The sequence below is a fragment of the Pseudomonas sp. Teo4 genome, assembly GCF_034387475.1.
Classification (GTDB): Bacteria; Pseudomonadota; Gammaproteobacteria; order Pseudomonadales; family Pseudomonadaceae; genus Aquipseudomonas.
Window position 1 is genome coordinate 2,799,753 of sequence record NZ_JAXCIL010000001.1, and the last position, 110,156, is coordinate 2,909,908.

Annotated in this window: 112 protein-coding genes, 4 tRNA genes and 1 pseudogene (2 of these 117 cut by a window edge); 53 read left to right on the top strand and 64 right to left on the bottom strand. The window is 61.9% G+C overall.

From position 1 onward, the window contains the following. Nucleotides 1–429 carry the start of an FAD-dependent monooxygenase gene (locus PspTeo4_RS12595; RefSeq protein ID WP_322364090.1) on the bottom strand. The gene continues 1,266 nt to the left of window position 1, outside the view, so only the first 429 of its 1,695 coding nucleotides appear in the window; the start codon lies at nt 427–429; its stop codon lies beyond the left edge, outside the window. A 122-nt stretch (nt 430–551) separates the two neighbouring features. Beyond that, nucleotides 552–1,463: a LysR substrate-binding domain-containing protein gene (locus PspTeo4_RS12600; protein WP_322364091.1), complete on the bottom strand. Its 912-nt coding sequence runs from the start codon at nt 1,461–1,463 to the stop codon at nt 552–554. 100 nt (nt 1,464–1,563) lie between these two features. Here PspTeo4_RS12600 and PspTeo4_RS12605 point away from each other — a divergent pair, with 100 nt between their 5' ends. Beyond that, nucleotides 1,564–2,652, top strand: coding sequence for a tartrate dehydrogenase (locus tag PspTeo4_RS12605; RefSeq protein ID WP_322364092.1), 1,089 nt, complete (start codon nt 1,564–1,566; stop codon nt 2,650–2,652). A 62-nt stretch (nt 2,653–2,714) separates the two neighbouring features. Here PspTeo4_RS12605 and PspTeo4_RS12610 read toward each other — a convergent pair whose 3' ends face one another. From PspTeo4_RS12610 to gabT, 6 genes are all read right to left on the bottom strand, one after another. Then, nucleotides 2,715–4,022, bottom strand: coding sequence for an OprD family porin (locus PspTeo4_RS12610; RefSeq protein WP_416196952.1), 1,308 nt, complete (start codon nt 4,020–4,022; stop codon nt 2,715–2,717). A gap of 96 nt (nt 4,023–4,118) precedes the next feature. Further along, a complete protein-coding gene (locus PspTeo4_RS12615) occupies nt 4,119–5,285 on the bottom strand; it encodes a DUF1624 domain-containing protein (protein ID WP_416196922.1) in 1,167 nt (388 codons plus the stop codon). Nucleotides 5,286–5,395: 110 nt separating this feature from the next. Further along, nucleotides 5,396–6,172, bottom strand: a complete 777-nt coding sequence (locus tag PspTeo4_RS12620) for a DUF4198 domain-containing protein (protein ID WP_322364095.1) — start codon at nt 6,170–6,172, stop codon at nt 5,396–5,398. Nucleotides 6,173–6,541: 369 nt separating this feature from the next. Then, nucleotides 6,542–7,030 (bottom strand): Lrp/AsnC family transcriptional regulator, encoded by a 489-nt coding sequence (locus tag PspTeo4_RS12625; protein ID WP_322364096.1) that lies wholly within the window; start codon nt 7,028–7,030, stop codon nt 6,542–6,544. A gap of 48 nt (nt 7,031–7,078) precedes the next feature. Then, entirely contained in the window at nt 7,079–7,735 is a 657-nt protein-coding gene (locus PspTeo4_RS12630) for a 2-haloalkanoic acid dehalogenase (RefSeq protein WP_322364097.1), read from the bottom strand. Between the two features lie 83 nt (nt 7,736–7,818). Next, entirely contained in the window at nt 7,819–9,117 is a 1,299-nt protein-coding gene (gabT, locus tag PspTeo4_RS12635; RefSeq protein WP_322364098.1) for a 4-aminobutyrate--2-oxoglutarate transaminase, read from the bottom strand. Nucleotides 9,118–9,403: 286 nt separating this feature from the next. On the opposite strand from gabT, the gene PspTeo4_RS12640 reads away from it, so the two are divergent. After that, the gene (locus PspTeo4_RS12640) at nt 9,404–10,330 is read left to right on the top strand and encodes a glyoxylate/hydroxypyruvate reductase A (protein ID WP_322364099.1); all 927 of its coding nucleotides are present in this window, start codon (nt 9,404–9,406) and stop codon (nt 10,328–10,330) included. A gap of 54 nt (nt 10,331–10,384) precedes the next feature. On the opposite strand, the gene PspTeo4_RS12645 is transcribed toward PspTeo4_RS12640, so the two are convergent. From PspTeo4_RS12645 to PspTeo4_RS12700, 12 genes are all read right to left on the bottom strand, one after another. After that, the gene (locus PspTeo4_RS12645; RefSeq protein WP_322364100.1) at nt 10,385–11,842 is read right to left on the bottom strand and encodes an NAD-dependent succinate-semialdehyde dehydrogenase; all 1,458 of its coding nucleotides are present in this window, start codon (nt 11,840–11,842) and stop codon (nt 10,385–10,387) included. A 114-nt stretch (nt 11,843–11,956) separates the two neighbouring features. Beyond that, nucleotides 11,957–13,114 carry an acetylornithine deacetylase gene (argE, locus tag PspTeo4_RS12650; protein WP_322364101.1) on the bottom strand — a complete coding sequence of 386 codons (1,158 nt, stop codon included), beginning with the start codon at nt 13,112–13,114 and terminating at the stop codon, nt 11,957–11,959. Then, nucleotides 13,114–14,295 carry an FAD-binding oxidoreductase gene (locus PspTeo4_RS12655; protein WP_322364102.1) on the bottom strand — a complete coding sequence of 394 codons (1,182 nt, stop codon included), beginning with the start codon at nt 14,293–14,295 and terminating at the stop codon, nt 13,114–13,116. The genes argE and PspTeo4_RS12655 overlap by 1 nt, the downstream gene beginning before the upstream one ends. Continuing rightward, nucleotides 14,292–15,668, bottom strand: a complete 1,377-nt coding sequence (locus PspTeo4_RS12660) for an NAD(P)/FAD-dependent oxidoreductase (protein ID WP_322364103.1) — start codon at nt 15,666–15,668, stop codon at nt 14,292–14,294. The genes PspTeo4_RS12655 and PspTeo4_RS12660 overlap by 4 nt, the downstream gene beginning before the upstream one ends. After that, nucleotides 15,650–15,958: a (2Fe-2S)-binding protein gene (locus PspTeo4_RS12665; protein WP_322364104.1), complete on the bottom strand. Its 309-nt coding sequence runs from the start codon at nt 15,956–15,958 to the stop codon at nt 15,650–15,652. The genes PspTeo4_RS12660 and PspTeo4_RS12665 overlap by 19 nt, the downstream gene beginning before the upstream one ends. Further along, a complete protein-coding gene (locus tag PspTeo4_RS12670) occupies nt 15,955–17,796 on the bottom strand; it encodes an ABC transporter ATP-binding protein (RefSeq protein ID WP_322364105.1) in 1,842 nt (613 codons plus the stop codon). The genes PspTeo4_RS12665 and PspTeo4_RS12670 overlap by 4 nt, the downstream gene beginning before the upstream one ends. 1 nt (nt 17,797) lies before the next feature. Beyond that, on the bottom strand, nt 17,798–18,673 hold the full coding sequence (locus tag PspTeo4_RS12675) for an ABC transporter permease (RefSeq protein WP_322364106.1): 876 nt from the start codon (nt 18,671–18,673) through the stop codon (nt 17,798–17,800). Further along, nucleotides 18,670–19,626 carry an ABC transporter permease gene (locus tag PspTeo4_RS12680; RefSeq protein ID WP_322364107.1) on the bottom strand — a complete coding sequence of 319 codons (957 nt, stop codon included), beginning with the start codon at nt 19,624–19,626 and terminating at the stop codon, nt 18,670–18,672. The genes PspTeo4_RS12675 and PspTeo4_RS12680 overlap by 4 nt, the downstream gene beginning before the upstream one ends. A 32-nt stretch (nt 19,627–19,658) precedes the next feature. Continuing rightward, a complete protein-coding gene (locus PspTeo4_RS12685; protein WP_322364108.1) occupies nt 19,659–21,296 on the bottom strand; it encodes an ABC transporter substrate-binding protein in 1,638 nt (545 codons plus the stop codon). A 96-nt stretch (nt 21,297–21,392) separates the two neighbouring features. Further along, a complete protein-coding gene (locus tag PspTeo4_RS12690) occupies nt 21,393–22,667 on the bottom strand; it encodes an FAD-binding oxidoreductase (protein WP_322364109.1) in 1,275 nt (424 codons plus the stop codon). A 72-nt stretch (nt 22,668–22,739) separates the two neighbouring features. Further along, on the bottom strand, nt 22,740–23,408 hold the full coding sequence (locus PspTeo4_RS12695) for a haloacid dehalogenase type II (RefSeq protein ID WP_322364110.1): 669 nt from the start codon (nt 23,406–23,408) through the stop codon (nt 22,740–22,742). Nucleotides 23,409–23,838: 430 nt separating this feature from the next. After that, a complete protein-coding gene (locus PspTeo4_RS12700; RefSeq protein WP_322364111.1) occupies nt 23,839–25,311 on the bottom strand; it encodes an aldehyde dehydrogenase family protein in 1,473 nt (490 codons plus the stop codon). A gap of 230 nt (nt 25,312–25,541) precedes the next feature. Here PspTeo4_RS12700 and PspTeo4_RS12705 point away from each other — a divergent pair, with 230 nt between their 5' ends. From PspTeo4_RS12705 to PspTeo4_RS12715, 3 genes are all read left to right on the top strand, one after another. Next, on the top strand, nt 25,542–26,399 hold the full coding sequence (locus tag PspTeo4_RS12705) for a GNAT family N-acetyltransferase (protein WP_322364113.1): 858 nt from the start codon (nt 25,542–25,544) through the stop codon (nt 26,397–26,399). A 22-nt stretch (nt 26,400–26,421) separates the two neighbouring features. Further along, nucleotides 26,422–27,135, top strand: a complete 714-nt coding sequence (locus PspTeo4_RS12710) for a cupin domain-containing protein (protein ID WP_322364114.1) — start codon at nt 26,422–26,424, stop codon at nt 27,133–27,135. Nucleotides 27,136–27,225: 90 nt separating this feature from the next. After that, complete coding sequence (locus PspTeo4_RS12715; protein WP_322364115.1) at nt 27,226–28,662, top strand: IS1182 family transposase; 1,437 nt, start codon at nt 27,226–27,228, stop codon at nt 28,660–28,662. A gap of 286 nt (nt 28,663–28,948) precedes the next feature. Here PspTeo4_RS12715 and PspTeo4_RS12720 read toward each other — a convergent pair whose 3' ends face one another. Then, nucleotides 28,949–29,482, bottom strand: a complete 534-nt coding sequence (locus tag PspTeo4_RS12720; protein WP_322364117.1) for a hypothetical protein — start codon at nt 29,480–29,482, stop codon at nt 28,949–28,951. 208 nt (nt 29,483–29,690) lie between these two features. Further along, nucleotides 29,691–30,038: a ribonuclease E inhibitor RraB gene (locus tag PspTeo4_RS12725; protein ID WP_322364118.1), complete on the bottom strand. Its 348-nt coding sequence runs from the start codon at nt 30,036–30,038 to the stop codon at nt 29,691–29,693. Nucleotides 30,039–30,319: 281 nt separating this feature from the next. Between PspTeo4_RS12725 and PspTeo4_RS12730 the strand changes: the two genes are divergently transcribed. Then, nucleotides 30,320–30,730: an NUDIX hydrolase gene (locus PspTeo4_RS12730; RefSeq protein WP_322364119.1), complete on the top strand. Its 411-nt coding sequence runs from the start codon at nt 30,320–30,322 to the stop codon at nt 30,728–30,730. A gap of 17 nt (nt 30,731–30,747) precedes the next feature. Here PspTeo4_RS12730 and PspTeo4_RS12735 read toward each other — a convergent pair whose 3' ends face one another. Then, a complete protein-coding gene (locus tag PspTeo4_RS12735) occupies nt 30,748–31,158 on the bottom strand; it encodes a GFA family protein (protein WP_322364121.1) in 411 nt (136 codons plus the stop codon). Nucleotides 31,159–31,795: 637 nt separating this feature from the next. Continuing rightward, on the bottom strand, nt 31,796–32,302 hold the full coding sequence (locus tag PspTeo4_RS12740; RefSeq protein WP_322364122.1) for an N-acetyltransferase: 507 nt from the start codon (nt 32,300–32,302) through the stop codon (nt 31,796–31,798). Between the two features lie 244 nt (nt 32,303–32,546). Here PspTeo4_RS12740 and PspTeo4_RS12745 point away from each other — a divergent pair, with 244 nt between their 5' ends. The 3 genes from PspTeo4_RS12745 (at nt 32,547) to PspTeo4_RS12755 (ending at nt 35,670) form a co-directional block, all read left to right on the top strand. Continuing rightward, on the top strand, nt 32,547–33,536 hold the full coding sequence (locus PspTeo4_RS12745; RefSeq protein ID WP_322364857.1) for an aldo/keto reductase: 990 nt from the start codon (nt 32,547–32,549) through the stop codon (nt 33,534–33,536). 115 nt (nt 33,537–33,651) lie between these two features. Continuing rightward, nucleotides 33,652–34,707, top strand: a complete 1,056-nt coding sequence (locus tag PspTeo4_RS12750; RefSeq protein WP_322364123.1) for an alpha/beta hydrolase — start codon at nt 33,652–33,654, stop codon at nt 34,705–34,707. 69 nt (nt 34,708–34,776) lie between these two features. Further along, on the top strand, nt 34,777–35,670 hold the full coding sequence (locus tag PspTeo4_RS12755) for a LysR family transcriptional regulator (protein ID WP_322364124.1): 894 nt from the start codon (nt 34,777–34,779) through the stop codon (nt 35,668–35,670). Nucleotides 35,671–35,682: 12 nt separating this feature from the next. Here PspTeo4_RS12755 and PspTeo4_RS12760 read toward each other — a convergent pair whose 3' ends face one another. Both PspTeo4_RS12760 and PspTeo4_RS12765 read right to left on the bottom strand, forming a co-directional pair. Beyond that, nucleotides 35,683–35,853, bottom strand: a complete 171-nt coding sequence (locus tag PspTeo4_RS12760; RefSeq protein ID WP_322364125.1) for a DUF2986 domain-containing protein — start codon at nt 35,851–35,853, stop codon at nt 35,683–35,685. A gap of 159 nt (nt 35,854–36,012) precedes the next feature. Beyond that, nucleotides 36,013–36,089: transfer RNA gene (locus PspTeo4_RS12765), tRNA-Val, on the bottom strand. Nucleotides 36,090–36,290: 201 nt separating this feature from the next. Between PspTeo4_RS12765 and PspTeo4_RS12770 the strand changes: the two genes are divergently transcribed. Further along, nucleotides 36,291–37,574 carry an FAD-binding oxidoreductase gene (locus PspTeo4_RS12770; protein ID WP_322364127.1) on the top strand — a complete coding sequence of 428 codons (1,284 nt, stop codon included), beginning with the start codon at nt 36,291–36,293 and terminating at the stop codon, nt 37,572–37,574. An 88-nt stretch (nt 37,575–37,662) separates the two neighbouring features. Here PspTeo4_RS12770 and PspTeo4_RS12775 read toward each other — a convergent pair whose 3' ends face one another. Then, on the bottom strand, nt 37,663–38,325 hold the full coding sequence (locus PspTeo4_RS12775) for a peptidase C39 family protein (RefSeq protein ID WP_416196923.1): 663 nt from the start codon (nt 38,323–38,325) through the stop codon (nt 37,663–37,665). Nucleotides 38,326–38,537: 212 nt separating this feature from the next. On the opposite strand from PspTeo4_RS12775, the gene PspTeo4_RS12780 reads away from it, so the two are divergent. Beyond that, on the top strand, nt 38,538–38,717 hold the full coding sequence (locus PspTeo4_RS12780; protein WP_322364128.1) for a hypothetical protein: 180 nt from the start codon (nt 38,538–38,540) through the stop codon (nt 38,715–38,717). 48 nt (nt 38,718–38,765) lie between these two features. On the opposite strand, the gene PspTeo4_RS12785 is transcribed toward PspTeo4_RS12780, so the two are convergent. Continuing rightward, nucleotides 38,766–39,518: a TerC family protein gene (locus PspTeo4_RS12785; protein WP_322364129.1), complete on the bottom strand. Its 753-nt coding sequence runs from the start codon at nt 39,516–39,518 to the stop codon at nt 38,766–38,768. A gap of 25 nt (nt 39,519–39,543) precedes the next feature. Continuing rightward, a complete protein-coding gene (locus PspTeo4_RS12790) occupies nt 39,544–39,783 on the bottom strand; it encodes a hypothetical protein (protein ID WP_322364130.1) in 240 nt (79 codons plus the stop codon). A 135-nt stretch (nt 39,784–39,918) separates the two neighbouring features. Here PspTeo4_RS12790 and nhaR point away from each other — a divergent pair, with 135 nt between their 5' ends. The 3 genes from nhaR (at nt 39,919) to PspTeo4_RS12805 (ending at nt 43,032) form a co-directional block, all read left to right on the top strand. Beyond that, complete coding sequence (nhaR, locus tag PspTeo4_RS12795; protein ID WP_322364131.1) at nt 39,919–40,812, top strand: transcriptional activator NhaR; 894 nt, start codon at nt 39,919–39,921, stop codon at nt 40,810–40,812. A gap of 134 nt (nt 40,813–40,946) precedes the next feature. After that, nucleotides 40,947–42,158, top strand: coding sequence for a serine/threonine transporter SstT (gene sstT / locus PspTeo4_RS12800; RefSeq protein WP_322364132.1), 1,212 nt, complete (start codon nt 40,947–40,949; stop codon nt 42,156–42,158). Between the two features lie 226 nt (nt 42,159–42,384). Beyond that, complete coding sequence (locus tag PspTeo4_RS12805) at nt 42,385–43,032, top strand: YceH family protein (protein WP_322364133.1); 648 nt, start codon at nt 42,385–42,387, stop codon at nt 43,030–43,032. A gap of 5 nt (nt 43,033–43,037) precedes the next feature. On the opposite strand, the gene PspTeo4_RS12810 is transcribed toward PspTeo4_RS12805, so the two are convergent. The 9 genes from PspTeo4_RS12810 to PspTeo4_RS12850 form a co-directional block, all read right to left on the bottom strand. Continuing rightward, complete coding sequence (locus tag PspTeo4_RS12810; RefSeq protein WP_322364135.1) at nt 43,038–43,226, bottom strand: hypothetical protein; 189 nt, start codon at nt 43,224–43,226, stop codon at nt 43,038–43,040. 274 nt (nt 43,227–43,500) lie between these two features. Further along, entirely contained in the window at nt 43,501–45,063 is a 1,563-nt protein-coding gene (ahpF, locus tag PspTeo4_RS12815; RefSeq protein ID WP_322364136.1) for an alkyl hydroperoxide reductase subunit F, read from the bottom strand. 124 nt (nt 45,064–45,187) lie between these two features. Further along, nucleotides 45,188–45,751 (bottom strand): alkyl hydroperoxide reductase subunit C, encoded by a 564-nt coding sequence (ahpC, locus tag PspTeo4_RS12820; RefSeq protein WP_322364137.1) that lies wholly within the window; start codon nt 45,749–45,751, stop codon nt 45,188–45,190. A 269-nt stretch (nt 45,752–46,020) separates the two neighbouring features. Continuing rightward, nucleotides 46,021–47,376: a glutathione-disulfide reductase gene (gene gorA / locus PspTeo4_RS12825; protein ID WP_322364138.1), complete on the bottom strand. Its 1,356-nt coding sequence runs from the start codon at nt 47,374–47,376 to the stop codon at nt 46,021–46,023. Nucleotides 47,377–47,473: 97 nt separating this feature from the next. Then, nucleotides 47,474–48,313, bottom strand: a complete 840-nt coding sequence (gene galU, locus PspTeo4_RS12830) for a UTP--glucose-1-phosphate uridylyltransferase GalU (protein WP_085676094.1) — start codon at nt 48,311–48,313, stop codon at nt 47,474–47,476. A gap of 49 nt (nt 48,314–48,362) precedes the next feature. Further along, complete coding sequence (locus tag PspTeo4_RS12835; RefSeq protein WP_322364139.1) at nt 48,363–49,724, bottom strand: UDP-glucose/GDP-mannose dehydrogenase family protein; 1,362 nt, start codon at nt 49,722–49,724, stop codon at nt 48,363–48,365. A 309-nt stretch (nt 49,725–50,033) separates the two neighbouring features. Continuing rightward, nucleotides 50,034–50,948: a c-type cytochrome gene (locus PspTeo4_RS12840; RefSeq protein ID WP_322364140.1), complete on the bottom strand. Its 915-nt coding sequence runs from the start codon at nt 50,946–50,948 to the stop codon at nt 50,034–50,036. Then, nucleotides 50,945–51,595 (bottom strand): c-type cytochrome, encoded by a 651-nt coding sequence (locus tag PspTeo4_RS12845; protein ID WP_322364142.1) that lies wholly within the window; start codon nt 51,593–51,595, stop codon nt 50,945–50,947. Before PspTeo4_RS12845 ends, PspTeo4_RS12840 begins: the two co-directional genes overlap by 4 nt. Before the next feature lie 145 nt (nt 51,596–51,740). Beyond that, nucleotides 51,741–52,100 (bottom strand): hypothetical protein, encoded by a 360-nt coding sequence (locus PspTeo4_RS12850; RefSeq protein WP_322364143.1) that lies wholly within the window; start codon nt 52,098–52,100, stop codon nt 51,741–51,743. 161 nt (nt 52,101–52,261) lie between these two features. On the opposite strand from PspTeo4_RS12850, the gene PspTeo4_RS12855 reads away from it, so the two are divergent. The 7 genes from PspTeo4_RS12855 (at nt 52,262) to csrA (ending at nt 56,971) form a co-directional block, all read left to right on the top strand. Then, complete coding sequence (locus tag PspTeo4_RS12855; RefSeq protein WP_322364144.1) at nt 52,262–52,564, top strand: DUF1883 domain-containing protein; 303 nt, start codon at nt 52,262–52,264, stop codon at nt 52,562–52,564. Between the two features lie 8 nt (nt 52,565–52,572). After that, the gene (locus PspTeo4_RS12860) at nt 52,573–52,743 is read left to right on the top strand and encodes a hypothetical protein (protein WP_003250919.1); all 171 of its coding nucleotides are present in this window, start codon (nt 52,573–52,575) and stop codon (nt 52,741–52,743) included. 45 nt (nt 52,744–52,788) lie between these two features. Continuing rightward, on the top strand, nt 52,789–53,862 hold the full coding sequence (locus tag PspTeo4_RS12865; protein WP_322364145.1) for a nitronate monooxygenase: 1,074 nt from the start codon (nt 52,789–52,791) through the stop codon (nt 53,860–53,862). A gap of 86 nt (nt 53,863–53,948) precedes the next feature. Then, nucleotides 53,949–54,707, top strand: a complete 759-nt coding sequence (gene modA, locus PspTeo4_RS12870; RefSeq protein ID WP_322364146.1) for a molybdate ABC transporter substrate-binding protein — start codon at nt 53,949–53,951, stop codon at nt 54,705–54,707. After that, on the top strand, nt 54,707–55,387 hold the full coding sequence (modB, locus tag PspTeo4_RS12875; RefSeq protein WP_322364147.1) for a molybdate ABC transporter permease subunit: 681 nt from the start codon (nt 54,707–54,709) through the stop codon (nt 55,385–55,387). The genes modA and modB overlap by 1 nt, the downstream gene beginning before the upstream one ends. A 1-nt stretch (nt 55,388) precedes the next feature. Continuing rightward, the gene (gene modC / locus PspTeo4_RS12880) at nt 55,389–56,480 is read left to right on the top strand and encodes a molybdenum ABC transporter ATP-binding protein (protein WP_322364148.1); all 1,092 of its coding nucleotides are present in this window, start codon (nt 55,389–55,391) and stop codon (nt 56,478–56,480) included. Nucleotides 56,481–56,773: 293 nt separating this feature from the next. Further along, entirely contained in the window at nt 56,774–56,971 is a 198-nt protein-coding gene (gene csrA, locus PspTeo4_RS12885; protein WP_023381281.1) for a carbon storage regulator CsrA, read from the top strand. 54 nt (nt 56,972–57,025) lie between these two features. On the opposite strand, the gene PspTeo4_RS12890 is transcribed toward csrA, so the two are convergent. From PspTeo4_RS12890 to PspTeo4_RS12905, 4 genes are all read right to left on the bottom strand, one after another. Then, nucleotides 57,026–57,379, bottom strand: a complete 354-nt coding sequence (locus tag PspTeo4_RS12890) for a response regulator (protein ID WP_322364149.1) — start codon at nt 57,377–57,379, stop codon at nt 57,026–57,028. Between the two features lie 11 nt (nt 57,380–57,390). Next, on the bottom strand, nt 57,391–58,836 hold the full coding sequence (locus PspTeo4_RS12895; RefSeq protein WP_322364150.1) for an ATPase domain-containing protein: 1,446 nt from the start codon (nt 58,834–58,836) through the stop codon (nt 57,391–57,393). Between the two features lie 5 nt (nt 58,837–58,841). After that, complete coding sequence (locus PspTeo4_RS12900) at nt 58,842–59,999, bottom strand: two-component system sensor histidine kinase NtrB (RefSeq protein ID WP_322364151.1); 1,158 nt, start codon at nt 59,997–59,999, stop codon at nt 58,842–58,844. An 83-nt stretch (nt 60,000–60,082) separates the two neighbouring features. Further along, a complete protein-coding gene (locus tag PspTeo4_RS12905) occupies nt 60,083–60,367 on the bottom strand; it encodes a hypothetical protein (RefSeq protein WP_322364152.1) in 285 nt (94 codons plus the stop codon). 202 nt (nt 60,368–60,569) lie between these two features. Between PspTeo4_RS12905 and PspTeo4_RS12910 the strand changes: the two genes are divergently transcribed. Beyond that, a tRNA-Leu gene (locus PspTeo4_RS12910) sits at nt 60,570–60,654 on the top strand. Between the two features lie 102 nt (nt 60,655–60,756). Next, entirely contained in the window at nt 60,757–61,170 is a 414-nt protein-coding gene (locus tag PspTeo4_RS12915) for a DoxX family protein (protein WP_322364153.1), read from the top strand. 1 nt (nt 61,171) lies between these two features. On the opposite strand, the gene PspTeo4_RS12920 is transcribed toward PspTeo4_RS12915, so the two are convergent. The 3 genes from PspTeo4_RS12920 to sohB all read right to left on the bottom strand — a co-directional run bounded on the left by PspTeo4_RS12920 (nt 61,172) and on the right by sohB (nt 62,893). Beyond that, nucleotides 61,172–61,366, bottom strand: a complete 195-nt coding sequence (locus PspTeo4_RS12920; protein ID WP_322364154.1) for a hypothetical protein — start codon at nt 61,364–61,366, stop codon at nt 61,172–61,174. Between the two features lie 279 nt (nt 61,367–61,645). Continuing rightward, nucleotides 61,646–61,719, bottom strand: a tRNA-Cys gene (locus PspTeo4_RS12925). A 154-nt stretch (nt 61,720–61,873) separates the two neighbouring features. Then, nucleotides 61,874–62,893 (bottom strand): protease SohB, encoded by a 1,020-nt coding sequence (gene sohB / locus PspTeo4_RS12930; RefSeq protein WP_322364155.1) that lies wholly within the window; start codon nt 62,891–62,893, stop codon nt 61,874–61,876. A gap of 198 nt (nt 62,894–63,091) precedes the next feature. Here sohB and PspTeo4_RS12935 point away from each other — a divergent pair, with 198 nt between their 5' ends. The 4 genes from PspTeo4_RS12935 to PspTeo4_RS12950 all read left to right on the top strand — a co-directional run bounded on the left by PspTeo4_RS12935 (nt 63,092) and on the right by PspTeo4_RS12950 (nt 66,218). Further along, nucleotides 63,092–63,802, top strand: coding sequence for a histidine phosphatase family protein (locus tag PspTeo4_RS12935; RefSeq protein ID WP_322364157.1), 711 nt, complete (start codon nt 63,092–63,094; stop codon nt 63,800–63,802). Between the two features lie 54 nt (nt 63,803–63,856). After that, nucleotides 63,857–64,174, top strand: coding sequence for an SCP2 sterol-binding domain-containing protein (locus PspTeo4_RS12940; protein ID WP_322364158.1), 318 nt, complete (start codon nt 63,857–63,859; stop codon nt 64,172–64,174). A 185-nt stretch (nt 64,175–64,359) separates the two neighbouring features. After that, the gene (locus tag PspTeo4_RS12945; RefSeq protein WP_322364159.1) at nt 64,360–65,427 is read left to right on the top strand and encodes a phosphotransferase family protein; all 1,068 of its coding nucleotides are present in this window, start codon (nt 64,360–64,362) and stop codon (nt 65,425–65,427) included. A 23-nt stretch (nt 65,428–65,450) separates the two neighbouring features. Continuing rightward, entirely contained in the window at nt 65,451–66,218 is a 768-nt protein-coding gene (locus tag PspTeo4_RS12950; RefSeq protein WP_322364160.1) for an SDR family oxidoreductase, read from the top strand. Here PspTeo4_RS12950 and PspTeo4_RS12955 read toward each other — a convergent pair whose 3' ends face one another. The 3 genes from PspTeo4_RS12955 to PspTeo4_RS12965 form a co-directional block, all read right to left on the bottom strand. Then, entirely contained in the window at nt 66,219–67,040 is an 822-nt protein-coding gene (locus PspTeo4_RS12955) for a class I SAM-dependent methyltransferase (protein WP_322364162.1), read from the bottom strand. It abuts the gene before it with no gap. A 35-nt stretch (nt 67,041–67,075) separates the two neighbouring features. Continuing rightward, on the bottom strand, nt 67,076–67,426 hold the full coding sequence (locus PspTeo4_RS12960) for a hypothetical protein (RefSeq protein ID WP_322364164.1): 351 nt from the start codon (nt 67,424–67,426) through the stop codon (nt 67,076–67,078). Nucleotides 67,427–67,494: 68 nt separating this feature from the next. Beyond that, nucleotides 67,495–68,655: a diguanylate cyclase gene (locus PspTeo4_RS12965; protein WP_322364166.1), complete on the bottom strand. Its 1,161-nt coding sequence runs from the start codon at nt 68,653–68,655 to the stop codon at nt 67,495–67,497. Nucleotides 68,656–68,879: 224 nt separating this feature from the next. Between PspTeo4_RS12965 and PspTeo4_RS12970 the strand changes: the two genes are divergently transcribed. From PspTeo4_RS12970 to PspTeo4_RS12985, 4 genes are all read left to right on the top strand, one after another. Further along, nucleotides 68,880–69,059, top strand: a complete 180-nt coding sequence (locus PspTeo4_RS12970; RefSeq protein WP_023381296.1) for a hypothetical protein — start codon at nt 68,880–68,882, stop codon at nt 69,057–69,059. A 73-nt stretch (nt 69,060–69,132) separates the two neighbouring features. After that, nucleotides 69,133–69,516, top strand: a complete 384-nt coding sequence (locus tag PspTeo4_RS12975) for a glycine zipper domain-containing protein (protein ID WP_322364170.1) — start codon at nt 69,133–69,135, stop codon at nt 69,514–69,516. A gap of 138 nt (nt 69,517–69,654) precedes the next feature. After that, complete coding sequence (locus PspTeo4_RS12980) at nt 69,655–71,484, top strand: SLC13 family permease (protein ID WP_322364172.1); 1,830 nt, start codon at nt 69,655–69,657, stop codon at nt 71,482–71,484. 138 nt (nt 71,485–71,622) lie between these two features. Next, the gene (locus PspTeo4_RS12985; RefSeq protein WP_322364174.1) at nt 71,623–73,047 is read left to right on the top strand and encodes a diguanylate cyclase; all 1,425 of its coding nucleotides are present in this window, start codon (nt 71,623–71,625) and stop codon (nt 73,045–73,047) included. 1 nt (nt 73,048) lies between these two features. Here PspTeo4_RS12985 and PspTeo4_RS12990 read toward each other — a convergent pair whose 3' ends face one another. Continuing rightward, the gene (locus PspTeo4_RS12990) at nt 73,049–73,810 is read right to left on the bottom strand and encodes a sulfite exporter TauE/SafE family protein (RefSeq protein WP_322364176.1); all 762 of its coding nucleotides are present in this window, start codon (nt 73,808–73,810) and stop codon (nt 73,049–73,051) included. Nucleotides 73,811–73,909: 99 nt separating this feature from the next. Between PspTeo4_RS12990 and PspTeo4_RS12995 the strand changes: the two genes are divergently transcribed. Together PspTeo4_RS12995 and PspTeo4_RS13000 are read left to right on the top strand one after the other, a co-directional pair. Further along, complete coding sequence (locus tag PspTeo4_RS12995) at nt 73,910–74,830, top strand: LysR family transcriptional regulator (RefSeq protein WP_322364178.1); 921 nt, start codon at nt 73,910–73,912, stop codon at nt 74,828–74,830. Between the two features lie 973 nt (nt 74,831–75,803). Then, nucleotides 75,804–75,989 (top strand): hypothetical protein, encoded by a 186-nt coding sequence (locus PspTeo4_RS13000; RefSeq protein ID WP_322364180.1) that lies wholly within the window; start codon nt 75,804–75,806, stop codon nt 75,987–75,989. Nucleotides 75,990–76,059: 70 nt separating this feature from the next. Here PspTeo4_RS13000 and ttdB read toward each other — a convergent pair whose 3' ends face one another. From ttdB to PspTeo4_RS13015, 3 genes are all read right to left on the bottom strand, one after another. Continuing rightward, nucleotides 76,060–76,668, bottom strand: a complete 609-nt coding sequence (gene ttdB, locus PspTeo4_RS13005) for a L(+)-tartrate dehydratase subunit beta (protein ID WP_322364181.1) — start codon at nt 76,666–76,668, stop codon at nt 76,060–76,062. Next, nucleotides 76,665–77,564, bottom strand: coding sequence for a L(+)-tartrate dehydratase subunit alpha (gene ttdA / locus PspTeo4_RS13010; RefSeq protein WP_322364182.1), 900 nt, complete (start codon nt 77,562–77,564; stop codon nt 76,665–76,667). The genes ttdB and ttdA overlap by 4 nt, the downstream gene beginning before the upstream one ends. Before the next feature lie 61 nt (nt 77,565–77,625). Next, nucleotides 77,626–78,966 (bottom strand): dicarboxylate/amino acid:cation symporter, encoded by a 1,341-nt coding sequence (locus PspTeo4_RS13015; protein WP_322364183.1) that lies wholly within the window; start codon nt 78,964–78,966, stop codon nt 77,626–77,628. 193 nt (nt 78,967–79,159) lie between these two features. Here PspTeo4_RS13015 and PspTeo4_RS13020 point away from each other — a divergent pair, with 193 nt between their 5' ends. Continuing rightward, the gene (locus tag PspTeo4_RS13020; RefSeq protein WP_322364184.1) at nt 79,160–80,086 is read left to right on the top strand and encodes a LysR family transcriptional regulator; all 927 of its coding nucleotides are present in this window, start codon (nt 79,160–79,162) and stop codon (nt 80,084–80,086) included. 27 nt (nt 80,087–80,113) lie between these two features. On the opposite strand, the gene PspTeo4_RS13025 is transcribed toward PspTeo4_RS13020, so the two are convergent. Next, nucleotides 80,114–82,276: a methyl-accepting chemotaxis protein gene (locus tag PspTeo4_RS13025; protein ID WP_322364185.1), complete on the bottom strand. Its 2,163-nt coding sequence runs from the start codon at nt 82,274–82,276 to the stop codon at nt 80,114–80,116. A gap of 158 nt (nt 82,277–82,434) precedes the next feature. Between PspTeo4_RS13025 and PspTeo4_RS13030 the strand changes: the two genes are divergently transcribed. The 5 genes from PspTeo4_RS13030 to PspTeo4_RS13050 are packed head-to-tail and all read left to right on the top strand — an operon-like array spanning nt 82,435 to nt 86,499. Beyond that, nucleotides 82,435–82,635 carry a hypothetical protein gene (locus tag PspTeo4_RS13030; protein ID WP_322364186.1) on the top strand — a complete coding sequence of 67 codons (201 nt, stop codon included), beginning with the start codon at nt 82,435–82,437 and terminating at the stop codon, nt 82,633–82,635. Nucleotides 82,636–82,647: 12 nt separating this feature from the next. Beyond that, nucleotides 82,648–83,871: an SfnB family sulfur acquisition oxidoreductase gene (locus PspTeo4_RS13035; RefSeq protein ID WP_322364188.1), complete on the top strand. Its 1,224-nt coding sequence runs from the start codon at nt 82,648–82,650 to the stop codon at nt 83,869–83,871. Between the two features lie 31 nt (nt 83,872–83,902). Beyond that, nucleotides 83,903–84,568, top strand: coding sequence for a methionine ABC transporter permease (locus PspTeo4_RS13040; protein WP_322364190.1), 666 nt, complete (start codon nt 83,903–83,905; stop codon nt 84,566–84,568). 33 nt (nt 84,569–84,601) lie between these two features. After that, nucleotides 84,602–85,381 (top strand): MetQ/NlpA family ABC transporter substrate-binding protein, encoded by a 780-nt coding sequence (locus tag PspTeo4_RS13045; protein WP_322364192.1) that lies wholly within the window; start codon nt 84,602–84,604, stop codon nt 85,379–85,381. Further along, entirely contained in the window at nt 85,378–86,499 is a 1,122-nt protein-coding gene (locus PspTeo4_RS13050; RefSeq protein ID WP_416196953.1) for a methionine ABC transporter ATP-binding protein, read from the top strand. Before PspTeo4_RS13045 ends, PspTeo4_RS13050 begins: the two co-directional genes overlap by 4 nt. Before the next feature lie 43 nt (nt 86,500–86,542). On the opposite strand, the gene PspTeo4_RS13055 is transcribed toward PspTeo4_RS13050, so the two are convergent. Beyond that, complete coding sequence (locus PspTeo4_RS13055; protein ID WP_322364194.1) at nt 86,543–86,713, bottom strand: hypothetical protein; 171 nt, start codon at nt 86,711–86,713, stop codon at nt 86,543–86,545. Between the two features lie 210 nt (nt 86,714–86,923). Between PspTeo4_RS13055 and PspTeo4_RS13060 the strand changes: the two genes are divergently transcribed. Together PspTeo4_RS13060 and PspTeo4_RS13065 are read left to right on the top strand one after the other, a co-directional pair. Beyond that, nucleotides 86,924–87,790 (top strand): patatin-like phospholipase family protein, encoded by an 867-nt coding sequence (locus tag PspTeo4_RS13060; RefSeq protein WP_322364196.1) that lies wholly within the window; start codon nt 86,924–86,926, stop codon nt 87,788–87,790. A gap of 152 nt (nt 87,791–87,942) precedes the next feature. Further along, nucleotides 87,943–88,122: a hypothetical protein gene (locus tag PspTeo4_RS13065; protein WP_322364198.1), complete on the top strand. Its 180-nt coding sequence runs from the start codon at nt 87,943–87,945 to the stop codon at nt 88,120–88,122. 13 nt (nt 88,123–88,135) lie between these two features. On the opposite strand, the gene PspTeo4_RS13070 is transcribed toward PspTeo4_RS13065, so the two are convergent. From PspTeo4_RS13070 to PspTeo4_RS13080, 3 genes are all read right to left on the bottom strand, one after another. Next, nucleotides 88,136–88,369 carry a hypothetical protein gene (locus PspTeo4_RS13070; RefSeq protein ID WP_322364858.1) on the bottom strand — a complete coding sequence of 78 codons (234 nt, stop codon included), beginning with the start codon at nt 88,367–88,369 and terminating at the stop codon, nt 88,136–88,138. Between the two features lie 135 nt (nt 88,370–88,504). Then, nucleotides 88,505–89,869, bottom strand: coding sequence for a chromate efflux transporter (gene chrA, locus PspTeo4_RS13075; protein WP_322364200.1), 1,365 nt, complete (start codon nt 89,867–89,869; stop codon nt 88,505–88,507). Further along, on the bottom strand, nt 89,862–90,803 hold the full coding sequence (locus tag PspTeo4_RS13080; protein ID WP_322364202.1) for a chromate resistance protein ChrB domain-containing protein: 942 nt from the start codon (nt 90,801–90,803) through the stop codon (nt 89,862–89,864). Before PspTeo4_RS13080 ends, chrA begins: the two co-directional genes overlap by 8 nt. Nucleotides 90,804–91,020: 217 nt before the next feature. On the opposite strand from PspTeo4_RS13080, the gene PspTeo4_RS13085 reads away from it, so the two are divergent. Further along, nucleotides 91,021–92,325 (top strand): MFS transporter, encoded by a 1,305-nt coding sequence (locus PspTeo4_RS13085; RefSeq protein ID WP_322364204.1) that lies wholly within the window; start codon nt 91,021–91,023, stop codon nt 92,323–92,325. Nucleotides 92,326–92,357: 32 nt separating this feature from the next. Here PspTeo4_RS13085 and PspTeo4_RS13090 read toward each other — a convergent pair whose 3' ends face one another. The 3 genes and pseudogenes from PspTeo4_RS13090 to PspTeo4_RS13100 all read right to left on the bottom strand — a co-directional run bounded on the left by PspTeo4_RS13090 (nt 92,358) and on the right by PspTeo4_RS13100 (nt 95,424). Beyond that, complete coding sequence (locus tag PspTeo4_RS13090) at nt 92,358–93,755, bottom strand: sensor histidine kinase (protein WP_322364205.1); 1,398 nt, start codon at nt 93,753–93,755, stop codon at nt 92,358–92,360. Nucleotides 93,756–94,011: 256 nt separating this feature from the next. Next, nucleotides 94,012–94,674 (bottom strand): annotated as a pseudogene (locus PspTeo4_RS13095) (hypothetical protein). A 12-nt stretch (nt 94,675–94,686) separates the two neighbouring features. Continuing rightward, the gene (locus tag PspTeo4_RS13100; RefSeq protein WP_322364206.1) at nt 94,687–95,424 is read right to left on the bottom strand and encodes a HupE/UreJ family protein; all 738 of its coding nucleotides are present in this window, start codon (nt 95,422–95,424) and stop codon (nt 94,687–94,689) included. A 515-nt stretch (nt 95,425–95,939) separates the two neighbouring features. On the opposite strand from PspTeo4_RS13100, the gene PspTeo4_RS13105 reads away from it, so the two are divergent. Continuing rightward, nucleotides 95,940–96,245 (top strand): metal-sensing transcriptional repressor, encoded by a 306-nt coding sequence (locus PspTeo4_RS13105; RefSeq protein ID WP_322364859.1) that lies wholly within the window; start codon nt 95,940–95,942, stop codon nt 96,243–96,245. Between the two features lie 34 nt (nt 96,246–96,279). After that, entirely contained in the window at nt 96,280–97,014 is a 735-nt protein-coding gene (locus tag PspTeo4_RS13110; protein ID WP_322364207.1) for a TraX family protein, read from the top strand. A 197-nt stretch (nt 97,015–97,211) separates the two neighbouring features. Here PspTeo4_RS13110 and PspTeo4_RS13115 read toward each other — a convergent pair. After that, nucleotides 97,212–97,299, bottom strand: a tRNA-Ser gene (locus PspTeo4_RS13115). Nucleotides 97,300–97,433: 134 nt separating this feature from the next. Between PspTeo4_RS13115 and PspTeo4_RS13120 the strand changes: the two genes are divergently transcribed. The 4 genes from PspTeo4_RS13120 (at nt 97,434) to PspTeo4_RS13135 (ending at nt 101,864) form a co-directional block, all read left to right on the top strand. Next, a complete protein-coding gene (locus PspTeo4_RS13120; protein ID WP_322364208.1) occupies nt 97,434–98,105 on the top strand; it encodes a Bax inhibitor-1/YccA family protein in 672 nt (223 codons plus the stop codon). Between the two features lie 127 nt (nt 98,106–98,232). Beyond that, nucleotides 98,233–99,612 carry a uracil-xanthine permease family protein gene (locus PspTeo4_RS13125; protein WP_322364210.1) on the top strand — a complete coding sequence of 460 codons (1,380 nt, stop codon included), beginning with the start codon at nt 98,233–98,235 and terminating at the stop codon, nt 99,610–99,612. A gap of 203 nt (nt 99,613–99,815) precedes the next feature. Further along, nucleotides 99,816–101,051 (top strand): MFS transporter, encoded by a 1,236-nt coding sequence (locus tag PspTeo4_RS13130; RefSeq protein ID WP_322364211.1) that lies wholly within the window; start codon nt 99,816–99,818, stop codon nt 101,049–101,051. A gap of 42 nt (nt 101,052–101,093) precedes the next feature. Next, entirely contained in the window at nt 101,094–101,864 is a 771-nt protein-coding gene (locus PspTeo4_RS13135; protein WP_322364213.1) for a helix-turn-helix transcriptional regulator, read from the top strand. Here the strand turns inward: PspTeo4_RS13135 and PspTeo4_RS13140 are convergent. The 3 genes from PspTeo4_RS13140 to PspTeo4_RS13150 all read right to left on the bottom strand — a co-directional run bounded on the left by PspTeo4_RS13140 (nt 101,849) and on the right by PspTeo4_RS13150 (nt 104,579). Beyond that, the gene (locus tag PspTeo4_RS13140) at nt 101,849–102,820 is read right to left on the bottom strand and encodes an aliphatic sulfonate ABC transporter substrate-binding protein (protein WP_322364215.1); all 972 of its coding nucleotides are present in this window, start codon (nt 102,818–102,820) and stop codon (nt 101,849–101,851) included. The two genes, PspTeo4_RS13135 and PspTeo4_RS13140, sit on opposite strands and share 16 nt — an antisense overlap. A 15-nt stretch (nt 102,821–102,835) precedes the next feature. Continuing rightward, complete coding sequence (locus PspTeo4_RS13145) at nt 102,836–103,801, bottom strand: ABC transporter substrate-binding protein (RefSeq protein WP_416196924.1); 966 nt, start codon at nt 103,799–103,801, stop codon at nt 102,836–102,838. Nucleotides 103,802–103,928: 127 nt separating this feature from the next. After that, nucleotides 103,929–104,579 carry a TetR/AcrR family transcriptional regulator gene (locus PspTeo4_RS13150; RefSeq protein ID WP_322364216.1) on the bottom strand — a complete coding sequence of 217 codons (651 nt, stop codon included), beginning with the start codon at nt 104,577–104,579 and terminating at the stop codon, nt 103,929–103,931. Nucleotides 104,580–104,673: 94 nt separating this feature from the next. On the opposite strand from PspTeo4_RS13150, the gene PspTeo4_RS13155 reads away from it, so the two are divergent. The 5 genes in view from PspTeo4_RS13155 to PspTeo4_RS13175 are tightly spaced (at most 12 nt apart) and all read left to right on the top strand, a layout consistent with a single transcriptional unit that may run on beyond the window. Beyond that, nucleotides 104,674–105,696, top strand: coding sequence for an efflux RND transporter periplasmic adaptor subunit (locus PspTeo4_RS13155; protein ID WP_322364217.1), 1,023 nt, complete (start codon nt 104,674–104,676; stop codon nt 105,694–105,696). After that, the gene (locus tag PspTeo4_RS13160) at nt 105,696–107,456 is read left to right on the top strand and encodes an ATP-binding cassette domain-containing protein (RefSeq protein ID WP_322364218.1); all 1,761 of its coding nucleotides are present in this window, start codon (nt 105,696–105,698) and stop codon (nt 107,454–107,456) included. Before PspTeo4_RS13155 ends, PspTeo4_RS13160 begins: the two co-directional genes overlap by 1 nt. Then, nucleotides 107,453–108,586 (top strand): ABC transporter permease, encoded by a 1,134-nt coding sequence (locus PspTeo4_RS13165; protein WP_322364219.1) that lies wholly within the window; start codon nt 107,453–107,455, stop codon nt 108,584–108,586. Before PspTeo4_RS13160 ends, PspTeo4_RS13165 begins: the two co-directional genes overlap by 4 nt. Before the next feature lies 1 nt (nt 108,587). Continuing rightward, a complete protein-coding gene (locus PspTeo4_RS13170; RefSeq protein ID WP_322364220.1) occupies nt 108,588–109,703 on the top strand; it encodes an ABC transporter permease in 1,116 nt (371 codons plus the stop codon). A 12-nt stretch (nt 109,704–109,715) separates the two neighbouring features. Continuing rightward, on the top strand, nt 109,716–110,156 hold the beginning of the coding sequence (locus tag PspTeo4_RS13175; RefSeq protein WP_322364221.1) for an efflux transporter outer membrane subunit. Its footprint extends 1,071 nt past the window's final position; the window shows 441 of its 1,512 coding nt (coding positions 1–441); the start codon lies at nt 109,716–109,718; its stop codon lies off the right edge, out of view.

The window sequence follows — 110,156 nt, forward strand, 5'->3', positions numbered from 1 at the left end:
CTGCACCAGTTCATGCTCAAGGCACGGCTGCTGCAGATTGGTCATTGGCGCGAAGCGGTCGTTGTCGTCATGGGGCGCCACCATGCGAAACACCCGCTGGTTGCGGTAGAACGAATTGCCAAAGCGCCAGGGCAGCCCGGCCTGGGTAACGCGATCCGCCACCCCCACCTGCTGCAGAATTTCCAGCGAACGACGGGTGAAGACAATGGCACGACTACCTTCGCTGACCTGTTGCTCGGCTTCGAGCACCACACTGGGGATGCCATAGCGCGCCAGCTCCAGCGCAGCGGTCAGGCCTATGGGGCCCGCGCCAACCACCACGACCACCTCGCGCCGGGGCAAGACGGCTCCAACCCCGGCGGTGAAAGCGGGATAAACCTGATAATCGAAATACAGCGAGCGCCGCGGCTCGACCGATGGGCAGTGCATGCTGAATGCTCTCCGACGTTTTTATGCTTATGGGCAGAGGCCACTGGGTTCGCAGGCAATGCTAATCGTGATGGCTGGACGGGCATGTCCCCAAAAAGGGACAAGCCTTCCGGCAGATGTCTTCAGCCCATTGGCAGGTAGTGATCCTGAAAATACTGCTGCAGGCATTCCACCGCGACGCGAACCCGCGGCGAGCTGCTCATGGGCGCGGTGTACACCGCCCAAATGTCCGCCGGCTGGCTGTAGCCGTCCAGCACGCGAACCAGCGCACCGCTGGAAATGGAAGGGGCGACATCCCACCATGACCTGAGCAGGATGCCGCGACCATCCAGGCACCACTGACGTGCCACCTCTCCGTGATTGGTCGAGAGGCTGCCATTGACCTTGACCGTCTCGGCCCCCGTCGGGCCATCGAGGGTCCAGATGCCGAGCGGGTGGTCACGCTCCTTGATCACCAGGCAGTCATGTTCGCCAAGATCGGCCAGGCACTCCGGAGTGCCCCGCTCTGCCAGGTAACCTGGGCTGGCACAAAGAATCCGTTGGTTGCGGCTGAGCAGCTTGGCAATCAAGTGCGCAGCAATGTCGTTGCCGACCCGCACATCGATGTCGAAACGCTCCTCCACCAGGTCGACGAGGTGATCGTAGACGTCCAGCCTGATGTCCAGTGCCGGATACGTGGCCGCCAGCCCGGAAATCGCCGGTGCCACGAACTGTCGGCCAACCCCCTGGCTGCTGACGATGCGCAACAGGCCGCTGGGCGCGCTGCGTGACTGGGACAGCTCGTCCCCCATGCGGCCGACGTCGTCGAGAATCTGCTGCGCCCAACGCAGCACGCGCTGCCCGTCATCGGTGACTACGACACGCCGGGTCGAACGGTGCAACAGGCGCACGCCCAGGCTTTGCTCCAGCACCCGCACCCGCTTGCTCACGAACGCGCCCGACATGCCCAGCTGCTCGGCCGCGCTGATGAAGCTGGCGCGCTTGGCCACTTCGATGAAGACGGCAAAGTCTTCAAGGCCAGGAAGATTGTTCACGAATCGTGCTCCCAGTAATCATGGTTTCGAGGGTTATGTTCAGGTGGCCGCTCCTTACCATTGAAAGCCTGTCGCCAACACCATCATCGAGAGGCAAAACATGAGCAAGACATTTCGTATCGCAGCCATTGCCGGCGACGGCATCGGAAATGAAGTGCTTCCTGAAGGCTTGCACGTTGTCCAGACCGCCGCGAGCAAACATGGCCTGAACCTTGAGTTCGAGCACTTCGAGTGGGCCAGCTGCGACTACTACCTGCAGCACGGCAAGATGATGCCAGATGACTGGTTCGAGCAGTTGAAGGGATTCGACGCCCTGTACTTCGGCGCGGTCGGTTGGCCGGACAAAGTTCCGGACCATATTTCCCTGTGGGGCTCGTTGCTCAAGTTCCGTCGCGAGTTCGACCAGTACGTGAACATTCGCCCTGTACGCCTGTTCCCAGGCGTGCCCTGCCCGTTGGCGAACAAGGCACCAGGCGATATCGACTTCGTGGTGATTCGCGAAAACACCGAAGGTGAGTACTCGTCCCTGGGCGGTCGCATGTTCGAAGGCACCGACAACGAATTCGTGCTGCAGGAGTCGGTGTTCACCCGCCGAGGCGTGGACCGCATCCTCAAGTACGCCTTCGAGGTGGCGCAAACGCGCGAGCGCAAGCACGTGACCTCGGCGACCAAGTCCAACGGCATGGCCGTCAGCATGCCCTACTGGGACGAACGCACCGCAGCCATGGCCGCCCACTACCCGGACATCAGCTGGGACAAACAGCACATCGACATTCTCTGCGCCCGCTTCGTGCTCCAGCCGGAGCGCTTCGACGTGGTGGTGGCGTCCAACCTGTTCGGCGACATCCTGTCCGACCTGGGCCCCGCCTGCGCCGGCACCATTGGCATAGCGCCATCGGCCAACCTCAACCCCGAGCGCAGGTTCCCTTCCCTGTTCGAGCCGGTGCATGGCTCGGCACCGGACATCCATGGCAAGAACATCGCCAACCCGATCGCCATGATCTGGTCGGGCGCCATGATGCTGGAGTTCCTTGGCCAGGGCGACCCGCGCTACACCGCAGCCCATGACGATATTCTCGCCGCCATCGAGCAGGTGATTGCCGACGGGCAGGTGACCCGCGACATGGGCGGCCAGTGCTCCACCCAGGACGTGGGCCAGGCCATTGCGCGGCGCGTGGCCGAACGCTGAGCCCACCTGCTGAAACCCAGCCTGGGCTGACGGACAGCCCAGGCCGGCTTGCCCACGACCCCCTACCCGCCCAGTGGATACTCGATGGCCAGACGCACCTGGTCGGCGTCCAGCTCGGCTTGCGCCTTGTTGCCACGGTGCACGGCATGGCGCAACGTGATCGCAAGATTGCGCGCCGGCCCCGACTGCACCACGTACTTGGCTTGCAGGTCGCGCTCCCAGTGTCGGCCATCCTTGCCGTATCCCAGCCAGCTGTAGCCGCCGGCGGGGTCCATCTTTGTGCCATCGATACCACTGCCACGCACATAAAGCGCCGAGAACGACAGCCCCGGCACACCCAAGCCGGCCATGTTCAGGTCGTAACGCGCCAGCCAGGACGCCTCCCCTGGGCCGTTGAAATCGGACAGCGCCACGGCATTGCTCAGGAAGATCGCCCCTCGGGTCACGTAGTCGAACGGGGTGCCGCCGTCGATTTTCTGGTAACCCAGGCCCACGCTGTGGGCGTTGAAGTGGTAGGTGGTGAGCAGGCTCCAGCTGGTGTTGTCGATTTCGCCGGACAGCGCCTTGCCGGTGTCCTGGGTGCGGTACAGGTTGAGGTCGAAGGTCAGTTGCTGCTGCTGATTCAAAGGCAGGGTGTAGAACACACCGAGGTAGTGCTGGCGCCACGAGTCTTCGTAATTGCCGCTGAACAGACTGGCTGTCAGCCCATCCAGCGCCGAATTGCGGATACCTACCAGTTCATAACGATCACCTTGCCTGCCATTCGAGTAATTGACCACGAACCCCCGGTCATGGCTGTTGGCGTTGCGGTCGGTGCTTTCGTTGAAACGCCCGGCGTAGAGTGTGGTCTTGGGCAATTCACGGCTGCTCAGGAACCAACCGGTGGCCGTTTCCGGCAACAGACGGCTGTCGGAGGAGGAAAAGATCGGCGTCTTGACCCGTTGCTCACCGTACCGAAGCTCGGTCGAGGAAACCCGCACTTTCGCCGCGACGCCCCCGCGGCTGAACTCACGCTTGGGATGGCCTTCGTTGTCGATGGCCAGCAGCCGCGCCTTGCCGGCCCGGCCTCCGCCGCTGTCCAGCTCACGGCCGACATAGACATGCGCATCCAGGCCCAGGCCGACGGTGCCGGTGGTGAACCCCGAACTGAAGTCGCCCATCAGGCCGTACGCCGCCTCCTCGGCCAGGTCGCTGCGCTCGGACCTGGGTTTGTAGGCGTTGCGTGCGCCATTGCTCAACGCACCATGCCGGTAGTCGCGGCGGTCGTACAACACGCGGTTGAACAGGCTCCACTGGCTGTCCGCCACAAAGCCCTTGCTGTTGTCTTGCTCCGAAGCCTGGGCAAGCAGGGACTGCCCACCCAACGCCATGATCAAGGCGGGTGTCGAAATGATCTTCACAGATGAACTCCCGGAAAGCGGTCGGTCCTCGACACGGGCGCCCGTCCTGCGGGCGCCGTGATCGGGTCAGAGGTATTTGAGCCAGGCGATGTCGCGGCGTCGTTGCTTGAGATTGGCGAACCAGCGCGTGGGGAAGAACAGCAGCACGCCCAGGATCACGCTCCACAGCCACACGGCCGGCAGGTCATCGAAACCGTAGTAGTTGCCCTGGTTGGTGCCCCAGATCGCCACGGATACCAGGTACATGGCCTTGAGCACGTACAGATGCAACAGGTAGAAAAACATCGGTGCGCCACCATAGACCGCCAGTTGCGCAGTGGACCAGCGGTCCTGCAACTTTTCGAACAGCGCCAGCAACAGCAGGCCAAGGCCCAGCGTCGGCATCAGGAACATCAGCGAAGGCGGATACTTGGTGGCACTCATGAAGCTCATGAACGTGCGCAGCGCATCGCCGGTATGCACCCACGGTTTTTCGCCGTACACATTGAGGTAGCGGATGAACACGAAGGCAACCAGCACGCAGAGCCCCAGCTTCACCAGGCGCGCAGTGCGCCGGGCCGGCTCCACATCCTTGCCGAACCACGGGCCGATGCCCCAGCCAAGCAGGATCACGCCAATCCAGGGCAGCACTGGGTAGGTGGTGCGGGCGCGGGTGAAGTCGGTGAGGTCGATGAACACACGCTGGTGCAGGATCGACCACGGCACATAGAAGGGAGAGTCCGGCCCGACAACCACGCCGTCGAACAGGTTGTGCCCGGCGACGATGACCAGCCCCGCCACCACCAGCCAGCTGCGCTTGAAGTGCAACAGGCCGGCCAGCACGATCATGCAGATGCCGATGCACCAGATCACCTGCAACCATAATGTCTTCGGTGGGAACTCGGCGTTCCAGGCAAAGCACACCACGGTCAGCTCCAGCACCACCAGGAACAGGCCACGCTTGAGCAGGAACACCGAGGTTTCCTTGAGGGTGTGCTTCTGGCTGTACAGGTACGCCGACAAACCGGTCAGGAAGATGAACACCGGCGCACAGATTTCGCTGAGCATGCGGGTGAAGTACAAGTCTGGCGTGACGCTCAGGGCGTCGATGGGGTCGGTGACCTGGCGGTGCAGCAGGAAGGTTTCCCGCACATGGTCCACCAGCATGCACAGCATGACGAAGCCGCGCAGGGCGTCGATCGCCAGCATTCGGGTGTTGGCCACGACAGATGCCGCCGGGCGTGCAGAAGCCATGGCTCCCACCCGCCCCGTTACTTCAGAGGTAAGGGACATTTGAGTTACTCACGTTGTCGAGCAGTGGTCGAAAGCCCGCCGCAAAGGCCGGGGTGTGGCAGCCGGTGCGTTCAGTCCGACGCCTTGGCCAGCCGTGCCTTCTCCGAGGCCGGCAGTTGCGAGGGTGCTCGCGGCAACGGCGCCTGGCCGGTGCTGCGATGGAACGACAAGGTCGAGCTGAAGCTTCTTACGTCATAGGCCTGTGGCTGCTGTTGCGGATCCAGGCGTTGGCCGGGCGCGTTCACCTTGTATTCGGCTGCCACCACATAGGTGCCTTGCCACGGCAGTTCGAAGCTGACCTTGCCGTTTGCATCGGAGGTCTGGGTGAACACCTGGCCTGGCCCGGTTTCCAGAAGCACGGCCTGATCGGCCAGCGGTTTTTGCTGGTAGAACACCTGGAACTGCGCGGTCGCGCCCTCTTCCTCCCCGGTGGGCACGATGTCCAGCTCCAGCACGGGCTGGCGCTGACGCAGGTCGCCGACCCAACGGGTAGCGGGGGTCCAGTAAGCCTTCAGTTTCTTGCCCTGCTCATGCAGTTCGAAGATTGGGTAATGCGGGTCAGCCGCCAGCAGCGAGTCTTGCACGGCCGGTTGGTAGGCGACGGTGAAAGCGTCGCGCTGGCGCTCCAGCTTCAGCGCAGTGGCGCCCTGTGCCGACCAGCCCTTCAGCGCCTGAAAGCGGTCCAGCCCGCCAGGGGTCACTTCGAGCATGTTCTTGTCGTACTCGCCGTAATGCAGCACCAACGCCTGCGGCGAGGTGTGTTCGAACCAGATCTGGTGCGCCTGCGCGCCACCGATGCCACTCAACAATCCGTACCCCAACAACAGTGCCGAGAACCTTCTTTTCATTCGCGGTTACCTGTGCATTCGATGGAACCATGCCCCTGGCCGATGCCCTGGAGCGCCCTGTCCTGCCAGATGAATTACAACCCAGGGAAAAATGAAATTTGTTTCATTTTCATAACCGGCAGGCCAATGAAATTTCGTTTTGCCACGGCAAACAGCGTTAAATGCGGCCTGCGCCAGGCTGGAGCGCGGCGCCTTGCGTTGCGGGAAAAATGTGCATTGACGGTGCAGATGCGTGTGCAGCAACCGTGGGAGATCACTCACCCGGAAAGGGCTGGGTGTTCTCCCACAGGGATGGCGCAAGTTTTGGGGCGTTGGGCTGCCCCCAGGAAACTGGATAGCGATCCAGGCCTGGGCGCTGCGGAGGGAATATCAGTGGCGCAGGAGCTTGCGCAGGGGCACGCCTTCTTTCATGACAGGCGACTTGATGACGATGTAGCTGAAGTACTTGGCGATGCCGATGTTACGGTCCAGCAACTCCTCGATCACCTCTTGGTAATGCTGGATGCTGCGGGTCATGAACCGCACCAGGTAGTCGTAGCCGCCGCTGATCAGGTGGCATTCGAGCACCTCGTCGACCAGGCGGATGTTCGACTCGAACTTGGCGAAGTCCTCACGCTTGTGGTCACTGAGCGAGACTTCGGTGAACACCGTCACCGACTCGGTGATCTTCGCCAGGTTGAGGTGGGCCTTGTAGCTGGAGATGAAACCCGCCGCCTCAAGGCGTTTGACCCGTTGCAGACAGGGGCTGGCCGACAGCCCCACGGCATCGGCCAGGCTGACGTTGGTCATGCGCCCGTCTTTCTGCAATTCGACCAGAATGTTGATGTCGATCCGATCCAGCTTCAGCAAACCTTCCATGCCACGCCTCTTTGTTACTGCCAGGAGTAGACCAATCTTCTAGCAAAATCAGCGCCGTAATGAGACCTGATGCTGGCGCACCAGGTCGGCCATGCTGCTGATGCAGACGTCCGCCGTGCACGGCTGGCGATGCTCCAGGCGCGCCCGGCGAATCAGGCACAAGCCGGCGGACGCAGGAGCCTGGGCGGGCTCACGGGTCACCAGCAACGCTTCACGGGGTTCGACACCCAGGTCTCTGAGCCAGTGCGACTGGTCCAGCGGGTGCGCCGCCGAGGACAGCAGGTCATCCGGTTCAAGGCCCAGGCGCTCGCACAACTGCCCGCGATCCTCGATATTGCGATCGACCAGCACCAACAGGCGATAGAACTTGCGCAGGTACAGCATGGCGCCGGGTGCATCCTCGAACAGTGGCCAGTGGGGCACCGAGCGGGCGAACGTCAGGTTCTCCTCCCAACTGGCCTTGCTGCCCAGGCGCTCGGCCATGTGCCGATGGGCAAAACACAGCATGCCGCTGAAGCCCAGTTCATCGAAACGCGGGAGCAAAGAGCGCATCACCGCCTTGTATTCAGCCAGCAACCCGGCCCTTTCCGGCATCGGCTTTCGCCCTTCGAGCAACGGCTGCAAGGCCGCCCACACGCCGGAGTCGCGGTCCACCAGCACCTCATCGCAGTCGATCAACAACACGCGGTAGTCAGTCAGCGCCATGACGATCGTAAACCTCCTGTGCAACGGTCATCGAATCAAGTGCCCCTCACCGGCAATAACAAGTCCGGCTTGGGGCACCAGGTTCATTTCTTGATCAAGACGCATGCCAATGCTGTGTCGAGAATGCTCAGGGCTTCGTCGACCTGTGCGTCGGTTGTCACCAAAGGTGCCAGGAAGCGCACCACGTTGCGGTGCACGCCGCACTTGATCACCAGCAGGCCGCCCGCCCTGGCCTGGTCGATGACCTGCTGGGTGAGGTCGGCATCGGGGCTTGCCAGCGCGTCATCCTTGACCAGTTCCATGGCGACCATGAAGCCTGTGGCACGCACATCGCCAATCTGCCGGTAGCGGGCCTGCAGCGCGCGCAGCCCGTCCGCCAGGCGCTGGCCAAGACGCTGCCCGCGCTCCACCAGCCCTTCGCGGGCATAGGTATCGATCACCGCCAGGGCCGCCGCGCAGGCCAAGGCGTTGCCACCGTAAGTGCCGCCCAGGCCACCCGGCAGTGGCGCGTCCATGATCGCCGCACGCCCCACCACGCCCGACAGTGGCAGGCCGCCGGCCAGGCTCTTGGCCACCGTGACCAGGTCGGGCTGGATGCCGGAATGCTGGAAGCCGAACATCTTGCCGGTACGGCCAAAGCCGGTCTGGATCTCGTCGCAGATCAGCACGATGCCGTGTTGTTCGGTGAGGCTGCGCAGGGCCTGCATGAATTCGACCGGGGCGGCGAGGAAGCCGCCATCGCCCTGCACCGGCTCGATGATGATGGCTGCCACGCGTTCGGCTGCCACCTGGGTGGCCAGCAACTCGTGCAGCGCGGCAAGCGCCATCTCGGTACTTACCCCACGGTAGGCATCAGGATAGGGCGTGTGGAACACCTCGGGGGCGAACGGCCCGAAGTTCTGCTTGTACGGCTGGCTCATGCCGGTCAGGGTCGTGCCCAGCAACGTGCGGCCATGAAAACCGCCGCGAAACGCGATCACGGCCGAGCGCTTGGTGTGGGCGCGGGCGATCTTGATGGCGTTCTCGACCGCTTCGGCACCGGAGGTGAAAAACACCGCTTTGTGCGCTTGGTCACCGCCCACCATGTGCGACAGGCGCTTGGCCAGTTCGATGTAGGGCTGGTAGGCGACCACCTGGAAGCAGGCGTGGGTGATGCGCGCCAACTGGGCCTGCACGGCCGCGACCACGCTGGGGTGATTGTGGCCGATGTTGAGCACGCCGATGCCGCCGACGAAGTCCAGGTAGCGCCTGCCATCCACGTCCCAGGCCTCGGCGCCCTGGGCGCGGTCGATCACCACCGGGTGGGCGGTGACGATACCGCGGGGCACGTACTGGTCGCGTTGATGCAACAGATGAGGGGCTTCGTCTACTTTGCTGTTCATGGCATTTCCCTTTGAGGTGCCGAGCACTCGGCAAGTGGCTGCGATGGCAATCAGGTTAAAGGTTCGCTGGAGCCGACTTAGCCGAACTTGCCCGTCGAGAAACCCGGATCGACTGTTTTCACCCCTGCAAACGGCAGAATCCATCAGCACCGGCAAGCACCGCCGAATCTGCTGGCCAGCGCTTGATTGCAGACGCCACGCGCCGCCAGGCCAAGCGCTTTCGACAGATCGTGCTCCGCCGCTCAGGCATTATGAAGACCCCTTTCAAGCCACCCAGGTACTGCATATGGCCCTGCTCTACAAAGCTGACCCCGTGCGCGGCGAACGATGGAAAGCCTTGTTCGCCGAACACGCCCCGGATATCGAATTTCGCATCTGGCCCGACATCGGCAACCCCGAAGACATCGAGTACCTCGCCGCCTGGCTGGCGCCGGACGACCTCGAGCAGACCTTGCCCAACCTCAAGGTGCTGTTCGCCCTGTCGGCGGGCGTCGACCAACTCGACCTGGGCCGTATTCCGCCAACGCTGCCGCTGGTGCGCTTGCTCGACCCCGGCATCAGCCAGGGCATGAGCGAGTACGCTTGCTTCGCGGTGCTGGGGCTGCACCGCGACATGCTGCGCTATCGTCAGCAACAGCTGCTTGGGCAATGGCAGGCCCATCACCTGGTACCGGCCGCGAAACGACGCATTGGGGTGATGGGGTTGGGGCTGCAGGCGCAGCATATTCTGTCGAGCCTCAAACCTTTCGGCTTCGCCCTGTCGGGCTGGGCGCGCAGCCAGCATCACATTCAGGGCGTGAGCTGCCATGCCGGCGTCGAACAGCTGCCAGCCTTCCTCGCCCAGTGCGACATCCTGCTGTGCGCATTGCCCTTGACCGGGCAGACCCAGGGGATCCTGAACCGTGAACTGTTCGAGCAGTTGCCCCCCGGTGCGGCGCTGATCAACATGGGCCGTGGCGGCCACCTGGTGGAGCAGGACCTGCTGGACGCACTGGACAGCGGCCAGCTCAGTGCGGCGGTGCTCGATGTACTGCAACAGGAGCCAGCGGCCGCACAACACCCGTTCTGGAAACACCCGAACATTCTGCTGACGCCGCACATTGCCGCCATGACCCAACCTGAAAGCGCCTTCCCCAACCTGCTGGAAAACATCCGGCGCTTCGCGCGTGGCGAGCCCATGCAAGGGCTGGTGGACCGTCAACAAGGGTACTGACCCGCGGGTGGACGCGCAGCGTCTGGCGTCCACCGTCGCCCCAGGCCGCCAGGTTCAAAGGCCGCCTACATGAAACGCCTTGACCTCCAGGTACTCGTCCAGCCCAAGGCTGGAACCCTCGCGGCCCAGGCCTGACTGCTTGATGCCACCAAACGGCGCCACTTCCATGGAAATGATGCCGGTGTTCAAGCCAACCATGCCGAACTCCAGCGCCTCGCCAAAGCGCCAGGCACGGCTGAGGTTCTGGGTGAAGTAGTAGGCACCCAGCCCATAAGGCGTGGCATTGGCCAGGGCCAACGCCTCGGCTTCATCGGTGAAACGCATCAGCGGCGCCACCGGGCCGAAGGTTTCCTCGTTGGCCAGCAGCATGCCGGCATGGGTGTCCCCCAGCACCGTCGGTTGCACGAACTGCTGGTCGGCCTGGACACTGCCACCGAACAACAGCTTTGCCCCCCGGCTCAGCGCATCGTCGATATGGCGGGCCACCTTGTCGACGGCGGCGGCATTGATCAACGGGCCAATGGTCACCCCGTCCTGCAGGCCATTGCCGACCTTGAGCCTGGCCACCTCCTCCACCAGACGCTGGGCGAAACGCTCGTAGATCCCGGCCTGCACCAGAATGCGGTTGGCGCACACACAGGTTTGTCCGGCGTTGCGAAACTTGCTCTGCATCACCCCCGCGACCGCCTGCTCAAGGTCGGCGTCATCGAACACGATGAACGGGGCGTTGCCGCCCAGCTCCAGGCTCAGGCGCTTGATGTGTTCGGCGCTCTGGCGCATCAACAGGCGCCCGACCGCCGTGGAGCCGGTGAAGGAGATCTTGCGCACCGCCGGGCTTTCGGTCAGCGCCTGGCCGATACCCACGGGCATGCCGGTGACGACACTGAACACCCCAGCCGGAATGCCAACCCGCTCGGCCAGCACCGCCAGCGCCAGTGCCGACAGCGGTGTGAGGTCGGACGGTTTGACGATGATCGGGCAGCCCGCTGCCAGCGCCGGCGCGCACTTGCGGGTGATCATCGCGTTGGGGAAGTTCCAAGGGGTGATGGCGGCGCACACACCCACCGGCTGCTTGATGGTCATCACGCGGCGGTCGTCGCTGGGTGCAGGCAGTGTCTGGCCATAGGCGCGGCGGGCCTCTTCGGCAAACCATTTGACGAAGCTGGCGCCATAACGCACTTCGCCCTTGGCTTCGCTGAGCGGCTTGCCCTGCTCGCGGGTCATGATCAGTGCCAGGTCGTCGAGGTTGTCGAGCATGGCCTGGTACCAGCGCTCCAGCAGCTGTGCTCGCGCAGCGGCAGGAAGCGCCCGCCAGGCCGGCCAGGCCCGTTCGGCGGCGTCGATGGCGCGTTGGGTTTCTGCCGCTTGCAGGGCCGGCACATGGGCCAGGCATTCACCGCTGGCGGGGTCGAGAATCGCCAGCGTCGCGCCATCGTCGGCGCTGATCCACTGGCCATCGACGTAGGCACGTTCCGCCAGCAGGCTGGGGTCTTTCAGTTGAGTATTCAGCATGATCGGATCCTGTTCCAAGACATTAGCCAGTCTATGCAGGTGCCTTGGAACAGGATGCTGAAAGCACGGCGCAGGCAGCGGCAGATGCTGAAATTCGTGCCTGCGCGGCAGGCTCTACTGCTTCAGCGACGCAAGCAGCGTCTGCAGGAACTGCTCGCCCGCCTGCAGCTGGCTGACCTCGATGAACTCGTCAGGCTTGTGCGCCTGCTCGATCGAGCCGGGGCCGCAGACCACCACTGGCACATCGAGGCGGTTGGCGAACAGCCCGCCCTCGGTGCCGAACGACACCTTGATGTGACGGGTATCCGGTACCGCGAAGCTGTGCATCAAGCGCACCGCCTCGACACTGGGGTGAGTATCCAACCCCGGGTACTCGTTCATCACCTCGATGTCTATCGCCGCAGCGGCAGACACTTGCTTCGCTTCGCGCACCAACGCCTCGGCACGCTCGCGCAACTCACCCAGCAAGCGCTCCGGGTCGTCGGCGGGCAGGTTGCGGAACTCGAACTCCAGGGTGCACAGGTTCGGCACGATGTTCAGTGCCTTGCCACCGTCGATACGGCCGATGTGCAGCGTGCTGTAGGGCACATCGTAACCCTCGTCCCGTGTGCCCTGCTGCTGGATTCGATGCTGGCTTTCGCGCAACACCGACATGAAGTCGCTGGCCAGGTGAATGGCATTGACCGCCTGCGGTGCCAGCGATGAGTGCGCTTCCTGGCCATGGCAGCAGACGCGGTACGAACTTTTACCCTTGTGACCCAGGGCGAACTGCATCTGGGTGGGTTCGCCGACCACACACAGGAACGGGCGCAAAGGCGCCAGGTCGAGCACGTCCAGCAGGCGCCGAACCCCAACACAGCCGATCTCTTCGTCGTGTGACAGCGCCAATTGCAGCGGTCGGGTCAACGGCTGCTGCGCGGCTTCGATCATCGCGTCGATGGCCAGCGCGATGAAGCCTTTCATGTCGCAGGTCCCACGGCCATACACGCGCCCGTCCCTGACCGTGGCCTCGAACGCCGGCAGCGTCCAGGCCTGGCCCGCGGCCGGTACCACATCGGTATGGCCGGACAACACGATGCCAGGCAGCTCACGCGGGCCGACGCTGGCGAACAGGTTGGCCTTGCGACCGCTTTCATCCTTGACGATCAACGACTCGATGCCGTGGCTGGCAAGCAGTGCGCGCACGTAGTCGATCAACGCCAGGTTCGACTCGCTGGAGACGGTATCGAAGGCCACCAGCCGCTTGAGAATATCCAGTACACGCGTTTTCATCAGGCTTTGCTCACGCTATGAAGGGCTAACCGCTCACCCGCCTGCACGGCAGGCTGCGGCGAAAACCGACGGACATCGAACGGCGCCACATGGGTGCTGGTCTGCCCGGTACTCATCCACTCGGCCATCACATCCCCTACGCCTGGGCCCAGCTGGAAGCCATGCCCGCAGAAGCCAAAGGCATAGAACAGGCCGTCCACCTTGCCGCTGGCGCTGATCACCGGCAGCGAGTCGGGCGTGTAGCTTTCGATGCCGCTCCACACCCGAATGATGTTCAGGTTCACTGCAGCCGGCAGCAGCCGTTGCATCTGTTCGATCTGGTTGAGGGTGCTGCGCGGTTCCACCTGGACGCGCCGGGTGAGCATGTCCGGACGGCTGCGATAGCCCCCGCCGATGACGATGTTGCCGCGGGCGATCTGCCGGAAGTAGATCACCTCCTCCGGAATCTTGGTGAACACCCCGATCACGGTCGGCAGCGAGTAAGGCACCGGCTCGGTGACCGCCATTTGCGGGCCGTGGGTTTCCAGCGGTACCGGCTCGCCGAACTGTTCGGACAGCTTCGAGCCCCACGCACCGGCGGTGATCAGCAATTGCTCGGCGATGAACAACTGGCCATCGACCGTGGTGACATGAAACTGCCCGGCAATTTTCTGCACATCGCGGACCTCGGTGTGCTCCTCGACCCGCGCCCCGGCCCGAACGGCCGCACGGGCAAACGCCGGGGCGGCCAGACGCGGGTTCGCATGGCCGTCGTGAGGCGCATAGGAGCCGGCTTTCACCTCTGGCCCGAGAAACCCGAAACGCTCATGCAAGGCCTTGCCGGTGATCACCTCAAGGTCCAGCGCCCGGGCTTCAGGCGCAGCGGCGTAGGCGCGCAATTCTTCGATGTGCGCTTCGTCGTAGCACACCCGCATGTGGCCACTGGGCAGGAATTCGAGGTCTTCGCCAATCAGTTCCGGCAAGCGCTTCCACAACGCCCAGGAGCGGTTGGCCAGGTCCAGCTGACACAGGGCGCGTCCCTGGCGACGAACGTTGCCGAAGTTCACGCCACTGGCGTACTGGCCAATCTGGTCACGTTCCAGCAGCGTGACGGAACGCCCACGCTGACGCAGGAAAAACGCCGACGCGGCGCCCATGAAGCCCCCGCCCACGATCAGGACATCGCTTTTGTGCGCCTTCATGAGGACACCTCGTGTTTGTGCATCGACAAGGGTTTGACCGGTGCCTGGCCACGTTGACGGCCTACGATTTCCACGGCAACGCCCGCCTCGGCCGCAATGATCTGCGCCCCCGCCTGCGAGCAGTAACGCCCCTGGCAACGGCCCATGCCGACCCGGCTGAAGGCCTTGGCCCGGTTGACTTCGCACGCGCCCTTCTCGCGCACCACCGCACGCAGCTCTCCGGCGCTGATCATTTCGCAGCGACAGACAATGGCCTCGTCCGGCAGGGCCTTGGCCTGGGCTGCAGGCCATGGAAACGCCTCGCACAGGCCGACGCGAAACTGCTCCATCACCGCCAGCGACTGCCTGCACGCCTGTTGGGCACTGGCGTCCGCGGGCCGCTGCAGGTCGTTCAGCACGGCCATCGCAGCCAACCGGCCAGCCTGCTCGGCGGCATCGGCGCCACGCACCCGGGTGCCATCCCCTGCGGCATACACACCTTCAACCGAGGTGCGGCCATCTTCATCGAGCGCCAGCATCCACTGCCCGGACACTTCATCGAACTGCATCCGGCAACCGGCCAGGTCCGCCAGCTGGGTTTCCGGGCGCAGGTGGTAACCCAATGCCAGTGCATCGCATTGAATCTGCAACTGCTGGCCATCGGCGCGGTTGATACGTACCCCGCTGACGCCCTGCTGGCCATCCCCAAGGATTTCCAGCGGCTGAACGCCCAGCAGCACCGGAACCTTGGCCCGGTACAGGCGCGCCAGCAACTTCATGCCTTCGAACAGCACACCGGGCCGGGCCAGCAACTTGGGCAAGGCCTTGATGCGCTTGCTCAGGGGCGAGGTGTCGAGTACCGCCGCCACCTTGGCACCCGCCTTGAGGTACTGGCTGGCGACCAGGTACAGCAGCGGTCCGCTGCCCATGAACACCACGTTGTGCCCGATCGACACCGACTGCGCCTTCAGCGCGATCTGCGCCCCGCCCAGGCTGTAGGTGCCCGGCTGTTGCCAACCCAGCAGTGGCATCAGCCGGTCGGTCGCGCCGGTACACAGAATCAGCGCGTCGTACTCGACCACCGAATGCCGGCCCTGGCTGACGCAGTGCAACTGCCCCGGCGTGAGGTTCCAGACCAAGGTGTCGGGGCGGTAGTCGATCTGCCCGCGCAACCGGTCGAAGCACTGGTGCAGCGCCTTGGCCTTGTCAGCCTCGCTACCGTACAGAGCCTTGTAGTCACGGCTGAACCCTTCCGGCTGGCGCCGATAGATCTGCCCGCCATCGCGGCGGTTCTCGTCGATCAGCACAGGCTTGATGCCTGCCTCGAGCAAGGTGTGTGCACAGCGTGTGCCGGCAGGCCCGGCGCCGACGATGACTACCCGCGCAGTGGCCATGTTGCCTCCGGTTGGTGGGTGACGATATCCAGTCCTTCACGGACTTCGCTGGAGCAGGCCCGCAGGCGCTCACCGCTGCGCGTCCAGACCCAGCAGTCCTGGCACGCGCCCATCAGGCAGAACCCGGCACGACGCCCCGGGTCGAACTCCGACTCGCGCAGCGACGCGCCTTGGGTCAACAGCGCGACCATCAGGGTGTCGCCCTGCAATGCCTCGACCGGTGCGCCATCGACAATCAACCTGACCGTCGAGCGTTCACGCTCTCCCAACCTTGCAAACCGCCCTTTCATGCCAACGCCCTCACGCTCATACCTTGCACTTGCGTACGCCCCACGCCCAGTTCGGCACCGTCGCGGTGGCACAGAATTTCGCTGCCGCCAGCCAGCGTACGTCGGCCGGGCGCGGTCTTGTTGCACACGCCTTCGATACGCAGCGGGCAGCGATTGAGGAAGCTGCACAGCTCGGTGACATTTTCCGGCGGGCTGATCGGTGGGAGTTCACCACAGGTGATGCCGCAGTGCTCCAGCCAGCCCTGGCGCAACTCGGGCACCGAATGCACCAGCAGGTTGGTGTAGGGGTGCAGCGGTTCAGTGCTGAAGGCTTCGCGGCTACCCTGCTGGACCTTGTGGCCGCTGTACATCACCACGATGTCGTCGCACAGCGCGCGTACCGTGGAGATGTCATGGCTGATGAACAGGTACGACACGCCCAGCTCACGGCGCAAGTCGCCGAGCAACTCCAGGATGGCGGCCCCCACCACGGTGTCCAGTGCCGAGGTCACCTCGTCGCACAGAATCAGATCCGGCTTGGCGGCCAGTGCGCGGGCCAGGTTGACCCGCTGCTTCTGCCCGCCGGACAACCCACCAGGGCGGCGCCCGGCAATGCTGCGCGGCAAGCGCACCAGGTCGAGCAGTTCATCGACGCGCTGGTTCAGTTGCGCACCCTTGAGGCCGAAATACATCTTCAGCGGCCGCGACAGGATGGTGTGGATGCTGTGCATCGGGTTGAGCGCCGTGTCGGCGTTCTGGAACACCATCTGTATCCGGCGGAACTGATCGGCGCTGCGCTCAGCCAGGCTGCCCGGCAATTCGGCGCCGTCGAACGTCAAGCTGCCACGGGCCGGTGTCAGCAGCCCGGCCACCACCCGCGCCAAGGTCGACTTGCCGGAGCCCGACTCACCGATCACGCCAATGGCCTGGCCACGGTGTACGGTCAAGTCAATGTCTTCCAGCACGCGAATCATCGGCATGCCCTGCAGGTTCTTCTTGCCGTAGCCGGCCGTCATGCCCTTGATTGAAAGCAGCACGTCGTCCTGAACCACTTCGCTGCTTGGCGCCAGGGTCGCATCCGGCCGCGCCGCTGCCAGCAAGCTGCGGGTGTAGTCCTCGGACGGCCCTTTGAGCAGCGCGCGGGTGCTGCTCTGCTCAACCACCTTGCCGCCATTGAGCACCACGATCTGATCTGCCATCTGCGCCACCACGGCCAGGTCGTGGGAGACATACACCGCCGTGGCACCGCGCTCGCGCACCACACGCTTGAACGCCCGCAGCACATCGATCTGCGTGGTCACATCCAGCGCCGTGGTGGGCTCGTCCAGCACCACCAGCAGCGGGTCGCTGATCAAGGCCATGGCCGCCATGATCCGCTGCAATTGCCCACCGGAAACCTGATGCGGGTAGCGCTCGCCGATGCTCTGCGGGTTGGGCAGTGCCAGGTCGCGGAACAGCTCGATGGCCTTGGCCTGAAGCTCGCTGCGTGAACCCAGCCCATGGATCAGCGCACCCTCGATCACCTGGTCGATCAGCTTCTTCGCCGGGTTGAAGGCTGCAGCGGCGCTCTGGGCTACGTAGGACACCCGGTGCCCACGCAGGCCCTGCAGGGTGCCCTCGCTCAGGCCAAGCATGTTGTGCTCGCCCACCTGCACCCGGCCACCGGCCAGGCGACAACCGTTGCGGGCGTAACCCAGCAGTGCCAGGGCGATGGTGGTCTTGCCCGAGCCCGACTCGCCGATCAGCGCCAGCACCTCGCCTTTGGCCAGGGAAAAACTCACACCCTTGACGATCTCGACCTCACCCCGCTCGTTATCGGCCACCACACGCAGGTCTTCGACTCGAATCAAATCACTCATCTCAATGACCTCCTGTGCATCGGTTGCGGCGTAGCGAAATACGGTCGATGAACAGGTTCACACCGATCGTCAGCGAACCGATGGCCAGCGCCGGAATCACCAACGCCGCCGCGCCCTGGCTGAGGCCTCCGATGTTTTCCCGCACCAACGACCCCAGGTCGGCATCGGGTGGCTGCACGCCCAGGCCGAGGAAGCTCATGCCACTGAGCAGCAACACAATGAAGCCGAAGCGCAGGCCCAGGTCAGTCAGCACCGGGTTGAGCATGTTCGGCAGGATTTCCACGCAGGCCACGTACAGGCGCCCTTCACCACGGGTCCGCGCCACTTGTACGTACTCCAGTGCTTCGATGTTCACCGCCAGGCTGCGCGAAATGCGAAAGGCCCCGGGGGTGAAACTGAGCACCGCCGTGCAGATCAGCAAGGTGACCGAGGAGCCGAACGCCGAGACCATGATCAGCGCCAGCATCTTGCTGGGGATGGAGATGAGCGCATCCATCAGGCGGCTGATGGTTTCATCCAGCCACTTGGGCGCCACCACCGACAGCAGCGCGCACAGGCACCCCAAGCCGCTGGCCAGCAATGCTGACACCAGGGCCAGGCCGACGGTGAAGCGCGCCCCCACCAGCACCCGGCTGAACATGTCACGCCCCAGGTAGTCGGTGCCAAAGGGGTGCGCCAGGCCAATGGCATCGAAGATGTTGTCGGAGACCACTTCACCCACCGGGTGTGGCGCCAACCAAGGCCCGAACAGCGCCACCAGCAGCCAGAGCAGGCACATCGCGCCCCCCAGCCATCCAAGCCAGGACGACGCCCTGGCCCGCTTGCGCGGCGTGCTTTCGGCGTTGGCCGGCATCGATTTCACACTGAGATCGTTCATTGGTTTCTCAGCCTCGGGTTGGAAAGAATGGCGCACAGGTCAGCCAGCAGCACCAGGCCCAGGTAGGCGGTGCAGAACAGCATGGTGCAGGCCTGGACCAGCGCCATGTCACGGTTGGTCACGGCATCGACCATCAGGCTGGCAATACCGGGGTAGTTGAAGATGGTCTCGACGATCACTACGCCCCCCAGCAGGTAGGAAAGGCTCAAGGCGATTGCGTTGGCGATCGGGCCGATGGCGTTGGGCAGCGCATGACGCAAGACGATACGCACCGGGCCGACACCCTTGAGCCGGGCCATTTCCACATAGGGGCTGTCGAGCTGGTCAATCACCGCCGCGCGGGTCATCCGCGCCATCTGGGCAACGATCACGAAGCACAGGGTCATCACCGGCAAGGCGTAGGTCCGCATGAAATGCCAGGGCGTGCTGATTTCGCTGGCATAGGACAATGCCGACAGCCAGCCGAGGTTGACCGCGAACACCAGCACCGCCAGCGTCGCCACCAGAAACTCCGGCACCGCCACCAGCGCCAGGGTGATGAAACTCAGGGCGCTGTCGATACGCCCGCCCCGCCCCATCGCCGAACCGATGCCCAGCACCAGTGCCAGCGGCACCGACACCAGCGCGGTAACGGCGGCCAGCATCAAGGTGTTGGGCACCCGCCCGGCCATCAGCTCGCTGACCGGCATGGCGCTGGAAACCGACATGCCCAGGTCGCCACCGAGCAAGTTGCTCAACCATTGCAGGTAGCGCACCACACCCGGCTGATCCAGGCCCATCTTGAGGCGCAAGGCCGCCACCTGCTCAGGCGTGGCGAACTGGCCCAACGCCTGCTGGGCGGCATCACCGGGAAGAACGGCCGTGATGGCGAAGACCACCATGGACACGATCAACAACGTCACGACGGCAGCGCCCAGGCGCCTGCCGATCAGCCAAAGTGTGTTGCTATTCATCGTCTAGCTCCCGCATCAGTACACCGCTGCAATCACACGTCCAGCCACACCTGCTCACTGAACATGTAACCCATGAAGCCACCCAGGGGGTTGCTGCTGTAACCCTTGATGCGCTGGTCGACGCCGTCGATGTTGCTGATGAATACCGGGATGCCGATGCCGCACTGCTCACTGACCAGGGTTTGCATGTCGGCGTACATCTTGCCGCGCTTGGCATCGTCGGTTTCGCCACGGGCCAGCATCAGCAACTGGTCGAACTGCTCGTTCTTCCAGGCCGACTCGTTCCACGGCGCAGTGGACTGGAAGAACTGCGAGAAGATCACGTCGGCATTCGGACGCGGGTTGATGTTGCCGAAGCTCAGCGGGTGCTTCATCCAGTGGTTGGACCAATAGCCATCACTGGGCAGGCGATTGACGTTCAGGTTCAGGCCCACCGACTTGGCCGACTGCTGCAACAGCACCGCGATGTCGGCCGAACCGGTAGCGGCCGGGGAGCACACCAATGGCATCTTGATGTTTTCCATGCCAGCCTTCTTGAGTAGGAACTTGGCCTTTTCCGGGTCGTAGGCGCGCTGCGGCAGGTCGGCATTGTGGTAGCGCGAGCCCGGAGCGATGGGGTGATCGTTGCCCACCACGGCATAACCACGGAACACCGCGGATTTGACCTGTTCGCGGTCCAGCAGGTATTTCATGGCCTCGGTGAAATCGCGGTTCTGCCCCGGCATCTGGTCCTGGCGGATGATCAGGTCGGTGTAGTTGCCCGACGGTGCGTCGACCACCCGGTGCCCGGCGCTGGCGGCAATGCGTTGGGTGGAACGCGGGTTGACCTCGTTGATCAGGTGCACGTCGCCCGAGAGCAAGGCGTTGACCCGCGAGGGTTCGTCCGGGATGGCGATGAACTCGATTTCGTCCAGGTAAGGCAGGCCCGGCTTCCAGTAGTTCGGGTTGCGCACGCTGATCGAACGCACACCTGGTTTGAATTCCTTGACCTTGAACGGCCCGGTGCCGATGCCTGCGTTGAAGTCGCTGGTGCCGGCCGGCACGATCAACAGGTGGGACACCGCCAAAATGGAGGGCAGCTCGGCATTCGGTGCGCTGAGGGTGATCTGCACTTCAAGCGGGCCAGTGGCCTTGATCTCGCTGAACTGCGCCATCAGCGGCATGACCTTGGAGCCGGTGGCGGCATCCTTGTGGCGCGTGAGCGAGAACACCACGTCCTCGGCGCTCAGGCCCTTGCCGTTGTGGAACGTGACGTCCTTGCGCAGGGTGATGGTCCACACCGTGGCATCGGTGTTGTCGATGCGCTCGGCCAGCTCCAGTTGCGGCACCAGGTGGCGGTCGAAGCGGGTCAGGCCGTTGTACAGCATGAAGTGGCGAACGTAGTCGGTCGACAGCGCGCCTTTGGCCGGATCCAGGGTATCGGCGGTGGAGCTGGACATACCGGCGACGCGAATCCGCCCGCCCGGCTTGCCTTTGGCCGGAGCCTGCGACTCGTCGGCAAACACCTTCCCCGCAGCGCCAAACAGGCTCGAAGCGCCTGCCGCCGCGATCCCGGCCACCCCCAGCATGCGCAAGGCATCACGGCGCGACATGCCACGGTTGAGCCCTTCGAACACACGCAGACTTTCTTCACCCGAGATCAGTTGCGGTTCGTTTTTCTTGTCTGCCATATCGGTTCTACCTGTCGAAATTGAAATTGTCCGAGTTGCCCTGGATCGACCGGGGCATCCTTGAAACACAGAACGACAACGGTGACGCTGAAACGGTTAGAGGCGCTGGTCCTGGAAGCGGTAATAGGCGCCTACCAGGGGCAGGAACCACGGCGTGCCGAAATGCCCCGGCACCGCTGGCCACTTCAATGCACGCCAAGGGTTGGCCTCCGGGCGCCCGTCCATGACATCGGCCATCACCTGGCCCATGTGCACCGACATCTGCACCCCGTGGCCGCTGTAGCCCATGGAATAGAAAACGCCATCGTGCTCCCCGGCACGCGGCAACCGGTCGGAGGTCATGTCCACCAACCCGCCCCAGCAGTAGTCGATGCGCACATCGGCCAACTGTGGGAACAACTGGCCCATGGCGGCCTGCAGCACCTTGCCGCTCTTGGCATCCGAGCGGTTGCCAGACATGGCAAAGCGCGCCCGCCCGCCGAACAGCAGTCGGTTGTCTGGTGTGACCCGGAAGTAGTTGCCGATCAGCCGGCTGGTGACATAGGAACGCTGCCGGGTGAACAACTGCTCGATCAGTGCCTGCGGCAACACCTCGGTGGTGACCACGAAACTGCCGACCGGAACGATGCGCCGGCGATACCAGCCCGGCCCGCCGTGCTGACACGCGCCGGTTGCCAGAAGAATCTGCCGTGCCTGGATCGAGCCCTTGCTGGTATTGACCTGATAACCGCCGCTGTTGGCTTTCCAGCCTTTTACCGCGGCGCCCTGATAAATCCGCGCCCCCTTGCGTGCAGCCGCCTCGGCCAGGCCCACACCAAAGCGCCCGACATGCATCTGCACACCGTTGCGCTGCAGCAGGCCACCATGGAATGCCGCCGAGTCGACTTCCGCACGTACCTGTTGCGCGGTCAGCAACTCGACATCGGCATCGACGTCGCGGCGGATCAGCTCGCAGGTGCGGGCCATGCTTTCATAGTGCTTCGCCTTGGCCGCCAGCTTGAGCTTGCCGTTGCGCACCAGGTCGCAGGCGATGCCTTCCTGCTCGACCACCGTGACCACACTCTGCACCGCGTTTTCATAAGCCTTGTAATACTCGCGCGCCTGCTCGACCCCCAGGCTTGCACAAAGCGCCGCATAGTCCTGGGCAACCCCGGTGTTGCACTGCCCACCATTGCGGCCAGAGGCTTCGCCGATCACGTTGCCCGCCTCCAACACCACCACGCCGGCACCTTTCAGAGCCAATGAGCGCGCAGCTGAAAGACCGGTAAAACCACCGCCGACGATCACCACATCGGCCTTGCCTTCCACAGCACCCTGTTGCGCCCCGGTGAAGGCAGGTGCCGTGTCGAGCCAGTAGGATTCACTGCGCATCTCGTTCCCCAATTGCATACTCAGCTTCGAGTGTCTTGAAAGGTGCCTGCCATGGCGGCCTGCGCGACGTGCTTAAAGACCGACCAGACCCGCCAGGCCGCCGATGTCCGAAATCTGCCGGTAGCCATAGAACTCGTTGGCCGGCACTTCATGGCCACGGGCGACGAAGGCTTTGTTCTTGATCTTCATGTCGTGGGCGGGGAACAGGTCGTAACGGAAGCTCGAAGACACATGCAGGATGTCGTCCGGGCCACAGCCCAGGTTGTCGAGCATGAACTCGAACGCTGCCAGGCGCGGCTTGTAGGCCTTGGCCTGCTCGGCGGTGAAGACCTTGTGAAACGGTGCACCCAGCTTGTCGACGTTGGACATGATCTGGCTGTCGCTGGCGTTGGAGAAAATCACCAGCGGGATCTTGTCGGCGATTTTCGAAAGGCCGGCCGGTACATCGGCATGCGGGCCCCAGGTCGGCACGGCGTCATAGTAGAGCTGGCCTTCATCACGGTATTCCACGCCCCAACGCTTGCAGGTACGGGCCAGCGCGGTCTTGAGAATCTCGTCATAAGGCATCCAGTCACCCTTCACCTGGTCCAGGCGATACGCCGAGAAATCCTTGACGAACTGGTCCATCTGTTCGGCGGGCACACGGTCGGCGAACAGTTCGCGGGTCATGGTGCCCATGTGGAAATTGGTCAGCGTGCCGTAGCAGTCGAAGGTAATGAATTTGGGTCGAAGAAAGCTCATGTTGTGCGGTCCTGAAGTTCGTTGAGTTCTAAACATGACGAGCATTCGCTCCGCTCGGGAGCCGTGATTGCATCGCTGCAACACACATTCATTACACCACCGTGAATTCAGCAGATGGCGTTGAAAGCGCTGGCTGCTTGATAGAAACCACCGTTTTGCGGGGCGCTGTCAGCATTCTTTGCGGGACGCTCCGGACTTGGGCAACGCCTGTGAAAATGCACGGTGATGGTTCTTTTTTTCCGGGCACCCAGGCGCTTGCAACGCTTTGTACCGCAGACACTGCTGGCCACCGCCAGAACGCATCGCGGGCAACCCACATTCACCACACGCAGCGGTGAACGCGGTGTTGCCCGCGAAATGTGTAGCGTTGAACTGCAAGAACCGCACCTCTCTTGCCGCACGTGGCGGGCAAGCACAGCAGATTCTGCTTCTACGGCTGGATGTCGATCAGCACGCTCTTGAAACGCAGGTTGGCCTGGAACGCCTCGCGCCCCAGGTCCTTGCCGATCCCTGAACGCTTGTAGCCACCGGTGGGCAGGATGTAGTCGTTGCTGCGCCCGTAGCGGTTGACCCACACCGTGCCGGCTTCCAGTTTGCGAACCAGGCGCAAGGCGCGGTTCAGGTCGGCCGTGTGCACCCCGGCCGCCAGCCCGTAGGTGTCATGCCGGGCCAGTTCCAGGGCCTGCTCTTCATCGTCGACGGCCTGGACCGTCAGCACCGGGCCGAAGATCTCTTCGCGCACCGCCGGGCTGTGGCTGTCGACGCCCGCCAGAATCGTCGGCTGGTAGTAGGCCCCACCCATGCCTTCGAACAAGCCGCCACCCGCCAGCACATCCGCCCCGGCCTCGCAGGCGCGCCGCACGATGCCATCGATACGGTTGGCCTGTTGAAGGGAAATGATCGGGGGCAAGGTGCTTTGGGACGACCAGGTCGGGCCCGGCTTCAGCGCATTGAAGAAGCCCTGCAAGTGTTCGATGAAGGGCGCCATGATCGAGCGCTGAATAATCAGCCGCGAGCCGGATACACACACCTGCCCGGCATTGCCGGTGATGGCCAGGGCCACGGTGTGGGCGGTTTTGGCCAGGTCAGGCACGTCGGCGAACACCAGTTGCGGACTCTTGCCACCCAGCTCCAGGGTGACCGGCTTGGGGCCGACCAGCGCACAGGTCGACATGATGCTTGCCCCCGTGGCCGTGGACCCCGTGAAGGTGACCTTGGACACTTGCGGATGCCGGCACAAGGCATCACCGGTCACCCGGCCATCGCCCTGCACTACGTTGAAGATGCCGGCGGGAATCCCCGCCTGGACGGCCAGCTCGGCAAACCGCAGGCTGGAGAACGGCGTCAGTTCGGAAGGCTTGAGCACCACCGCATTGCCTGCAGCCAAGGCAGGGGCCACTTTCCAGGAAGCCATGCTCAGCGGGAAATTCCACGGCGCAATCGCCGCCACCACACCATAGGGCTCGGCGATCTGCATGCCCAGGCGGTCGGTCTGGGTGGCCGCCACTTCCCCGCCATGCTTGTCCGCCAACTCGGCGAAAAAGCGGATGCCTTCGGCCACGTAAGGGATGTCCCAGGCCAGGACATCCTTGTGTGGCCGCGTCGACCCCACCGCCTCCAGGGGCCCCAGCACGGCGCCATCCGCCTCGACCAGGTCGGCCCAGCGACGCATCGCCCGCGCCCGCTCTCGCGGTGGGCGGCTGGCCCAGTCGCTGGTCTGGAAGGCCTGCCAGGCAGTGCTCACGGCTTCATCCACCCACGCGGCATCGGCCACCGGCAACTGGGCGTACACCTGACCATCGGAAGGGCGCGAAACCTCCAGGCCAGGCTGAGCATCCCGGTAGTGTCCGCCAATGAAATGGGCGCTGCGCACAGCGATGAGACGAGGGTCGAAACTATCCATCAAGGACTCCAGCCGTTTGGAAACGAGGTCTCCAATGCTAGAAAAAAACACCAAGCATTTGCTGCCGACGTTGCCCTGCGTTTAAGCAGTAACTGTGGCCTTGCCCCCTGTCACAGGTGGTTTCTACCGAATCGTCGTGGCCCCCTTGCCAGCCCGCCCGACTGGTGGGATACAGCGTGCAGAGCAAGCGTCGTTCACCCCTTTTCAGCGACCCACGCGGGAGACCTGCCATGTCGGTTCCACCACCTTCTTCTTATGACTATCGACCGATGACCGTCGACGATGTCGCCAGCGCGCACGCATTGTCGCAAGCGTTGAAATGGCCCCACCGCCTGGAAGACTGGGCCATGTTGCAACGGGTTGCGCAAAGCTTCGTGGCACTGGACCAGGGCCGGCTGATCGGCAGCGCCTTCGCCTGCCATCAAGGTGACTTCAGCACCATCGGTCTGGTGATCGTCAGTGACGACTACCAGGGCAAAGGCGTGGGCCGCCGGCTGATGGAACTGGCCGTGGGCTGTGTTCCGCCACGCACCGCCATTCTCAATGCCACGCTTGCCGGTGAACCGCTGTACGCCAAGATGGGCTTCAAGGCGTTTGGCACGATCGAGCAGCGCCAGGGCGCCGCCTTGCCCTGCGAAGCGATTGCCGCAAACCCCGGCGAACGCTGCCGCGAACTGACCCCTGAGGATGCCGCGCAGCTGATCGAGCTGGCCAACGCCGGCAGCGGCCTTGAGCGCGGTGCCCTGCTGGACGACCTGCTGCCGGAGGTCGAACGCGGCATCGGTGTGGAACGTGACGGCCAACTGCAAGGCTTTGCCCTGCTTCGCCGCTTCGGCCGCGGCCTGTGCATCGGACCGGTGATCGCCGAGGACGGTGAACAGGCGAAGTACCTGATTGCCACGCTGCTCAAGGGTGTGCCGGGTGCGTTCGTGCGCATCGACATTCCCACCACCTCGGGGCTGTCGTCCTGGCTGGACGCCGCCGGCCTGGCCAAGGTCGACAGCGTGACCCAGATGTCCCTCGGCGCCCTGCCCCAGACCCGCCGGGGCGTCGCTCAATTTGCCCTGATCACCCAGGCAGTCGGCTGACTTGCCCCCAAGGAGACGCCCCATGTCACATCCCACCGCCCTGCTGCTCGCGCGCGCCGGCCATGGCCCCGTGGAGACTGCCTTTCAAACCGGCCGCCTGAACAGCAGCGACCCGTTTGGCGAAGCCCGCCACACGGCTGCCATGCACGACGACGGCATCGCGGCGGGCACGCTGCGGCTCGGCGGCACATTGGCAGTCCAGCATTACCCGTTCACGGAGATGCTGGTGGTGCATCGCGGCGTGGTCACACTGCGCAGTGATGGTCAGCAGATCGACGTTCACCCTGGTCAAAGTGTCGTGGTCGGCCGCGGCACAGCACTGCAGATCGACGCCAGCAGCGATAGCCTCTGCGCCTTCTGTGTGGCCACGCTCGCCACTGGCCCGGACAAGCCAGGCATTTTCCTGCTCGACGCCCGCACCGTGCTTGCCCCGTCAGCACCACCGGAAGCTGCTGTGCTGCTGGGCCCGACACCGCAATGCCGCGCCAACAATCTGTTCGAGGACACCGCCAGTGCGCTGCGCATCGGCGTCTGGGACTCAACACCGTATGCGCGCAGCGCACGTGCGCACAAGGTGCATGAACTGATGCATCTGCTCGAAGGCACGGTCGAGTTGGTGGATGGCAACGGGGGACGTGTGACGGTGAACGCTGGTGATACGGTGTTTGTGGCACAAGGCACGGTTTGCGCGTGGACCAGTGCGGTTTATGTGCGCAAGTTCTACGGCGTGGCGTGAACGGGCGGGTGTACGGTTTCGCCCCAGGCTGTGTGAAAACACCAGCGGTTGTCTAACCTTCTGATCGTCGAGATCGTGGCGGGGACGATCATGAAACGGTTCATTGAAGGTGAGACTCGGACGCAAGTCGCGCTGTTGCCGGAGTGCCTGGATGATTACATCACCGAAGAAAACCCAGTTCGGGTGGTCGACGTTTTCGTCGATGAACTCGACCTGGGAACACTCGGGTTCGAGGGTGTCGATTCGGCTGCAACAGGTCGTCCGGCCTACCACCCAGCAGTCCTGCTGAAAATCTACATCTATGGCTACCTCAACCGTATTCAATCCAGCCGTCGGCTTGAGCGCGAGGCAGAGCGCAATGTCGAGCTGATGTGGCTAACAGGCCGGTTGGCTCCCGACTTCAAAACGATTGCCGACTTTCGCCGAGACAACGGTAAAGCCATTCGCAGCGTCTGCCGGCAATTCGTAGTGCTTTGCCGCAACCTCAATCTTTTCTCCCAGTCGATCATCGCCATCGACGGCAGCAAAGTCAAAGCCGTGAATAATAGCGACCGCAACTTCACCCAGGGCAAGATCAAGGCGCGCATGCAACAGATCGAGCAGAGCATTGACCGCTATCTTGCGGCGATGGATTCGGCGGATCGGGCAGCGCCGGAGGTTGCCGAGGGCAAGGCTGAACGGCTGAGCGAAAAAATAGAAAAGCTGAAACAGCAAATGACGAAGCTCAAGGACATTGAAGCGCAGCTTCACGCCAGCCCAGATCAGCAAATCTCTCTTACCGATCCTGATGCACGCTCAATGGCCACGAGTGGCCGAGGTACTGGCACGGTTGGCTACAACGTACAATCAGCAGTTGATGACAAACACCATCTGATCATCGCTCATGAAGTCACCAATGTTGGCAATGACCGAACGCAGCTGAGCAATATGGCGAACCAGGCACGCGAAGAGATTGGCGCAGAGTCGCTAACAGTGGTCGCTGACCGAGGCTATTACAAAGGTCCGGAAATCCTTGCTTGCGAGCAGGCCGGGATCACCACTTTTGTACCGAAGCCGCTGACATCAAGCAGCAAAGCGGAAGGCCGATTCGGCAAGCAGGACTTCATCTACATTGCTACATCCGATGAATACCGATGCCCTGCGGATCGGCTACTGACTCGCCGGCATTCTTCGGTGGAAGACGGCATGTTGCTGCACTCCTACTGGTTCTCTGCCTGCCAAAGTTGCTCCATGCAGAAGCAGTGTACGACGGGTAAGGAACGCCGGTTAAAGCGCTGGGAGCATGAAACGGTAGTCGAAGCGGTGCAGAACCGATTGGAGCATGACCCCGGAAAAATGAAGGTTCGCCGGCAGACGGTGGAGCACCCCTTCGGAACGCTCAAATACTGGATGGGAAGCACCCACTTCCTGACCAAAACTCTACCGAGGGTAAGCACCGAGATGAGCCTTCACGTGCTTGCTTACAACCTCAAACGAATGATGAGCATCTTTGGCATCGCTGGGCTTATTGAAGCAATCAGGACATGAGTCCAAGCGTTTTTTTTACGTCCGTATGCAGTTATCTGGGCCGCTGCCGCGGCCCAGATAGTACAGGCCGCGCCTGGTACCCGACTGAGCTAGATCTGCACTTACATCTGCTGAATTTACAGGGTGCCCCAGCTTCTTTCGCTACTCGACGTACTTACTTGCGTTTTCACACAACCTGGACCCATAGCTGCCAGTCACAACCGACAGCCTTCCATGCATACTTGATTTTGATTTTGCACATCAGACACGTTCCCAGAACAGGTTGCGGCATCACCTCATGCACAGATCAGGTAAGGCGCTCACCTGTGTCGTAGTCAAACCGGTAAACCGAATGTTCAAAGTCCACGGTTCTAATATGGTCGGGTAACAAGTCAAAGCCTTCAGAAAAGATGTCTGCGCCAAAGGCTTGCCAGATCAGTCGACCATCGGTGGAGAAACGAGAGATCGCTATCTCTCCGTGAGCGATCAGTGCTCGCCGCTGACTTTGCCAATAGATACCGAAACACGTGGCGAAGTCGACCTGAAGGGACCAGAGTAGACTATAGGGATGCACCATTGAAATGCATGCGATGTGATCGCCGACAGCCAACAGCAGCTTATCTTCGACAACCAGGGCCGAGTGTGCGTGGACATCGGTGGCACCACCCCCGGCACCCACTACGACGATCAAGTCCCCGTTTAGGCTCACCCCATGGTTAGACCATATCGAGTCCGTAAGCTGGATTTCAGATGCGTAGGAGCGCCGGTTGTCGGCAGAATTGAACGAATAAGTAGGCTCATTAGTAACTGTGATCAATCCGTAATCGGTATGCAGATTCATGTGGTTTCATCATCCAGAAGATTAATGATTATACCTGTTCAGAATGCTGGAGAGCGATGCACTGTGAGTGACGCCACTCTTGATTGTTGTCGAATGACGGCTATGGGTCGAAAGCGGTAAGTCTTAAATGACCGCTATCGACCCAAGAGGACAGTCTGCAATACACCGAAGCCGTGCCCTTCAGATAGCGCGGGCAGTTGCGAAGAACTCAGGTCGGGCGCTGTGCAATGCATCCCCACCCATCGTAATCAAGATCGAATAGGCGTGCCAGGCAAGCCATGTAACCCGAAAGGCACAGAATCACCTCTTGTGTAATCTGGCTGTGGATCGTCACCAGTATTCTATGCTGCTCTTCAGAGACGGTCTCAAGCTTGGCAGTGCCAAACCTGAAGTCGTTGATGAACCCTACCGCAGCCTCGCCTTGGTGCAGCTCCTTTGCATAGAAAACGAAATCGACGTCCCGCTGCGTACTGAAATTATCGCCTTGGGCATCGAGGCTGATGAGCACATCGATATCGGTTGGTACTTGGTTCATCAAATCTTCGAGAATGGCCAATGCTGTTCCTTTGCTCAGGGGTAGTAAATGGTAGAGGGACGCAGCGCGAGCCTTCTATTTGCATGGCTGCGAATAGTGTCACATCTGCCTTCAACTCTATGGCATTTCCGGATTGCATTCAGGTCTGCCATGGGTCGTAAGCGGCCCTTCAAGCCTGCAATCGCTTTTCCATCGACGAATACCCCACCCCTTTTATAACTTCGATAAACGCCCTATTTTGCATGTCGAAGCCAATTCAAACGCACAATAAGGCCGAGATTCATCGCTGACAGGGAAAAACAATGCACCCTAACAAGGCCTGCCCCGTAGTGCTCTCACTCACACAACCACCCATGATCCTGCTGTTCCGCCATCCGCTCGCAGGCACGCAGCTGGTAAAGGGCACTATCGAGAACGGAGAAACTCCCAGCGAAGCGGCATTGCGTGAATTGGCAGAAGAGTCTGGCATCAATGACGCCATCGTCGAGCGCGATCTGGGGTGCTGGAAAGCCGAGCATCAAGATCAGATCTGGTCGTTTCACCTCTGTCGAGTTGAGCGAAACCTACCTGAACGATGGGTTCATCAAACACTGGATGACCATGGCCACCTGTTCGAGTTTTTCTGGGCTCCACTCGATCACCTGCCGCTTGCAGATTGCCACCCTCTATTCCAGCGAGCACTGGCGTTCCTGTGCGAAAGCCTGAGGCGATAACTGAACACTGTTTAGGATCAACGCTGCCATTCAACCTGAAGACAAGCGCTGGATGATGTGAACCAGGGGGCTGCGGAGTCGACGTTAACGTGTTTATGTTTTTGGGGAAGGAACGGTGTATCGAGCGTGCCCAGCGCTATCGAAATCCAATCGGCAAACTCACCTTGAGATCGTGACCAGAACAAGGTCGAACCGCATTCCAGGCAAAACTCGCGCAACACCGTTTGTGAAGAGGCATAGCTTTTGATACTGGCGGAGCCACGAACTATTCGAAGCGCACTGCGTGGAACGCTGCCGTACGAAGCGAATGCTGCCCCGTGGCCCTTGCGGCATTGGCTGCAATGACAATGGCTCACTGCTTTTGGTGGGGCCAGCAGCTCGTAAATGACCGCTGCGCACAAGCAGCTTCCTTGATATGCCTCTGTCATACGTGCCTCCGTGCAGGTGGAAAACGCCAGCCTAATCAGTTCCCCACCCGATTGAAACTGAATCACCGAGTTCCTGACCAGGCCTGGGCGATCTATGTAGCGCCGTTGGTCACTTGCAATCACGCTCTTTGCCCAGAGGTTCAAACTGCGATGTGCGACTCTAAACGGAGGCGTACAACAATGAGCACAACCCTACTGAGCGCGGTGACCGTAGCGCTGCTAAGCGCAGCCTGCCTGACAGCGCTTGCAGACTCCAAGGACGCTGCCGACAGCACATCTGGATTTATCCAGGCAGTCGAGAGAAATGGTTCACACTCGATGCATCCCTATGCGCCTGTACCTACCAGGCAATTTGCTGACGATGATGCATCTGGATATATCCAGGCAGTCGGGAGAAATGGTTCACACTCGATGCACCCCAACGCGCCTGTAATCGCCGAGCAATTCGCTGACGATGACACAGAGGGGCTACAGCAAACTGGAACTCAATAGCCCTGCACTACCAAGGAGCAGCTGATTCCAATGCATAAGTGTTCAAAGCCCGCAGCCGCCAACGGTCGTTGCTGGAAGTGACAGCCATCCAGCACGCCTCCCACAACCCGGTCTTCGCGGGCTTTGAAACACTCGCAATCCAGCTTCACTCCGTGGCGCTGAAAGACGGGTGATAGTGCACAGTCCCTGCTGGAAATTCGCCGCAAAAGGACAACGCCTGGAAATACGCTTGGGGAACCCCAGGCAACACCAACCCTGCGTGAGCATTGAAGCCGAAACGATTGTAGTAATCAGGATCACCAAGCACCACGCAGCCGGCTGCGCCCTGCTTTTGCAACTCGGTCAAAGCAGCCTTCATCAAGGATGAACCAATACCCTGGCCTTGCCAGTCCGGCAGCACGGATATCGGGCCCAGCCCGTACCAACCCGCAGCACCAGAAGAGACAGTGACCGGAGAAACAGCGACCTGCCCAACGACGTGATCTTCGTCCACTGCAACCAGCGAAACAGTCAACTGTCCCGCTTTGCGCAATGCATCGACAATGAATTGCTCGGTGTGGCTGGAGTGAACTTCCTGCTCGAACGCAGCGACAGTCACTGCGGCTATTTGCTGTATGTCTTCGGCGCGTTCGTTACGGATAATCAAATTCATGATGAGCGTTCTCTGGTGCCAGGGTCGATGATGCCATGCTGAATCTACCCCAGCAGGGTATGTACTTTGAATGCTTGCATTCATGAGGCTTGCTCATAAGTGCTTTCGGATTTCCCCACCTAGTGCGCATCGCCTTCCTCCCTTAGTGTTTTCACAACAACATTGCACCCGGCCAAAAGCGGCTGAGTGCGACTCTTTTCCGCATGAGCGAACGCTATTCGCTTCAAAGCAGGGAGACCTGAAAATGCACAAGCGAACACTCGGGAACGGCGCCTTGGAAGTGTCGGCACTGGGGCTGGGCTGCATGGGCCTGAGTCATGGCTATGGCCCTGCAACGGATACCAAAGAAGCCATTTCGCTGATCCGGGCGGCGTTCGATCAAGGTGTCACCTTTTTCGACACTGCAGAGGTCTACGGGCCGTACCTGAACGAGCAGGTCGTGGGGCATGCCTTGTCCCCTATTCGCGACCAGGTAGTGATCGCTACCAAATTTGGCTTCACCTTCGGTGCCGACAACAAGCAGCAGATCCTCAACAGCCGCCCGGAGCACATCCGGACTGCGGTCGAAGGTTCACTGCGCAGGCTGCAGACAGATGTCATCGACTTGCTCTACCAACACAGGGTCGACCCGGATGTCCCCATCGAAGATGTCGCGGGCGCGGTGAAGGAGCTTATCTGGGAAGGGAAGGTAAAGCACTTCGGCCTCTCCGAAGCCGGCGTGCAAACCATTCGGCGTGCCCATGCGGTGCAACCTGTCACGGCCGTGCAGAGCGAGTATTCCCTCTGGTGGCGAGAGCCTGAAAACGAACTTTTGCCCACACTTGAACAGTTAGGCATCGGCTTCGTACCGTTCAGCCCACTGGGCAAGGGTTTCCTCACAGGCGCCATGTCGGCAGATGCAACATTTGGCAGCGACGACTTCCGCAGCATCGTGCCGCGCTTCAGCCAGCAAGCACTGCAGGCCAATCAGGGCCTGGTGACTCTGATTCGTAGCATCGCCGCACAGAAGGCTGCGACACCCGCCCAGATCGCCCTCGCCTGGCTGCTCGCTCAAGCCCCCTGGATCGTGCCTATTCCAGGAACCACCAAGCTGCATCGCCTGGAGGAAAACCTTGGCGGTGCAAACATCACCCTCACCGAGGCAGACCTGCAGGCCATCGATGCGGCGCTGTCGCAAATCAGCATTCTGGGCGACCGCTACCCCGAGGCTCTCAAGGCGCGCGTCGGGCGCTAGTGGAGCACGATCATCAACAACGATGACGGACCGTTGCGTCGCACGGGTGGAACAAACCGCCAAGCGTGCCGGGGCAAAGCCGGGCGCAACAATGCCCTACCTCAGGAGACTTCACATGCGAAACACCCTGCTGAAAGCCACACTCATGACCGCCATGGCTGGCACCGGCATGGGCGAAGCCAGCGCCGCGGACTTCAGGAAAAACCCGTTTACCTTGGCCTACGACGGTGCGATCACAAAGAATGAACAGGGCAAGGTCAATATTCACCCCGTCAACTACACACTCAATGGCATGGATATTTCAGCCAACGTCTACACCCCGGCCAACTACGACCCGAAAAAGGCCTATCCGACCGTGGTGGTGGCGCATCCGAACGGCGGCGTGAAAGAACAGGTAGCAGGCCTGTATGCCCAGCGCCTGGCTGAGCAAGGCTACATCACCATTGCAGCGGACGCGGCCTACCAGGGCGCCAGTGCAGGTCAGCCGCGCAGCACTGACAAACCTGCGTATCGCATCGAGGACATCCACGGCATGGCGGATTTCATCAGCCAATATGCCGGGGCAGACAGCAAGCGCCTGGGCCTGCTCGGTATTTGCGGCGGTGGGGGCTACTCGCTGGCAGCGGCCGAAACCGACAAGCGCTTCAAATCGGTCGCGACGGTGAGCATGTTCAACTCCGGTCGGGTTCGCCGTAATGGCTACAACGATTCGCAACTGGACACCCTCCAGCAACGCCTGCAACAGGCCTCTGCGGCTCGCGCCCAGCAGGCGGCCGGTGGTGAAGTGCTCTATTCAGGCGACGCCAACCTGACCGACGAGCAAATCGCCAAACTGCCGTTCGACCTGTACCGCCAAGGTTACGCGTACTACTGGAAGACCCATGCGCACCCCAACTCGACCTTCAAGTACACCACCAGCAGCTTGCTTGAACTGATGCGCTTCGACGCCACCGACCAGATCGAACTGATCGACCAGCCGTTGCTGATGATCGCCGGCAGCAAGGCCGACAGCCTGTACATGACCCAGGACGCCTTCGCCAAAGCCACGGGCACGCAGGACAAGGAGCTGTTCATCATCGAGGGCGCGACCCATATCGAAACCTACTGGGTTCCAAAGTATGTGGAGGCGGCCATCGCCAAGCTGACGGCGTTCTACGGCAAGACCCTCTGATTCGGATTTGGCCATGCGGGACAGGCTTGAATCGGATAGTCTCAAGCCTCTCATGAGAGGCTCTCACCAATGTCCCGCCCCAACCTCAACGACCTGCAAGCCTTCGTGGTCATTACCCGCGAGGGCAGCTTTACCCGCGCCGCCGCGCAGCTCGGCGTCTCGCAGTCCGCCTTGAGCCACACGATGCGAGCGCTGGAGGCGCGGCTCGGGATACGACTGCTGACACGAACCACCCGCAGCGTTTCAACCACCGAAGCAGGCCAGCGGCTGTACCTTTCGATGGCACCGCGCTTTGAAGAGATCGAACAAGAGTTGGCGGCCGTCAGCGAGTTTCGTGATACCCCGGCAGGCACGGTGCGTATTTCAGCCTCGGAGCATGCGGCGAACAATATCCTTTGGCCCAAGCTGTTGAAGGTGCTCCCGAACTACCCGGACATCCACATCGAAATAACGGTGGACTACGCCCTTTCCGACATCGTCGCTCAACGTTACGACGCCGGGGTGCGCCTGGGAGAGCAAGTGGGCAAGGACATGATTGCCGTGCCGATCGGCCCGTCACTGCGCATGGCAGTCGTGGGCTCCCCTCGCTACTTCAGCCAACATCCAGCACCCAAGGTGCCTGGCGACCTCGCCGCTCATAATTGCATCAACCTGCGCTTGCCCACGCACGGCAGCCTGCTGCAATGGGACTTTGAAAAAGGTGGGCATGAGCTGAAAGCTCGAGTTGAAGGACAATGGACATTCAATAGCAGCCTGCCAATCCTGCGGGCGGCGGTTGCAGGATGCGGCCTGGGTTTTCTGCCGGAAGACATGGTCGCCAAGGAGCTTGCCGAGGGGACCTTGGTCCGGGTGCTGGAGGACTGGTGCCAGCCCTTTGCGGGATACCACCTCTATTACCCCAACCGCCGCGAACACTCATCCGCGTTCAGGGTTGTCATCGAGGCGCTGCGCCATCAGCACTGAGAGGGACGGACTTTACTCTGGCGACTGAAGTTCAGAGGTGCTTGCAGACTCGGCACCGGCTTCGGCAGCCAGCTTCAAGCGGTCGGCTTTGCAAATGTATTTAGGCTTGCGTGGCGCGAGCTTGGCACTGGCTTTCTTGGCATGGGCCTGAAGCAACTGTTTTATCTTCTTGCGGCGATTCATCGTTCCACTCCTCCTTCAGCAACTGCGTGTCAGCCTTCTGCATGCAGCTGTGGGCCATCTGGCGTGAGGCCTTTGGTACACGACTATACTTTCTGCGCACAGCAAAAAGGGCGACCCTTTCGGATCGCCCTTCATGTGCCCGGAGACCGGGACTTTGTTTGGTAGGCACAATTGGACTCGAACCAACGACCCCCACCATGTCAAGGTGGTGCTCTAACCAACTGAGCTATGTGCCTGTCGATGAGGGCGCATTCTACGCGTTCCGAAATCAGTGTCAACTGTTTTTTTCACGCTAACTTACTGAATCTTAAAAATATTTAGAGATGGGCCACTGCCGGGGCGAGTAAAGGATTTTCAACGGACGACTAGCGGGTGTTTATTATTATTGATAGCATCGGTACATTCGTTAAAAATATAAAACACGAGGTTCCTCGAGCATGGCCAATACCCCCTACCCCCAGTCCTACTACGCCGCCTCGGCCAACCCGGTGCCGCCACGTCCGGCGCTGCAGGGTGAGGTGGAAACCGATGTGTGCATCATCGGTGCCGGCTACACCGGCCTGTCCAGCGCCCTGTTCCTGCTGGAAAACGGCTTCAAGGTAAGCATCGTCGAAGCCGCCAAGGTTGGCTTCGGCGCTTCGGGCCGTAACGGCGGCCAGATCGTCAACAGCTACAGCCGCGACATCGACGTCATCGAGCGCACCGTTGGCCCCAAGCAGGCACAACTGCTGGGCCAGATGGCCTTCGAAGGCGGCCGCATCATCCGTGAGCGCGTGGCCAAGTACAACATCCAGTGCGACCTGAAGGACGGTGGCGTTTTCGCCGCCATCACGTCCAAGCAGATGGGCCACCTGGAATCGCAAAAGCGCCTGTGGGAACGCTTCGGCCACACCCAACTGGAGCTGATGGACCAGAAACGCATTCGTGAAGTGGTGGCGTGCGACAACTATGTCGGCGGCATGCTGGACATGAGCGGCGGCCACATCCACCCACTGAACCTGGCCCTGGGCGAAGCCGCCGCGGTCGAGTCGCTGGGCGGCATCATTTATGAACAAACCCCGGCCGTACGCATCGAGCGTGGCGCCAACCCGGTCGTGCACACCCCGCAAGGCAAGGTACGCGCCAAGTTCATCATCGTCGCTGGCAACGCCTACCTGGGCAACCTGGTGCCGGAACTGGCCGCCAAGTCCATGCCATGCGGCACCCAGGTGATCACCACCGAACCGCTGGGCGAAGAGCTGGCGCGCACGCTGCTGCCGCAGGACTACTGCGTCGAGGACTGCAACTACCTGCTCGACTACTACCGCCTGACCAGCGACAAGCGCCTGATCTTCGGCGGTGGCGTGGTGTACGGCGCACGTGACCCGGCGAACATCGAAGCGATCATCCGTCCGAAGATGCTCAAGGCGTTCCCACAACTGAAGAACGTCAAGATCGACTACGCCTGGACCGGCAACTTCCTGCTGACCCTGTCGCGCCTGCCGCAGGTTGGCCGTATCGGCGACAACATCTACTACTCCCAGGGCTGCTCGGGTCACGGCGTGACCTACACCCACCTGGCGGGCAAGGTGCTGGCCGAGGCACTGCGTGGCCAGGCAGAACGCTTCGACGCGTTCGCCGGCCTGCCGCACTACCCGTTCCCAGGTGGCCAGATGCTGCGCGTGCCGTTCAGCGCCATCGGCGCTTGGTACTACAGCCTGCGCGATCGTCTGGGCTTCTAAGGGTTGATCGCCGGCAAGCCGGCTCCTGCAGGTTTCGCATACCCCTGTAGGAGCCGGCTTGCCGGCGATGAGGCCGCCAGCATCGAAGCTACCTTCCCAGGCTATTGACCGCCTGCTTCGCCGCCACTTCCTGACCTGCCCGGGCCAACTCATCGGCAGCCTGCAACCAACGCTGACGGTCTACCTGTGCCGGCAACTGACGCGGTGGCTGCACCAGTACCGCCCAGCTCCCCTCCTTGGCCCACGCCGACTCGAAATCATCGAACGCCATCAATTGCCGACGATGCATGCCTGAGCGCAACAGCACCCGTTGCTTATAACGGTCATAGCCGATCAACACCGCATAACGCGGCTCGCCCCACCAGGCCGAACCTTCCTCGTAGCGCAGCAACACCGGATTACCGGCGGCCACCTGCACCAGCAGGGCGTCCAGACGCTTGTCCAGCGGGTAGACGACCATGCCGTAATCCCTGGCCACGCGGGGAATGCCAGTGTCCAGAGTCTCGGCGCCTTGGGGCAGGTTCAAGGGCTTGTCCAGAAGACCAGGAGTAATCGGGGCACCCTGCTGCGAAAGCACCGCCGCCAGGGCCATGGCGCCACTGTGATTGGCATTGCCGCGGTAGAACGGCACGCTGCTGATCTCGACCCGCTGCGGCAAGCCCTTGATGGCGGCAGGTGGCGCACTGGCACATCCCGTCAGGCTGACGGCCAGCAGGCACGCGGCCAGCCACTTGAAGGTTTTCTGCTCCATGGACACTCACTTGTTCCAACGCCGGACGGGCGTGCCCGGCTGTGGCCGTCGATCATAGGTCGGACAGCTTCGCGGGTATAGTCCGACACGCGCTTGGAACGAATCGGACCAAGCAATAGACCTTCGGTCAATGGAACGTCACAAGGGGAGAGCTAGACTAAAGCAGTGTCTGGAAGGCAAGCCTTGGGCAGGCCTGAGAGAAGGAGGCACACATGAGTTTGACCGTGGCAATCCTTATGCTGGTAGGTATGTGGATAAGCGTTGCAGCTGCCATGCTGTGGGGTGTTCTGCGTATCGTGCGACGTCACGCCCATCACCACCACCTGCCACCGCAAACCTTGCCAAAGCCGCAGCCGGCCCGGCGTGCGCGCCGCCACGCCAGCGCGCACTGATCTGTAGAAACGTCGAGGCCCGCTTACCCGCGGGCCTCAATCCTTGCGTCAGCCTTCAGCTGCCTCACGCTTGACCCGCGCACGGCGTGCCATGATGTTGAGGATCTCGATCAGCGTCGAGAACGCCATCGCCGCATACACATAACCTTTCGGAACATGGGCGCCCATGCCTTCGGCGATCAGGGTCATGCCGATCATGATCAGGAAGCCCAGGGCCAGCATCACCACGGTCGGGTTGTCGTTGATGAACTTGGCCAGCGGGTCGGCCGCCACCAGCATCACGACCACGGCACTGATCACGGCGATGATCATGATCGGCAAGTGCTCGGTCATGCCCACAGCGGTGATGATGCTGTCAATCGAGAACACGATGTCCAGCAGCAGGATCTGGCCGATTGCCGCAGCGAAGCCCAGGGTGACGGTGGAACCGGCCTTGGCTTCTTCCTTGGCGCCACGCGGGTCGACGTTCTCGTGAATTTCCTTGGTCGCCTTCCACAGCAGGAACAGGCCACCGGCGATCAGAATCATGTCTTTCCACGAGAAGCTATGACCGAACACATCGATCACCGGCTCGGTGAGCTGGACGATCCAGGCCACGGTGCTGAGCAGCCCCAGACGCATGACCAAGGCCATGCTGATACCGATACGTCGGGCCTTGGAGCGGTATTCAACCGGCAGCTTGTTGGTGAGAATCGAGATGAAGATCAGGTTGTCGATACCCAGCACGATCTCCATCGCCACCAGCGTGGCCAGGGCAACCCAGGCGGTCGGGCTTGCGGCGAGTTCCAGCAAATATTCCATTTTTCAATCCTGCTACGTGTCTGGGTCAGATGTCCTGAGTCTTCTCGGTGCGCTCGGCATCCTTGGGCTTCTGCCCTTCGGAACCGATGGCCTCATGCAGCGCCTGCTGGGCCGCTTCGTTGGTCTTGTCGATGGCCTGCTTGGCCGACTCGGCCGCCTGGTCGAGCATTTGCTGGGCGGATTTCTCGGCCTGGTCGCAGCCGGTCATGGCAAACAGCGCCAACACCAGCACCAGGGGCGTACCGATGGATTTGAGTTGCAACATGGGTTCCTCACTTGTCTAAAACCTGGCGGCGCGCACCGCGCCTGATGGAGTCGCATTCTAGAGAGTGCGATACTTCAGGAAAATTCGTATTTTCAGCGGTTATACTTCGGTTTTTACGAATGTTTGGACTCACCCGTGCTCAATTACCGCCAGTTGCATTACTTCTGGGCCGTGGCCAAGACCGGCAGCATCGCCCGGGCCAGCGAACAGCTGAACCTGACGCCTCAGACCATCAGCGGCCAAATCAGTTTATTCGAGCAGACCTACGGCCTGGAGCTGTTCCAACGCGTCGGGCGCCAGCTGGAGCTTACCGAGACGGGTCGCCAGACACTGGCGTACGCCGAACAGATGTTCCAGATCGGCAGCGAACTCGAAGCGCTGCTGCGTGCAGGCCCGCAGGAGCAGATTTTGTTCCGCGTCGGCGTCGCTGACGTGGTGCCCAAGTCCATCGTCTACCGCCTGCTGGCGCCGACCATGGAGCTGGACAACGTACTGCGCATCAATTGCCGGGAAGACAAGCTCGAACGGCTGTTGGCCGACCTTGCGATCCAGCGCCTTGACCTGGTGATTTCCGACAGCCCGATGCCCAGCCACCTGGACATCAAGGGCTACAGCCAGAAGCTAGGGGAATGCGGGCTCAGCTTCTTCGCCACCCCGGCACTGGCCCAGCGCCACAAGGGGCCCTTCCCCGCCTGCCTGCACGATGCACCGTTGCTGATCCCGGGCCAGGAAACGGTGGTGCGCAGCCGCCTGCTGCGTTGGTTGAGCGAACAACAGGTGCAGCCAAGGATTATCGGCGAGTTCGACGACAGCGCGCTGATGCAGGCATTTGGACAATCGGGTAGCGGCATTTTCGTTGCGCCCAGCGTGATTGCCGATGAGGTATGCCGCCAATATGGGGTCGAGCTGGTCGGCCAGACCGAGGCGGTGCATGAGTCGTTTTATGCCATTTCGGTCGAGCGCAAGGTCAAGCACCCAGGGATCGTGGCGATTACCGAGGGGGCGCGGCGGGAGCTGTTTCATTGGTGAAGGTTATGACCCTATCGCCGGCAAGCCAGCTCCCACAGGGTGAGCGCGGCACCTGAGCGGCAGGTCTTCTCAATAAGGCCTGCATGGTCTGTGGTAAAGTCGCGCCCTTTCACAATAACGAGATACCGCTTCACATGACCCCTGTTCTCCGCCTACTCAACCGCACCAGCCTGGTGACGCAGATCGTCATCGGCCTGGTTGCCGGTATCGCCCTGGCGCTGCTTGCACCGGCCGTGGCCCGCGACCTGGCCTTCCTCGGCAAGGTGTTCGTCAGTGCCCTCAAGGCAGTGGCGCCGGTGCTGGTGTTCATCCTGGTCATGGCGTCGATCGCCAACCACCGTCACGGCCAGGAAACCCATATCCGCCCGATCCTCTGGTTGTATTTGCTGGGCACCTTCGCTGCCGCCGTGGTGGCCGTGGTCGCCAGCATGCTGTTCCCTTCGCAGCTGGCCTTGAGCACCGGCGAAGCAGCGCTGAGCGCCCCGGGCGGCATCAGCGAAGTGTTGCAGAACCTGCTGCTCAGTGCCGTCGACAACCCGATCAACGCCCTGCTCAACGCCAACTTCATCGGCATTCTGACCTGGGCCATCGGCCTGGGCGTGGCCCTGCGCCATGCTGGCGACACCACGCGCACCGTGGTCGAAGACCTGTCCAATGGCGTGACCCTGATCGTGCGTGTGGTGATCCGCTTCGCCCCGCTGGGCATCTTCGGCCTGGTCAGCTCCACCCTCGCCCAATCGGGGCTTGGCGCCCTGCTCGGCTATCTGCATCTGCTGGCCGTGCTGATCGGTTGCATGCTGTTCGTGGCGCTGGTGATGAACCCGCTGATCGTGTTCTGGAAGATCCGCCGCAACCCTTACCCGCTGACCCTGCTGTGCCTGCGCGAAAGCGGCATCACGGCATTCTTCACCCGCAGTTCGGCTGCCAACATCCCGGTCAACCTGGCGCTTTCCGAGCGTCTTGGCCTGCATGAAGACACCTACTCGGTATCGATTCCGCTGGGTGCGACCATCAACATGGCCGGCGCGGCGATCACCATCACCGTACTGACCCTGGCCGCAGTCAACACCCTGGGGATTCCCGTCGACCTGCCAACCGCCGTGCTGCTGAGCGTGGTCGCGGCCATCTGTGCCTGTGGCGCATCGGGTGTGGCAGGCGGCTCGCTGTTGCTGATCCCGCTGGCATGCAGCCTGTTCGGCATTCCCAGCGAGATCGCCATGCAGGTAGTGGCGGTTGGTTTCATCATTGGCGTGCTGCAGGATTCGGCCGAGACCGCGCTGAACTCGTCGACCGATGTGCTGTTCACCGCAGCCGCGTGCCAGGCCGAAGAGCAGCGCAACGCGTAACCGGCTCTGTTGGAACCTGTGGGAGCCGGCTTGCCGGCGATCACCGGCGAAGCCGGTGCCATGCATCGAGCTGCCTTTATCGCCGGCAAGCCGGCTCCCACATGAACCGCGCAGATCTTGAGATCACTGCCTACCTGTGGGAGCTGGCTTGTCGTGGCGACAACGATTGCCTAAGCCTGGCGCTTTACCTACGCTAGGGGCCTTATCCTCGCAATGAGACAGGGCCATGTCAGAACACGAAACCGCAGGCGAAGGCCGCTTCAACAGCATAGAGATCCGCATCCTCGGCTCGCTGATCGAAAAGCAGGCCACTAGCCCGGAAAGCTACCCACTGACCCTCAACGCCCTGGTCCTGGCCTGCAACCAGAAGACCAGCCGCGAGCCCGTCATGAACCTCACCCAAGGCCAGGTCGGCCAAGCCCTGCGCGCTCTCGAAGGCCAGGACATGACGCGCCTGCAGATGGGCAGCCGTGCCGACCGCTGGGAACAGCGGGTAGATAAGGCATTGGAACTGGTACCGGCACAGCTGATACTGATGGGCCTGATGTTCCTGCGCGGCCCGCAAACCCTCAACGAGTTGCTCACGCGCAGCAACCGCCTGCATGACTTCGACGACACCGAGCAGATCCAGCACCAACTGGAGCGTCTGATTTCACGTGGCCTTGCCCTGCACCTGCCGCGCCAGGCCGGCCAACGCGAAGACCGTTACACCCATGCGCTGGGCGACCCAGCGGAAATCGAGGCGATTCTTGCTGCACGCCAGCAGGACGGCGGTGGACGCAGCAGCGCCAGCAACGTGTCGGAAGAACGAATTGAAGCGCTCGAAGCCCGGATTGCCGCACTGGAAGCACGCCTGGCCGAACTCGAAGGCTGAGACGGTCACTTTTCGGGGTCGGGGAAGTTACGACAGCTCTTGCGCTCGGCAAGCTCACGGTCGCTTGGGCGCTGGTCGACGAACACCGTGCGGCCATCGGCGTAGATTTCCAGGTAGCCCCAGTGCAGGTCCTGCTCTTTTTGCCCGGGCTGGGGTGGCACGAGCCACCAGGGTTCGCGGCTGATCAGGGTCATGGGCGTGTTCCCGAGGGTGTCTGCAGTAATCATAGACACCTTCAGGTCATGCTTTGCTTGTCCCGGCCCTTTCGCGGGTAAACCCGCTCCCACAGGCGCTCACTGGACCAGAGGGCAGTGGGATTGGTCTGCAGCAATCATAGACACCTTCAGGTCATGCCTTGCTTGTTCCGGCCCTTTCGCGGGTAAACCCGCTCCCACAGGCGCTCACTGGACCAGAGGGCAGTGGGATTCCTGTGGGAGCGGGTTCACCCGCGAAGAGGCCAGTAAGGGCTTATGCCGGTGCCGAAGTCCGGATCAGGTGGTCGAACGCCGCCAGCGAAGCCTTGGCGCCCTCACCCACCGCAATGACGATCTGCTTGTACGGCACCGTGGTCACGTCACCGGCCGCGAACACGCCGGGGATGTTGGTCGCGCCCTTGGCATCGACGATGATCTCGCCACGCGGCGACAGTTCGACGGTGCCCTTGAGCCAGTCGGTGTTCGGCAGCAGGCCGATCTGCACGAAGATGCCTTCCAGCGCCAGGTCGTGGACCTGATCGGTGGTGCGATCCTTGTAACGCAGGCCGGTCACTTTCTCGCCATTGCCCACCACTTCAGTGGTCAAGGCGCTGGTGATGACCTTGACGTTCGGCAGGCTGTGCAGCTTGCGCTGCAGCACGGCGTCAGCACGCAGCTGGCTGTCGAATTCGATCAGCGTCACCTGGGCGACGATACCCGCCAGGTCGATGGCCGCTTCCACACCCGAGTTGCCGCCACCAATCACCGCCACGCGCTTGCCCTTGAACAGCGGGCCGTCGCAGTGCGGGCAGTAGGCCACGCCACGGGCGCGGTATTCCTGCTCGCCCGGCACGTTCATTTCGCGCCAGCGGGCACCGGTGGCCAGGATCACGGTCTTGGCCTTGAGCGAGGCGCCGCCAGCCAGGCGCACTTCGTGCAGGCCGCCGTCGGTGGCCGGAATCAGTGCTTCGCCACGCTGCAGGTTCATGATGTCTACGTCGTACTGCTTGACGTGTTCTTCCAGCGCCGTGGCCAGTTTCGGGCCTTCGGTTTCCTGCACCGAGATGAAGTTCTCGATGGCCAGGGTGTCGAGCACCTGACCGCCGAAACGCTCGGCGGCGACACCGGTACGGATACCTTTACGTGCGGCGTAAATGGCTGCCGAGGCGCCGGCAGGGCCACCGCCGACCACCAACACGTCGAAGGCTTCCTTGGCGTTGATCTTCTCGGCCTGGCGTGCGCCGGCATTGGTGTCGATCTTGCCGAGGATTTCTTCCAGGCCCATGCGGCCCTGGCCGAACAATTCACCGTTCAGGTAGATGCTGGGCACCGCCATGATCTTGCGGGCTTCGACTTCGTCCTGGAACAGCGCTCCGTCGATGGCGACGTGGCGCACGTTAGGGTTGAGCACCGCCATCAGGTTCAGCGCCTGGACCACGTCCGGGCAGTTCTGGCACGACAGCGAGAAGTAGGTCTCGAAGGTGAACTCGCCTTCCAGCGCCTGGATCTGCTCGATCACTTCGGCACTGGCCTTGGACGGGTGGCCACCGACTTGCAGCAGCGCCAGCACCAGGGAAGTGAATTCGTGGCCCATGGGGATGCCGGCGAAGCGCAGGCTGATATCGGTACCCGGGCGATTGAGCGAGAACGATGGACGACGGGCGTCATCACCATCCGCGCGCAGGGTAATGAGGTTCGACAGGCCGGCGATTTCCACCAGCAGGTCGTGCAATTCGCGGGACTTCGCGCCGTCGTCGAGGGAGGCAACCATCTCGATCGGCTGTGTGACCCGCTCCAGGTAGGTTTTCAGTTGCGATTTAAGCGTGGCGTCCAACATACGGGCGATTCCTTTTTCAAACTTCGGATACAAAAACGCCCAGGCGATGGCGCCCGGGCGTTTGACGGGGCAGTGAGTACTTCAGCTGTGGCGGCTGCTCACCGCCCGCGACTGGTGCATGACCTTAGATCTTGCCGACCAGGTCCAGCGATGGCGCCAGAGTGGCTTCGCCTTCTTTCCACTTGGCCGGGCAAACTTCGCCTGGGTGGGCAGCCACGTACTGGGCAGCCTTGACCTTGCGCAGCAGCTCGCTGGCGTCACGGCCTACACCACCGTCGTTGATTTCGACGATCTTGATCTGGCCTTCCGGGTTGATCACGAAGGTACCGCGATCGGCCAGGCCGGCTTCTTCGATCAGCACGTCGAAGTTGCGCGAGATGACGTGGGTCGGGTCACCGATCAGCGGGTATTCGATCTTGCCGATGGTGTCCGAAGTGTCGTGCCAGGCTTTGTGGGTGAAGTGGGTGTCAGTGGACACGCCGTAGATTTCCACGCCCAGTTTCTGGAACTCGGCGTAGTTGTCAGCAAGGTCACCCAGCTCGGTCGGGCATACGAAGGTGAAGTCGGCCGGGTAGAAGAACACGACAGACCACTTGCCTTTCAGGTCGGCTTCGCTGACCTGAACGAACTCGCCTTTGTGGTAGGCAGTGGCGTTGAACGGTTTGACCTGGCTGTTGATGATTGGCATGAGAGACGCTCCTTCATGGGGTTGGAATCAGTTGATGGATAGAATCCTAACTAATCATCCCGCTGATGGCTCATTGGCAAAGCTCATGCTTGCGATTGGTTTTGGCTATAACCGGGGTTTATTAATAGAAGGGAATGGGCTGAGCAAAGGATTGCGCGCGGCTCGAACATGCAATCGCCGGCAAGCCGGCTCCCACAGACACTGCGCTGATCTCAAGACAGTCGCGGTCCATGTGGGAGCCGGCTTGCCGGCGATTGGGGTCTATACGGTCAGCGCGTAACCGTACGCATGGTGACGAATTCTTCAGCCGCCGTCGGATGCACGCCGATGGTTTCGTCGAATTGCTGCTTGGTGGCACCGGCCTTGAGCGCCACGCCCAGGCCCTGGATGATCTCGCCGGCATCCGGCCCGACCATGTGGCAACCCAGCACCTTGTCGGTCTCGGCATCCACCACCAGCTTCATCAGGGTCTTTTCCTGAATGTCGGTGAGGGTCAGCTTCATGGCCCGGAAACGGCTCTCGAAGATCTGCACCTTGTGCCCGGCCGCCAGTGCCTGCTCTTCGGTCAGCCCAACCGTGCCGATCGGCGGCTGGCTGAACACCGCGGTGGGAATGTTCTGATAATCCACCGGGCGGTACTGCTCGGGCTTGAACAACCGCCGGGCCACGGCCATGCCCTCGGCCAGCGCCACCGGGGTGAGCTGCACGCGGCCGATCACATCGCCAATCGCCAGCACCGAAGGTTCGGTGGTCTGGAACTGCTCGTCCACCCGGATGTAGCCACGCGGGTCCAGCTCTACCCCGGTGTTTTCCAGGCCCAAGTTGTCCAGCATTGGCCGGCGCCCGGTGGCATAGAACACACAGTCGGTCAGCAGTTCGCGGCCATCCTTGAGGGTCGCCTTGAGGCTGCCATCCTCCAGCTTGTCGATGCGCTGGATGTCGGCATTGAACTGCAGGTTCAGCCCGCGCTTTTCCAGCTCTTCCTTCAGGTGGGTACGCACCGAGCCATCGAAGCCGCGCAGGAACAGATCGCCCCGGTACAGCAGCGTGGTATCGGCACCAAGCCCCTGGAAGATGCCGGCAAATTCGACGGCGATGTAGCCGCCACCGACCACCAGTACGCGGCGTGGCAAGTCCTTGAGGTAGAACGCCTCGTTGGAGGTGATGGCCAGTTCTTTGCCCGGAATGTCCGGCACCTGCGGCCAGCCGCCCGTGGCGATGAGGATGTGTTCGGCGCTGTAACGCTGGCCTTCCACTTCCACTTCGTGGGCACCGGTCATGCGCGCATGCCCTTGCAGCAGGGTTACGCCACTGTTGACCAGCAGGTTGCGGTAGATGCCGTTGAGGCGCTCGATTTCGCGGTTCTTGTTGGCGATCAGCGTGCCCCAGTCGAAATGGCCTTCTTCGAGGGTCCAGCCGAAACCTGCTGCTTGTTCCAGCTCGTCGGCCACATGGGCACCATACACCAGCAGTTTCTTCGGCACGCAACCCACGTTGACGCAGGTGCCACCCAGGTAGCGACTCTCGGCCACCGCCACTTTCGCGCCGAAGCCCGCGGCGAAGCGCGCCGCACGCACACCGCCGGAACCGGCACCAATCACGAAAAGATCAAAATCGTAGGCCATGTATTCAGTCTCCTTGGCTGGCGCCCAGCATACCCCCGTTGGCCGCCGCAAACAAAAAAGCCACCCCGAAGGGTGGCTTTCGAACCTGCCTGGCTTATCAGTAAGCCTTGCCGGCCTTGTAGAAGTTCTCGAAGCAGAAGTTGGTCGCCTCGATGTAGCCTTCGGCGCCACCGCAGTCGAAACGCTTGCCCTTGAACTTGTAGGCGATCACGTTGCCTTCGGCAGCCTGTTTCATCAGCGCGTCGGTGATCTGGATCTCGCCACCTTTGCCCGGCTCGGTCTGTTCGATCTTCTCGAAGATGTCCGGGGTCAGGATGTAGCGGCCGATAATCGCCAGGTTGGAAGGTGCGTCTTCCGGCTTCGGTTTCTCGACCATGGCGTCGACGCGGAAGATGCCGTCCTTGATCTCTTCACCGGCGATGACGCCGTACTTGTTGGTTTCCTGCGGGTCGACTTCCTGGATGGCGACGATCGAGCAGCGGTACTTCTTGTACAGCGCGACCATCTGCGCCAGCACGCCTTCACCGTCAAGGTTGACGCACAGGTCATCCGCCAGCACCACGGCGAACGGCTCGTCGCCGATCAGCGGACGGCCGGTGAGAATCGCATGGCCCAGGCCCTTCATCTCGGTCTGACGGGTGTAGGAGAACGAGCACTCGTCGAGCAGGCGACGGATACCGACCAGGTATTTTTCCTTGTCGGTGCCCTTGATCTGGTTTTCCAGCTCGTAGCTGATGTCGAAGTGGTCTTCCAGGGCGCGCTTGCCGCGACCGGTGACGATGGAGATCTCGTTCAGGCCGGCGTCCAGGGCCTCTTCAACGCCATACTGGATCAGTGGCTTGTTGACCACCGGCAGCATTTCCTTGGGCATGGCTTTGGTAGCAGGAAGGAAGCGGGTGCCGTAACCGGCGGCCGGGAACAAGCATTTTTTGATCATATACGTCCTTAAACAAAGGCTAGGCCTGTTGGAATTCGGCGCAGTCTAATCAGGCGGCAGTCACCTTACAATGCCCCGCCTGAGGCCGACCGATGCCATGATAGAGATAACCTAGTGTAGATAGTTCCTGAGGATCGTAAATATTACGACCATCGAACACCACCGGCATGCGCATCAAGCCCCGTACACGGGGGAAGTCCGGCTGGCGAAACTGCTTCCACTCGGTCACCAGAACCAGTGCATCCGCCCCTTCGACGCAGGCGTACGGGTCATCGACCAGACGCAACTGACCGCAGGCTACCGCTTGGCGGTAACGTTCGGCAACTCCCGCCAGCGCCACCGGGTCGCAGGCCTGGACCCTTGCGCCCGACGCCAGCAAAGCGTCCAGCAACACCAGGCTGGGGGCCTCGCGCAGGTCGTCGGTGCCTGGCTTGAACGCCATGCCCCAGAGTGCCACCACTCGCCCGCGCATGAACCCGCCGAAATGCTGCTCCAGCGCCTTGTACAACAGGGTTTTCTGCTCGTCGTTGCGCGCCTGCACTGCCTGCAGGATCGCTGAGGGGTAACCTTGCTGCTCGGCCGTATGAATCAGGGCGCGCACATCCTTGGGGAAGCATGAGCCGCCGTAGCCGCAGCCAGCATAGATGAAATGGCTGCCGATGCGCCGGTCGCTGCCGATTCCCCGCCGAACCTGTTCGATGTCCACCCCCAGGCACCCACAAAGCCCCGCCAGTTCGTTCATGAACGAGATCTTGGTTGCCAGGAACGCATTGGCCGCGTACTTGGTGAACTCGGCAGCGCGGGGCGTCATCGGCAGTATGCGCTCATGGTTGCGCACGAACGGCGCGTAAAGGCGCTGCAGGCACTGCCTGGCTGACTCGCTGTCAGTGCCGATGATGATACGGTCCGGGCGCATGAAATCGTCCAGGGCGCTGCCTTCCTTGAGAAACTCAGGGTTACTGGCCACCTCGACGGAAAAGCCAGTGCCACGCTCACGCTGGCCCTGCGCAATGTGCCGGGCAACCCGTTCGGCGGTGCCCACCGGTACCGTCGACTTGTTCACTACCAGGCATGGGCGGCGCAGATTCCGGCCCAGGCTATCCGCCACCGCCAGCACATGCTGAAGGTCGGCCGAACCGTCCTCCTGGCTTGGCGTACCGACCGCAATGAACACTACGTCGGCCCGGGCCAAAGCCAACTGCCAGTTGTCAGTGAAACTGAGCTGGCTTCGGCTCAAGCCGTTCTTGAGCAGCGCCTCCAGGCCGGGTTCATGAATGGGGCAGTGCCCTTGACGCAACTGCGCCAAGCGCTGCTGGTCATGCTCCAGGCACACCACCCGGTTGCCCATCTCGGCAAAACAGGCCGCTGTCACTAGCCCCACATACCCCGCACCGATCACACAAAGCTCCATGGCTGCGCTCCTTCAACATGAACGCAGCCATTGCTACTCGTCGGTGGTTACAGCGCCGTGATACGGGTGTGACAGGACTTGTACGGGGTCTTTCAGGGCCCTATCGCTGGCAAGCCAGCTCCCACAGGTACGGCAGTGATCTCACGCTCAAGATCAACGCGGTCCATGTGGGAGCAACTGTCTTGTGTTACCTGTACCGGCCTCATCGCTGGCAAGCCAGCTCCCACGGGTACGGTGGTGATCTCAAGGTCGGCGCGGTCCATGTGTGGGACCCGGCTTGCCGGCGATTGGACCTCCCCCGCTGGAACATCAGCTTCCAGTGCCCTGCCCGATCAATACACCTTCCACTTTCTGCCCATACAGGTTGACCCCGTCGTTGGCGTGGAACTTGACCCGCGTCTTTTCCACTGACCCCTCGACCAACCTTGGGTCCTGGGGCCGTTCGTGGCGGTTGACCCAAGCAGCCACATCCCAGGCCTGCTGGTCGCTCAGGCTGCCAGGTTTGCCCAAGGGCATGTTGTACTTGATGAAGGAGGCCGCGGTGTTGATCCGGTGCATGCCGGCGCCCCAGTTGTAGGAATCCTTGCCCCAGAGCGGTGGCATCACGTATTCCCCGGCCACTTTCTGCCCTTCGCCGTTGTCGCCGTGGCAGATCGCGCATTGGTCGCGGTACACCTGCTGACCGCGCTTGAAGTCATACCCACCCTTGGGTTGGGGCACCTCGGGGTAACCACGCCCGGCGATCTCGACACCCGTTGGCGCCTTGCTCGACAACCAGTAGGCATACACCGAAAGCGCCGTCATCTGCGGGCTGTCCGCCGCCGGTGGCTTGCCGTTCATGCTGAACTGGAAGCACCCCTGGATACGCTCGGCATAGGTGTTGACCTTGTCGTTCTTCTTGCGATAGGCCGGATACATCGGGTAAGCGCCCCACATCGGTGCAGAATGGGCCAGACGCCCCTGATCGAGATGGCAGTTGCTGCAGTTCATGCCATTGCCCACTGCTTCGGGCATGAGCCTGCGGGTATCGACGAACAGCGCATGGCCCTCGCGCACCATCTTGCCGAAGGCGTTGTCCGGCAGCGTGTTTTCCAGGGGCGGTACGAACTCGGGCGAGGCCTTGGCGTCGGGCACCTTCAGCTGGGACTGGTCTTCCATGGCGATGGGGGCCGCGTGGGCTTTGCACATGACCATGAGCAACGCGATTGGCATCAATGTCTTCATGGCTTGGCCTCCTGGCGAACGGGACGGGCGAAGAACTCGGCGATTGCCTTTACCTCGTCATCGGTCATGGCCTTGGCCACACCAACCATCAGCTGATTGGGGTCATTGCTGCGGCTGCCATCGCGCCAGGCATTGAGTTGCGCGGCCAGATAAGCGGCCGGCTGCCCGGCCAGTGGCGGGAAATGTTCGCCAACGCCGCTACCTCCCGGGCCATGGCACTGCACGCAACCTGGAATCTGCCGATTCCAGTCACCGTACAATGCCAGCCGGGTAACGCTGTCGTTGGCGATCTGCTGACGGCGCAGGTCGGGGGGCGGGTCGCTGGGCAAGCCGGCCAGGTAGGTGCTGACTGCTTCGATTTCCGCCTCGGTCAACGCTTTGGCCAAGGGTTCCATGACCGGCTGTTTGCGGCTGCCGGTGCGCCAGTCATGCAATTGTTTGCTCAGATAACCGGCGGGCAGGCCGGCCAGACGCGGGAACCCTGCGGCGGCAATGCCTTTGCCATCCGTACCATGGCAGCCCAGACAGGCCATGGCGGCGGGGTTCGACCCACCCTGTGTGAAAACTTTCTGGCCATCGGCGGCATGCGCCGCGGGCCAGGCCAGGATCAGCAAGCTGCCGATCACGACTCGACTCAACGGGGTCATCACGAATCTCCATTTCTTTTGTTATAAGCTTAGGCTTAAAAAACATAAGCAAATGGATACTAGCCCCGTAGGGAAAGTCGCAACAACGCCAAGGCCGACCAGAGGGTGGCAATTAGCCTTCTAACCGCGTTTTACTTGAGCCAGGTCAACTGCCAGAGATGCATTGCGTCGCTGCGGTGCGCACATCGCCCAGGCGCAACGGGAAGTTGTTCAGCCGTTCGTGCAGCTTGATGCTGCTGCCGCTGCCACGCTTGTCGATATCGACCAACGCTGCCGGGCCGACGCCTGCAGAAAGCTTCTGCGGCACGATCAGGCGCAGGCCACCGTCACGCGGCTCTTCCACCAGCGAATCGCGGCTGCCTTCCAGTTTGTGCTTCACGCAATCGGCATACTCACGCGGCGTCTTGCCAGAGATGACATCCAACGTCTCGTGGGATTGCTCCAGTTCCGTAACACTGACACAACCACCGAGTGTCAAAGACAACGCCGCTACCAACCACTTCATGTACTGCACCTCTGCCGTCAAGAACCGCTTTGGACAACGACCAGGCGGTTTTGCTCCCTGCTTTGGCAGATTTATCTGCAGCCCGACTATCGAGCTCGGCAGCGCCGCCCGACATCGTGGTATCGTTCGCCTTTGCAGAATTACACCTTGCGGGGCCCCCCATGAAATTCATTCACCAGCGCGAGCACCTGAACGAAGACGACATCGTCGTCATCGAGTGTTCCCAGCGCTGCAATATCCGCCTGATGAACGACGCCAATTTCCGCAGTTTCAAGAACGGCGGTCGCCACACCTACCACGGTGGCCATTTCGAGCGCTTCCCGGCCAAGATCACCGTACCCAGCACCGGCTTCTGGAATATCACCCTCGATACCGTGACCGCACGCCCGATCTCGGTGACGCGCAAGCCGACCTTCACTCACAAGATCAAGATCATTCGCCGTTCGTCGTCGAAACTCGGATAAGGCCCGCCATGACCCAAACCATCAAATACGTCATCAAGTACAAGCTCGACGGCCAACGCCGCTGGGACTTCGCCCTGATGCCCGACGCCTCCCAGGAACAAGCCCTGGAAGCACTGCGCAAGATCCACGGTGACGACGCCGAGAAGATCAGCGACATCCAGGTCAGCAAGGCACTCTGAGGCCACGACCGCCCCCACCGCACACACGCCCGCAAGGAGAGCCGCATGAGCCGCTGGCCCGACCGTCGTATCCTCGATCTGCTGGGCATCGAGTTGCCCATTCTCCAGGCCCCGATGGCCGGCGCCTCCGGCTCGGCCATGGCGATCGCGGTGGGTAATGCCGGCGGCCTGGGCGCCCTGCCCTGCGCCATGCTCACCGGCGACCAGGTACGTGGCGAAATCGAGACGTTCCGCGCCGCCTGCCGGGGCCCGCTGAACCTGAACTTCTTCTGCCACCAGCCACCTGAGCCCGATGCAGAACAGGCCGCGCGCTGGAAGCAGGCGCTCAGGCCCTATTACGACGAACTGGGCGCCGACTTCGCCGCACCCACCCCGGTATCCAATCGCGCCCCGTTCGACGAGCAGAGCTGCCAGTTGATCGAGCAACTGCGCCCAGAGGTGGTCAGCTTCCACTTCGGCTTGCCACCGGCCGAGCTGCTGCAGCGAGTCAAGGCCAGCGGTGCCAAGGTGCTGTCCAGCGCCACCACGGTCGAAGAGGCGGTATGGCTCCAGACCCATGGCTGCGATGCGATCATTGCCATGGGTTATGAAGCGGGCGGCCACCGCGGCATGTTCCTGACCGAGGACATCACCAGCCAGATCGGCACGTTCGCCCTGGTGCCGCAGATCGCCGATGCGGTGCGGTTGCCGGTGATTGCCGCAGGCGGCATCGGCGACCACCGTGGCCTGGCCGCCGCGCTGGCCCTGGGTGCCTCGGCCGTGCAGATCGGCACCGCCTACCTGTTCTGCCCGGAAGCCAAGGTATCCCCGGCCCACCGCCGTGCCCTGGACCAGGCACCCGCCAGCGACACCGCGCTGACCAACCTGTTCACCGGGCGCCCTGCCCGTGGCATCAACAACCGCATCATGCGCGAGCTGGGGCCGATGAGCGAAATGGCGCCGCGCTTCCCCCTGGCAGGTGGCGCGTTGATGCCGTTGCGAGCGATTACCGACCCACAAGGCATCAGCGACTTCAGCAACTTGTGGTCGGGGCAAGCCTTGCGGCTGGGCAAACCGATGCCGGCCGAGCAGTTGACCCGCGAGATTGCCGAGAAAGCACTGGCGCTGATCCCGCGTTGATGCCCCGCACAGTTCGGCCTCTTCCAGACGAACGGTTTATCGCTATATAGTTCACGCTATAACGATAACCCTTAGGAGCTGTCTTCATGCGTATCCGCCTGTCCCACCTGGCCGCCACTGCCCTGGCCAGCCTGATCTCCCTCAACAGCGCCTGGGCCGATGAAGTCCAGGTCGCGGTCGCAGCCAACTTCACCGCTCCGATCCAGGCCATCGCCAAAGACTTCGAGAAGGACACCGGCCACAAGCTGATCGCCGCCTACGGCGCTACCGGCCAGTTCTACGCCCAGATCAAGAACGGCGCACCGTTCGAGGTGTTCCTGTCGGCAGACGACAGCACCCCGGCCAAACTTGAGCAAGAGAAGGAAATCGTCCCTGGCTCGCGCTTCACCTACGCCGTCGGCACCCTGGCGCTGTGGTCGGCCAAGGAAGGCTACGTAGATGCCAAGGGTGAAGTGCTGAAGAAGAATGACTACAAGCACCTGTCCATCGCCAACCCCAAAGCCGCTCCTTACGGCCTGGCCGCTACCCAGGTGCTGGACAAGCTGGGACTGACCGATGCCACCAAGGGCAAACTCGTCGAAGGCCAGAACATCACCCAGGCCTTCCAGTTCGTCTCCACTGGCAACGCCGAGCTGGGCTTCGTCGCACTGTCGCAGATCTACAAGGACGGCAAGGTCACCAACGGTTCGGCCTGGATCGTGCCGTCCAACCTGCACGACCCGATCCGCCAGGACGCAGTAATCCTCAACAAGGGCAAGGACAATGCAGCCGCCAAGGCACTGGTGGAATACCTGAAAGGCCCGAAAGCGGCAGCAGTGATCAAGTCCTACGGCTATGAACTCTGATGCCACTGGACGCCAGTGACCTGGGTGCCATCTGGCTGACCATCAAACTGGCCAGCCTGACCACCCTGATCCTGCTGGTCATCGGCACGCCCATCGCCTGGTGGCTGGCGCGCACGCGCTCCTGGCTGCGCGGGCCGGTGGGCGCGGTGGTGGCCCTGCCGCTGGTGCTGCCACCGACGGTGATCGGCTTTTACCTGCTGATCGCCCTCGGCCCGCACGGCTGGCTCGGCCAGGCTACCCAGGCGTTGGGCCTGGGCAGCGTGGTGTTCAGCTTCACCGGCCTGGTCATTGGCTCGACGGTGTACTCCATGCCGTTCGTGGTGCAACCGCTGCAGAACGCCTTTGGCGCCATCGGCCAGCGCCCACTGGAAGTCGCCGCGACCCTGCGCGCCAGCCCGTGGGACACCTTCGTGCACGTGGTGCTGCCGCTGGCGCGCCCCGGTTTCATTACCGCCAGCATCCTCGGCTTCGCCCATACCGTGGGCGAGTTTGGCGTGGTACTGATGATCGGTGGCAATATCCCCGACAAGACACGCGTGGTCTCGGTGCAGATCTTCGATCACGTCGAGGCCATGGAATATTCGCAAGCTCACTGGCTGGCCGGTGCCATGCTGGTGTTCTCATTCCTGGTGCTGCTCCTGCTGTACGCCGGACGCCGCGGCAAGGCTGGCTGGAGCTGAAATGAGCGGATCGATTGTGGCGCGCCTGAAACTGGCACGCGACGACTTCACCCTGGATGTCGACCTGCACCTGCCAGGGCGCGGGATCAGCGCCTTGTTTGGTCACTCCGGTTCTGGCAAAACATCATGCCTGCGCTGCCTGGCCGGCCTGGAAAGGGCTGCCAGCGCCTATATCGAGGTCAATGGCGAGGTCTGGGAAGACAGCGCTCGCGGTTTTTTCCAGCCCCCGCACTTGCGCCCAGTGGGCTATGTGTTTCAGGAAGCGAGCCTGTTCCCGCACCTGTCGGTGCGAGGCAACCTGGAGTTCGGCTGGCGCCGAATTCCTGCCGGCGAACGCAAGGTCAGCCTCGATCAGGCCTGCCAGTTGCTGGGCATTGGCCATTTGCTCGATCGCCGGCCAGCCACTTTGTCAGGCGGCGAGGCGCAACGGGTTGGCATCGCCCGGGCCTTGCTCAGCAGCCCGCGCCTGCTGCTGATGGACGAGCCGCTGGCCGCCCTCGATGGGCCTCGCAAACGCGAGATCCTGCCGTACCTCGAGCGCCTGCACGATGAGCTGGACATCCCTGTGGTGTATGTCAGCCATGCTCAGGATGAAGTGGCACGACTGGCAGACCATCTGGTACTGCTGGAGCAAGGCAAGGCGGTCGCCAGTGGACCGATAGGCGAAACCCTCGCCCGCCTGGACTTGCCGCTGGCGCAGGGTGAAGAGGCCGGCGTGGTGTTCGAAGGCCTGGTGGTCGGCCACGACCCGCGCTACGACCTGCTCGATCTGCGCCTGCCTGGCAGCGATGGCCAGCTGCTGCGCATCGCGCACCCGGCCCATGCGATGGGCAGCACGCTGCGGGTCAAAGTGCAGGCCCGTGATGTAAGCCTGGCGCTGACCGCAGACAGCACCTCAAGCATCCTCAACCGCCTGCCAGTGCGCGTTCGCGAATGTCGCCCGGCGGACAACCCCGCACATGTACTGGTCAGCCTCGACGCTGGCGGCAGCGCCTTGCTGGCGCGCGTTACCCGCTTCTCGGCCGACCAGCTTGGCCTGCACCCAGGCCAGGCCCTGTTTGCACAAATCAAGTCGGTGGCGCTGCTGGGTTGAGCTTCGAGCGCGATGCCGAAGGATTAGTGAGGCTCATTGAAGTTCTCAATACGACTAATCATGCTAGGAAATTTCCCATCTGCGCCGAAGCCCCCTATGCTTGCCAACGAGCACCTTCGCCGACGCTGCAAAAGCAGTTTTCGTCGGCACCTGCGACTAAAGACACGCTACAGAATTTGTCTTCCGGGGAATTACTATCCGCCGAAAGCGTCTTTAATGAGAAGGAAGAGGGACTAGCTCCCACCGCCGCGCCAAATGGCCAAGCGGATATCGACATCACCAAGGAGAACTACATGCTGATACTCACCCGTAAGGTTGGCGAAAGCATCGTCATCAACGATGACATCAAAGTCACCATTCTGGGCGTTAAAGGGATGCAGGTGAGGATTGGCATCGATGCACCGAAGGATGTACAGGTCCATCGTGAAGAAATCTTCAAACGTATCCAGGCCGGCAACCCGGCGCCGGAAAAACACGACGACTCACACTGAGTTGCGTAGCCTCAAGTCGCACGGACGCGCTTGATCAGTCGGCCCGCACTCGCCTCAGGTGCCCAGGAGTTCGCGCACCTTGGCGATCATCTTGTCCATGTCGAACGGTTTGTCGAACACCGCGGCAAACAGCTCCGGACGTCCCTGGCTGGCCTGCGCGCCGCTCATGAGAATCACTGGCAGATCGGGCAGTTGCAGTTCATCGCGAATCGCCCGCACCAATTCCTCACCATTGAGCACCGGCATCATGTAGTCGGTGATCACCAGCTCCACGCGCTTGTCCTTGAGCGCTTCCAGGGCCTTGCGGCCGTTACTCGCCTTTTCCACCAGAAAACCCTCATCCTCCAGGGCAAAGCCGAGGATGTCGGCGATCAGGTACTCGTCATCGACGATCAGGATGGTGCTCATGGGGCTGCCCATCACCCACTACCTGGTGGCACCGGTGTGCCCGACAGCACGCCGCAGGCCCCTTCGAAGGCTTTGCGCAGGGAGATACCCTGCGGCCCCATGCGCATCTCGTGCAGCGCGGGGTCATGATGGCTGTCGCGCACTTTGAGAATTGACAGCATGCGCCGTAGCTCCGACTCCAGCTCGACAAAGCGCATCAGCATGAGGTTATCGACGATGCTCGACAGGTCCGGGGCCGGGGCAGTGATTTCCGAGCCGAAAATGTCGCGCATTTCCCACGTCAGCAGAACACTGATGTCGCGGGCCCGCAGTTCGCCGGTCAAGGCCCGGAAAAATGCATTGAGCCGGACCGGGTCGACGGCCAGTCGGCTGAACGCACCCAGGCTGTCGATCAGCACCCGCTTGGCTCCCAGAGCCTCGACTTGCTCAAGTACACGTGCGCCCACCTGGTCCAGCAACCCTTCGGTGGTAGGTTGCCAGCACAACCGCAAGGCGCCGTCCCGCTCCAGCGCGGCAAAGTCGTAGCCCAGCGATGCCGCCTTCAGGCGTAGCCGCTCGGGCGTCTCGTAGAAGCCGAAATGCAACCCAGGTGCCTGCGCGCTGCTGGCCGCCAGGAACGCCAGGCCCAAAGACGTCTTGCCGATACCCGAGGGGCCCATCACCAGGCTGACCGAACCTGCGGCCAGCCCGCCCTCGAGCATGTCATCCAACGTCGCGACGCCACTGGTCACGCGACCGAGGCTGGCGGCGCCCGTCTGGCTGGGGTGACTGAACAACGACTCCAGGCGTGGATAGACATGCATGCCGGACCCGTCGATCAAACACTCGTGGCGCCCCGACAAGGCACCGCTGCCGCGGGTCTTGCGCAGCTGGATATGCCGTACCGCACGGCTACCCACCAACTGTTCGCCCAGTTCGATGACGCCATCGACCATGGTGTGCTCGGGGCTGCCTTCATCGAGCCGGGCGCTGGTCAGCAACAATACCGTGCAGCCGGCGAACGCCGCATGCCCCTGTAGCTCAGACACGAACTTCTTGGTTTCCAGTGCTGTGTCCGCCCGCGCCCGGGCATTGAGCACGCCGTCGACTATAAGCAGGCTAGCCTGCTGCCGACCGATTTCCTGGCGCAGCAACCTGACCACGGCCTCGAGCCCTTCCTGCTCCAGGGTGTCGAAGGCACTGACGAACTGAATCTGGTCACCCACCAGTGCCGGGTCGAAGAATTCGAGGGTTCCCATGTACTGGAACAATCGCTCATGGGATTCGCTGAGCAACGTTGCCACCAGCACACGACCGCCGTTGCGCACATGCCCGCAGGCCAACTGGTTGGCCAGGATGGTCTTGCCCGCACCCGGCGGCCCCTGAATGATGTAGGAAGCCCCAGCGACCAAACCGCCTCTTAGCAGAGCATCGAGCCCCTCGATACCCGTCACCAACCTGTTGAGTGCCTGGACCATAGCGCCTACCTGTCAGTTGGGCGTTCCGCGTCTTGATACGCCGGCAGGTAAAGGCGCATGCACGTGCCCTTGCCGGTTGCGCTTTCCACGCTGATCGCACCGTTGCTTTGCTTGGCAAAACCATACACCTGGCTAAGGCCCAGCCCCGTGCCCTTGCCGAACGGCTTGGTGGTGAAAAAGGGCTCGAAGATGCGCGGCAGCGTCTGCGGGTCGATGCCGGCACCGGTGTCCCTTATTTCAAAGCGCACGTAGCGCCCACGCAGCCCCTCCACTTCGCCGGCGAGCTCGACGGCATCCACCTCGATGCTGATCTGGCCGGGGCCCTCGATGGCATCGCGAGCATTGAACAGCAAGTTGAGCAGCACCATCTGCAGTTGTCCCGCATCCACCTCGATCACGGGCAAATCAGGTTGCAGGCACTCCTGCAGCTCGATGTCACTGGGCAGCGCATGCTCCAGCAGACCTCGGGTGGACGCGATCAGGTCGGCGGGGGCAATGAGGGTGACATCGAGTTGGCGGTGGCGAGCGAAACTGAGCAGCTGCTGAGTCAGCTCCGTGCCGCGTTTACCCGCATCAAGAATATGTTCCAGCATCCGCTGGACGCGAGCCGGGTCCTGACTTTCCTTCGCCATTCGGGCAGAGTTGAGAATGATGGTCAGCAGATTGTTGAAGTCATGGGCCAGGCCACCGGTCAGCTGGCCCAGCGCCTCAAGCTTCTGCGCCTGGAACAGTTGGGCGCGCATGGCGTCTAGCTGCAAGGCCGAGTCGCGCCGGTCGGTGATGTCCCGAGTGACTTTGGCCAGGCCGATGACCTGCCCCTGAGCATCACGAATCACATCCAGGGCGGCTAACGCCCAGAACTGCGTACCGTCCTTGCGCACGCGCCACCCTTCGTCCTGCGCGACGCCCTGCTCAAGGGCTTGGCGCAGCAACGCCTCGGGACGCCCTTGCGCGCAATCCTGCTCGGTGAAGAACAACGAGAAATGCCGACCAATCACCTCTTCGGCGCGGTAACCCTTGATCCGCTCGGCACCCGCATTCCAGGACACGACATGCCCAGAGGGGTCAAGCATGTAGATGGCATAGTCCACCACCGACTGCACCAACTGCTCGTAACGGTTGGCCGGCATGACGGGGTGGTTGAGGGGCACAGCTGAAACCATGCGAACTCCACGGCAGGCACAGCGGGAAGGTTGTAGTGAACTTAGCCAAGCATGCCTGCTTCCCCCGCCGCTGTAACTACCTATTAGTGCTCACGCTCGACCAGCACCGGAACCAGCCGCCGAGGCATTGCCACCTTCAGTAACCACAAGCCCACCAGCAGAATCAGGCCACCACCTGCCAGCGCCATCAGACGCTGCGCCAGGGACTGCTGGTCGTCCAACCCCACCATCAGCAGGAAACCACCGAGGCACAGCAGGCTCACATAAAGGAAGCCCCCTATCAGCAGCACCTGGATGAACAACAGACGCCAGAACAGCCGAGGGCGAACGATGCGACCTTCGTCGGCGGTGGGCGTGGCCTGAGCCATGGCATTAAACTCATTGGATCCAATAATCAGGCAACAGTGGCTTAATGACATCCAGGTGTCAATTGCCCGCTCGATCGACCCTGCATTTCTTTGAGAGTAGGCGCTGCAGTTGACTCAACTATAACAATGGGTTATAAAGCGCGCTTGATTGTCAGGCCCTTCTGCCTAGAAGCGCGCCGGTCGCCAAGACCCTTTCAAGCGTGCGAGTGTGGTGGAATTGGTATACACAGCAGACTTAAAATCTGTCGGCGTGAGCCTTGCGGGTTCGAGTCCCGCCACTCGCACCATCTTCCTGAAAAGGCGCCCTTGCGGCGCCTTTTTGCTGCCCACCGGAAAACCCCGGCGCAACTGCTAGAGTGGAGTGTGTCACCGTCCACTGGAACGCCACCATGCGCCACACCCTGTTCGATGGTCAACGCGACATCATCATCCTGGTTGCCCGGGTGCTACTGATGATCCTGTTCGTGCTCTCTGGCTGGAGCAAGCTGACCGGCTTCGAAGGCACCGTCGGTTACATGACATCACTGGGCGCCCCCGCCCCGATGCTGGCAGCGGCCATTGCCGTGATCATGGAGTTCTTTGTCGGGATCGTGCTGATCCTGGGCTTCTACACCCGCCCACTGGCCTTCCTGTTTGCCCTGTTCGTGCTGGGCACCGCACTGCTGGGCCATCCATTCTGGAACATGGTCGACCCCGAGCGCAGCGCCAACATGACCCAGTTCCTGAAGAACCTCAGCATTATCGGCGGGCTGTTGCTGCTGGCCGTGAGCGGCCCCGGCCGCTTCTCACTGGACGGCCGCTGATTCAATCGTCTTCGCAGTCGTCAAACCAGGCTGGGTGATCACGCTCTTCGTCGTCGAGATCATCCAGCACGTCTTCCTCGACTTCATCCTCGGCGCCTTGGGCATCGGCCTCATGGTCGTCGACTTCGTCGTACAGGAATTCGTGGTCGAGCAGGTGGTCATGCTCGGGTTCGTGCAAATCGTCTTCGTCGCGCATGCGAATTCCTCGGCGCAATGGGTGTAGGACTTAACGCTGGGTTAACCGGCAGGCATCAGCCTACAGTCTCTCCCTTCAATACGTTTATTGCCCGCCCTCTGGCGGGCTTTTTTTCGATCAATGGCTTCACAACCTGCACTTCACGAAATTCTGACAACGTTAAGTACAGACTGCAGGCTCTCCGTACGTTCTTTCAGCCCGCCTCTTCGGCGGGCTTTCTTTTTCAACGCACACAAGAAAAAACCCCGCAGATTTTCATCTGCGGGGTTTTTCGAATAGTGGAGGCCGAGGTCGGAATCGAACCGGCGTAGACGGATTTGCAATCCGGAGCATAACCACTTTGCTACTCGGCCTCAAAGTTCGGATCTAGCAGCTTTCGCTTTGCTATCTCCTTGAATCGCTGAACCTTTTTCAAAGTTCGTTGCGTTTCGATGGGCGCCATTATGTCTGCATTCTTTTAACCTTGCAACCCCCTGAACAGAAAAAATATTCAAGGGGTTCAACGTGTTAGCGCAGACGGCCGAGTTTGCTCCACAAGCCGACCACGGCATTCTCCACCGTGCCGCTGGCCGCCATGCCGATGCGCTCCTGCAGGCTCTTGCGTTCGGCGTAGTGCACATGGAACAGGTTGGCTTCGCGAGCACACTCGCTGAGGTACTCATCGCTGGTCTGCAAAGCATCCACCAGCTTGCGGTTCAACGCTGCCACACCCAGCCACACTTCGCCGGTGGCCACTTCGTCGATGTGCAACTGCGGGCGATAACGGGCAACGAAGTCCTTGAACAGCTGGTGGGTGATGTCGAGGTCTTCCTGGAACTTCTCCCGGCCCTTCTCGGTGTTCTCGCCGAACACGGTCAGGGTGCGCTTGTACTCGCCCGCGGTCAGCACCTCGAAGTCGATATCGTGCTTCTTCAACAGGCGATTGACGTTGGGCAGTTGTGCCACCACGCCGATCGAGCCGAGCACGGCGAACGGGGCGCTGACGATCTTCTCGCCGATGCAAGCCATCATGTAACCACCGCTGGCGGCCACCTTGTCGATGCACACGGTCAACGGAATACCGGCCTGACGGATACGGGCCAGTTGCGATGCGGCCAGGCCGTAGCTGTGGACCAGGCCGCCGCCGCTTTCCAGACGCAACACCACTTCATCGCGCGGTGTGGCGAGGGTCAGCAGCGCGGTGATCTCGTTGCGCAGGCTCTCGGTGGCCGAGGCTTTGATATCGCCGTCGAAGTCGAGCACGAACACCCGGCGCTTTTCTTCGGCCTTGGCCTTTTTCTGCTGTTTTTCCGCCTTGGCCTGCTGCTTGCGCAGGGCCTTGAGCTGGGCCTTGTCGAGCAGGCCTGCCTCCAGGCGCTCGCGCAGTTCTTTGTAGAACTCGTTGAGACGGGTGACCTGCAACTGCCCGCCAGGCTTGCGCCGCCCTTTGCCACGCATGCCGGCAATGGCGGACAACACCACCAGGATGGCAATCACCAGGGTGGCGGTTTTAGCGAGAAAGCTTGCGTATTCGGCAAGAAACTCCACGTTGACTCCTTGATAAACCAGCGCCTGACCGGCGCGACACTGATGCAAGCATACCGGCGAGCCCAAGGCGCTGCCAGCCGGGGTAAAGGCTGGCAACATCTTTCAAACAACCTTTTCAAACGCTTGTATGTTTTTTCGTTGACAGCCCGTGTGCCGCATCCTAACCTCCCAGCAACCTCCAAGCGGCCGGACACCTCCGTGGGCAACCTCTACCTGATCCGACATGGCCAAGCCTCCTTTGGTGCCGATGACTACGACGTCCTCTCGCCCGTCGGCGTGCGACAGAGTCAGGCGCTGGGCGAGCACCTGGCTCAGCTCGGCGTGCGCCTGGACCGCTGTGTAGCCGGCAGCCTGCGGCGCCAACAGGATACCGCGCGCCTGGCGCTCGACGCCTTGCAGGGTCACGGCAGCCAGGTACCGGCGGTGGAAACCGACGAGGCGTTCAATGAATTCGACGCCGATGGCGTGATCCGCGCCCTGCTCCCGGCCCTGATGGCAGTGGAGCCCGAAGCGCTGCACGTGCTACGCAACCCTGCGCAGAATCGCAGCGAGTTCCAACGCTTGTTCGCACTCATGGTGCAGCGCTGGCACGACGGCGAACATGAATCCGATGGCCTGGAAACCTGGCAAGCCTTCACCGCTCGCGTCAACGGCGGCCTACAGCGTGTGCTGGATGGCGCCGGCAGCGGCGACAACATCGCCATCTTCACCTCTGGCGGCACCATCGCCGCCCTGCTCCACCTGGTCACACATGTAACCCCCAGCCAAGCCTTCGAGCTGAACTGGCAGATCATCAACACGTCGCTCAGCCTGCTGAAGTTTCGCGGCAACGATGTGTCACTGGCTTCCTTCAACAGCCAAGCCCATGTGCAGCTGCTGAGGGCGCCGGAGCTTGTCACTTATAGATGAGCCCGGCTTGTTGTGTCCCTGCGGACGCGAATATTACTTAACAAGGAATACACCATGAGCGATGTAGCTAAAGCCGTCGAAGCGATGAAAGCAAAGTTCAACCCGGCCGCCGCCGCCGGCCTTGACCTGGTGTTCGGCTTCAACATCACCGACGATGACAAGCACTATGCACTGCTCGTCAAAGACGGCACCTGCGAAATCCAGGAAGGCGAGAACGCAGACGCCAACTGCACCCTGGTACTGGACAGCGAAACCCTCAAGGGCATCGTCAGCGGTGAGACCGACGGCATGCAGGCCTTCATGAGCGGCAAGCTGCGCGTCGAAGGCGACATGATGCTGTCGATGAAACTGAGCGAGCTGTTCCCGGCCTGAGTGGCGGACACATCAGCCGACATGAAAACCGAAGCCTGCCGGGCTTCGGTTTTTTTTTGCCCGCTATCAGGAGCAGTGATCGACCGGCAACACCCGTAGCTATATGACACCTGGCACGCTTGTTCCACGGCTGTCTGCCCATTAGATTAGACAATAGTCCTCGCGACCTAAAATAAGGAAAACGCATGACGCTCACCGACCAGTCCACCCAGGTACGCCCCGGCGAAGAACTCGACGCGGCCGTCATCGACCCTTACCTCAAGGCCAACATTGGCGGGCTGGATGGCGTGCCGACGATCAGCCAGTTCCCAGGCGGCGCCTCCAACCTCACCTACCTGGTCAGCTACCCTGGCCGCGAATTCGTACTGCGCCGCCCGCCGTTCGGCCAAAAGGCCAAGTCTGCCCACGACATGGGCCGCGAGTTCCGCATTCTCAATCAACTCAACAGCGGTTTCCCCTACTGCCCGAAAGCGTACGCCCACTGCACCGACGCCTCGCTGATCGGTGGCGAGTTCTACGTGATGGAGCGGGTCAACGGCATCATCCTGCGCTCGGACATTCCCGCCGAACTGAACCTCGATGCCGCACGCACCGAGGCGCTGTGCAAGAGCTTCATCGACCGCCTGGTGGAACTGCACCAGGTCGATTACCACGCCTGCGGCCTGGCCGACCTGGGCAAGCCGGAAGGTTACGTGCAACGCCAGATCGAGGGCTGGACCAGCCGCTACGAAAAAGCCCTGACCCCCGACGCCCCGCGCTGGGAACAGGTGATCGCCTGGCTGCGCGACAAGATGCCGGCCGACCACCCGCGCCCGGGCATCGTGCACAACGACTACCGCTTCGACAACGTCATTCTCGATGCCGAAAACCCCATGCGCATCATCGGCGTGCTGGATTGGGAAATGGCCACCATCGGCGACCCGCTGATGGATTTGGGCAACAGCCTGGCCTACTGGATCGAGGCGAGCGACCCGGCGCCGGTGCAACTGATGCGGCGCCAGCCCAGCAATGCCCCCGGCATGCTGACCCGCCGCCAGTTCGTCGATTACTACGCCGAGCGCGCCGGCATCAGCCTGGACAACTTCGATTACTACTACTGCTATGGCCTGTTCCGCCTGGCCGGCATCGTTCAGCAGATCTACTACCGCTTCTTCCATGGCCAGACTCAGGACAAGCGCTTCGCCCAGTTCATCCACATGAACCGGCTGCTGGAGCAGATGAGCCTGCAGGTCATCGCCAAGTCCACGCTCTGACGACAGACAACAAGGAAAACAGCATGTCCAAGACCCACCTGTTCGACCTCGACGGCAAGATCGCCTTCGTTTCCGGCGCCAGCCGCGGCATCGGCGAGGCCATTGCGCATCTGCTGGCCCAGCAAGGCGCCCACGTGATCGTCTCCAGCCGCAAGCTCGATGGCTGCCAGCAGGTGGCCGATGCCATCGTCGCGGCGGGCGGCAAGGCCACAGCGGTAGCCTGCCACATTGGCGAGATGGAACAGATTCAGCAGGTGTTCGCAGGCATCCGCGAGCAATTCGGCCGCCTGGACATTCTGGTCAACAACGCCGCCACCAACCCACAGTTCTGCAACGTGCTGGACACCGACCTCAGCGCATTCCAGAAGACAGTGGACGTGAACATCCGCGGCTACTTCTTCATGTCGGTAGAAGCCGGCAAGCTGATGCGCGAGCACGGCGGCGGCAGCATCATCAACGTGGCCTCGATCAATGGCGTTTCGCCCGGCCTCTTCCAGGGCATCTACTCGGTGACCAAGGCCGCCGTGATCAACATGACCAAGGTCTTCGCCAAGGAGTGCGCGCAGTTCGGCATCCGCTGCAACGCCTTGCTGCCCGGCCTGACCGACACCAAGTTCGCCTCGGCACTGGTCAAGAACGACGCCATCCTCAATGCCGCCCTGCAGCAGATTCCACTCAAGCGCGTGGCCGACCCCAAGGAGATGGCCGGCGCGGTGCTGTACCTGGCGAGCGACGCCTCCAGTTACACCACCGGCACCGCGCTCAATGTGGACGGCGGCTACCTGTCCTGATCAGGCCTTGACGGCCTGTAAGGTGTAGCTAAGAGGGAGCCGCTGAGGGGCATGGCGCAGGCGCCACTCGCCATCGGCGCCCTTGTCCATCTGCCCCGGCAGCGCCTCCCAGGGAATGCTCTGGTGCTCGACCAGCGCCGTTAGCTGCAACCCCTGCGCCAGCAACGCGCCGATCACCTCGCCCAGGCCGTGGTTCCACTCGTGGGTCTCGGTCTGGAGCAGCCGCTGGTCACTCTCGACATAGGTCTGGTCGTTGTGCCACACCGTCGGCGTCTCATGCTCGAAGTAGGGGTATTCCAGCTGCAGGCGGTCCTGGTGATCTTCGTTCACCGCCATCAGCATCGGGTGCCCGTCACGCAGAAACAGCCGCCCGCCGGGCTTGAGCAAGGCCGCCACGGCGCGCGCCCAAGGCTCGATACGCGGCAGCCAGCACAGCGCACCGATACCGGTGTAGACCAGGTCGAAGGTGGCGGCTGGCAATACCTGGTGCGCCTGATAGACATCGGCCTCGACATAGTCGATGGCCACGCCGCAACGCTCAGCCAGGCGCCGCGCCTCGACCAGCGAAGCCGCCGAGTAATCCAGGCCGCAGACCTGCGCACCCAGCCGCGCCAGCGACAAGGTGTCGGTGCCGATATGGCACTGCAGGTGAACCGTGCGCAGGCCGCGTATGTCACCCAGACGAGGCAGGTCGAAACGCACTGTTTCGCTCAGGTGCTCAGGCTGGCCGACCAGCACCTCGACTTCATAGTCTTTTGACGCGGCGTGCAGTGGTGCGCGCTCATCCCAACTGGCGCGGTTGAGCTGTAACGATCGCTCCATGACGTGCTTCCTTGCGTTGAGGAGAACGCTAGAGCTTAGAGGCAGGTTGCTGCAGCTGCACGCCGCTGCAAGGCAACACCATCATTTTTCTGCGCGTAGTAATCGACGCGCGTGCCACCAGCCTGTGGGTAGACGTCCACGAACGACTCGGCCTCACGGGTGTACACGGTGAAGCCGCCCTGCTTGCGCGACTCCAGGTAACCGCTGGCATCGACCCCGAACACCGACTCTTCCTGCCAGCTGAACTGGATGCACTGGGCCACCAGCTCGGGCGCCTTGTGCGAGTCGAGTTGCGCGGTCGGCTTGCCGCCACGGGCCGCATCCATGGTCGCTGTAGCACAGCCGGCCAGCATCAGCACAACGGCCATCGGCACAATTGCACGCATGTTCCATCCTCAGGGCAAAAAAGAACGCGACTCTAGCATTGGCGAGCATCAGCCGTGAATGGCCCGCTTCAACCCGCCCCGAGCAGCGCCGCCATGTGCACGGCGTTGCGCCCACCAGCCTTGGCCTGGTAAAGCGCCGCGTCAGCCTGGGCGAGCAAGCTGGCAGTGCTGTCGTGCAGCCCCGGCACACCGCACCACAAGCCAACGCTGAAACGCAGCGCAATTTCGGCACCGGCGAAATTCGCCGGGCTGCGAGCGATGGCTTCACGCAACCCCTGCAAGGCGGCCATGGCACCTTCGCGATCGGTTTGCGGCAACAGCAGCAGAAACTCCTCGCCGCCATAGCGCCCAAGGCTGTCATTCAGCCGCAAGCGCTGCTGCAGTTCGCGCACGCAATGACACAGCACTTCATCGCCAGCCAGATGCCCGTGCAGGTCATTGATGCGTTTGAAGTGGTCGATGTCGATCATGGCCACTGCCAGGCTGCTGCCTTCGTCCCTGGCACGGTCCAGTTCCAGGGCAAAGCGCTCGAGAATCGCCCTGCGGTTGTAGGTCCCGGTCAGCACATCGCGCAGGGCCAGGTGTTGCAGGCGCGCCTCACTGCGCTCTTTGGCCATCAGCACCAGCCCGATGGAGTACATCATCACCGTGACCGTGCCGATGGCGACGGAAATGCTCTGCTTGAGGTTGCTGACGTCGTACCGCATCTCGACCGCAGTGCCATTGAGCACTGCCAGCGCCCGCATGCCCAGGCCGACCAGGCTGATAAGAGCGCCGATCTCCAGCAGCAAGTGCGCCCTGCCGGGCCGTTCGACATAGCGCCTGGACCAATAAAGGATCATCGAGCACTGCACCATCAGCACCAGCGTCGCCAGCAACATGCGCGGTTCAAGGGTGTCGAGCAACAGCATCAGCCCGGTCAACATGAAGACCGGAACGATGAACAGCAGCCGCCAGGGTACGACCTGCTCGCGGATACGGAACAGGCTTGCCGTATAGAACGCCAACGCCAGGGACAGCAAACTGTTACCCAACCCGTAGGTGAGCCAGAGCGGCGCGTGGCCATAGACGGTGTAGCAAACGTAAGCCAAGGCATGGGCAAGCAGCCCGCAGCCGGTCAGTAACAGGTTGTTGAGCCGGTTGGACTGGCCAACCAGCAACAAGCAAAACGCCAGGATGGTCGCAACCAGGGCAACGGCGGCGAACAGCGTGGGGGTGTGGGCGATCATCATGATTTACCGTGTGGCAGCTGGCCGTCTTCACTGCGGCCTGCCGTGAAGTCTAGGGGGCAGCCGCCCGTCCGGCCATGACCGAGCGGGACAGAACAGCAGCCGAAAAGCACGCCACTCATCGCCCGCGCGACAAAATCTTGCGTGGCAAGGAAACCAAATGAACCGATCCCAGTCTCAGGGACTGTACCGTAAACCTTTGCGGATCAAGGACCTATACCGTGATGACTCGCCTTGCAAGCCTTTCGCTGATCGCCGCCGTACTGCTCGTCGCGGGCTGCCACAGTCACCATTACCGTGACGACGATGGCTGGCGCGATGACGACCGCGGCCACCGTCACCACCATCGCCATGATCGGGACGACGACGATGATCGTCGATACCGTGACCGCTACTACCGCTGAAACGTCTTTCAAACCCTGACCCGCCACCCGCTGCGTGGCACCTACCCCCGATGATTCCTTTGAGGTTCAAATCATGCGTCTAACTCTGCCTTCCCTTGCCCTTGGCCTGCTGCTGTGCCAGGGCGCTTTCGCCGGTGACGGTACTGCCGCCATTGGCGGCGGTCTGGGTGGTGCCCTGGGCAACGTTGTCGGTCAGTCGATGGGCGGCCGCACTGGCGCGGCCATTGGCGCAGGCCTGGGTGGTGCAGCGGGCAGCGCCGTCGCCGCACGCAAGGGCAACCGTACCGAAGCCGCGATTGGTGGCGGCCTGGGCTCGGCTGGCGGCTCGCTGCTGGGCGGCGCGGTCGGTGGCAAGACCGGCTCCACCATCGGCGCAGGCCTGGGTGGCGCAGCCGGTGGCGCCCTCGGTAACCACATGGGTGACAACAACTCGAAGCACCGTCGTCACCGTCACTGATCCAGGTGATCCAGGGGCCGCTCGCGGCCCCTTGTCTGCGCAAAACCCTGCAGCACATCAACACCCCCTTCATCCCCGGCTGGCACACTGACTGCTACTGTCTTACGTGCCCCTTGTGTGAAGGAACGCCCCCTCCCCATGAACCAAGAGCTACTCTGGGTCCTCGGCCTGCTGGCCCTCGTCGTCATTCTCTTCATCATCAACCGTCCACGCATGGACGTGGTGGCCTTGCTGGTGATTCTCGCCCTGCCGCTGTCGGGCATCCTCACGGTGGAACAGGCCCTGGCCGGTTTCAGCGACCCCAACGTCGTGCTGATTGCCGCCTTGTTCGTGATTGGCGAAGGGCTGGTACGTACCGGTATCGCCCTGCGCATCGGCGAATGGATGAGTGAACGGGCCGGTAACAGCGAGACACGCCTGCTCGTGCTGCTGATGGTGGCCGTGGCCGGCCTGGGTTCGGTAATGAGTTCGACCGGTGTGGTCGCCATTTTCATTCCGGTGGTGCTGAGCATCGCCGCGCGCCAGAAGCTCTCGCCCAGCCGCCTGATGATGCCGCTGAGCTTTGCCGGCCTGATCAGCGGCATGCTCAGCCTGGTTGCCACCCCGCCCAACGTGGTGGTGCACAGTGAACTGGTGCGCAACGGCGAGCAGGGTTTCAGCTTTTTCAGCTTTACGCCGTTCGGCCTGGTCGTGCTGGTACTCGGCATTGGCTACATGCTGCTCACTCGCCACTGGCTCAACGGTGAGGTGCGCAAGGATGGCCGTGTGGAGAGCCGCCGCACCCTGCTCGACCTGGTACTGGACTATAAGCTCAATGGTCGCGAACGGCGCCTGCGCATTCGTCCGCACTCTCCGCTGATCGGCCATACCCTGGGCGAGCTGGAACTGCGCACCCGTCACGGCGCCAACGTGATCGGCATCGAACGCCAGCACAAGTTCACCACCCGGGTGTTCTCCGCCGACTCTGGCACCGTCCTGCATCAAGGCGACGTCCTGCTGCTCGACCTGTTCGCCAATCGCGACGACTTGCGCAGCCTGTGCCAGACCATGCAACTGGAGCCGCTGCATTTCAAGGCGGCTTATTTCATCGACCAGTCCCAGGAAATCGGCATGGCCGAAGTTTCCTTGCCTCCGGGTTCGCAACTGATTGGCAAGAGCATTCTGGAGCTGGCCTTCCGCACGCGCTTCGACCTCAACGTGGTTGGCCTGCGCCGTGAACAGACAGCCATCGAAGAGCAGCTGGTGGAAGAAAAACTGCGGCTTGGCGATACCTTGCTGGTGGTTGGCCCGTGGAAAGCCGTGCGCCAATTGCAAAGCCAGCCACGGGATTTTCTGGTGCTCAGCCTGCCAGCAGAAGTCGACCAGGTAGCCCCGGCCCGCTCCCGCGCGCCCTTCGCGCTGATCAGCCTGGCGGTGATGGTCGGGTTGATGGTCAGCGGCGCCGTGCCCAACGTCATCGCCGCGCTGATCGGCTGCCTGCTGATGGGCGCGGGCCGCTGCATCGACATGAACAGCGCCTACCGGGCCATTCATTGGCAAAGCCTGGTGCTGATCGTCGGCATGCTGCCGTTCGCCCAAGCCCTGCAGAAAACCGGGGGCATCGACTTGGCGGTGGGTGGGCTGGTCAGCGTACTTGGTGGCGCTGGCCCCATGGCCATCCTCGCCTGCCTGTTTGCCGTCACTGCGGTGATCGGCCTGTTCATTTCCAACACCGCCACCGCGGTGCTGATGGCACCAGTGGCGATCAGCACCGCCAGCCAACTGGGCATGTCCCCCTACCCGTTCGCCATGACCGTGGCCCTGGCGGCGTCGGCGGCGTTCATGACGCCCGTGTCGTCGCCCGTCAATACCTTGGTGCTGGGCCCTGGCCAGTACCGGTTCAGCGACTTCGTGAAGGTGGGTGTGCCGTTTACCGTGCTGGTGATGGTGGTGACCGTGCTGATGGTGCCGTGGTTCTTCGGGCTGTGACGCAACCGACAAACAATGCAGGCAATTTGGCATTATCCTGCAGGATCGCGGCAGATTGACATCAAGTAGCCTCCCGAAACACACTGACACGTTATTGCCCCAGGTGCTTGCAGCCGTTGTCCTGGATTCCGTTCCTGCTTGCCGGTCGAGCTCATGGTTTATCCAGCCCATTCGCGCTTGTTGCCCCACGCCGCTTTGTTCTGCCTGACCTTTGCCCTGACCTTGGGCGGAATTCTGGCCCGCCCCATTGAGTCGCTGTCACTGTTCTGGCCGGTCAATGCGGTTCTGGCGGGCGTTCTGTTGCGCTACCCGCGCCAAGCCAACCTCATCGGCTTCACCCTGATCTGGCTGGGCATGGTCACGGCGGATCTCGCCTGCGGCAGTGCCTGGGTCCCTGCGTTGTGGTTCAACCTGTGCAACCTGGGGGTGGTGGTGACGGTCTGGCGGCTGCTTTCACGCCTGCCACGCCTGCACTGGCGTATGCGCACCCCTCACGGTGTGCTGTGCATGTTCGGCGCCTGCGCGGCAGGTGCGGTGGTGGCGGCCAGCATGGCCTGCGCCATGGCTACGCCCTGGTTCGAACAATCGTTGAGCGCGACCTGGCTGGCCTGGTTCAGCGAGCAGTTCTCCACCAGCATCCTCGTGCTGCCGGTACTGCTCACCGCACCCTCTGCGCGGGCGCTGCTGCGCAGCCGAGCCCAGGCCATTCGCCTGGCACCGCTGCTGGTTCTGCTGGTCTCGCTGGCCTTGAGCATCGGCTTTGGCGGCCCTGGGGCCATCGCCTTTCCAATTGCGGCGCTGCTATGGTGTGCCTGGACCTACTCACCCTTTCTGGTGTCATTGCTGACACTCACCGCAGGCAGCACCCTGATCGTCGCGGTGGCACAGAACCTGATGCACTTCAGCCTGCCGCAGAGCGAACCTGGGGTGACTACCCTGATGTCGGCCCGCCTGGGTATCGCCATGCTGGTGCTCGGGCCGCTGGTGGTGGCCTGCGTCAGCCAGGCCAATCGCAGCTTGCTTGCGCGCCTGGCGCATCAGGCCACCATCGACCACCTGACTGGCGTGCTGACCCGCAGCGCCTTCACCCGCCGCGCCAACGCTTTGCTCGATGGGCGCCAGCAGCATGCCCAGATGTTGCCACTGACCCTGATGATGCTCGACATCGACCACTTCAAGTCGATCAATGACAAGCATGGCCATGCGGTGGGCGACGAAGTGCTACGCCAGTTCGCCCGCACCCTGCAAGACCAGTTGCACGACGGCGAATTGCTCGCGCGCCTGGGTGGTGAAGAGTTCGTGGTCGTCCTTCCGGGGCTTGCCCCCGATCGTGCACGCTTTACCGCAGAGCGCCTGCGCCGCGCCGTGCAGGACCTGCATGTGGCAAGGGCTGACGCTCGCCTGCAGATCACGGTCAGCATCGGCCTGGACGGCTGTGCCGCAGACACGCCAGCGCCCAGCCTGGACGAACTGCTGGCTCGCGCCGACCAAGCGCTGTACCGGGCCAAGGCCCATGGTCGCAACCGCGTCGAACAGGCCGAGCCGCTGCGCGAACGGGTGTGAATCAGCCCATCAGCAAATCCCAGGACAGCTTGGCGATCAGCACGCACAGCAAGATCAGGAACAACCCGCGCACGAAGGACGCCCCCTTGCGCACTGCCAGCCAGGTGCCGGTCAATGCCCCGAGGATGTTGCACGCAGCCATAGGCAGGGCAATCGCGTACAGCACATTGCCCGAAGGCACGAAGAACACCAGTGCTGCAAGGTTGGTGGCGATGTTGACCACTTTGGCCGACGCCGAGGCATGCAGGAAGTCCAGGGCGAAGAAGCGGATGAACAGGAAGATCAGGAAGCTGCCTGTGCCAGGCCCGAACAACCCGTCATAGAAGCCGATCGCACCGCCGATCAGCACCGCCAGGCATTGCTCCTTGCGGCCGATGCGCGCGGGTTTGTGCAAGGTGCCGAAGTCCTTCTTGCAGAAGGTGTAGATCGCCATCAGGACGATCAGCACCAACACCGCCGGGCGCATCACGCTGGGCGGCACCAGCGAAACCGTGGCGGCCCCGGCGAACGACATGACGAAGGCACTCAGCGCCGCTGGCACGATCAGCCCCCAATCCAGGGTCACCTTGCGAATGAACGAGCGCGCGGCGAAGGCCGTGCCGCACACCGACGCCAGTTTGTTGCTGCCCAGCAGCGCAGCCGGTTGTGCCGTGGGCAGCACGTTGAACAACGCAGGAATCTGGATAAGCCCGCCCCCTCCCACTGCGGCATCGATCAGGCCGGCGGCAAAAGCGAACATACAGAGCACAGCAATATCCATCATCACGCGGTTCCAGGCAGAAGGAGCAAGCTGCAAGGCTAATCAAAGCGCCGCACTTGTGTTGAAATGCCATATTGCGAAAACTGCAATGAGGACACCGCCATGGCACTGGACATGCTCAGGGAAATTCAGGCATTCGTCAGCGTTGCGCACAAACACAGCTTCGTTGCCGCCGCACGCGCCCTGGGGCGCTCGCCCAGCGCCGTAACCCGCGCGGTTCAGACGCTGGAGGACAACGCGGGCAGCAAGTTGCTCAACCGCAACGCCAACGCCGTAACCCTCACCGAAGCCGGTGAGCGGCTGCTACCCCATGCCGAGCGCTTGCTGGATGTGCAACGTGATGCCGCCGACGAGTTGGCGGCGCTCAGCGGTACCGACCAGGGTCGGGTGCGCCTGGCCGTACCGAAACTGTTGGCCGAGCATGTGCTGCCAGGGGTGCTGGCTGCGTTCTCCGAACAGCACCCGCACGTCACCCTGGACGTGCAGTACAGCGATGAAGCGCTCGACCCGGTGCTGGGCAAGTTCGACTTCGTGGTGCGCGGGGCCTTTCCCCAGTCCAGCGAACTGATCGGCTACCCCTTGTGGGCCTATCGCCGCCACTTGTATGCCAGCCCGGCTTACCTGGCGCGCGCAGGCACGCCACAAAACCTTGAAGAACTGGCCAGCCACACGCTGATCCTGCATACCGCCCCACGCATTCTCAAAGCCTGGCATTTCTGCCGTGACGGCCAGATCACCAGCCTGCGGGCGAACCCACGCCTACGACTGGACTCGGGCGATGCGGTGTTTCACAGCACCCTGGCGGGCGCCGGTATCGCTCGGCTGGCGGACTGGCTGGGTGAACCACAGGTCAAGGCAGGGCGGCTGGTTCGGGTGTGCCCACACTACCGACTGACTTCAAGTACCGGCCAGGACCCACAGATGCATGCCCTGTACCCTGCGGGCGAATTGCCAGCACGGGTCCGTGACTTGCTGAAGGCATTGCGCCAGGCAGGTACATCGGCTGTCCAAGCGGCCAGCTAACGGCTGTTCAAATTCTGCTCAATTTAACAGAGCCCGCCGCCAGACTGGCTTACAGCACTTTATCCACAGACCTACCCACGTTTTTTGTGGACAGATTTCCTAGCCCAAAGAACGACTTATCCGGCGTTTGGCTGTGGCGTTCAATCGCGTTTTGAGGTGATGCGCAAATCGAGCGCCGCCCGCGCGGCGCATCGCGAGCAAGGCTCGCTCCTACCTTTGTTTACGGCCAATAACGCCTGTGACAGGCGCGCGCGACCGCCTTGGTGGTACGACTCGATATCGAGCCATACGCCAAAGCGGTCGCACGCGTTTTCCACAGGAATAATTGGCCTGAAACAAAGGTAGGAGCGAGCCTTGCTCGCGATGCGCCGCGCGGGCGGCGCTCGATCTCATGACTACTGCACCTCTCCCGCCAAGCACCCGGCGGGTAAGCGACAGGTCAGCTTGGCGGAATGGTCCCCAAGATGCCCACCAGAATGGTCAGAAGCAGAAAACCGCCCAGAAACAGCGCAAGCTTGCCCATCGGAACCTCTACAGTGTGATGTCGGGATGAAGAGCATTGTCGGCCTTTGACTGATACGGTTACAGATTCAGGTTCACCGAAAAAAACCGGATCAGATGAATATCTGCAGCCAACAAAAGGCCTGCTCCTGGCATTCCTCTCCCCATAGCTTCAGCGCGAATTGCTACATAACATTTCATCTCCCACCGCCACAGGTGCTCACGGCTGCCGATTGCCGCAGCCGTGCTTGAACGCCGGAAAGCCCCGCAGAAATGGGCACTGGCCCGCCTTCATACCTACATGAATGGAAACATGCTCAGGCCAACTTTGTAGGACGCTTCACCGAATGGCTGTAGGAGAATTCCAGCTATCGCCATCTGCCTGTATGAAACCTCAGTTTCATCCGAAAGATTGAGCTGTTACGGTCCATTTTTCCTACAACGGCACGGATGCCTTCAGCACGAGACAAACATGGAACCGTTCAACTCATCGGCCCTGGCCCTGCAAAAGAACCTACTGACCCTGCGCCAGGAGCGTGATCGCTTGCGGGCGCAGGGGGATGATCAGAAAGCCGATCAACTAGCGGAGCAGATCGCGCGGATCGAAGCTGTGATTCGCAACTTGCCCGAAGCAATGAAGCCACCGACCTTGCAGTGATGGCTGGCCTACCCCGAACGGAGAAGCTAACGGCGGGGGCTTCACTGCAAGCCCCCGCCCGCACTACGCCTTATTTGATGAAGCGCACCTGGCTATTGATCTTCTCGATCACCGCGCCTTTGCGTTCGTTGAAGCGCGCCTTGTTCTGCTCGAACAGGTTGTTGCCCTTGGTGTCGATCGAAATGATCAGCGGCCCGAACGCCCGCACGCGGTTCACCCACAAGGTTTCCGGCATGCCCAGGTCCTGCCATTCGGCGCGCTCGATCTCTTCCACCTGAGTGGCCGCCAGCACCGCGCAGCCACCGGGGAACACCGCATGCACCGCCTTGTTTTCCAGGCAACCGGTGGTGGTTTCCGGCCCCATGCCACCCTTGCCGATGATCAACTTGACGCCCGTCTGTTCGATGAACTGCTTCTCGAACTTCTCCATGCGCATGCTGGTGGTCGGGCCGATGGAGACCATCTCGAAACTGCCATCGTCCTTCTTTCTCACGATGGGCCCGGCGTGGAAGATCGCCCCGCCACGCAGGTCTACCGGCAGTTCGCGCTTGAGCTCGATGAGCCTGCGGTGTGCCACGTCACGGCAGGTCACCAACTGGCCGGTGAGGTAGACCACGTCGCCGACATTGAGGCTGGCCAGGTCTTCGTCCTTGATCGGAGTGGTAATAATCTTCTTCACAGTACTACTCCTTCGTGGGAGAGGATGTCGTAGGACAGGTCGGCATTGATGCGGATCTTGCCGCGACGGTGCGCCCAGCACCCGGTCGAAACCGCCACGCCAATAGTCGAGGGGTGACGGGCGGAGGACTCGATGTTCACCCCCATCACACTGCTGTTGCCGGTCAGCCCCTGCGGGCCGATGCCGATCTCGTTCAGGCCTTCTTCCAGCAGTTTTTCCATCATGGCGGCGCTTTCGTTCGGGTGGCACGAGTCCACCGGACGCAGAATCGCCTTCTTCGACAACCGCGCCGCGGTCTCAACCGAGGTGGACACGCCCACGCCAACCAACAGCGGCGGGCAGGCATTGACGCCCCGCGAGGTGATCACATCGAAGACGAACTCCGTCACGCCCTCATAGCCCTGGCCTGGCATCAACACCTTCGCCGAGCCGGGCAAGGTGCAACCACCACCGGCCATGTACACGTCGACAATCGCGTAGTCGGCATCGGGGATGATTTCCCAGTCCAGCCAGGGAATCTTCGAGCCGGTGTTGGTGCCGGTGTTCTTCTCGATGAAGGTTTCCACCGCGTTGTGACGCAGCGGCCCTTTGATGGTCGCTTCCTTGGTGGCGTTTTCCAGGATGCCTTCAAGCTCGCTCAACAGCGGAAACCGTGCACCGGCCGAAATGAAGTACTGAATCACCCCGGTGTCCTGGCAGCTGGGGCGGTCCAGCTTGTCGGCGTACTCCTGGTTGTCGGCCATCGAGTCATAGACGGCGATGGCCAGCGGGTTGGTTTCCGCTGCACGCAGTTTCGCGGTCTTTTCCTTCACATCCTTGGGCAGGCGCTTGCCGATGTAGGCGGTGAATTTGGCCATCACGTCGGTGAGTGATGACACGGCTGCTTCTTTATCCATTTTCTTTTCCTCACTGCTTCACAAGGCGGGTCTTACAAGTGGTTTTTCGGGGTAGAAAGATTCAGGCACCACTAGGGCGGGTCTCTGGCCGCACCCTTTGCGTGGGTACCGAGGGTTCAAGGGGTTTATCCGGCTCCACCGCCACATGGCCGTCCAGCACCTGGTTCATGCGTTCCTGGTCCAGCGCGCCGACCCACTTGGCGATGGCCAGGGTGCCGATGGCGTTGCCGATGGTGTTGGTGATGGCCCGCGCCTCGGACATGAAGCGATCGACGCCGAGCAGCAGCACCATGCCGGCCACCGGGATGTTGTCCATGGTCGCCAGGGTCGCGGCCAGGGTGATGAAGCCGGAGCCGGTCACCCCCGCCGAGCCCTTCGAAGTCAGCAACAGCACGCCCAGCACGATCAGCTGGTCCATCAAGGTCAGCGGCGTGTTGGTGGCCTGGGCGATGAAAATGGCGGCCATGGTGTAATAGATGCACTGGCCGTCCGGGTTGAAGGTCAGGCCCGATGGAATCACCAGCCCCACCACCGGCTTCGATACGCCCACCCTTTCAAGCTTGTTCATCAGTTGCGGCACCACCGACTCGGACGAACTGGTGCCCAGCACGGTGAACAGTTCCTCTCGGATGTACTTGAGAAACTTCCACAGGCTGAAGCCCGAGAGCCTGGCAATGGAGCCCAGCACGATGACCACGAACAACAGGCAGGTCAGGTACATGGTCGCCATGAGCTTGCCCAGCGAGACGATCGAGCCCAGGCCGTACTTGCCCACGGTAAAAGCCATGGCGCCGCAGGCCGCCAGGGGCGCGACACGCATCACCATGCCGACGATGAAGAACATCCCGTGGGAAAACGCCTCGAGCACATCGACCATGGGCTTGCCCCGCGCACCAAGGTGCGACAGTGCGATGCCGAACAAGGTCGAGAACAGCAGGATCGGCAGAATTTCGTTCTTGGCGAAGGCGTCGGTCACGCTGCCGGGAATGACATGCAGCAGAAAATCCGTGAAACCGCCCGAGCCACTGGCGGCTGCGGCCGTGTAGCTGGCGATGCTGTGGGTATCCAGGGTTGCGGGGTCGACATTCATGCCCTGCCCCGGCTGCACGATGTTGACCACCACCAGGCCCAGCACCAGGGCGAAGGTCGACAGTACCTCGAAATAGATCAGCGCCCGGACGCCCACCCGGCCGAGCTCCTTCATGTTCTCCATCTTGGCGATGCCAAGCACCACCGTGGCGAAGATGATCGGGGCGAACACCATCTTGATCAGCTTGATGAAGGCATCACCCAGTGGTTTCAGATCGGTGCCCACCTGGGGCCAGAACACCCCGAGCAGAATGCCCAGGGTTACCCCTATCAGCACCTGCACATACAACTTGCCTATCAATCGCTTGGCCATTGCCGTCTCCGAATTATTGTTGTGAGTCGGATGTTTGTGGCGGCTGGGCGAACTGAAGCGCACCGACGAAGCCTGGCAGCGGCCGTTCAATTGCCCAGATTTGTTGTGGTTAATCACGCAGGCCAAAGGTAATGGTTTTTTCAAAGTGCTGTAATACAATGAAATTCAACTCATTATTTCCCTGTGGTTAATTATGAATCCGGTATCGGAACTGGCCTTTTTCATCCAGCTGATCAGGGCCGGCAGCCTGGCTGCCACGGCGCGGGAGTTGAACCTCACACCACCGGCGGTGACCAAGCGTCTGGCGCAACTGGAGCGGCGTCTGGGCGTACGCCTGCTAAACCGCACCACCCGCAGCATCAGCCTCACGGCCGAAGGCGAGACCTACCTGGTCAATGCCAAGCGGATCCTCGGTGAGATCGAAGAGATGGAGCGCCAGGTGTCGAGTAGCCGGGCGGAGCCGAAAGGGTTGCTGCGGGTGAACGCGCCGCTGGGCTTTGGCCGAACCCACGTGGGCCCGGCGATTTCTTCATTCGTGAAGCGCTACCCGGAGGTGGAAGTTCAGCTGCACCTGACCGACCGCCCTGTCCACCTGCCTGACGATGCGATCGATGTGGCCATTCGCTTTGGCGAACTGCCCGATTCCCGCCTGATCGCCCGAAAAATCGCCGCCAACCGGCGTCGGTTGTGCGCGACCCCGGCCTACCTGGATACCTTCGGCAGGCCTGAGTCACCTCGGGATTTGGCGGCCCACAATTGCATCGTGCTGCGCCAGAACGAATCGGCCTTCGGTATTTGGCGGTTGAGCCGCGGCAAGCAGTCCGAGTCGGTCAAGGTGCAGGGCAGCTTGAGCACCAACGATGGCGAAGTCGCGCTGAACTGGGCACTGGAGGGCCACGGCATTCTCATGCGGGCGGAGTGGAACCTGGCGGCCCACCTGCGCTCTGGGCGGCTGGAAGAGGTGCTCCCGGAGTACGAGACGCCCCCTGCGGATATCTATGCGGTGTATCTTGAGCGTTTGAACCTGTCAGCCAAAGTCTCGTGCTTCATCGAGCACCTGCGGGCGTTTTTCCGACAGAACGCCGAGCAGCCGGTGAACAGCCTGGAAGCATGGCGGTGACTTCCAGGCACTTGACGTTGGAAAACCTCAGGCAGCCGCCCGCCCGTTGCTGCCGCTCACTTCGAACTGCCCCACCAACTTCTGCAGCTTGTTGGCATTGACCTTCACGGTTTCCGCACTGCTCTGCAGCACCACCACCGTCTGACGCATTTCTGCCGAGCACTGGTCGACTTTCTCGATGGTCTTGCCACAGGCCAGGCTGCGCGCATTGAGCTGCTGGATGATGGCGAACATGCCCTCCACCGCCTGGTGCAACTGCACGTTTTCCGATGAGGCATCTTCGGCCAGACGCAAGCTGTTATCGACGTCCTTGACGCCCTCCTCCATGAAGCTGACGGCCTTCTGGGTCTCGTTCTGCAGGCCTTCGATCTGCTGGCGGATGTCGTCCGCTGCGCGGGAGGTCCGCGCCGCCAGGCTGCGAACTTCATCGGCCACCACCGCGAAACCGCGTCCGTGCTCACCGGCACGCGCCGCCTCGATGGCCGCGTTGAGGGCCAGCAGGTTGGTCTGGCTGGTGATCTCGCTGATCAGCCCGGTGATGTTGCCGATTTGGGTCATGCGGCTGTCGAGCAGTTGCACGCTCGACGATGAGCGCTGCACCACGTCGCGAATCGACTGAGTGCCTTGCTGCACCGCAGCGAACTGTTCACGGGCGCGGCTGACCACTTCGTCCATGGCCTGTTTCATCTGCTCGGCACTGGCCGAGGCCTGCTGGATTTCGCCCAACTGGTCTTCGACGATGAGCATCATGTGGTGCACCGCTTCGGCCACCTCACCGGAAGTCAGCCCGGCCTGCTGACTGCGCCCAAGCATCATCTGGTTGGTGGAGCCGACATTGCGACTGGCCTTGACCACCTGACCGACCACCGAGTCGAGGCGGTCGATAAAACTGTTGATCCAGCGCCCCATGTCGCCGGTTTCATCATTGGCCATGGCGGTGATGTCCAGACGCTGACGCAAGTTGCCCTCCCCCTCGGCAATGGTCCGCAGCACCTCGGTCATGCCACTCAACCGCGCAGCCAGGCGCTTGGGCCCCAGGGTGCGGAACACGGCTGCGGCACACAACAGGCTGAGCAGCAGGACCACGTCATGCATGCCTTGCGACAGGCCCGCATAGTGCTGAACCAGCACATTGCCGCCGAACAGCCCGGCCATGGTGGCGATGTAGGGTTTCATCAACCCATGGGTGAGTGAACGGCGGCGGTAGACCTCTTCCAGATCCGCTTCGCACATCATCCCCCAACGGTCGGGCGAGCCCGGCAACTGGAAGGTGATGCCTTTGCCCACCACCGGAATGTGGCGGTAGTCCGAGTAACCGGGGTAGGTGACGAACAGGTTGGAGCCACAGCGGATGGTTTCGCGCACACCCGGGTGCAGTTGCTGGGTCGCGGGGTCGGTGAAGCGCAATTCAAGCTCGGTGTGGCGCTGGATACGCACCGTGGACCAGGGCGTGTGCACGCCGCTTTTCAGGTTCTCGCCATGGGTGAAGGTGCCGTCCTCGAAGCGCGAACGGGACAGCGCAGTGCCTGGCTCGATGCTCGGGTCGAAGCGCGATTGCGCCATGAACAGGTAGTTGTCGCCCGACTCGGCAAAGATGTGCCCGGCTTCGCGCTGGATGAGGTCACCCAGCACATCGTTGGGCACTCGGCCGCAGAGGCAGCCCAGCGTTTTTCCGCCTTTGGTCAGCGGCTGGTAGAACATCAAGGTCACGGCGTCGTGAAAACGCGACGACGAGGGGCCGATCTGCAAGGTCAACGGGTCGCTGTAGGGGCCATGCAGGAATGCGGCCTTCAGCCCTTGCGCCAAGGCGCCCGTCAGCTCCAGCTGTGGGTTGCCGCGTTGCGCCCAGGTCGATGCTAGGACCGTACCGCGACTGTCGACGACGAACAGTTCGGAAAAGTCTTCGGCCTGGTTGAGCTTGTCGACCAATGCCGCGTGGTCGAGCTGGGCCAGGTCACCGCCGATATGCTCGGCCAGTTCCGCCAGATGTTCCCACTGCTCGCGTGCCCAGTTTTGCAGTAAACGCACGCGGGTTTGGGCGATGGCTTCAAAGGTCTGCTCGATCACCGGGTAGCTCGCCTGGTTGAGGCGGCAGGCCCAACCCATGGTGAACTTTCCGGTTTTGCCGAACCACGGTAACCAGCCCTTTTCGCTAGAGGACAACTGCATGGAATTGCTTGCAAGCGACATTTATATCCCCATCTGCGACATTGAGATGGCGAACTGACAGCAATTAACGCGCCAACTCGTGAGCCTGCTAACTAGTTGCTCCCACGCCGCGATTACCGGGGTGGCCAGCGAAAGGAGGGACCGCTGCCAGGCGTGCCAGGACGCATCGAATCGGTGCAGTGCAGTTCGTGTGCACTGTGGTGGCGCGCAAAGCAGCTGTTTTGTGCGCTGCCTGCGTGACAACTGTTCATCCATCAACAGCGCTTCAGCACTTAGCCTTCAAAGCAACAGGCGCGAACGCCAAACTTAAATATAAGTCATTGTTTTTATTAGTATTTTTAAATGGCACGGCGCCTGCAATCGAAGAACTGTCCGTTTGATTCGAGCGCCCTATGCCTACCGAAACCGTCTCTGCCATTTACGATATTCGCCAACCTGATGCGCACGTCATCCGTGACGACGAAGAAGCGATCTCAGTTGCCCACCGGGTTGCCCTGTTTTTGCGCGAAGGCGCCGCCGAACGTGATCGACAACGGGAAGTGCCCGCCGATGTGGTGGATGCCTTCTCCAACAGCGGCTTGTGGGGCATCACAGTGCCACGGGAACATGGCGGGGCCGAAGTGTCCTTCGCCACCCTGGCGAAGGTGATCGCCATTATCTCGGCTGCCGACCCGTCACTTGGGCAAATTCCGCAGAACCACTACTGCCTGCTCGAAGACATTCGCCTGCAAGGCAGCGAAGAACAGAAACGCTACTTCTTCGACCTCGTGCTGCGGGGGCATCGCTTTGCCAATGCGCTGTCGGAAACCGGTGGCAAGACCGTCCAGGACATTCGTACCCGCCTGGTCGCCGAAGGTGATGGCTACCGCATCGATGGGCGCAAGGGCTACTGCACCGGCTCGTTGTATGCGCACTGGCTCGGTGTGCTGGCCCTCGATGACCAGGACCGCGCCCAGCTCGCCTTCATGCCCCGGCATACCCCTGGCCTGGTGATCGTGGACGACTGGAGCAGCATGGGCCAACGCACCACCTCCAGCGGGACGGTGGTACTCGATGGCTTGCGCGTGCCGGCCTTCAACCTGTTCCCCAGCTATCGCTCGTATGAAACCCCGAGCCTGGCCGGCCCTTTCGCCCAGTTGACCACCGCCGCCATCGACGCCGGCATCGGCCGGGCGGCCCTGGACGACACCATCGCCTTCGTCCGCGAGCACGCCCGCCCGTGGATCGACGCCAAGGTGGAGAACGCCAGCGAAGACCCATTGACCATCATCCAGATCGGCGCCTTGGAAATCCGCCAGGAAGCTGCCGAAGCGCTGCTCGAACGCGCCGGTTGGGTGCTGGACGCCGCCAAGCCGTCCCCGGACGCGGACAACGTCGCGGCGGCATCGGTGGCGGTGGCCAAGGCCAAGGTGCTGACCACCGAGGCGGCCATCGAGGCCAGCAACCGCCTGTTCGAGCTGGGCGGCACGCGCTCGTCATTGACCCGGCACAACTTCGACCGGCACTGGCGCAACGCCCGCGTGCATACCCTGCACGACCCGGTGCGCTGGAAGTACCACCTGGTGGGCAACTGGGCCTTGAACGGTATCAAGCCTGCGCGCCACGACTGGAACTGAGGCCCCGCCATGACGCTGGAGATCCGCTTCGATGAATGAGTTGCTCGCCAACCTGGACTGGGGGGAAATCGCCCAGGCCTGCCTCGACACCCTGAGCATGCTGGGTGCCGCGCTCGGCTTCACGGTGCTGTTCGGCCTGCCGCTGGGGGTGCTGCTGTACCTCACCGGCCAACGCCAGTTGCTGGCCAACGGCCCGCTCTACCGCGCACTGTCGGTGGTGGTGAACGTGCTGCGCTCGCTGCCGTTCATCATCCTGCTGATTGTGCTGATTCCGCTGACTACCTTGCTGACCGGCACCTCCCTGGGCGTGAAGGGCACCATCCCGCCCTTGGTGGTCGGCTGCACGCCATTTTTCGCCCGCCTGGTGGAAACCGCCCTGCGCGAGGTCGACCGGGGCCTGGTGGAAGCCAGCCAGGCCATGGGCGGAAGCATTCGCCAGATCATCTGGCACACGTTGCTGCCCGAGGCCCGCACCGGGCTCATCGCAGCGGTCACCGTCACCGCCATCGTCCTGGTCGACTACACCGCCATGGCTGGCGTCATCGGTGGTGGCGGCCTGGGCGACCTGGCCATCCGCTTCGGCTACCAGCGTTTTCAGACCGATGTGATGGTGGTCACCGTGCTGCTGCTGATCCTGCTGGTGCAGGCCCTGCAGATGAGCGGCGACCGCCTGGTAAGGCATTTCACCCGACGCTGACCCCACAACCCTCCTGCCCTTCAGGTAAACCCCATGAAAAAGACCCTGTCTGCCCTCGCCGCCCTGATCGCCCTGCACACCCTTGGCGCCCACGCCGCGGAGCACCTGGTGGTCGGCGCCACCCCGGTGCCGCACGCCGAGATCCTCGAATTCGTCAAACCGACCCTGGCCAAGGAAGGTGTCGACCTGGACATCAAGGTGTTCAACGACTTCATCCAGCCCAACCTGCAACTGGCCCAGAAGAACCTGGACGCCAACTACTACCAGTACCGCCCGTTCCTCGACGACTTCAACAAGACCCGGCATACCGACCTGGTCCCCGTGGTTGGCGTACACATCGAACCTTTCGGCGCCTACTCGGCCAAGTACAAGCAGCTTGCCGACCTGCCCGACGGCGCCAGCGTCGCCATCCCCAACGACCCGGTGAACACCGGCCGGGCCTTGGTACTGCTGGCGGAGGCCGGGCTAATCAAGCTGAAGAACCCCGAGAACCCACAGTCCACCCAACGCGACATCACCGACAACCCGCGCCACCTGAAAATCCGCGAGCTTGAAGGCGCGATGCTGGCGCGCTCGGTGAAGCAGGTGGACCTGGCGTTCGTGTTCGCCAACTACGCACTGGAGGCCGGTATCGATACCAACAGCGCGCTGATCGTCGAGAAAGGCAAGGACCTGTATGTCGAGTACCTGGTGGCCCGGCCAGACAACCTGCAGGACCCAGGCCTGCAGAAACTGGCCAAGGCACTCAATTCGCCCGAGGTCCGCAACTTTATCCTGACCCGTTACAAAGGCCAGATCGCTCCCGGGTTCTGAATGTTTGCACCGCACTTCAGAGGCCCTTCCCGGGCCTCGTTTCCAGGCACCACGAGATACCGACAATGAGCCGCTTCGAGCAGGAAATTGAACATGACACTGCGCAACTGCATTTGCGCGGCATCCATAAACGCTACGGTGCGGTCAGTGCGCTGGAAGGGGTGGACCTGCGCGTTCGCCGGGGCGAGATTTTCGGCATCATTGGCCGTAGCGGCGCTGGCAAGTCATCCCTGCTGCGCCTGATGAACCGCCTGGAAACCCCCAGCGATGGGCAGGTCGTGGTCGACGGCCACGACGTCGCGGCCCTCAAGGGGCAGGCGCTGCATGCTTTTCGGCGCAAGGTCGCGATGATCTTCCAGCACTTCAACCTGCTCTCCAGCCGCACGGTGGCCGAAAACATCGAGCTGCCGATGCGCCTGGCCGGGGTGCCACGCGCGGCACGGGCCCTGCGGGTGGATGAACTGCTGCGCCTGGTAGGCCTGAGCGAACGGGCCCATGCCTACCCTGCGCAGTTGTCGGGCGGGCAGAAACAGCGCGTCGGCATTGCCAGGGCGCTGGTGCTCGAGCCCGAGATCCTGTTATGTGATGAAGCCACCTCCGCCCTTGACCCGGAAAGCACCCAATCAATCCTTGCCCTGCTTCGCGATATCAACCAGCGACTGGGCCTGACCATCGTGCTGATTACCCACGAGATGGAAGTGATTCGCGACCTGTGCGACCGCGTGGCCGTGCTTGAGCGAGGGCGCATCGTCGAAACAGGCGACGTGTGGGAAGTGTTTGGCCACCCCAGGCATGAGGTCAGCCGGCTGTTGCTGGCAGGCTCCGGTCAGCCACGGGAAACGGCCGAGCGTGCCGGGCGAAGCCTGGTTTTACATTACACCGGCGCCAAAGGGCTGGAGCCTGACCTTGCGGCGATCTCGGCCGCGCTGGGTGCGCAGGTGCACCTTTTGCAGGGTGCCATTGAACGCATACAGGGGCGCCCGCTGGGACGCTTGCGCCTGGCCATTTCCAGCGAAGCGCCATCTGCCGAGATCATCGAGCGGGCAAGATCGCTGGCAGACTGGGCCGAGTGGGCTGAGCACAGTCAGGCACGGGCTGTTTCAAGCCATTTGCCCTGATGCATCCCGTCTGGGCAAATGGCATTTTCGGTCCGGGTCAGCCTTAACGCGGGCCGCCACCTGGGCCGCCACCCATGCCGAAGCCACCATGGCCTCCACCGTGCCCACCGCCATGCCCGCCACCACCACCTGGCGGCATGAACATCCAGCAGCCCGAAAGTGTGGAAACCAGGGCAGCTACGAGCGCTGCGCGGACAACATGATTCAACTTCATCAAAACACTCCAAAAGGCAAAGACTCTGCCACCTGGGATCAGGTTGGGCAGCGCCGCGATTCTAGAGTGCTGGTTGATGAGCAGATAGCTGGCCACTACGACCTTTTCAATACCTTTACAGTACGCACCTGCCGACCTATGCCCCCTCGATAGCATTGCCACCCCGCCAGCTACACTGTTTCGATACATTTCTGCGCAGAGGCCGCGACCATGGCTACCCAAACCGCAATCGTGTTCGCTGGCGGAGGCAGTCTGGGGGCGGTGCAAGTGGGCATGTTGCGGGCCCTGGTCGAAGCCAATGTCCGATTCGACATGGTCATAGGTGCTTCGGTAGGTGCCATCAACGGTGCCTACTTTGCCGCAAGGCCCGACGCACAGGGTGTCGAAGCACTTGCCGGATTCTGGCGTGGGCTGAGCAAGGCAGACATCTTCCCGCTTTCCTGGTTCGATACCTGCCGAGGACTGCTCAAGCGCCGTGGTTTCCTGTTGCAGCCGGCGGCCTTGAACAGATTGCTGGGCAAGGCACTCCCGGTTCATCGCATAGAAGATACCGCGCTGCCCCTGCACATCGTCACCACCAACCTGCTCAGTGGTGCCGAGACGGTGCTGTCCTCTGGCGAGCTTGATCAGGCGCTACTGGCCAGCGCGGCCATCCCGCTGGTGTTTCCCTGCGTACAAATCGCCGACCAGTTTCTGGTGGATGGCGGCGTGGCGAGCAATACACCCATTTCGACTGCCGTGGCCTTGGGCGCCTCCAACGTCGTTGTCATTCCCACCGGGGTCAGTTGCGCCCTGTCACAACCGCCTCGCGGCCTGGTCGCCTTGGCTCTGCACACCGTGAACCTGATGAGCATGCGGCAGCTGGTGAGCGACATCGAACACTTCCGCACGCTCACCAGCCTGCACATCGTGCCGCCGCTGTGCCCGGTTGATGTCTCGGTGTTCAACTTCGACCAGACCGAGTCCTTGCTGCAGCGCGCTTACACGCAGACCCTGCAGTGGCTGGAACGAGGTGGCCTCGAACGCACCAAGGTCCCTGGCGCCCTGACCATCCACTCGCATGCCCATGAGCATTGAATGCACGGATGGCTGTCCAAGCCGGGGGTTCTCTGTGGCCCGCATGACTTGACCTGTTCACGCCCGCTGCTTTGAAATGAAGGGATTCCCTCTAAATGTGCTGGATTGTGAGATCCACTCATGCCCTTGGCCGTTCTCCGCTGGAAGACCCGATGAACAAATTGATCCTGCCTGTAGCCATCTTCGTCAGCGTCATCGTCGCTGGGAAGGCATTCGAGCACTTCGGGGTGGAGGGCAACTGGAAAATCGGCATGCTCTGCCTCGTGGCAGCCGCTGTCCAGATTGTCGTTACGCGTATTCAGCGCGCACGCCAGCAACGTATTCAGCCCTGATGAAGTACCCAGTTCAGCCGAACCCCACCAGGTTCGATCCGCTCGGGTCCTGTTGACGATTGCGAGCGGCACATTCGTAGTCCGCTTCGGCGCGCGTGGGGAAGTTGAAGATCAACCGGGCTTTATCGTGGGTGTCGTATAGGTCGTAACCCACCCCCAGAGCGGTGGGGAAGCCATTACGGCGAGGGGAAAGCTCCTTTTCCACGGGAACGGCGGGAACTACAACGAAGCGTGTCTGCATGATCATCCCTCTTCTTGGCAGTGCTTTAGTATTAGTCGCACTATTTGAAACCATCAAGGTGACTAATGCTCGAATACTGCGAAGCATGTTGGCTCATGGCATACGTGTCGCTGGGAATAACCGTCTCGTTCCAATGATGTGTCAGCCTCGCAGCACGTGTACGCACAGCCCCATCAACGCGCATACCACAAGCACCTGGATAACTCCGCGTTTGTAACGCAGCAACGCGATGGCAGCGGCAATTGCAATCAACGCCGAAGGCCAGTCAAAGCTGCCAGAGAAGCCCTGCGGCCACAGAACGTGATAGCCGAAGAACAACGCGAGGTTGATGATCACCCCTACGACAGCCGCCGTGATCGCGGTCAGAGGGGCAGTGAACTTCAGTTCGTTGTGCGTCGACTCCACCAGCGGGCCGCCTGCAAGGATGAACAAAAACGACGGGAGGAAAGTAAACCAAGTCACCAGGCTGGCTGCGACTGCTCCAGCCAGAAACGGGTGATCCGCACCAAACATAGGGTGCACATAACCGCCGACGAACCCGACAAACGCAACCACCATGATCAACGGCCCCGGAGTCGTCTCGCCCAGGGCCAGGCCATCGATCATCTGCGTCGGTGACAACCAGCCATGGTGCCCGACTGCCCCCTGGTAGACGTAAGGCAGTACGGCGTACGCGCCACCAAAGGTCAGCAGCGCGGCCTTGGTGAAGAACCAGCCCATTTGAGTCAGCGTACCCTCCCAACCGTATACCAGCGTCAGTAGACCCATTGGCAAGCTCCACAAGCCGGCGCCGATTATGAGCAAGCCAATCAGGTAGCCCCAGCGAAAGCGTGCATGCGCTGGCGGGGGCGTGTTGTCGTCAATCAAAGCGGGGCCGAAACCTGCCTTGACTGCACCATGGCTGCCCCCTGTCACGAACTTCTCGGGCAACAACCGCCCACCCATGAACCCGACTGCAGCGGCTATCAGCACTATCAGTGGGAAGGGAAGATTCAACGCAAAGATCGCGACAAAGGACGCGCCGGCAATCCCCCACAACCAACCATTTTTCAGGGCGCGAGAGCCAATGCGGTGCGCTGCCTGCAGGACGATTGCGGTGACAGCAGGCTTGATGCCGTAGAACAACCCAGCGATCGCTGGAACATCACCGTAAGCGATGTAGACCCAGGACAACCCAATGAGGATGAACAACGAAGGAAGTACGAACAGCGCGCCCGCAATCACCCCACCCCAGGTCCGGTGCATCAGCCAGCCGATGTAAGTCGCCAGCTGCTGGGCTTCTGGCCCCGGCAGCAGCATGCAGTAGTTCAGCGCATGCAGGAACCGCTTTTCACTGATCCAACGGCGCCTCTCGACCAGTTCCTGGTGCATGATGGAAATCTGCCCAGCGGGTCCGCCGAAGCTGATGAAACCAAGCTTGAGCCAGAAGAGAAAGGCCTCCAGCAACCCTATGGATGACCTGGAAGCTGCTTCTTGCCCTACATCTTGTGAAGTGGTTTCAGCCACGGGTGTTCTCCTCGCTGGCAAAGGCCGTCAGCAGACCATCGAAAATGCCCTGTGTCGTTGTCAGCAGGTGATTGTCATCGGTGATGGCTTCCCGCAGCCCCGCCAACACGCGTTCGATGCCGACCGCCTCGGGTGGCTGGACACCCCCGACATCCAGGTAGTGCACAACTGCCGCCAAGCGCTCAAGACCGGGAGTTTGGATCGAGAAACTCTCCACTAGCGTTTCGAAAGTCACGCGTTGCCCAACATGACTGAAGGTGGCGCTATCAAAATCAAAGCCCACGGCGTCTTCAGGACAATCACCAGGGTGTTCAAGCCAGAGCATCTGGGCGCCAGGGTCGATAAACCGGCAGATCAACCAGGCACAGGCAAGGCGGTCGACCCAAGGGCGTTTTCGAGTCGCCCAGACGCGCCCTTGGTAATCCTGCCGGTCCAGCACATGAATGGGTTCGTTCAGGAACGAAGGCTCATCTGGGGAGAGCGCGCGGCTGATCGCCGTTTCCAGCTCTTGGAGGATGACGTCAGTTTGCTGTTTAGCCGCGCCTGGGAAGAAGTCGATGGAAACGAGCTGTGCAAACCCTTTACGCAGTTTTCGAGCCTGCCGAGCGGTGATCATGGCGCTTTCAGGGGAAAGCCCACTCCGACAGATAGCCACTTCTTCCCTGAGCTCGGCGTAGGCATCGCTTCTATCGAACAGTGCCTGGAATCGATCTTGAGGCTCTCTGACCGATAGCAGGAGCGCTGTGCCATTCACTGCCAACACATCTCGCTCTACTGCTTCAAACACCCCGAGCTCGGCCTCTTCAGTTGGAAGAAGGTAAACCCCATCACGCAGCACCGCGGCCCCAGAGGCTTTAAGCGTGCGCCAAGCACGCATCCGCTCTGTGGAGTTGGCTGTTGGTAAGCCGAGGATAAGCAGAGCCCAATCTTTCATGTTGAGTATTCAACTAAAAATGTACTTAGCTCTACATTAACCCTGTTCTGCACGAAATCAAGCCTTTGAAAAGGAGACATTTACTGCCCGCACGCGTGCTTGAACCTGACACAACCTAAATTGACTGCATCCCCCCCAGGGGGATACGCTGTAGCCTAATCCACGCTGCTTGCGATGACCGTCGCGGCCAGGAAATCAGCACTGCCGGGAGGTTTGCATGCTATCGGTCCTGAAAAATCGAACCTACAGACATCTGTTTCTGGCCCAGGTCATTGCACTGGTTGGTACCGGGTTAGCCACCGTCGCATTGGGCTTACTGGCCTTCGATCTAGCGGGTGCCCAGGCAGGCGCAGTACTGGGTACCGCGTTGGCGATCAAAATGGCGGCTTACATTGGCGTCGCACCCGTTGCGGCTGCGTTCGCAGAGCACCTTCCTAGAAAAGCCATGCTGGTGACCCTGGACTTGGTAAGAGCAGCGGTAGCCTTGCTGTTGCCGTTCGTTACAGAGGTCTGGCAGGTCTATGTACTCATTTTTGTCCTGCAGTCGGCCTCTGCTGCGTTCACTCCAACCTTCCAAGCAACCATTCCAGACATCCTGCCTGACGAGCGCGAATACACCAGAGCGCTGTCGTTGTCTCGACTGGCCTACGACCTGGAGAGTGTCATCAGCCCGATGCTCGCAGCACTGCTGCTCACCGTGGTCAGCTTCCACAGCCTGTTTGCCGGCACTGTCGTGGGCTTCCTGGTGTCTGCCGCGATGGTCGCCACGGCGGTTCTACCCGCTGCTGTGCGAGGCCCCAAACGCAGCATCTACGAGCGAACCACCAAAGGTATGCGGATCTTCTTGAGCACCCCGCGACTGCGTGGCTTGTTGGCCCTGAACCTGACCGTCGCAGCTGCCAGCGCAATGGTCATCGTCAATACCGTAGTGCTTGTTCAAGCCCGTTTCGGGCTGCCGCAGAGCTCAACGGCGATGGCGCTCATGGCATTTGGCGCAGGATCAATGATCGTCGCACTGGCGCTGCCACGTCTGCTTGAGCACCTGGATGACCGCAAGGCGATGCTCGCCGGCGGTGCGGTCTTGGTGGTCGGCTTGATGCTCGGGGCCTTCGTGAACAGCTATTGGAGCCTTGTGGGGTTGTGGATTGCACTGGGGGCTGGCTACTCCCTCGCGCAAACCCCATCGGGACGCATCTTGCGCCGCTCATCAACCTCCCAGGACCGCCCAGCACTGTTTGCTGCGCAATTTGCCTTGTCCCACGCCTGCTGGCTGATCACCTACCCCCTGGCTGGGTGGCTGGGCGCTAGCGTTAGCCTGACCGCGTCTTTCGTGGGTCTAACCCTGGTTGCGGCAATGGCTTGGATCCTGAGCAAACATATCTGGCGACCAGAGTATGACGAAGAGGTGGTCGCGCACTCTCATGACGATTTGTCAGATGACCACCCGCATGTCGCTGAAGGCAAGGCACACGCCCACACATTCGTGATCGATGACGATCACCGCAAATGGCCGAGGCGCTGACCCTGCTCGGTTTGGCTGTTCACGTTTTCCAATCACTGGGCTGCAAGTGCAAAGGTCAGGCGAACCCGGGTTCCCTCGTTTTGTGTACTGTGGACATCTACCTGCCCACCGAAGCGCTCCATAATGCGTTTGACCATCACCAACCCAACGCCCAAACCACCCTGCTTGGTCGTTGTGAATGGCTGAAAGAGCCTTTTGCGCTGTGATTCCGACATCCCGCTACCGGTGTCGGCGATCGCGATGGTCAGTTTCGGCTCGCAGCTATGCCTAAGCACTTCAACAGTCAGAAGGCCTCCTTTTGGCATGGCCTCCAGCGCGTTGGAAAACAGGCTGTTCAGAACCTGCATAAGTAGCAGACGCTGGCTCAGAACCGCAGGCTGGTCATGGGCTGATACAAGATCAATTTCAACGCCGCTACTCTGGATTTGCGACTGGAAAGAAGCCAGGCATTCTTCCACCACGGCCAGCGCATCGACGTTCTCGCTAGCTCCAGCGGATGGCCCGGAGGTCACAAGGAGGTCGCGGACCCATTGCGACATGCGATCAACCTGGTTGATCACGTCATTCAGGTTGCGCTGCAGCCCATCGGGTGCCAATGCCTGCATCAGCTCTGCACTCGATCGAATACTCGCCAAGGGGTTACGCAGGCTGTGTGCAACAGCGGAAGACATCTCGCCCATCGCGACTAACGTTTCATTTTCGATGATCTGCTTCTGCTGGGCGATGAGCAGGCCTGCCGCTTTACGCACAACCCGGTACAACGCCAGGTAGATCAACGCGCCCCCAATCGAGGTGGCCAGCCACATCAACAAGTAGCCGCGCTGCGTTCTGGCGATCAGATCCGAAGGTTCCTTGTAGATCTCGATCAAGGCAATCGCTTCGCCAGAGGCGTTGAGCATGGGAATGTAGTTTTCAATGAACAACCCCTGAGGAGGCCTTGGGAAATTCTGCTCCTCTCTTTCAGGCACCGCACTGTGATAGGTCGCGAACACGCGCTTTCTGGTTGCGAAAGACCGGGCCAGTTCCTCGTCATCCCATATTTGCATGCCGACCAGCGCCGGATTGCTTGACCAGATCACAACATTGTCAGGGGCGTAGATATTGATCAGTAGCGAATCAGGCTGCTTCGAAATGTTTTCGATGTGTGCCAGAAACTCTTGTCGGGCAGTTTGTCGCCGAGTGCGCTCTTGATTCGACAGCACGATATCGGCACGTGGGTCCAACACCTCCCCCATCTGGCGATTCGGCAGGTAATGCTTGCTCAACTCGCTCGAAGCCAGCGACTGAATGAACTGAGCCGTAAGCGCTGCATCGCGCTGGATGCTCTCATCCACAACGAAGCGCGAAGCAATGAAACCCAGGCCCAATGCAACCAGCGTGATGATCAGGACGCTCACGATGGAAAACCAACGCAGCAAATCGAACTGCATTAAGCGCGCGGCTGCATCCCTTCCGATGACAAAGTCCCGTAACCGCATGCGAGGCCGTCTCCCAGGCTTTCTGACATGTGCATTAGGGGTTATAGCTCACCCTGCTCCGCGTACCGGTCACGCGTGAAGCAATTACCGAGTTGGCTGATCAGCGGGATGCAACGGGTCAGTTTAATAACCATGAGTGGCAAGTTTCCGAAAATCGAAAGTAGGTAAAGCTGGCACCCACACAGTCAGCATGGGCGCCGGCTGCGGTTTACTTCTTGACGTTCAGGTAGTCGCCTGAGGTCTGCAGCGCGATGGTCACGTTGCCCGAAGTGCGGTTACGCCAGAACCAGCCGTGGGTGCCATCGAACAGTGCGGTAAGCTCGCCGCTATCGCCTTTCACCTGACGACCCTTGCTGTAACTGTGGAAATCGCCTTGCGCAGCGTTGTAGGTCTCACCGTGAGTATCGTGGTTGACCGGGGCGGAAGCAGTCCATTGGTACGAAACCACGCTGCCCTTGAGCATCTCCAGCTTGATCTCACGACCCTCGCCAGGTTTGAGAGTCAATGTAACCTCGTCAGACTTCGCCGCAGACTTTTGAGCGGCTGGCTGAGCGGGCTGCACCGCTGCAAGCTACTGAACAGGAGCTGGAGCTTGAACTGGTGCGGGAGCGGGAGCAGGAGCCGCTGGCGCTTTCGCTTGGCGCGCAGCCAACTCGTCAGCCAGAGCCTCCTGAGCCAACGTTATCTTGATCTCTCCCATTTGGGTCAGCCCCATGGCACGACCGACGCCGGTCGGATCCACCGCATATTCCGAAGGCATCACAACGGTAACGAGCAGCCCCATGGCAACGGCCAAGGCGATCACAGTGGAACGGACGAGTTGGCGGCTGGACGGCAGTTCACTTGCCGAAGGAAGTGGAGAATTGAACATGGTCGAAGGTCCTTAAGCAGAGATAAACAGGCCGGTAATCTGGTAACCCATCAAGAGGAAACCGGCGCTCATCATGGCAACGTTGGCGGTATAGGCATGGCGCCAGAAGCTTGGAGTGCGGCGCCAGAACCCCATCAGAATAAGGATTGCGCTCAACGCCAAAAGCTGGCCGATTTCGACGCCTACGTTGAAGGCGATCAGGTTGGGGATCAGGCCATCCGCCGAAATCTCGTACTCCTGGATCTTGGTGGCCAGGCCAAAACCGTGCAGAAGGCCGAAGATCAAGGTCGCGGCTTTGGTATCAGGCTGATAGCCAAACCAGCGCTTGAAGGCACCCAGGTTGTCCAGAGCCTTGTAGACCACCGAAAAGCCGATGATCGCGTCGATGATGTAAGAGCTGATGCTGATCTCGCTCAGCACCCCAAACAGCAGGGTCACCGAATGGCCAACGGCAAACAGCGTGACGTACAGACCGACGTCCTTCAGGCGATAGAGGAAGAAGATGACGCCAAAAAGGAACAGCAGGTGGTCGTAGCCCGTCATCATGTGCTTGGCGCCCATATAGATGAACGGGATCAACATGACCCCTGTGCTTTCTTGAATGAAGCCCTTGTCACCCTCTGCTACAGCATGGGCCAGAGCTTCTGGCATGCCGATGAACAGCGAGAAAACCAACAGGAACAGCAGGAACAATGGGGGGCGTGAACGCGTGGCGAACAATCCCCCACCCGTTATCGAGTGCAGATGCATGGATCAATCCTTTCTTGCAATGATCGTGAGCCGCGAAGCGGCTGATGTCAGCAGGCAAGTACAGGACGGGGTGGGCGCTCGATGCGGAAGATAGGCGGACGAGGCACTGAGTCGCTGGGCAGACCCATGCGAACCGAGGGCTCGAAAGTGGAGAAAAGCTGGACGCAGGACGTGAGTTGCGGCGTCTCATGCTGATGGTCAGGGGTCAGCGGCGAGTGATAGTGGTCTGCGCAGTGGGCGCAGCTCCAGGTGGACTCACCGTGGTGGTGCCCATGCTGGACTGCTTGCTCGCTGTACACCGGGTTCTGCGTCGGCACTGAAAGCGAATAGGCGTGACCTGTCCAAGCCAGCAGAAAGGCTATAGCCAGAAACACAGTCATGGTCGCTGAAAGTAGACGGCGAGACATCCTGACGCCTTCGTAACGGATACGGACTAGCAGAAACGGGCACGTTTGACCTAACCCCCCTAGGGGGATAGCATGCAGCCTTATGTAAAGCCGTCCGAGACTCAAGCCATGACCGAGCCAGTCCATGAACATACCCATGGCCACACCCACACTCATCAGAGTCACGAAGCGATCATCAAACGCCTGAAACGTGCTGACGGCCATCTGCGCAGCATCATCACCATGATCGAAGATGGCCGCGAGTGCGTAGACATCGCCCAGCAGTTACATGCTGTCGAGAAGGCCGTTTGCCAAGCCAAGCGCACACTCATTCAGGACCATATCGATCACTGCCTGGAAGATTCGGTTACCGCCTTGAGCAACGGCGATCGATCCGCAATCGACGAATTCAAGCAGATCACCAAATACCTCTGAAGATCGTTAATCGCGTGTCCGTAAGGCGGTCACCATGAAGTTGGCCTTTGGCACACCGGAAAAGCCACGCAACGCTGAGCAAGACCTGATCAAATGGATCGCCCTGCTTACGATGGTTCTGGACCATATGCGTTTGGTATGGCCTGGTGCGCAGGACCTTTTCGTCCTGGGTAGGCTTTCGTTTCCCCTCTTCTGCCTGGCTATCGCAATCAACGTCGCACGCACCCCGCCGGGCGAACTCTTGACCCGAAGCAATGGCCGATATCTCGCACTGATGGTGCTGTTCGCTGCCATCTCGGAGGTACCGTACCGAATGATCAGTACCTCAGGTACATCTAACGTGCTGTTCACGCTGATCTTGGGATTGATGGTTGCCTGGGGAGTCCACCACCGGAGCGGGTCCAGCCTCTTGATGGCCGCGGTAGCACTTTGTTTCGCACATGTGTTCGCAGACCCACTGATGTATGGGTTTTACGGGGTATTGGTACCCGCAGCGTTAGTACTTGCGATCAAGCGTCCAGAGTGCTTCGCAATGGTCCCAGTTGTACTGTGCGTGATGGCCAATTCACGTACGGGACTTTTTTCGCAAGCCATCCACTTGGACCCCGCAGCCTTGGCCGCCCTCATACTCGCTGCTTTGGCGCCACTGCTCGGACTGATGATTCTGTGGTCGCGTATGCCGTTTAGGGTTCCGCCTGTGGCTCAATGGAGCTATTGGTTTTATCCAGGACACCTTGCAGCCTTGCTCGGTATCCGCTCGATGATGTGAACGCCGCAGGTGGTTTCTGATGTGGGGTGGATGCCTGTAGTCCACGTGCCTTCACGTTTGGAAGGTGCGCAAGCGCTAGCCTGAATGTTCCAAGAGGGTTCGCAGAAAGCCAGCACCCGAAGTGTGGGTTGAGGTATGGATCACAGTGGAGCAGACACAAAAAAGCCCTGATAAATCAGGGCTTTAATGAAGAATAGTGGCGGAAGCGTAGAGATTCGAACTCTAGGATAGTTGCCCATCGACGGTTTTCAAGACCGTTGCCTTAAACCACTCGGCCACGCTTCCAGCTTGTTTTGCGGCGGCCATAATACCGTAATGAAACACGCTGTCAAACTCTCTGTGTCGCGGGTTGCGGGAGCTCTGTTAGACTCCTTGCATCTGAATGTCTCAAAACCACAGGTTTACCAAGGAGTGTCGCCATGCGCGAACAGGATTATGCCGTACACCACGGCCAGCAGGTCGAGCAGCAGGAGATCAGCAAGGTCCTGCGCAACACGTACAGCCTGCTGGCCCTTACCCTCGCCTTCAGCGGCGTCATGGCCTTCGTTGCCCAGCAGATGCGCGTCGGTTACCCGAACGTGTTCGTCGTGCTGATCGGCTTCTACGGTCTGTTCTTCCTCACCGCCAAACTGCGTGACTCGGTCTGGGGCCTGGTTTCTACCTTCGCCCTCACCGGCTTCATGGGCTTCATCCTCGGCCCTATCCTCAACCGCTACCTGGGCATGAGTGGCGGCGCCGAAGTAGTCAGCTCGGCCTTCGCCATGACCGCACTGGTGTTCGGCGGCCTGTCGGCCTACGTGCTGATCTCCCGCAAGGACATGAGCTTCCTCAGCGGCTTCATCACCGCCGGCTTCTTTGTCCTGCTGGGTGCCGTAGTGGCCAGCTTCTTCTTCCAGATCAGCGGCCTGCAACTGGCGATCAGCGCTGGCTTCGTGCTGTTCTCGTCGGTCTGCATCCTGTTCCAGACCAGCGCCATCATCCACGGCGGCGAGCGCAACTACATCATGGCGACCATCAGCCTGTATGTATCGATCTACAACCTGTTCGTCAGCCTGCTGCAGCTGTTCGGCATCATGGGCCGTGATGACTGATCGGTCACAGCCGCATCTGACCCGCACATGAAAAAGCCCGCTTCGGCGGGCTTTTTCATGCCTGTTCGCCCTGGGCGGGCGATCCCTGTAGAATGCGCTCCTTTTTTCTTCCGGGGCAGCTTTCGCAATGAGCTCACACGAACACAGCCCAGGCGCGCCGGCGCCTGCCAATGAACTGGTGCTTGGTCTTGAGGACAAGCCACGGCTGTTGATCGGCCTGCTGGCAGCGCTGCAGCACCTGCTGGCGATCATCGTTCCCATCGTCACTCCGGGCCTGCTGATCTGCCAGGCCCTGGGCGTTTCCGCGCGGGACACCAACCTGATCGTGTCCATGTCGCTGGTGATTTCCGGCATTGCCACCTTCGTCCAGTGCAAGCGCTTCGGGCCGTTCGGCGCGGGGCTGCTGATCGTTCAGGGCACCAGCTTCAACTTCGTCGGCCCGCTGATTGCCGGTGGTGCGCTGATGGTCAAGCAAGGCACGCCGGTTGAAGGCGTGATGGCGGCGATCTTCGGCGTAGTGATTGCCGGCTCCTTCGTCGAGATGGGCGTGTCGCGCATCCTGCCGTTCATCAAGCGCCTGATCACCCCGCTGGTGACAGGCATCGTGGTGCTGATGATCGGCCTCACCCTGATCAAGGTCGGCCTGATCAGCATGGGCGGCGGCTTTACCGCCATGGCCAATGGCACCTTCGCCAATGGCGAAAACCTGCTGCTGTCGGGTGTGGTGCTGGCCATCATCGTGATCCTCAACCGCATCCCAGTGGTGTGGATGCGCAGCTGCGCCATCGTCATCGCCCTGGCCGTGGGCTATGCCCTGGCCGGCTACCTCGGCCGCCTGGACTTCACCGGCATGCATGAAGCCGCGCTGTTCCAGGTGCCGACACCGCTGCACTTCGGCCTGAGCTTCTCGTGGGCGCTGTTCATTCCGATGCTGGTGATCTACCTGGTGACTTCGCTGGAAGCCATCGGTGACGTCACCGCCACCAGCAAGGTCTCGCGCCAGCCGGTCGAAGGCCCTGTCTGGATGCAACGCATCAAAGGCGGTGTGCTGGTCAACGGTGCCAACTCGCTGCTGGCGGGGCTGTTCAACACCTTCCCGAGCTCGATCTTCGCCCAGAACAATGGCGTGATCCAGCTGACCGGCATCGCCAGCCGCCACATCGGTATCTGGATCGCCCTGATGCTGGTCGTACTGGGGCTGTTCCCAAGCGTCGCCGGGGTGATTCAAGCGGTGCCGGAGCCGGTGCTGGGTGGTGCGGCGATGGTCATGTTCGGCGCCGTGGCAGCCTCGGGCATCAACATTCTGGCCAGCACTCGCCTGGATCGTCGCGCCCTGCTGATCATTGCCGTGTCGCTGGCACTGGGCCTGGGCGTTGCCCAGGTGCCGGAATTCCTCGCACATATGCCGGCGGCACTGCGCAACGTGCTGGAGTCCGGCGTTGCCACCGGTGGTATCTGCGCCCTGGTGCTGAACTGGTTCCTGCCTGAGAGCAAGGAACACGCCTGATAGCAACAAGCGCCAGCAGGCGCATCGCGGCGGCGATGCATCTGCTGGCGGGCGAGCTCACTTCGCGCATGCCCGAATCGCGACAGTGAGTGTCTGTACGACGTGAGACAGGCAAAGGCCACCCTGGATAACCTCCTTTGGCAATGCCTTGTTACGGTCTTCCCTTGGCCGTAGTGTCTTAACTCGACAAAAGAAGTTCGCCCATGACGACTCCTGCCGCCACCTTGGCCAGCCCCACGGCCCACGTCGATCAACCCCAGGGTTTCCTGGTTCGTATCGTTGGCGCCGCCGCCTTCGCACACCTGCTCAACGACCTGATCCAGGCCGTCCTGCCGTCGATCTACCCGATGCTCAAAAGCGACTTTTCCCTGAGCTTCGCCCAGATCGGCTGGATCGCGCTGGTGTTCCAGGTTACCGCTTCGCTGCTGCAACCCTGGGTCGGCCTGTACACCGACAAGCACCCACAACCTTATCTGTTGCCGGGTGGCATGCTGATCACCCTGATCGGCATCGCCCTGCTGGCAACGGCGGGCAGCTATGAAATGCTGCTGGTCGCCTCTGCCGTGGTCGGCGTAGGCTCCGCCACCTTCCACCCCGAGGCCTCGCGGGTGGCGCGAATGGCATCCGGTGGGCGTTTCGGTACGGCGCAGTCGACTTTCCAGGTGGGTGGCAACACAGGCTCAGCCATCGGTCCGTTGCTCACGGCGGTGATCGTCATCCCCAACGGCCAGTCGGCTATTGCCTGGTTCATGGTGGCTGCGGCATTGGCCGTACTGGTGTTGTGGCGGGTCACCGGCTGGACCGTTCGCCATGGCCAGCAACGACTCAAAAGCATCAGCGGCCAGCAAGCACCCGCGCTGTCCAAGGCTGCCCTCTGGCGCGCCGTGGGGGTAATTTCGCTGCTGATGTTCGCCAAATTCGTCTACATCGCCTCGTTCACCAATTATTTCACCTTCTACCTCATCCAGCATTTTGGCCTGAGCGTGCAACAGAGTCAGCTGTACCTGTTCATCTTCCTCGCCGCTGTGGCGCTGGGCACCTTCGCCGGGGGGCCAGTGGGTGACCGTATCGGCCGCAAGGCGGTGATCTGGGTTTCCTTCCTTGGCGTGGCGCCGTTCGCCCTGGCCCTGCCCTATGCCAACCTCGCCTGGACCGCAGTCCTGGCGGTGGCCATCGGCCTGGTGATGTCCTCGGCGTTCGCCGCCCTGGTGGTGTACGCCCAGGAAGCGGTGCCCGGGCGGGTCGGCATGGTGTCCGGGGTGATGTTCGGCCTGATGTTCGGCATCAGCGGCATTGGTGCCGCAGGCCTGGGCGAGCTGGCCGACCGGCATGGCATCGAGTGGGTGTACCAGGCGATCTCGTTCCTGCCCCTGCTGGGCCTGGCGACGGCATTGCTGCCGGCAACCCGCTCGAAAGCCCGCCCGGCCAGCTGCTATTAAGATGGCCAGGCCAAAATCGGGATGGGGCGCAAAGTGGCATCGATGAAGCCGATGGATGAAATGCTGGTGGAGGTCGACGAGTGGACCTGGGAGGTGGGCAGCCGCGCCACGGACTACCCGCCGGACTGGTTCATCGCCCCCCACTCGCATGCCAAGCATCAGCTGATCTATGCCATCAAGGGCCTGATGATCGTGCAGTCGCAGTCAGAGCGCTGGACCGTTCCGCCCAGCCGTGGGGTGTGGATGCCCTGCGGCCAGGAGCACGCAATCCGCTGCGTGGGCGATGTGAAGATGCGCAGCGTGTTCGTGTGCCCGGACGCTGCGGCGAACCTGCCATCACAGAGCAAGGCGATCAGCATCTCGCCGTTGCTCAGCGAACTGATCAAGGCCTCGGTGGACTTCACCGGCCCTTACGCCGAGGACTCCCGCGAGTCGCGGATCATGCGCCTGATCCTCGACGAGATCTGCGTACTGCCGACCCTGCCGCTGAAACTGCAACAGCCCGGCGACAAGCGCCTGCAAGTCATCTGTGCGGCCTTGCACGAGCGCCCCGAAGACAACTCGACGGTGGCCGACTGGGGCACGCATCTTGGGGTTGATGAAAAAACCATCCAGCGCCTGTTCCGCAAGGAAACCGGCATGACCTTCGGCCAGTGGCGCCAGCAAGCGCGGCTGATGCAGGCCCTGGAGCGAATCGCCCTGGGCGAGCGGATCATCGATGTGGCCGGGACGCTCGGCTATGACAGCCCGAGCGCCTTCGCCAGCATGTTCAAGCGCCAGTTCGGCACCACGCCCAGTCAGTTCTTCAAGTGAGCCGCCCCCGGCTCGAACAGGGTCACCGCACGGGCATCCACAGGCTTTGGCAGCAGCCCTTCGCGGTAGAACGCATCGGCAATGCGCTGTTGTTCGGCCAGGTTGTCGAGTTTCACCGGTTGCACGTCGTAACTGCGTCGGGCATTGGCCTGCTGCACCGTGGCGCTGTCCAGGTTGCCCCACAGCGGCCCCAGCACCCGCGCTGCGGCGGCCGGGTTGGCTTTGGTCCAGCTGCCGATATCTCGTAGCGCCTGGTACACCTGCTCCAGCACTTGCGGGTGGGCCTTGGCGTAGTCGCTGCCCGCCAGGTAGTAACGCTGGTAGCTGGCCAGATCGTTGCCATCGGCCAGAATGCGCGCATTTTGCTGACGCTGGGCACTGGCTACGTACGGGTCCCAGGTGACCCAGGCATCGACCTTGCCGTTTTCGAAGGCGGCGCGCCCGTCGGCGGGAATCAGGTAGGCCGGGCTGATGTCCTTGAAGCTTAGGCCCGCTTTGGCCAACGCCTGGATCAACAGGTAATGGCTACCGGCGGCCTTGGTCACGGCCACGCGCTTGCCCTTGAGGTCGGCCAGGGTCTTGAGCGGCGAGTCTGCCGGCACCAAAATCGCCTGGGCCGACGGTGACGGCGCCTCGCGGGCGAAGTAAGTGAGCTGCGCACCGGCGGCCTGGGTGAACACCGGCACGGTGTCGGCCACATCCGCCGACAGGTCGACATTACCCAGGTTCAGCGCTTCCAGCAGCGGCAGGCCGCTGGGGAACTCATGCCAGCTCACGCGGATTCCCTCAGCCTGCAGGCGCTGTTCCAGGGTGCCGCGTGCCTTGAGCAGGGTCAGCAGGGTCGAGGACTTCTGGTAGCCGATACGCAAGGTCTGCTCGGCGCTGGCCAGGGACGGCAGCGTGGCGCCGATCAGCAAGCCCAGCGCGAGGTGGCGCAGGCGTTTGAAATGAAGCATGGCGGTTCTCCGGGGTCAGTGTTGGGCGGTCAGCGGGTCGGCAGCGGGCACGCTGAAGCCCTTGGCGAAGGTCGGCGCCACATCCAGGCGCTCGCTCATCAGGCCATGGGCCTGGTAGAAGTCGGCGGTTTCCTGCTGCTCGGCGATGGTCTTGGCATCGATCACCTGCCAGCGCAGTTGGCGACGCTCGAATTGCAGCCGCGCTGCCTCGACCGGGAAGCCGATGATGGCGGCTAGCGTCTTCGAATAGCTGTCCAGATGCTGGTTGGCCCATACCTGGGCGCCGGCCAGACGGGTGAGATAGTCCTGCAGTGCCGCGCGCCGAGCCGGGTCTTCAAGGGCCTGGTCGGTAGCGGCGAGGAAACTGTTGCCGCTGGATAGCCCGCGACCGTTGACCAGCACCCTGCCCTGCCCGCTCAGCTCGGCCAGTGCCGTGTAGGGTTCCCAGGTCGACCAGGCGTCTACCGAACCATTGGCCAGGGCGATCTTGGCATCGACAGGGCCGAGGAAGCGGAACTCAACGTCTTTTTCCGTCAGCCCGGCTTGGTCCAGCGCCTTGAGCGCCAGATGATGGCCGATGGAACCACGGCCGGTGGCGATGCGCTTGCCCTTGAGGTCGGCCGCGCTGTGCAGCGGTGCGTCCGGGCGCACCAGCAGCGCCGTGCCGTAAGGGTCGGACTTGTCCACGGCGATGGCCTTGACCGGAGCGCCCGAGGCCAACACGAACAGCAGCGGCGCATCGCCGATGATGCCGGCATCGATGGCCCCGGCATTCAACGCCTCGGCCAGCGGCGCGGCGGCGGGGAACTCGGCCCAGTGAATGTCATAGGGCACGTCGCGCAACGCGTCTGCCGCTTCCAGCTGGGCGCGCATGTTGCCTTTCTGGTCACCGATGCGCAGGGTCAAGCGCTCGGCGGCGATGGCCTGGGTGGCCAGCAGTGAGGCTACAAGCAAGGTCGATAAACGGCGACGGATGGACATCCTGTGCTCCTTCAAAGCGTTCCTGAAAAGGCCAGGTGGCATGCCACCTGAGGCCTGAACACTTTATCGGGCAGCTAAAAATTAATGAAATTGATTTTAGTGCTAACCTAATATGCAAAACGCAGGGTCATGTAACGGCATCGAGCCCTGCCAGGGCAAACCGCACCAGGTGCTCGGCCAGGGCCTCTTCGGACTGTTCGAACAGCCCCGATAGCGGTGTCGGGATGTCACGGCTGATGACCTGCAGCATCATGACCGGGGCGATGACACTGAACAGGCAGCGCAACAAGGCCGGGTCATCCACGGCAATGCCGGTGAGCTCACCCAGCAGGCTCAGGACCAGCCGCGACTTGGGCATCGCCTCTTCTGCAATCAACTCACTCACATAAGGCGATGGGGTCAGCAACTCGCGGCTCCACAACCGGGCTTGCCAGCGTTTGCCATTGATGACGTTGAGCGTCAGCGCCCTGATCAGGTCGACCAACCGCTCCCGCGCTGGCCGGTCGCTGCAGGCCAGCTGCTGCAACTGTTCCAGGCTGATGAGGTGTTGGTGCATTTCTTTGAGCACCGCACGGTAGAGGCCTTCGCGGCTGCCAAAGTGGTAGTTCACCGCTGCCAGGTTGCATTGCGCCAGGGCACAGATGGCTTTGCTGGTGGCCTCGGCGTAACCACGCTCGGCAATCAGCTGGCCTGCGGCGTCGAGTATGCGCTGGCGGGTAATGTCGCCATCCGGGCGGCGCCCGCGCGGTTTGCTGATGGGGGCTTGATCGCGGTTCATGCCAGGCACTCGCAGTGTTGTCTCAAGTCAAATTCTAATTTGAATTCTGTGACTATGCTTGCTCCATGTCAGTGATTGATCACAGGTCGTCATCATGCATAAAAAGCTCGTCATCGCCCTGTTGGCAGTAACGCTGGTGGGCTTTGGGGCGTGGTATTACCTGCACACCAAGGGCAACCAGGGCGGTGATCTGGTGCTTTATGGCAACGTCGATATCCGCCAGGTATCGCTGGCATTCACCGGCAGCGAGCGCATCGCCCAGATGCGTGTCGAGGAAGGCGATACCGTCAAGGCCGGCCAGGTACTGGCCACCCTCGACAGCCGCGCGCTGAAGCTGCAGATCGACCAGGCCAACGCCCAGATCGCCGCCCAGCAAGCCAACGTGCTGCGCTTGCGCAACGGTAGCCGCCCCGAGGACATCGACCGCGCCAGTGCCCAGGCCGCCGCCAGCAAGGCCCAGGTCGACCTTGCCGCCACCCAGTTGCGCCGCCTGCAAAGCATCCGTGCCAACAGCACCGGTGGACGTGCCGTGAGCCAACAAGATCTGGACAACGCCGCCGCGCAGCTGAAGGTACGCCAGGCCCAGTGGGAAGACAGCCAGAAGGCCTTGCGCCTGGCCAAAATCGGGCCGCGGGACGAGGACATCGCCCAGGCCGAGGCGCAGTTGCAGAGCGCCCGCGCACAACTGGCACTGCTGCAGCACAACCTCGATGAAACCGAACTGCGTGCGCCGCAGGATGCCACCGTGCGCTCGCGCATGCTCGAACCTGGCGACATGGCCTCGCCGCAGCGTGCGGTGTATGCCATGGCCATCACCTCGCCCAAGTGGGTGCGGGTGTACATCAATGAGCCGCAACTGGGCCATATCCGGCCGGGCCTGCGGGCCAGCGTCACCACCGACAGCCACCCGGACGACCCCGTACAGGGCCAGGTCGGGTTCATTTCCGACGTCGCCGAATTCACGCCCAAGGCCGTGCAAACCGAAGAACTGCGCACCGCGCTGGTGTATGAGGTGCGCGTCATCGTCGACGACAAGGACAACCGCCTGCGCTTGGGGATGCCAGCAACCGTGCGGTTCGCCCAGGCTGACCTGGCCAACGATGGGAAGGCCGAGTGATGGACCTGGTCATCGAGGCCAAGGCGGTCGCCAGGCAGTTCCTGATCAAGGCATCGGGGCAGACTGTCCAGGCCCTGCATGGCCTGGACCTGACCCTGCGCAAGGGCGCCCTGACCGCCCTGGTCGGCCCGGACGGCGCCGGCAAAACCACCTTTCTGCGCCTGGTCGCCGGGCTGTTGCAACCTGACAGCGGCGCGTTGAACGTCCTCGGTGTCGACGTCAAGGCGCACCCGCAGCAGGTCCAGGACCTGATCAGCTACATGCCGCAGCGCTTCGGGCTGTACGAAGACCTGAGCGTTCAGGAAAACCTGGACCTTTACGCCGACCTGCATGGCGTGAGCGCCAGCCAGCGTCGGCAGCGCTTCGAGCGGCTGCTGGCGATGACCGACCTCACGCGTTTCACCAAACGGCCGGCGGGCAAATTGTCTGGCGGCATGAAGCAGAAGCTCGGCCTGGCCTGCACCCTGGTGCGCTCGCCACAACTGCTGTTGCTGGATGAACCGACCGTGGGGGTCGACCCGCTTTCGCGTCGCGAACTGTGGGAAATCGTCCAGCAACTGGTGCAGGAAGAGAACCTCAGCGTATTGCTCAGCACCTCCTACATGGACGAAGCCGAACGCTGCTCGCAGGTGTACATGCTGCACCAGGGCCAACTGATGGCTCAAGGCATGCCACAGGACATCCGCTGCCACGCCGATGGCCTGTGCTATATCGCGACACCGCCTGCCGGGCAACCGGCGCGTACCCTGCAGGCACGCCTGCTGGGCAACCCCCACACCATCATCGACGCTGTGCCGCAGTCCGGTGAAGTGCGCTTCATGCGCCAGCCTGCCGCCGACGACCAAACGCTCGACACACTGCTCGAAGGCGCCCCCGTACGCCCGGTGGAGGCCCGCCTGGAAGACGGCTTCATGTTCCTGCTGCGCGCCCGCAGCGATGCCGAACACGTCGACATGGACACCCTCAAGGCCAGCACCCCAAGCGACAACCACGCCAGCGAACCCGCCATCGAGGTGAAGAACCTGGTGCGCACGTTCGGCGATTTTACCGCCGTGGCCAGTACCAGTTTCAGTGTGCGCCGGGGCGAAATCTTCGGCTTGCTGGGCCCCAATGGCGCCGGCAAGACCACCACCTTCCGCATGCTCTGCGGCCTGTTGCCCGCCTCGTCGGGCAGCCTGCAGGTGGCCGGCGTCAACCTGCGTCACGCCCGGGCGCAGGCACGCCGCCGGGTGGGCTACGTGTCGCAGAAGTTTTCCTTGTACGGCAATCTCTCGGTACGCGAGAACCTGGAGTTCTTCGGCGGCGCCTATGGCTTGCCCGGCAAGCAGTTGCAGCGGCGCATGGACGAAGTCTCTCGCCAGTTCGACCTGTCCGGGCACGAAAAAGACCCCAGCGGCCAGTTGCCCGGCGGCTTCAAGCAACGCCTGGCCATGGCCGTGGGGTTGCTCCACGAACCGGAGATCCTGTTCCTCGACGAACCCACCAGCGGCGCCGCCCCCCTCGCCCGCCGAGGCTTCTGGCAACGCATCACGGCACTGGCCGCCTCCGGCACCACGATCATCATCACCACCCACTTCATGGAAGAAGCCGAATACTGCGACCGCATCGTCATCCAGGATGCCGGCAAGCTCATCGCCATGGGCACGCCGCAGGAGGTCCGCGAGCAGGCCGGCGGCACCAACAGCGCGCTGAACATGGAACAGGCATTCATTGCCATCGTCGAGCAGGGGCGCCGACAACAACAGGCGTCACCGACATGAGCAGCGCCGCGTTCGGTGCCTTCTGGCGCAGGCTGGTGTCGCTGACCCGCAAGGAAGTGCGCCAGATGTGGCGTGACAAAAGCAACCTGCTGATCGGCATCGGCCTGCCCATCGCGCTGATCCTCATCTTCGGTTACGGCCTGTCGCTGGACGTGCGCCATAGCGTGGTCGCGGTGGTGCAGGATGACCCCGCGCCGCAAGCCCGTGACCTGCTGGCCAGCATCAGCCGCTCGGCCTATCTGGAACCGTTGCCCGTGCAATCCTTCGAGCAAGGGCGGCAATTGCTGGCCGCGCGAGAAGTGGATGCCCTGGTCCACCTGCCGGGCGATTTCAGCCGTCGCCTGCAAGATGGCAACGCCCAGGTGCTGGTGCTGGTGCAAGGCTCTGACGCAACCCGCGCCTCGGGTGTCAGCAACTACCTCAACCAGGCCCTGGCGTTGTGGGGCCAGAAGCAGGCCTCGCGCAACGCAGGGTTGCAAGCCGGCGGCGTGCAGATAGAACAACGCATGTGGTTCAACGCCGCCAACACCAGCACCTGGTACCTGGTGCCAGGGCTGATCGTGCTGATCATGACCCTGGTCGGCGCCTTTCTCACCGCGTTGGTGATGGCCCGCGAATGGGAACGCGGCACCCTCGAAGCGCTGTTCGTCACCCCCGTGCGCGCAGTGGAAATTCTCCTGGCCAAGATCATCCCCTGCTTCATCGTCGGCTTGATCGGCCTGGCCCTGTGTCTGCTGGCAGCGCGCTTTTTGTTCGATGTGCCGATGTATGGCTCGCTGTGGGCGTTGGTGATCTGCTCGATGCTTTACCTGTTCGTGGCCCTGGGAATTGGCCTGCTGATCTCGGCGGTCACCAAGAACCAGTTTCTGGCCAGCCAGATTTCCCTGCTCGCCAGCTTCCTGCCGGCGATGATGCTTTCAGGCTTCATCTTCGACCTGCGTAACGTGCCCACCGCCGTGCGCGTGGTGGGTGACCTGCTGCCGGCCACCTACTTCATGCAGATAGTGAAGTCGTTGTTCCTGGCCGGCGACTTCTGGCCGTTGATTTTGCGCAACAGCCTGATTCTCACCGGCTACGCCGTGGCCCTGCTGGGCCTGGCGCGCCTGGCCACGCGCAAGAGGCTCGACTGACATGGCCACCTTCATGGAACTGCTGCGCCGCCTGGCCAACCTGTGGCGCAAGGAACTGCTGGTGATCTTCAAGGACCCGGCAAACCGCATCGTGCTGATCGCTCCGGTGCTCATGCAGAGCCTGCTGTTCGGCTATGCCGTAACCTTCGACCTCAACAACGTGCCATACGCGCTGCTAGACCACAGCCACAGCGAATCGTCGCAGCGCCTGGCCAGCCGCCTGGACGGCAGCGGCATTTTCCACCGCGTGCAAACTTTGAACTCCAGCCGTGAAATCGCCGAGGTGATCGACGCGGAAGAAGCGTTGCTGGTGGTGCACATCCCGCCGGATTTCGAGGCCCGCCTCACCCGTGGCGAACCTGCACCGCTGCAAGTGATACTCGACGGCCGCAACTCGACTACCGCAGGTTCCGCCGCGGCGGGGCTTGCCAGCATCGTGAACGACTTCAACCACGAGCGTGGTCTGGCGCAGGCACCGATCAGCGTGGTGACCCGCGCCTGGTACAACCCCAACCTGGAAACCCGCTGGCCGCTGATTCCAGCGTTGATCGCTTCTCTGAGCATGCTGCAGACACTGCTGCTGACTGCGCTGTCAGTGGCACGCGAACGTGAGCAAGGCACTTTCGACCAATTGCTGGTCACGCCCTACTCGCCGATGGAAATCATGATCGGCAAAGCCATACCGCCCATTCTGATCGGCCTGGTGCAAGCCACGCTGGTGCTGTTGATGGCGCTGTTCTGGTTCCGCATTCCCATGGCCGGCTCGCTGCTCGACCTGTATGGCGGCCTGCTGGTGTTCATGGTGTCCAGCGTCGGCCTGGGCATGTCGATTTCGGCCGTGTCGCTGAACATGCAACAGGCCATGCTCTACACCTTCGTGCTGATCATGCCGATCATGCTGCTGTCGGGCCTGGCCACGCCGGTGCGCAACATGCCCGACGCCATGCAGCTGGCCACCTGGGTCAACCCGCTGCGTTTTGCCATCGACCTGATTCAACGCATTTATCTTGAAGGCGTCAGCCTGTTCGACGTGGCCCACGATCTTGTCCCCATGCTTGCCGTGGCGGCGGTGACCTTGCCGCTGTCGGCCTGGCTGTTCCGCAATCGACTCGCTTAACCGGAGGCTGCAATGTCGTCGCCGCTCAACGCCTTTTGCCTCACACCTTTACTGCTGGCCCTGGTGGCGTGCAGCGCGGTCGGGCCTGACTACCAGGCCCCGCAGCCCGCGGCTCCAACCGACTGGCGCGCAGCCCACAGCGGCGACCCCTCGCTCGTGGGCACGGCCCCGGCCACCCGAGTCATTACAGTGCAATGGTGGACCCAGTTCGCCGACCCGACCTTGAACGACCTGCAGCGCCGCGCCATCGCCGCCAGCCCCGACCTCACCAACGCCGCACTGCGCTTTGCCCAGGCCCGCATGCAACGGCAGATGGTCGCGGCCCAGCGTGGCGTGAACGTCGACGGCAGGGCCGATATTCAACGCCAGCGGCAAAGCGAGCGTGGCGCCAGCGCGAAGATGATCGACAGCTTCGCGCCGGGCAACAGTGACCAGCTGACCAAGGCCCTGGCC

What these genes read in the sequence shown, in the direction of transcription:
- PspTeo4_RS13100 (WP_322364206.1), bottom strand. Translation starts at nt 95,424, where the DNA reads ATGCATCTGCACTCGATAACGGGTGGGGGATTGTTCGCCACGCGTTCA.
- PspTeo4_RS12670 (WP_322364105.1), bottom strand. Translation starts at nt 17,796, where the DNA reads ATGAGTGATTTGATTCGAGTCGAAGACCTGCGTGTGGTGGCCGATAAC.
- PspTeo4_RS12710 (WP_322364114.1), top strand. Translation starts at nt 26,422, where the DNA reads ATGTCACATCCCACCGCCCTGCTGCTCGCGCGCGCCGGCCATGGCCCC.
- PspTeo4_RS13155 (WP_322364217.1), top strand. Translation starts at nt 104,674, where the DNA reads ATGCATAAAAAGCTCGTCATCGCCCTGTTGGCAGTAACGCTGGTGGGC.
- PspTeo4_RS12695 (WP_322364110.1), bottom strand. Translation starts at nt 23,408, where the DNA reads ATGAGCTTTCTTCGACCCAAATTCATTACCTTCGACTGCTACGGCACG.
- PspTeo4_RS13120 (WP_322364208.1), top strand. Translation starts at nt 97,434, where the DNA reads ATGCGCGAACAGGATTATGCCGTACACCACGGCCAGCAGGTCGAGCAG.
- PspTeo4_RS13150 (WP_322364216.1), bottom strand. Translation starts at nt 104,579, where the DNA reads ATGAACCGCGATCAAGCCCCCATCAGCAAACCGCGCGGGCGCCGCCCG.
- gorA (WP_322364138.1), bottom strand. Translation starts at nt 47,376, where the DNA reads ATGGCCTACGATTTTGATCTTTTCGTGATTGGTGCCGGTTCCGGCGGT.
- csrA (WP_023381281.1), top strand. Translation starts at nt 56,774, where the DNA reads ATGCTGATACTCACCCGTAAGGTTGGCGAAAGCATCGTCATCAACGAT.
- PspTeo4_RS12805 (WP_322364133.1), top strand. Translation starts at nt 42,385, where the DNA reads ATGTCAGAACACGAAACCGCAGGCGAAGGCCGCTTCAACAGCATAGAG.
- gabT (WP_322364098.1), bottom strand. Translation starts at nt 9,117, where the DNA reads ATGAACAGCAAAGTAGACGAAGCCCCTCATCTGTTGCATCAACGCGAC.
- PspTeo4_RS12660 (WP_322364103.1), bottom strand. Translation starts at nt 15,668, where the DNA reads ATGGCCACTGCGCGGGTAGTCATCGTCGGCGCCGGGCCTGCCGGCACA.
- PspTeo4_RS12980 (WP_322364172.1), top strand. Translation starts at nt 69,655, where the DNA reads ATGAACCAAGAGCTACTCTGGGTCCTCGGCCTGCTGGCCCTCGTCGTC.
- PspTeo4_RS12775 (WP_416196923.1), bottom strand. Translation starts at nt 38,325, where the DNA reads ATGGAGCAGAAAACCTTCAAGTGGCTGGCCGCGTGCCTGCTGGCCGTC.
- PspTeo4_RS13045 (WP_322364192.1), top strand. Translation starts at nt 84,602, where the DNA reads ATGAAAAAGACCCTGTCTGCCCTCGCCGCCCTGATCGCCCTGCACACC.
- PspTeo4_RS12625 (WP_322364096.1), bottom strand. Translation starts at nt 7,030, where the DNA reads ATGGAAGGTTTGCTGAAGCTGGATCGGATCGACATCAACATTCTGGTC.
- PspTeo4_RS12975 (WP_322364170.1), top strand. Translation starts at nt 69,133, where the DNA reads ATGCGTCTAACTCTGCCTTCCCTTGCCCTTGGCCTGCTGCTGTGCCAG.
- PspTeo4_RS13140 (WP_322364215.1), bottom strand. Translation starts at nt 102,820, where the DNA reads ATGCTTCATTTCAAACGCCTGCGCCACCTCGCGCTGGGCTTGCTGATC.
- PspTeo4_RS12665 (WP_322364104.1), bottom strand. Translation starts at nt 15,958, where the DNA reads ATGAAAGGGCGGTTTGCAAGGTTGGGAGAGCGTGAACGCTCGACGGTC.
- PspTeo4_RS12745 (WP_322364857.1), top strand. Translation starts at nt 32,547, where the DNA reads ATGCACAAGCGAACACTCGGGAACGGCGCCTTGGAAGTGTCGGCACTG.
- PspTeo4_RS12895 (WP_322364150.1), bottom strand. Translation starts at nt 58,836, where the DNA reads ATGGTCCAGGCACTCAACAGGTTGGTGACGGGTATCGAGGGGCTCGAT.
- PspTeo4_RS12780 (WP_322364128.1), top strand. Translation starts at nt 38,538, where the DNA reads ATGAGTTTGACCGTGGCAATCCTTATGCTGGTAGGTATGTGGATAAGC.
- PspTeo4_RS12705 (WP_322364113.1), top strand. Translation starts at nt 25,542, where the DNA reads ATGTCGGTTCCACCACCTTCTTCTTATGACTATCGACCGATGACCGTC.
- PspTeo4_RS12760 (WP_322364125.1), bottom strand. Translation starts at nt 35,853, where the DNA reads ATGAATCGCCGCAAGAAGATAAAACAGTTGCTTCAGGCCCATGCCAAG.
- ttdA (WP_322364182.1), bottom strand. Translation starts at nt 77,564, where the DNA reads ATGGATAAAGAAGCAGCCGTGTCATCACTCACCGACGTGATGGCCAAA.
- PspTeo4_RS12855 (WP_322364144.1), top strand. Translation starts at nt 52,262, where the DNA reads ATGAAATTCATTCACCAGCGCGAGCACCTGAACGAAGACGACATCGTC.
- PspTeo4_RS13165 (WP_322364219.1), top strand. Translation starts at nt 107,453, where the DNA reads ATGAGCAGCGCCGCGTTCGGTGCCTTCTGGCGCAGGCTGGTGTCGCTG.
- PspTeo4_RS12675 (WP_322364106.1), bottom strand. Translation starts at nt 18,673, where the DNA reads ATGAACGATCTCAGTGTGAAATCGATGCCGGCCAACGCCGAAAGCACG.
- PspTeo4_RS12630 (WP_322364097.1), bottom strand. Translation starts at nt 7,735, where the DNA reads ATGGCGCTGACTGACTACCGCGTGTTGTTGATCGACTGCGATGAGGTG.
- PspTeo4_RS12840 (WP_322364140.1), bottom strand. Translation starts at nt 50,948, where the DNA reads ATGAAGACATTGATGCCAATCGCGTTGCTCATGGTCATGTGCAAAGCC.
- PspTeo4_RS12905 (WP_322364152.1), bottom strand. Translation starts at nt 60,367, where the DNA reads ATGGCTCAGGCCACGCCCACCGCCGACGAAGGTCGCATCGTTCGCCCT.
- ahpF (WP_322364136.1), bottom strand. Translation starts at nt 45,063, where the DNA reads ATGTTGGACGCCACGCTTAAATCGCAACTGAAAACCTACCTGGAGCGG.
- PspTeo4_RS13000 (WP_322364180.1), top strand. Translation starts at nt 75,804, where the DNA reads ATGGAACCGTTCAACTCATCGGCCCTGGCCCTGCAAAAGAACCTACTG.
- galU (WP_085676094.1), bottom strand. Translation starts at nt 48,313, where the DNA reads ATGATCAAAAAATGCTTGTTCCCGGCCGCCGGTTACGGCACCCGCTTC.
- PspTeo4_RS12655 (WP_322364102.1), bottom strand. Translation starts at nt 14,295, where the DNA reads ATGAAGGCGCACAAAAGCGATGTCCTGATCGTGGGCGGGGGCTTCATG.
- PspTeo4_RS12940 (WP_322364158.1), top strand. Translation starts at nt 63,857, where the DNA reads ATGAGCGATGTAGCTAAAGCCGTCGAAGCGATGAAAGCAAAGTTCAAC.
- PspTeo4_RS13025 (WP_322364185.1), bottom strand. Translation starts at nt 82,276, where the DNA reads ATGTCGCTTGCAAGCAATTCCATGCAGTTGTCCTCTAGCGAAAAGGGC.
- PspTeo4_RS12715 (WP_322364115.1), top strand. Translation starts at nt 27,226, where the DNA reads ATGAAACGGTTCATTGAAGGTGAGACTCGGACGCAAGTCGCGCTGTTG.
- PspTeo4_RS13060 (WP_322364196.1), top strand. Translation starts at nt 86,924, where the DNA reads ATGGCTACCCAAACCGCAATCGTGTTCGCTGGCGGAGGCAGTCTGGGG.
- PspTeo4_RS13110 (WP_322364207.1), top strand. Translation starts at nt 96,280, where the DNA reads ATGAAGTTGGCCTTTGGCACACCGGAAAAGCCACGCAACGCTGAGCAA.
- PspTeo4_RS12835 (WP_322364139.1), bottom strand. Translation starts at nt 49,724, where the DNA reads ATGGAGCTTTGTGTGATCGGTGCGGGGTATGTGGGGCTAGTGACAGCG.
- PspTeo4_RS12750 (WP_322364123.1), top strand. Translation starts at nt 33,652, where the DNA reads ATGCGAAACACCCTGCTGAAAGCCACACTCATGACCGCCATGGCTGGC.
- PspTeo4_RS13015 (WP_322364183.1), bottom strand. Translation starts at nt 78,966, where the DNA reads ATGGCCAAGCGATTGATAGGCAAGTTGTATGTGCAGGTGCTGATAGGG.
- PspTeo4_RS12620 (WP_322364095.1), bottom strand. Translation starts at nt 6,172, where the DNA reads ATGAAAAGAAGGTTCTCGGCACTGTTGTTGGGGTACGGATTGTTGAGT.
- PspTeo4_RS12610 (WP_416196952.1), bottom strand. Translation starts at nt 4,022, where the DNA reads ATGGCGTTGGGTGGGCAGTCCCTGCTTGCCCAGGCTTCGGAGCAAGAC.
- PspTeo4_RS13130 (WP_322364211.1), top strand. Translation starts at nt 99,816, where the DNA reads ATGACGACTCCTGCCGCCACCTTGGCCAGCCCCACGGCCCACGTCGAT.
- sstT (WP_322364132.1), top strand. Translation starts at nt 40,947, where the DNA reads ATGACCCCTGTTCTCCGCCTACTCAACCGCACCAGCCTGGTGACGCAG.
- PspTeo4_RS13090 (WP_322364205.1), bottom strand. Translation starts at nt 93,755, where the DNA reads ATGCAGTTCGATTTGCTGCGTTGGTTTTCCATCGTGAGCGTCCTGATC.
- PspTeo4_RS12740 (WP_322364122.1), bottom strand. Translation starts at nt 32,302, where the DNA reads ATGAATTTGATTATCCGTAACGAACGCGCCGAAGACATACAGCAAATA.
- PspTeo4_RS12755 (WP_322364124.1), top strand. Translation starts at nt 34,777, where the DNA reads ATGTCCCGCCCCAACCTCAACGACCTGCAAGCCTTCGTGGTCATTACC.
- PspTeo4_RS12720 (WP_322364117.1), bottom strand. Translation starts at nt 29,482, where the DNA reads ATGAATCTGCATACCGATTACGGATTGATCACAGTTACTAATGAGCCT.
- modA (WP_322364146.1), top strand. Translation starts at nt 53,949, where the DNA reads ATGCGTATCCGCCTGTCCCACCTGGCCGCCACTGCCCTGGCCAGCCTG.
- modC (WP_322364148.1), top strand. Translation starts at nt 55,389, where the DNA reads ATGAGCGGATCGATTGTGGCGCGCCTGAAACTGGCACGCGACGACTTC.
- PspTeo4_RS12785 (WP_322364129.1), bottom strand. Translation starts at nt 39,518, where the DNA reads ATGGAATATTTGCTGGAACTCGCCGCAAGCCCGACCGCCTGGGTTGCC.
- PspTeo4_RS13145 (WP_416196924.1), bottom strand. Translation starts at nt 103,801, where the DNA reads ATGTCCATCCGTCGCCGTTTATCGACCTTGCTTGTAGCCTCACTGCTG.
- PspTeo4_RS12970 (WP_023381296.1), top strand. Translation starts at nt 68,880, where the DNA reads ATGACTCGCCTTGCAAGCCTTTCGCTGATCGCCGCCGTACTGCTCGTC.
- PspTeo4_RS13070 (WP_322364858.1), bottom strand. Translation starts at nt 88,369, where the DNA reads ATGATCATGCAGACACGCTTCGTTGTAGTTCCCGCCGTTCCCGTGGAA.
- PspTeo4_RS12790 (WP_322364130.1), bottom strand. Translation starts at nt 39,783, where the DNA reads ATGTTGCAACTCAAATCCATCGGTACGCCCCTGGTGCTGGTGTTGGCG.
- ahpC (WP_322364137.1), bottom strand. Translation starts at nt 45,751, where the DNA reads ATGCCAATCATCAACAGCCAGGTCAAACCGTTCAACGCCACTGCCTAC.
- PspTeo4_RS12900 (WP_322364151.1), bottom strand. Translation starts at nt 59,999, where the DNA reads ATGGTTTCAGCTGTGCCCCTCAACCACCCCGTCATGCCGGCCAACCGT.
- PspTeo4_RS12680 (WP_322364107.1), bottom strand. Translation starts at nt 19,626, where the DNA reads ATGAATAGCAACACACTTTGGCTGATCGGCAGGCGCCTGGGCGCTGCC.
- PspTeo4_RS12955 (WP_322364162.1), bottom strand. Translation starts at nt 67,040, where the DNA reads ATGGAGCGATCGTTACAGCTCAACCGCGCCAGTTGGGATGAGCGCGCA.
- PspTeo4_RS12890 (WP_322364149.1), bottom strand. Translation starts at nt 57,379, where the DNA reads ATGAGCACCATCCTGATCGTCGATGACGAGTACCTGATCGCCGACATC.
- PspTeo4_RS12990 (WP_322364176.1), bottom strand. Translation starts at nt 73,810, where the DNA reads ATGATGGATATTGCTGTGCTCTGTATGTTCGCTTTTGCCGCCGGCCTG.
- PspTeo4_RS12915 (WP_322364153.1), top strand. Translation starts at nt 60,757, where the DNA reads ATGCGCCACACCCTGTTCGATGGTCAACGCGACATCATCATCCTGGTT.
- PspTeo4_RS12605 (WP_322364092.1), top strand. Translation starts at nt 1,564, where the DNA reads ATGAGCAAGACATTTCGTATCGCAGCCATTGCCGGCGACGGCATCGGA.
- PspTeo4_RS12770 (WP_322364127.1), top strand. Translation starts at nt 36,291, where the DNA reads ATGGCCAATACCCCCTACCCCCAGTCCTACTACGCCGCCTCGGCCAAC.
- PspTeo4_RS13105 (WP_322364859.1), top strand. Translation starts at nt 95,940, where the DNA reads ATGACCGAGCCAGTCCATGAACATACCCATGGCCACACCCACACTCAT.
- PspTeo4_RS13080 (WP_322364202.1), bottom strand. Translation starts at nt 90,803, where the DNA reads ATGAAAGATTGGGCTCTGCTTATCCTCGGCTTACCAACAGCCAACTCC.
- PspTeo4_RS12640 (WP_322364099.1), top strand. Translation starts at nt 9,404, where the DNA reads ATGGCCCTGCTCTACAAAGCTGACCCCGTGCGCGGCGAACGATGGAAA.
- PspTeo4_RS13085 (WP_322364204.1), top strand. Translation starts at nt 91,021, where the DNA reads ATGCTATCGGTCCTGAAAAATCGAACCTACAGACATCTGTTTCTGGCC.
- PspTeo4_RS12950 (WP_322364160.1), top strand. Translation starts at nt 65,451, where the DNA reads ATGTCCAAGACCCACCTGTTCGACCTCGACGGCAAGATCGCCTTCGTT.
- modB (WP_322364147.1), top strand. Translation starts at nt 54,707, where the DNA reads ATGCCACTGGACGCCAGTGACCTGGGTGCCATCTGGCTGACCATCAAA.
- PspTeo4_RS12860 (WP_003250919.1), top strand. Translation starts at nt 52,573, where the DNA reads ATGACCCAAACCATCAAATACGTCATCAAGTACAAGCTCGACGGCCAA.
- PspTeo4_RS13020 (WP_322364184.1), top strand. Translation starts at nt 79,160, where the DNA reads ATGAATCCGGTATCGGAACTGGCCTTTTTCATCCAGCTGATCAGGGCC.
- PspTeo4_RS12810 (WP_322364135.1), bottom strand. Translation starts at nt 43,226, where the DNA reads ATGACCCTGATCAGCCGCGAACCCTGGTGGCTCGTGCCACCCCAGCCC.
- PspTeo4_RS13170 (WP_322364220.1), top strand. Translation starts at nt 108,588, where the DNA reads ATGGCCACCTTCATGGAACTGCTGCGCCGCCTGGCCAACCTGTGGCGC.
- PspTeo4_RS13035 (WP_322364188.1), top strand. Translation starts at nt 82,648, where the DNA reads ATGCCTACCGAAACCGTCTCTGCCATTTACGATATTCGCCAACCTGAT.
- PspTeo4_RS13040 (WP_322364190.1), top strand. Translation starts at nt 83,903, where the DNA reads ATGAATGAGTTGCTCGCCAACCTGGACTGGGGGGAAATCGCCCAGGCC.
- PspTeo4_RS13135 (WP_322364213.1), top strand. Translation starts at nt 101,094, where the DNA reads ATGAAGCCGATGGATGAAATGCTGGTGGAGGTCGACGAGTGGACCTGG.
- PspTeo4_RS12965 (WP_322364166.1), bottom strand. Translation starts at nt 68,655, where the DNA reads ATGATCGCCCACACCCCCACGCTGTTCGCCGCCGTTGCCCTGGTTGCG.
- PspTeo4_RS12845 (WP_322364142.1), bottom strand. Translation starts at nt 51,595, where the DNA reads ATGACCCCGTTGAGTCGAGTCGTGATCGGCAGCTTGCTGATCCTGGCC.
- PspTeo4_RS12615 (WP_416196922.1), bottom strand. Translation starts at nt 5,285, where the DNA reads ATGGCTTCTGCACGCCCGGCGGCATCTGTCGTGGCCAACACCCGAATG.
- PspTeo4_RS12730 (WP_322364119.1), top strand. Translation starts at nt 30,320, where the DNA reads ATGCACCCTAACAAGGCCTGCCCCGTAGTGCTCTCACTCACACAACCA.
- PspTeo4_RS13055 (WP_322364194.1), bottom strand. Translation starts at nt 86,713, where the DNA reads ATGAAGTTGAATCATGTTGTCCGCGCAGCGCTCGTAGCTGCCCTGGTT.
- argE (WP_322364101.1), bottom strand. Translation starts at nt 13,114, where the DNA reads ATGAAAACGCGTGTACTGGATATTCTCAAGCGGCTGGTGGCCTTCGAT.
- PspTeo4_RS12850 (WP_322364143.1), bottom strand. Translation starts at nt 52,100, where the DNA reads ATGAAGTGGTTGGTAGCGGCGTTGTCTTTGACACTCGGTGGTTGTGTC.
- PspTeo4_RS12945 (WP_322364159.1), top strand. Translation starts at nt 64,360, where the DNA reads ATGACGCTCACCGACCAGTCCACCCAGGTACGCCCCGGCGAAGAACTC.
- PspTeo4_RS12735 (WP_322364121.1), bottom strand. Translation starts at nt 31,158, where the DNA reads ATGACAGAGGCATATCAAGGAAGCTGCTTGTGCGCAGCGGTCATTTAC.
- PspTeo4_RS12995 (WP_322364178.1), top strand. Translation starts at nt 73,910, where the DNA reads ATGGCACTGGACATGCTCAGGGAAATTCAGGCATTCGTCAGCGTTGCG.
- PspTeo4_RS12700 (WP_322364111.1), bottom strand. Translation starts at nt 25,311, where the DNA reads ATGGATAGTTTCGACCCTCGTCTCATCGCTGTGCGCAGCGCCCATTTC.
- PspTeo4_RS12690 (WP_322364109.1), bottom strand. Translation starts at nt 22,667, where the DNA reads ATGCGCAGTGAATCCTACTGGCTCGACACGGCACCTGCCTTCACCGGG.
- PspTeo4_RS12920 (WP_322364154.1), bottom strand. Translation starts at nt 61,366, where the DNA reads ATGCGCGACGAAGACGATTTGCACGAACCCGAGCATGACCACCTGCTC.
- PspTeo4_RS13125 (WP_322364210.1), top strand. Translation starts at nt 98,233, where the DNA reads ATGAGCTCACACGAACACAGCCCAGGCGCGCCGGCGCCTGCCAATGAA.
- PspTeo4_RS13160 (WP_322364218.1), top strand. Translation starts at nt 105,696, where the DNA reads ATGGACCTGGTCATCGAGGCCAAGGCGGTCGCCAGGCAGTTCCTGATC.
- PspTeo4_RS12645 (WP_322364100.1), bottom strand. Translation starts at nt 11,842, where the DNA reads ATGCTGAATACTCAACTGAAAGACCCCAGCCTGCTGGCGGAACGTGCC.
- PspTeo4_RS13065 (WP_322364198.1), top strand. Translation starts at nt 87,943, where the DNA reads ATGAACAAATTGATCCTGCCTGTAGCCATCTTCGTCAGCGTCATCGTC.
- PspTeo4_RS12685 (WP_322364108.1), bottom strand. Translation starts at nt 21,296, where the DNA reads ATGGCAGACAAGAAAAACGAACCGCAACTGATCTCGGGTGAAGAAAGT.
- PspTeo4_RS12865 (WP_322364145.1), top strand. Translation starts at nt 52,789, where the DNA reads ATGAGCCGCTGGCCCGACCGTCGTATCCTCGATCTGCTGGGCATCGAG.
- PspTeo4_RS12960 (WP_322364164.1), bottom strand. Translation starts at nt 67,426, where the DNA reads ATGCGTGCAATTGTGCCGATGGCCGTTGTGCTGATGCTGGCCGGCTGT.